The sequence below is a fragment of the Kribbella sp. NPDC000426 genome, from assembly GCF_040300265.1.
In the GTDB taxonomy this organism is placed as follows: Bacteria; Actinomycetota; Actinomycetes; order Propionibacteriales; family Kribbellaceae; genus Kribbella.
This window is the reverse complement of record NZ_JBEPDK010000004.1, coordinates 888,075-973,826: the sequence shown is the minus strand read 5'-3', so window position 1 is coordinate 973,826 and position 85,752 is coordinate 888,075. Positions and strand designations below refer to the sequence as shown.

85 protein-coding genes and 1 pseudogene (1 of these 86 cut by a window edge) are annotated in these 85,752 nt (G+C 69.3%); 50 read left to right on the top strand and 36 right to left on the bottom strand.

Features of this window, described 5'->3' with window-relative positions; genetic code table 11:
- Positions 1-431, bottom strand: a 431-nt coding sequence (locus tag ABT313_RS23960) for a hypothetical protein (protein ID WP_350857775.1), incomplete at its 3' end; no start/stop codon positions are given.
- A gap of 133 nt (positions 432-564) precedes the next feature.
- Here ABT313_RS23960 and ABT313_RS23955 point away from each other — a divergent pair.
- Positions 565-1,497: a hypothetical protein gene (locus ABT313_RS23955; protein ID WP_350857772.1), complete on the top strand. Its 933-nt coding sequence runs from the start codon at positions 565-567 to the stop codon at positions 1,495-1,497.
- Positions 1,498-2,248: 751 nt separating this feature from the next.
- Positions 2,249-3,025: a class I SAM-dependent methyltransferase gene (locus tag ABT313_RS23950; protein ID WP_350857769.1), complete on the top strand. Its 777-nt coding sequence runs from the start codon at positions 2,249-2,251 to the stop codon at positions 3,023-3,025.
- A 267-nt stretch (positions 3,026-3,292) separates the two neighbouring features.
- On the opposite strand, the gene ABT313_RS23945 is transcribed toward ABT313_RS23950, so the two are convergent.
- A complete protein-coding gene (locus tag ABT313_RS23945) occupies positions 3,293-3,976 on the bottom strand; it encodes a GAF and ANTAR domain-containing protein (RefSeq protein ID WP_350857766.1) in 684 nt (227 codons plus the stop codon).
- Positions 3,977-4,002: 26 nt separating this feature from the next.
- Positions 4,003-4,776: a GAF and ANTAR domain-containing protein gene (locus ABT313_RS23940; RefSeq protein ID WP_350857763.1), complete on the bottom strand. Its 774-nt coding sequence runs from the start codon at positions 4,774-4,776 to the stop codon at positions 4,003-4,005.
- A gap of 339 nt (positions 4,777-5,115) precedes the next feature.
- Between ABT313_RS23940 and ABT313_RS23935 the strand changes: the two genes are divergently transcribed.
- The 3 genes from ABT313_RS23935 to ABT313_RS23925 are packed head-to-tail and all read left to right on the top strand — an operon-like array spanning position 5,116 to position 6,697.
- Positions 5,116-5,712 (top strand): sulfite oxidase-like oxidoreductase, encoded by a 597-nt coding sequence (locus ABT313_RS23935; protein WP_350857760.1) that lies wholly within the window; start codon positions 5,116-5,118, stop codon positions 5,710-5,712.
- Positions 5,682-6,428, top strand: coding sequence for a ferredoxin reductase (locus ABT313_RS23930; RefSeq protein ID WP_350857757.1), 747 nt, complete (start codon positions 5,682-5,684; stop codon positions 6,426-6,428). Before ABT313_RS23935 ends, ABT313_RS23930 begins: the two co-directional genes overlap by 31 nt.
- A gap of 2 nt (positions 6,429-6,430) precedes the next feature.
- Entirely contained in the window at positions 6,431-6,697 is a 267-nt protein-coding gene (locus ABT313_RS23925; protein ID WP_350857754.1) for a DUF6510 family protein, read from the top strand.
- On the opposite strand, the gene ABT313_RS23920 is transcribed toward ABT313_RS23925, so the two are convergent.
- Positions 6,694-7,428, bottom strand: coding sequence for a MerR family transcriptional regulator (locus tag ABT313_RS23920; RefSeq protein WP_350857751.1), 735 nt, complete (start codon positions 7,426-7,428; stop codon positions 6,694-6,696). The genes ABT313_RS23925 and ABT313_RS23920 overlap by 4 nt on opposite strands.
- A 62-nt stretch (positions 7,429-7,490) precedes the next feature.
- Between ABT313_RS23920 and ABT313_RS23915 the strand changes: the two genes are divergently transcribed.
- The 5 genes from ABT313_RS23915 to ABT313_RS23895 all read left to right on the top strand — a co-directional run bounded on the left by ABT313_RS23915 (position 7,491) and on the right by ABT313_RS23895 (position 14,177).
- Positions 7,491-8,711: an acetyl-CoA C-acetyltransferase gene (locus ABT313_RS23915; protein WP_350857748.1), complete on the top strand. Its 1,221-nt coding sequence runs from the start codon at positions 7,491-7,493 to the stop codon at positions 8,709-8,711.
- Positions 8,708-10,843 carry a 3-hydroxyacyl-CoA dehydrogenase NAD-binding domain-containing protein gene (locus ABT313_RS23910; protein WP_350857745.1) on the top strand — a complete coding sequence of 712 codons (2,136 nt, stop codon included), beginning with the start codon at positions 8,708-8,710 and terminating at the stop codon, positions 10,841-10,843. The genes ABT313_RS23915 and ABT313_RS23910 overlap by 4 nt, the downstream gene beginning before the upstream one ends.
- 210 nt (positions 10,844-11,053) lie before the next feature.
- Positions 11,054-12,337 (top strand): ABC transporter substrate-binding protein, encoded by a 1,284-nt coding sequence (locus ABT313_RS23905; protein ID WP_350857742.1) that lies wholly within the window; start codon positions 11,054-11,056, stop codon positions 12,335-12,337.
- Positions 12,334-13,293: a carbohydrate ABC transporter permease gene (locus ABT313_RS23900; protein ID WP_350857739.1), complete on the top strand. Its 960-nt coding sequence runs from the start codon at positions 12,334-12,336 to the stop codon at positions 13,291-13,293. Before ABT313_RS23905 ends, ABT313_RS23900 begins: the two co-directional genes overlap by 4 nt.
- A complete protein-coding gene (locus tag ABT313_RS23895; RefSeq protein WP_350857736.1) occupies positions 13,293-14,177 on the top strand; it encodes a carbohydrate ABC transporter permease in 885 nt (294 codons plus the stop codon). Before ABT313_RS23900 ends, ABT313_RS23895 begins: the two co-directional genes overlap by 1 nt.
- A gap of 774 nt (positions 14,178-14,951) precedes the next feature.
- Here ABT313_RS23895 and ABT313_RS23890 read toward each other — a convergent pair.
- The 4 genes from ABT313_RS23890 to ABT313_RS23875 form a co-directional block, all read right to left on the bottom strand.
- On the bottom strand, positions 14,952-15,866 hold the full coding sequence (locus ABT313_RS23890; RefSeq protein ID WP_350857733.1) for a phosphotransferase family protein: 915 nt from the start codon (positions 15,864-15,866) through the stop codon (positions 14,952-14,954).
- Between the two features lie 67 nt (positions 15,867-15,933).
- The gene (locus tag ABT313_RS23885) at positions 15,934-16,752 is read right to left on the bottom strand and encodes an MBL fold metallo-hydrolase (RefSeq protein ID WP_350857730.1); all 819 of its coding nucleotides are present in this window, start codon (positions 16,750-16,752) and stop codon (positions 15,934-15,936) included.
- A 90-nt stretch (positions 16,753-16,842) separates the two neighbouring features.
- Positions 16,843-17,217 carry a DMT family transporter gene (locus ABT313_RS23880; RefSeq protein ID WP_350857726.1) on the bottom strand — a complete coding sequence of 125 codons (375 nt, stop codon included), beginning with the start codon at positions 17,215-17,217 and terminating at the stop codon, positions 16,843-16,845.
- 17 nt (positions 17,218-17,234) lie between these two features.
- Entirely contained in the window at positions 17,235-17,549 is a 315-nt protein-coding gene (locus ABT313_RS23875) for a DMT family transporter (RefSeq protein WP_350857723.1), read from the bottom strand.
- 48 nt (positions 17,550-17,597) lie between these two features.
- Between ABT313_RS23875 and ABT313_RS23870 the strand changes: the two genes are divergently transcribed.
- Entirely contained in the window at positions 17,598-17,954 is a 357-nt protein-coding gene (locus tag ABT313_RS23870; protein WP_350857720.1) for a MerR family transcriptional regulator, read from the top strand.
- Positions 17,955-17,958: 4 nt separating this feature from the next.
- Here the strand turns inward: ABT313_RS23870 and ABT313_RS23865 are convergent, their stop codons facing one another.
- Complete coding sequence (locus ABT313_RS23865; RefSeq protein WP_350857717.1) at positions 17,959-18,315, bottom strand: hypothetical protein; 357 nt, start codon at positions 18,313-18,315, stop codon at positions 17,959-17,961.
- Between the two features lie 11 nt (positions 18,316-18,326).
- Entirely contained in the window at positions 18,327-18,956 is a 630-nt protein-coding gene (gene def / locus ABT313_RS23860; RefSeq protein WP_350857714.1) for a peptide deformylase, read from the bottom strand.
- Positions 18,957-19,015: 59 nt separating this feature from the next.
- Between def (ABT313_RS23860) and ABT313_RS23855 the strand changes: the two genes are divergently transcribed.
- Positions 19,016-19,507 carry a winged helix-turn-helix transcriptional regulator gene (locus ABT313_RS23855; RefSeq protein ID WP_350857711.1) on the top strand — a complete coding sequence of 164 codons (492 nt, stop codon included), beginning with the start codon at positions 19,016-19,018 and terminating at the stop codon, positions 19,505-19,507.
- 66 nt (positions 19,508-19,573) lie between these two features.
- Positions 19,574-19,951, top strand: a complete 378-nt coding sequence (locus ABT313_RS23850; RefSeq protein WP_350857708.1) for a hypothetical protein — start codon at positions 19,574-19,576, stop codon at positions 19,949-19,951.
- Here ABT313_RS23850 and ABT313_RS23845 read toward each other — a convergent pair.
- On the bottom strand, positions 19,935-20,819 hold the full coding sequence (locus ABT313_RS23845; protein WP_350857706.1) for a GNAT family N-acetyltransferase: 885 nt from the start codon (positions 20,817-20,819) through the stop codon (positions 19,935-19,937). The two genes, ABT313_RS23850 and ABT313_RS23845, sit on opposite strands and share 17 nt — an antisense overlap.
- A 58-nt stretch (positions 20,820-20,877) precedes the next feature.
- Between ABT313_RS23845 and ABT313_RS23840 the strand changes: the two genes are divergently transcribed.
- Entirely contained in the window at positions 20,878-21,507 is a 630-nt protein-coding gene (locus ABT313_RS23840) for a class I SAM-dependent methyltransferase (RefSeq protein WP_350857703.1), read from the top strand.
- Positions 21,508-21,545: 38 nt separating this feature from the next.
- Complete coding sequence (locus ABT313_RS23835; protein WP_350857700.1) at positions 21,546-22,343, top strand: DNA glycosylase AlkZ-like family protein; 798 nt, start codon at positions 21,546-21,548, stop codon at positions 22,341-22,343.
- On the opposite strand, the gene ABT313_RS23830 is transcribed toward ABT313_RS23835, so the two are convergent.
- Entirely contained in the window at positions 22,332-23,219 is an 888-nt protein-coding gene (locus ABT313_RS23830) for a nucleotidyltransferase domain-containing protein (RefSeq protein WP_350857697.1), read from the bottom strand. The genes ABT313_RS23835 and ABT313_RS23830 overlap by 12 nt on opposite strands.
- Before the next feature lie 62 nt (positions 23,220-23,281).
- Here ABT313_RS23830 and ABT313_RS23825 point away from each other — a divergent pair, with 62 nt between their 5' ends.
- Both ABT313_RS23825 and ABT313_RS23820 read left to right on the top strand, forming a co-directional pair.
- The gene (locus ABT313_RS23825; protein ID WP_350857694.1) at positions 23,282-23,656 is read left to right on the top strand and encodes a YchJ family protein; all 375 of its coding nucleotides are present in this window, start codon (positions 23,282-23,284) and stop codon (positions 23,654-23,656) included.
- Positions 23,653-24,078, top strand: coding sequence for a hypothetical protein (locus tag ABT313_RS23820; protein WP_350857689.1), 426 nt, complete (start codon positions 23,653-23,655; stop codon positions 24,076-24,078). Before ABT313_RS23825 ends, ABT313_RS23820 begins: the two co-directional genes overlap by 4 nt.
- A gap of 16 nt (positions 24,079-24,094) precedes the next feature.
- Here ABT313_RS23820 and ABT313_RS23815 read toward each other — a convergent pair whose 3' ends face one another.
- Complete coding sequence (locus tag ABT313_RS23815) at positions 24,095-24,433, bottom strand: hypothetical protein (protein ID WP_350857686.1); 339 nt, start codon at positions 24,431-24,433, stop codon at positions 24,095-24,097.
- A gap of 73 nt (positions 24,434-24,506) precedes the next feature.
- On the opposite strand from ABT313_RS23815, the gene ABT313_RS23810 reads away from it, so the two are divergent.
- Positions 24,507-24,926, top strand: coding sequence for a hypothetical protein (locus tag ABT313_RS23810; protein ID WP_350857683.1), 420 nt, complete (start codon positions 24,507-24,509; stop codon positions 24,924-24,926).
- Positions 24,927-24,935: 9 nt separating this feature from the next.
- Here the strand turns inward: ABT313_RS23810 and ABT313_RS23805 are convergent, their stop codons facing one another.
- The gene (locus ABT313_RS23805; protein WP_350857680.1) at positions 24,936-25,385 is read right to left on the bottom strand and encodes a DUF6069 family protein; all 450 of its coding nucleotides are present in this window, start codon (positions 25,383-25,385) and stop codon (positions 24,936-24,938) included.
- Positions 25,386-25,534: 149 nt separating this feature from the next.
- Between ABT313_RS23805 and ABT313_RS23800 the strand changes: the two genes are divergently transcribed.
- A complete protein-coding gene (locus tag ABT313_RS23800) occupies positions 25,535-26,068 on the top strand; it encodes a DUF7144 family membrane protein (protein ID WP_350857677.1) in 534 nt (177 codons plus the stop codon).
- Between the two features lie 38 nt (positions 26,069-26,106).
- Here the strand turns inward: ABT313_RS23800 and ABT313_RS23795 are convergent, their stop codons facing one another.
- On the bottom strand, positions 26,107-26,637 hold the full coding sequence (locus tag ABT313_RS23795; RefSeq protein WP_350857673.1) for a YbhB/YbcL family Raf kinase inhibitor-like protein: 531 nt from the start codon (positions 26,635-26,637) through the stop codon (positions 26,107-26,109).
- Between the two features lie 144 nt (positions 26,638-26,781).
- On the opposite strand from ABT313_RS23795, the gene cobT reads away from it, so the two are divergent.
- The 5 genes from cobT to ABT313_RS23770 are packed head-to-tail and all read left to right on the top strand — an operon-like array spanning position 26,782 to position 30,945.
- Complete coding sequence (gene cobT / locus ABT313_RS23790; protein ID WP_350857670.1) at positions 26,782-27,846, top strand: nicotinate-nucleotide--dimethylbenzimidazole phosphoribosyltransferase; 1,065 nt, start codon at positions 26,782-26,784, stop codon at positions 27,844-27,846.
- Complete coding sequence (gene cobA, locus ABT313_RS23785) at positions 27,843-29,078, top strand: uroporphyrinogen-III C-methyltransferase (protein WP_350857667.1); 1,236 nt, start codon at positions 27,843-27,845, stop codon at positions 29,076-29,078. The genes cobT and cobA overlap by 4 nt, the downstream gene beginning before the upstream one ends.
- A complete protein-coding gene (locus ABT313_RS23780; protein WP_350857665.1) occupies positions 29,075-29,881 on the top strand; it encodes a TrmH family RNA methyltransferase in 807 nt (268 codons plus the stop codon). The genes cobA and ABT313_RS23780 overlap by 4 nt, the downstream gene beginning before the upstream one ends.
- Before the next feature lie 9 nt (positions 29,882-29,890).
- On the top strand, positions 29,891-30,418 hold the full coding sequence (locus ABT313_RS23775) for a GNAT family N-acetyltransferase (RefSeq protein WP_350857663.1): 528 nt from the start codon (positions 29,891-29,893) through the stop codon (positions 30,416-30,418).
- Positions 30,397-30,945: a P-loop nucleotide/nucleoside kinase family protein gene (locus ABT313_RS23770; RefSeq protein ID WP_350857660.1), complete on the top strand. Its 549-nt coding sequence runs from the start codon at positions 30,397-30,399 to the stop codon at positions 30,943-30,945. Before ABT313_RS23775 ends, ABT313_RS23770 begins: the two co-directional genes overlap by 22 nt.
- Position 30,946: 1 nt before the next feature.
- Here the strand turns inward: ABT313_RS23770 and def (ABT313_RS23765) are convergent, their stop codons facing one another.
- Positions 30,947-31,552 carry a peptide deformylase gene (gene def / locus ABT313_RS23765; protein ID WP_350857657.1) on the bottom strand — a complete coding sequence of 202 codons (606 nt, stop codon included), beginning with the start codon at positions 31,550-31,552 and terminating at the stop codon, positions 30,947-30,949.
- 86 nt (positions 31,553-31,638) lie between these two features.
- Positions 31,639-32,454: an LLM class F420-dependent oxidoreductase gene (locus ABT313_RS23760; protein ID WP_350857655.1), complete on the bottom strand. Its 816-nt coding sequence runs from the start codon at positions 32,452-32,454 to the stop codon at positions 31,639-31,641.
- Positions 32,455-32,521: 67 nt separating this feature from the next.
- Between ABT313_RS23760 and ABT313_RS23755 the strand changes: the two genes are divergently transcribed.
- Positions 32,522-33,997 (top strand): AAA family ATPase, encoded by a 1,476-nt coding sequence (locus ABT313_RS23755; protein WP_350857652.1) that lies wholly within the window; start codon positions 32,522-32,524, stop codon positions 33,995-33,997.
- Here the strand turns inward: ABT313_RS23755 and ABT313_RS23750 are convergent.
- The 3 genes from ABT313_RS23750 to ABT313_RS23740 are packed head-to-tail and all read right to left on the bottom strand — an operon-like array spanning position 33,987 to position 35,265.
- Positions 33,987-34,394, bottom strand: a complete 408-nt coding sequence (locus tag ABT313_RS23750) for an SRPBCC family protein (protein WP_350857649.1) — start codon at positions 34,392-34,394, stop codon at positions 33,987-33,989. The genes ABT313_RS23755 and ABT313_RS23750 overlap by 11 nt on opposite strands.
- Positions 34,395-34,445: 51 nt before the next feature.
- Positions 34,446-34,784 (bottom strand): winged helix-turn-helix transcriptional regulator, encoded by a 339-nt coding sequence (locus ABT313_RS23745; RefSeq protein WP_350857647.1) that lies wholly within the window; start codon positions 34,782-34,784, stop codon positions 34,446-34,448.
- A 46-nt stretch (positions 34,785-34,830) separates the two neighbouring features.
- Positions 34,831-35,265, bottom strand: a complete 435-nt coding sequence (locus ABT313_RS23740; RefSeq protein ID WP_350857644.1) for a VOC family protein — start codon at positions 35,263-35,265, stop codon at positions 34,831-34,833.
- Positions 35,266-35,317: 52 nt separating this feature from the next.
- Here ABT313_RS23740 and ABT313_RS23735 point away from each other — a divergent pair, with 52 nt between their 5' ends.
- The gene (locus ABT313_RS23735) at positions 35,318-35,935 is read left to right on the top strand and encodes an NADPH-dependent F420 reductase (protein WP_350857642.1); all 618 of its coding nucleotides are present in this window, start codon (positions 35,318-35,320) and stop codon (positions 35,933-35,935) included.
- Here ABT313_RS23735 and ABT313_RS23730 read toward each other — a convergent pair.
- The 9 genes from ABT313_RS23730 to tkt form a co-directional block, all read right to left on the bottom strand.
- Positions 35,894-36,445, bottom strand: coding sequence for a hypothetical protein (locus ABT313_RS23730; RefSeq protein WP_350857639.1), 552 nt, complete (start codon positions 36,443-36,445; stop codon positions 35,894-35,896). The genes ABT313_RS23735 and ABT313_RS23730 overlap by 42 nt on opposite strands.
- Positions 36,435-37,250 carry an isocitrate lyase/PEP mutase family protein gene (locus tag ABT313_RS23725; RefSeq protein ID WP_350857636.1) on the bottom strand — a complete coding sequence of 272 codons (816 nt, stop codon included), beginning with the start codon at positions 37,248-37,250 and terminating at the stop codon, positions 36,435-36,437. Before ABT313_RS23725 ends, ABT313_RS23730 begins: the two co-directional genes overlap by 11 nt.
- A 40-nt stretch (positions 37,251-37,290) precedes the next feature.
- Complete coding sequence (locus tag ABT313_RS23720) at positions 37,291-37,992, bottom strand: hypothetical protein (RefSeq protein ID WP_350857634.1); 702 nt, start codon at positions 37,990-37,992, stop codon at positions 37,291-37,293.
- A 61-nt stretch (positions 37,993-38,053) separates the two neighbouring features.
- Entirely contained in the window at positions 38,054-38,773 is a 720-nt protein-coding gene (pgl, locus tag ABT313_RS23715; RefSeq protein WP_350857631.1) for a 6-phosphogluconolactonase, read from the bottom strand.
- The gene (locus tag ABT313_RS23710; protein ID WP_350857628.1) at positions 38,770-39,909 is read right to left on the bottom strand and encodes a glucose-6-phosphate dehydrogenase assembly protein OpcA; all 1,140 of its coding nucleotides are present in this window, start codon (positions 39,907-39,909) and stop codon (positions 38,770-38,772) included. The genes pgl and ABT313_RS23710 overlap by 4 nt, the downstream gene beginning before the upstream one ends.
- Positions 39,906-41,465, bottom strand: coding sequence for a glucose-6-phosphate dehydrogenase (gene zwf / locus ABT313_RS23705; RefSeq protein WP_350857626.1), 1,560 nt, complete (start codon positions 41,463-41,465; stop codon positions 39,906-39,908). The genes ABT313_RS23710 and zwf overlap by 4 nt, the downstream gene beginning before the upstream one ends.
- A gap of 22 nt (positions 41,466-41,487) precedes the next feature.
- Positions 41,488-43,071 carry a phosphoglucose isomerase-related protein gene (locus tag ABT313_RS23700; protein WP_350857623.1) on the bottom strand — a complete coding sequence of 528 codons (1,584 nt, stop codon included), beginning with the start codon at positions 43,069-43,071 and terminating at the stop codon, positions 41,488-41,490.
- Entirely contained in the window at positions 43,068-44,177 is a 1,110-nt protein-coding gene (gene tal, locus ABT313_RS23695; protein WP_350857620.1) for a transaldolase, read from the bottom strand. The genes ABT313_RS23700 and tal overlap by 4 nt, the downstream gene beginning before the upstream one ends.
- A 42-nt stretch (positions 44,178-44,219) precedes the next feature.
- Complete coding sequence (gene tkt, locus ABT313_RS23690) at positions 44,220-46,382, bottom strand: transketolase (protein WP_350857617.1); 2,163 nt, start codon at positions 46,380-46,382, stop codon at positions 44,220-44,222.
- Between the two features lie 228 nt (positions 46,383-46,610).
- Here tkt and ABT313_RS23685 point away from each other — a divergent pair, with 228 nt between their 5' ends.
- From ABT313_RS23685 to ABT313_RS23665, 5 genes and pseudogenes are all read left to right on the top strand, one after another.
- A complete protein-coding gene (locus ABT313_RS23685; protein ID WP_502884018.1) occupies positions 46,611-47,576 on the top strand; it encodes a heme o synthase in 966 nt (321 codons plus the stop codon).
- A gap of 98 nt (positions 47,577-47,674) precedes the next feature.
- Positions 47,675-48,787, top strand: a complete 1,113-nt coding sequence (locus ABT313_RS23680; RefSeq protein WP_350857611.1) for a ScyD/ScyE family protein — start codon at positions 47,675-47,677, stop codon at positions 48,785-48,787.
- Between the two features lie 175 nt (positions 48,788-48,962).
- Positions 48,963-49,145 (top strand): annotated as a pseudogene (locus ABT313_RS23675) (helix-turn-helix domain-containing protein); the annotation flags it as partial.
- A 52-nt stretch (positions 49,146-49,197) separates the two neighbouring features.
- Entirely contained in the window at positions 49,198-49,962 is a 765-nt protein-coding gene (locus ABT313_RS23670) for a helix-turn-helix transcriptional regulator (protein ID WP_350857608.1), read from the top strand.
- Between the two features lie 53 nt (positions 49,963-50,015).
- Positions 50,016-53,951 (top strand): carboxypeptidase regulatory-like domain-containing protein, encoded by a 3,936-nt coding sequence (locus ABT313_RS23665; RefSeq protein ID WP_350857605.1) that lies wholly within the window; start codon positions 50,016-50,018, stop codon positions 53,949-53,951.
- Positions 53,952-53,996: 45 nt separating this feature from the next.
- On the opposite strand, the gene ABT313_RS23660 is transcribed toward ABT313_RS23665, so the two are convergent.
- From ABT313_RS23660 to ABT313_RS23650, 3 genes are read right to left on the bottom strand one after another with little or no spacing between them, the layout of a single operon-like run.
- Complete coding sequence (locus ABT313_RS23660; protein ID WP_350857602.1) at positions 53,997-54,923, bottom strand: COX15/CtaA family protein; 927 nt, start codon at positions 54,921-54,923, stop codon at positions 53,997-53,999.
- Positions 54,924-54,942: 19 nt separating this feature from the next.
- Positions 54,943-55,719 carry an ABC transporter permease gene (locus tag ABT313_RS23655; protein ID WP_350857599.1) on the bottom strand — a complete coding sequence of 259 codons (777 nt, stop codon included), beginning with the start codon at positions 55,717-55,719 and terminating at the stop codon, positions 54,943-54,945.
- The gene (locus tag ABT313_RS23650) at positions 55,716-56,435 is read right to left on the bottom strand and encodes an ABC transporter ATP-binding protein (protein WP_350857596.1); all 720 of its coding nucleotides are present in this window, start codon (positions 56,433-56,435) and stop codon (positions 55,716-55,718) included. The genes ABT313_RS23655 and ABT313_RS23650 overlap by 4 nt, the downstream gene beginning before the upstream one ends.
- Before the next feature lie 128 nt (positions 56,436-56,563).
- Here ABT313_RS23650 and ABT313_RS23645 point away from each other — a divergent pair, with 128 nt between their 5' ends.
- Genes ABT313_RS23645 through ABT313_RS23605 form a run of 9 tightly spaced genes read left to right on the top strand, consistent with a single transcriptional unit; the run spans position 56,564 to position 63,718 of the window.
- Positions 56,564-57,292 (top strand): helix-turn-helix transcriptional regulator, encoded by a 729-nt coding sequence (locus ABT313_RS23645; RefSeq protein WP_350857593.1) that lies wholly within the window; start codon positions 56,564-56,566, stop codon positions 57,290-57,292.
- Positions 57,289-58,701 carry a Fe-S cluster assembly protein SufB gene (gene sufB / locus ABT313_RS23640; RefSeq protein ID WP_350857590.1) on the top strand — a complete coding sequence of 471 codons (1,413 nt, stop codon included), beginning with the start codon at positions 57,289-57,291 and terminating at the stop codon, positions 58,699-58,701. Before ABT313_RS23645 ends, sufB begins: the two co-directional genes overlap by 4 nt.
- A complete protein-coding gene (gene sufD / locus ABT313_RS23635) occupies positions 58,701-59,897 on the top strand; it encodes a Fe-S cluster assembly protein SufD (RefSeq protein WP_350857587.1) in 1,197 nt (398 codons plus the stop codon). The genes sufB and sufD overlap by 1 nt, the downstream gene beginning before the upstream one ends.
- A complete protein-coding gene (locus ABT313_RS23630) occupies positions 59,894-60,232 on the top strand; it encodes a non-heme iron oxygenase ferredoxin subunit (RefSeq protein ID WP_350857584.1) in 339 nt (112 codons plus the stop codon). The genes sufD and ABT313_RS23630 overlap by 4 nt, the downstream gene beginning before the upstream one ends.
- A gap of 21 nt (positions 60,233-60,253) precedes the next feature.
- Complete coding sequence (sufC, locus tag ABT313_RS23625; RefSeq protein WP_350857581.1) at positions 60,254-61,018, top strand: Fe-S cluster assembly ATPase SufC; 765 nt, start codon at positions 60,254-60,256, stop codon at positions 61,016-61,018.
- Complete coding sequence (locus ABT313_RS23620) at positions 61,015-62,271, top strand: cysteine desulfurase (protein ID WP_350857578.1); 1,257 nt, start codon at positions 61,015-61,017, stop codon at positions 62,269-62,271. Before sufC ends, ABT313_RS23620 begins: the two co-directional genes overlap by 4 nt.
- Position 62,272: 1 nt before the next feature.
- Positions 62,273-62,731 (top strand): Fe-S cluster assembly sulfur transfer protein SufU, encoded by a 459-nt coding sequence (sufU, locus tag ABT313_RS23615; protein WP_350857575.1) that lies wholly within the window; start codon positions 62,273-62,275, stop codon positions 62,729-62,731.
- The gene (locus tag ABT313_RS23610; RefSeq protein ID WP_350857573.1) at positions 62,724-63,107 is read left to right on the top strand and encodes a metal-sulfur cluster assembly factor; all 384 of its coding nucleotides are present in this window, start codon (positions 62,724-62,726) and stop codon (positions 63,105-63,107) included. The genes sufU and ABT313_RS23610 overlap by 8 nt, the downstream gene beginning before the upstream one ends.
- Positions 63,104-63,718: an acVLRF1 family peptidyl-tRNA hydrolase gene (locus ABT313_RS23605; protein ID WP_350857570.1), complete on the top strand. Its 615-nt coding sequence runs from the start codon at positions 63,104-63,106 to the stop codon at positions 63,716-63,718. Before ABT313_RS23610 ends, ABT313_RS23605 begins: the two co-directional genes overlap by 4 nt.
- 4 nt (positions 63,719-63,722) lie before the next feature.
- On the opposite strand, the gene ABT313_RS23600 is transcribed toward ABT313_RS23605, so the two are convergent.
- The 4 genes from ABT313_RS23600 to ABT313_RS23585 all read right to left on the bottom strand — a co-directional run bounded on the left by ABT313_RS23600 (position 63,723) and on the right by ABT313_RS23585 (position 78,488).
- A complete protein-coding gene (locus tag ABT313_RS23600) occupies positions 63,723-70,148 on the bottom strand; it encodes a hypothetical protein (RefSeq protein ID WP_350857567.1) in 6,426 nt (2,141 codons plus the stop codon).
- Between the two features lie 129 nt (positions 70,149-70,277).
- Entirely contained in the window at positions 70,278-70,835 is a 558-nt protein-coding gene (locus ABT313_RS23595) for a hypothetical protein (RefSeq protein WP_350857564.1), read from the bottom strand.
- Positions 70,836-70,838: 3 nt separating this feature from the next.
- Positions 70,839-71,369 (bottom strand): hypothetical protein, encoded by a 531-nt coding sequence (locus tag ABT313_RS23590; protein ID WP_350857561.1) that lies wholly within the window; start codon positions 71,367-71,369, stop codon positions 70,839-70,841.
- Positions 71,370-71,402: 33 nt separating this feature from the next.
- Positions 71,403-78,488 (bottom strand): hypothetical protein, encoded by a 7,086-nt coding sequence (locus tag ABT313_RS23585; RefSeq protein ID WP_350857558.1) that lies wholly within the window; start codon positions 78,486-78,488, stop codon positions 71,403-71,405.
- Positions 78,489-78,699: 211 nt separating this feature from the next.
- Here ABT313_RS23585 and ABT313_RS23580 point away from each other — a divergent pair, with 211 nt between their 5' ends.
- The 10 genes from ABT313_RS23580 to ABT313_RS23535 all read left to right on the top strand — a co-directional run.
- Positions 78,700-79,161: a hypothetical protein gene (locus tag ABT313_RS23580; protein ID WP_350857556.1), complete on the top strand. Its 462-nt coding sequence runs from the start codon at positions 78,700-78,702 to the stop codon at positions 79,159-79,161.
- 52 nt (positions 79,162-79,213) lie between these two features.
- Positions 79,214-79,954 carry a hypothetical protein gene (locus ABT313_RS23575; protein ID WP_350857553.1) on the top strand — a complete coding sequence of 247 codons (741 nt, stop codon included), beginning with the start codon at positions 79,214-79,216 and terminating at the stop codon, positions 79,952-79,954.
- Positions 79,954-80,754, top strand: a complete 801-nt coding sequence (locus ABT313_RS23570) for a CpaE/TadZ family protein (protein ID WP_350857550.1) — start codon at positions 79,954-79,956, stop codon at positions 80,752-80,754. The genes ABT313_RS23575 and ABT313_RS23570 overlap by 1 nt, the downstream gene beginning before the upstream one ends.
- Complete coding sequence (locus ABT313_RS23565) at positions 80,751-82,061, top strand: TadA family conjugal transfer-associated ATPase (RefSeq protein ID WP_350857547.1); 1,311 nt, start codon at positions 80,751-80,753, stop codon at positions 82,059-82,061. The genes ABT313_RS23570 and ABT313_RS23565 overlap by 4 nt, the downstream gene beginning before the upstream one ends.
- A gap of 4 nt (positions 82,062-82,065) precedes the next feature.
- A complete protein-coding gene (locus tag ABT313_RS23560; protein WP_350857544.1) occupies positions 82,066-82,971 on the top strand; it encodes a type II secretion system F family protein in 906 nt (301 codons plus the stop codon).
- Positions 82,968-83,888 carry a type II secretion system F family protein gene (locus ABT313_RS23555; RefSeq protein WP_350857541.1) on the top strand — a complete coding sequence of 307 codons (921 nt, stop codon included), beginning with the start codon at positions 82,968-82,970 and terminating at the stop codon, positions 83,886-83,888. The genes ABT313_RS23560 and ABT313_RS23555 overlap by 4 nt, the downstream gene beginning before the upstream one ends.
- Positions 83,889-83,988: 100 nt before the next feature.
- Positions 83,989-84,210, top strand: a complete 222-nt coding sequence (locus ABT313_RS23550) for a hypothetical protein (protein ID WP_137254948.1) — start codon at positions 83,989-83,991, stop codon at positions 84,208-84,210.
- An 11-nt stretch (positions 84,211-84,221) separates the two neighbouring features.
- The gene (locus tag ABT313_RS23545; RefSeq protein ID WP_350857538.1) at positions 84,222-84,653 is read left to right on the top strand and encodes a TadE family protein; all 432 of its coding nucleotides are present in this window, start codon (positions 84,222-84,224) and stop codon (positions 84,651-84,653) included.
- An 8-nt stretch (positions 84,654-84,661) separates the two neighbouring features.
- Entirely contained in the window at positions 84,662-85,090 is a 429-nt protein-coding gene (locus ABT313_RS23540; protein ID WP_350857535.1) for a TadE/TadG family type IV pilus assembly protein, read from the top strand.
- 76 nt (positions 85,091-85,166) lie between these two features.
- Positions 85,167-85,752 carry the 5' portion of a pilus assembly protein TadG-related protein gene (locus ABT313_RS23535; RefSeq protein ID WP_350857533.1) on the top strand. It continues 92 nt past the right edge of the window, so 586 of the gene's 678 nt are visible here — the first part of the coding sequence; the start codon lies at positions 85,167-85,169; its stop codon lies off the right edge, out of view.

Here is an 85,752-nt window from a genome sequence, read left to right as displayed (position 1 = left end):
ACAGACACCGCCACAGACACCGCCACAGACACCGCCACAGACACCGCCACAGACACCGCCACAGACACCGCCACAGACACCGCCACAGACACCGCCACAGACACCGCACCTGCCGACACCGCACCTGCCGACACCGCACCTGCCGACACCGCACCTGCCGACACCGCACCTGCCGACACCGCACCTGCCGACACCGCGCCCGCCGACACCGCGCCCGCCGACACCGCACCTGCCGACACCGCGCCCGGCGACACCTCAAGTCCGGCCTCGACGCCTGCTCGGCGGTCGTCCAAGGCGAACTCCCCAGCGGCCTCTGGCTTGCAGGCCCCGAACACAGACACCCAATCCCCGGATACGCGATCGCCTGCAACGGACCGCAGTACATCCATCGCGCCCGCCGCGTTCAGCCCACGCGACAGCTCGAACGACACACCGTGGACGTCGCCGGACCCGGCCCCCGGCGGCATCGCGGCGGGCTCGACAGGCTCGCCGTACGTCGGCCCGCGTGACCGCTCGACTGACGCACCGCGCCGGTCCGCAGACCCGGCCCGTGATGGCGATGCGATGAGCCCGACACACCCGCCGTACGACAGCCCGGGCGACCACTGGGACGACACCCCGCCAACGCGGGCCACGTCGGCCGAGCTGACTCGCGACGGACTCCAGGTGCGCCCGACAAGCCCGCCGTACGAGGGCCCGGATGGCGGTGACGATCGCATGGCTGAGCCCGTGGAACTGCGGGAGCCTCCGTTGGAAGACGGCGTCGGACCGTACGATCCTGACCCGCCGAGTGATCCGTTCGACAGTCGGCTACCGGGATATGTCCCCGGTCCGCGCAGGGAGCCCGACGAGGGCGTGCCGATGGACGCCGCCGCTCAGCGAGCGCTGGACGCGCGCCTTGCGCAGATCAAACGCGACGCCTACGCAAACCCCGCGACCAATGCGGACCCGGCCAGCGCCGCGCGCAGTGCAAGCCCGGCTGGGCAGATGCGTCCCGGGCAGACCGAGGTCTTCGTGCACCTCACCGACCTCACCCTGGCCACCGGAACCGGGGTGCTGCGCGCCGAGGGGATCGGTCCGTTGCTGGCCGAGCAGCTCACCGAACTTGTCGGGCATGGGCCGTACACGGTCAAGCCGGTCATCGACCTCAACGACGCCGTCAGCGTCGACGCCTACGAGATCCCGGCGCGAATCCGGGAACGGGTACGGCTGACCTACCCGGTGGAGCTGTTCCCGTACGGGACCCGGGAGTCCCATCGTGGCATCGATCTGGATCACATCGAGCCCTACGACCCGTACGGCCCAGCCGGGCAGACCAGCACCGGGAACCTGGCGCCGTTGAGTCGGTTTGCTCATCGGGTGAAGACGCATGCCCGCGGGTGGGATGTCCGGCGCGTTGACCACAAGACGCTGGAGTGGACGACACCGCACGGCTTCAGGTTCGAGGTCGGTCCGACCGGGACGCACCGCCTGCCCAACCGCACGCCAAGCAATTGATCCCGAGCTAGGTGCAGACGACACGCTCACCCATGGCTTGGTGCTGATGGGTCGCGCACGCCGACGGCGTGACACGAGTTGGCCGCGTCTATGTGGGACGGTTGCGGGTGGTGCCGACGGAGGCGACGTCCGGCGTACCGGGGTGTAGCCGTCGAGCGCCGATTCCGAGCCGCATTCGGTGATCGCGTGGTGCTGCGCAGCTGGTCGTGTCGGCCGGAGTTGGCACGGCGGTGTGTCGTTGATGGCTGCTGGCGGGGTCGGCCCTCAGTGGAGGCTCTCGCCTGAGTGGCGTCGTCGATGGGTCGGGACAGTCGCGTTGTTGGCTATCGCCGATTGACCGGTGGCGTCTGCTCCGCCGTGAATCGGTTGGCCGTCAAGCGGCCTGGAGTTACCTGGGAGGGCTTGGCCTGAAGGCTGGCTTGGAGAAGGAGATCGCTGACCTTGGTGTGGTGGCAGGAAGTGGGCTGCCGGTTCCGGGCATCCTGGCTGCTGATGTTGCTGGTGCTTCGACTGGGGGCGCGCGTCGTCGTCGCTGATGGCACGGTTGCCGAGGCATGTGGACCTCAGTCCGGTGGAACTTCGGTCGGGGCTGACGAGGATCGCGAGGCGGCGGGTTGAGGTGCCTGTCAACATGCTGAGGTCGCGTGGTCGACGTCGGGAACTGCCGTCGGTACTTGGCAGCACTGCGCGTCGCATGAACCGAAAATCACCCGCATCGGGTGCTCACAGCACCTTAGGGTTTGGGGTTGTGATGGATGAGTTTGATGTTGTGGCGTACAACCGTGAGGCCTGGGATCGGGAGGTTGCGGGTAGTAACGAGTGGACTCGGCCGGCGGGGGCGGAGGTTATTGCTCGGGCGCGGGCGGGGGACTGGTCGGTTGTGTTGATCGGGTACGACGCGGTGCCGCGTGGCTGGTTTCCGGAGGTGCTGGTGGGGACCGACGTGTTGTGTCTGGCTTCCGGGGGTGGGCAGCAGGGGCCGGTGCTGGCGGCGGCGGGGGCCACCGTGACGGTGTTGGACAACTCGCCACGGCAGCTGGATCGCGACCGAGAGGTTGCGGACCGCGAGGGACTCGCCATTCGGACCGTGCTCGGCGACATGCGCGACCTGAGCGTGTTCCCCGACGCCAGCTTCGACGTCGTCTTCAACCCGGTGTCGAACGTGTTCTGCCCCGATCTCGCACCGGTCTGGCGCGAGTCGTTCCGCGTACTGCGCCCAGGCGGAATCCTGATGGCCGGGTTCCTCAACCCAGACGTCTTCATCTTCGACGTCACCGCGATGGACGAGCGGGGCGAGCTCGTCGTACGCCACCAGATCCCGTTCAGCAGCCTCGACCTACCGGACGACGAGCGGCAGCGCGCGTACGGCACCGGCCCGATCGAATACAGCCACTCACTCACCGAGCAGATCGGCGGCCAGCTCGCGGCCGGCTTCATCCTCACCCACTTCGACGAAACCCCGCACCACGCGGACGCAACCGCGCAGTACATGCCGGGGTACTTCGCCACCCGGGCCATCAAGCCGTAGAAACGTGAGGTCCCGCCGCACCGCACTGCAGGAGGCGCAGTGCGGCGGGAGCTGCGCCCGTCGGTCAGCGGCTCGGTGGGTGCGACCGGTGCTGAGGGCCGTGCCAGGCCAACCCCTCCCAGTGGCGTGACGCGGTCCGGCGCGCCTGGGTCTGGGGCTTACCTGGACAGGTGAACTCAGAGTAGTCAGCAGACCCGGGCATGGCCAGACCGGGGGCGGGATCAGGCATTCGACTGAAGCGATCGCTCGACTCACATCAGGCCGGCATCAGGCAGGCGGCGTGATCCGCCCCTCGACGACGTCGGTCGCCACGTCGGTCAGGCGTCGATTGGTGGATCGCGCGTACGAACGCAGTACGCCGAAGGCCTCGTCGACGCCGAGCGACAGGCTGTGGCTGAGGTAGCCCTTGGCCTGCTCGATCAGGATCCGGCTGTTCAGCGCCGACTGCAGCTGTTCGGTGACAACCTCCTGCCGCGCCATCGCCCGCTGGTGCACGATGCCGATCGTTGCCGCGTCAGCCAACGCCTGTCCGAGCACGATCGTGTCCTCGGACAGCGGCCCGGTGTTGCGGTTCAACAGGTTCACCGCGCCGAGCGTCGTGTCGCGCAACCGCATCGGCAGCGCCTGGACCGAGCGGTACCCGGACGCGACGGCGGCCGCGGTGAAGCTCGGCCACGGGCTGTCGCCGTCGTGCAGATCGGCGTACTCCACCGCGCGACCGGTGTTGAACGCGTCGAGGCACGGGCCCTCGAGGTTCTGCAGCTGGACGAGTTCGATCAGCCGGGCCTGCTCGGTCGACGCCGCGACCAGGTTCAGCGCGCCCTGGTGGTCGACGAGCAGGATGCCGCAGGCCGACACGTCCAGCAGTTCAGTGCAATTCGCTGCCAGCCGGTCGAGGAAATCGATGATGTCGAAGTCGGCGACGAGAGTGTCGGACAATTCGATGAACACTTCCCGCACTCTCCGGTCAGATGTGCTCACGAGTCCTCCTCCTGGTCCAACTCGGCATGCTGAGAGCCCGTCTCCTTCGGTCTCGGCGGTTCGTCGATTTCCAGGCTCAGCCGGCCGGCCATCACCTCGGCGGCGACGTCCGGTAACGGCAGGCCTCTGCTGTAGGCGTATGCGCGCAGGCGGGCCAGCGCGTCGGTGACACTGATGCGGTGCCGTGCCGCGACCACTCCGGCGGCTTGATGTACTTCGGCACGCCGAGCGGTGAACGCGGCCGCGATCAGCTGATCCGCGTCGGTGCCGTGCCCACCACCGCGCTCGTCCAGCGCCAGGACGAGTACGGCGTCGGCGTACACCAACGCGTCCTGCAGGACGTCCGCGGCCAGTGGACCACGTTCGCCCCGATAGACCGTCAGTACGCCGACCCGCGCAGCGCCGAGGCCGACCGGGAACGCGAAGACCGCGTTGACCCCGCGCTCAACCGCGGCGGCCCCGAACATCGGCCAGCGCCGACCGTCGCCGACCCCGGTCAGGTCCGACGCGAGCACCGGCGCACCTCGGTGCAGCGCGTCGCCGGTCGGTCCTTCACCGAGCGTGAACTGCGCGTCGTCCAGTTCGGCGGCCACCAAACTGCTGGCGAGCAACGGCTCCCATCCGGTGCCGTTCGGCGTCATGGCGAAACCGGCACCGACCGCGGACATAGCCTCCGCGCAGGCACGCACCGCATGCTGCAGCGTCGGCGGCGCGCCCTCGGCGCCGGCCCTGATCGCGCCCCACACCCTGGCGCTGCGGTCCAGATTCACGCATCCCGTCCACGATCGTCCCGCCCCTAGGCGGATACTCCACTCTAGCGGCCGGGAAACGATCGCCTGGGTCATTGCGACCTGTGCCTTGAATGGTCCTGCCAACTGGTCCGCGCCGGGCGACGCGGACGTTGCTCGATAAACCCCTGTACCCGTTTCTGCGATCCTCACTCGTCGACCGGGCTGCTCACAACCACAGGCCGCACGTCGTACGATTCGCTCATCAGGGCTTCCTCCGGGCAGGTCGCGGCTCAGGAAGCTACCGTGGTCCGGGGCAGCACGAAAGACAGCAGTCTAGTCCTGAGTGGTCTGCGCCACGGCACACCGAGGGAGGTCGGCATGGGCATCGTGTCGCCAGGTTTCACGGGTCGGCACAGGGACGGGACCGAGTTGCCGCCCGGGCAGTATCTGACGCGGGATTTCCCGGTGTTGTCAGCCGGGCCGACTCCGCACCTGCTGCCGGAGCACTGGGAGTTCACCGTCACCAGCGAGACGGGTGAGCAGTACAAGTGGGACTGGGCCGCGCTGATGGCGTTGCCGGCCGAGGAGATCACCAAGGACATCCATTGCGTGACCCGGTGGTCGAAGCTGCAGACGACCTGGAAGGGCGTCTCGCTCGACACCCTGCTCGCCGACGTCGAGACCGGCGCCGACTACGCGATGGCGCACAGCTACGGCGGCTACACGACCAACGTGCCGATGGACGACCTGCTGGACGGGCAGTCCTGGATCGTGTACGAGTACGACGGTGAGCCGCTGGACCCCGAGCACGGCGGACCGGTCCGGCTCCTCGTCCCACACCTGTACTTCTGGAAGAGCGCCAAGTGGGTCCGCGGCCTGGTGCTGTCCGACACCGAGGACCTCGGCTTCTGGGAGACGGCCGGCTACCACGAGTACGGAGACCCATGGAAAGAACAGCGATACGCCGGCGACTGACGTGGCAGGTCGCCACGGTCACCGACGTACGGCGTGAGACCGAGACGGCGCGGACGATCGTGCTCGAGGTACCGGACTGGCCGGGGCATGCCGCCGGCCAGCACCTCGACGTACGGCTGACCGCGCCGGACGGGTACCGCGCATCGCGGTCGTACTCGATCGCGTCGGCCTGGAGCGGGTCGACGATCGAGTTGACAGTCGAGCAGGTGCCGGGCGGCGAAGTGTCGCCCTACCTGGTCGACGTGCTGACCGTCGGCGACCCGCTCGAGATCCGCGGACCGGTCGGCGGCTGGTTCGTGTGGAAGCCGGAGCAGGAGGGGCCGGTGCAGCTGATCGGCGGCGGCTCGGGTGTCGTGCCGTTGCGGGCGATGCTGCGTGCGCACGCGGACGCCTCGAGCACGACGCCGATCCGTTTGCTGTACTCCGTGCGCCGTCCGGAGTCCGTGATCTACGTGAGCGACCTCAAGGAACTCGCGTCGTCGGACGACGTCGACGTACACCTCGTCTACACGCGGGATGCGCCGGCCGGGGAGTCGCGGGTCGGGCGGATCGACGCTGATGTGATCTCGCAGTACGCGTTGAAGCCGGAGGACGGCGGTACGACGTACGTGTGCGGGCCGACGCCGTTCGTGGAGACGGTGGCGGATCTGCTGGTCGCGGCGGGACACGATCCGGCGCGCGTCAGGACAGAACGATTCGGACCGACAGGAGGCTAGCGGTGAGTGAGACCAATTACCTGGACGGCAACGCGGCGGCCGGATCGCTCAGCGAGCTGTTCGCCGTCGATCTGACCGCGGCCATCGCGCAGTGCAACGGCTGCGGCCACACGACCGTCTTCGCGGAGTCCCACGTCTTCGTCGATGCTCCGGGCATGGTGGCCCGCTGCCCGGGCTGCGACTCTGTGCTGCTCCGCGTCGTCACCACGCCCAACGACACGTACCTCGACCTCCGGGGCCTGACCTACCTGCGGGTCCCGAACTCCTAACGAGGTTTGCTCTGGGTGCGGCGGATCGTGTCGCGCTGCGTCTCGCCGACGGCCCGCTCGTAGGCCAGCACCAGGCCCTGGATCGTGACGGGCTTGAACCGTTCGACCAGGTGCTGGATGTGCTCGGGCGGGCCGCCGGAGTCCCGGTAGTGCGGCCAGACCTTGGTGCGGAAGACCTCGGTGAGTTCCTCGGCGAGCGCACGGCCGTGCTCGGTGAAGATGCGCCCGGCGTCGAGCACGGCCTCGACCGGCAGGTCCAGGTCGAGCAGCTCGACGCCGAGGCTGAGGTGTGCGGTCGCGACCTGGAACACGTCCTCGTCCGGCGTCGGCTCGACGACTCCGAGCGCGACCAGCATCTCGATGTCGTCGTCGCTGAGGTCCCGGCCGGTACGCCGTACCAGCGCCGTCCGGTCGAGCGTCTCCGGGAGGTCGCGCATCCACGGCGTCAGCAGCGTGCGATGCAGCGCGATGTCCTCCGGGGTCGCGTCGACCGGGATCCGGTCCAGGTACCCCTCGATCGCCTGCAGCGTGAACCCGTGCGCCTGCAGTTCGCGGACGAGATCGAGACGGGCGATGTGTTCGGGTCCGTAGTACCCGACCCGCCCGCGTCTGATCGGCGGCGGGATCAGGCCCCGGCCCGCGTAGAACCGCAACGTGCGCACAGTCATTCCGACGCGGGCCGACAGCTCGTCAACTGTCAGGGTGGCGTCGTCCCCCGGGACATCCGACATGGCCGAGATCATAACGACCCCCACTTGACCATCATGACAGTACAACTGTCACAATCGGCGGTATGACCAGTGAAGCGTTTCTGTACGACGCGATCCGGACCCCGCGCGGCAAGGGCAAACCGACCGGCGCGCTGCACGAGGTCAAGCCGATCCAGCTGATCACCGGCTTGCTCCAGGAGCTGCGGACGCGGCATCCCGATCTCGACCCGACCGCGATCGACGACGTCGTACTCGGGGTCGTGACGCCGATCGGCGACCAGGGCATGGACATCGCGCGGACCGCCGTACTGATGGCCGGCTATCCGGAGACGACCGGCGGCGTACAGCTGAACCGCTTCTGCGCATCCGGGCTGGAGGCGGTCAACCAGGCCGCGCAGCGAGTGCGCTCCGGCTGGGAGGACTTCGTCCTCGCCGGCGGCGTCGAGTCGATGTCGCGGGTGAAGATGGGCTCCGACGGCGGCGCGTGGGCGATGGATCCGGAGACGGCGCTCGACACCGGCTTCATCCCGCAGGGCATCAGCGCCGACCTGATCGCGACCATCGACGGCTTCTCCCGGACCGACGTCGACACGTACGCCGCCGAGTCGCACGCGCGTGCCGCGAAGGCCTGGGCGAACGGGTATTTCGCCCGCTCCGTCGTACCGGTGACGGATCGCAACGGCCTGCAGATCCTGGACCACGACCAGCTCGTCAGGCCGGGTACCTCGGTCGAGACGCTCGCGGGGCTGCCGCTGTCGTTCGCGGCGATCGGTGAGCACGGTGGCTTCGACTCGGTCGCGCTGGAGAAGTACCTGACGGTCGAGCGGATCGACCACGTGCATCACGCGGGCAACTCGTCCGGGATCGTCGACGGCGCCGCGCTGGTTGCCATCGGCAATGAGAAGGCGGGGGAGGCGCTCGGTCAGGCGCCTCGCGGGCGGGTGGTGTCCGTCGGCGTCAGCGGGGCGGACCCGACCATCATGCTGACCGGACCGGCGCCGGCCGCCCGGAAGGCCTTGGCTCGGGCCGGTCTGGAAGCTTCGGACATCGATCTCTTCGAGATGAACGAGGCGTTCGCCGCGGCGGTCATGCACTTCATGAAGGATCTCGGCGTACCGCACGAGAAGGTGAACGTGAACGGCGGAGCGATCGCCCTCGGTCACCCGCTGGGCGCCACCGGCGCGATGCTGATCGGAACCCTGCTGGACGAGCTGGAGCGGCGCGAGCTCCGCTACGGACTGGCCACCCTGTGCGTCGGCGGCGGGATGGGCGTCGCGACGATCATCGAGAGGCTTGCGGCATGATCGACTGGACCAACTCCGACGGTATCGTCACGCTGACGCTGAATGACCCGTCCGCCTCGGCGAACACCATGAACGACGCCTACCTGGCGGCGATGGGCGCGGCCGTCGAGCGGCTGCAGGCCGAGAAGGACTCGCTGCGCGGTGTCGTCATCACCAGCGCCAAGTCAACCTTCTTTGCCGGCGGCAACCTCCAGATGCTGTCGCAGATCCAGCCCTCGGACGCGGCGCAGGTGTTCGACACCGTCGAGGAGGTCAAGCGGCAGCTCAGAGCCCTGGAAACATTGGGCATTCCGGTCGTTGCCGCGATCAACGGATCGGCGCTCGGCGGCGGGCTCGAGATCGCGCTCGCCTGCCATCACCGGATCGTTGCCGACGACAATCGGATCGAACTCGGCGTACCCGAGGTCACGCTCGGCCTGCTGCCGGGCGGCGGGGGAGTGACCCGCACGGTCCGGATGCTCGGCCTGCAGGACGCGCTGATGAAGGTGCTGCTGCAGGGCCAGCGGATGAAGCCCGCGCACGCCTTCTCGGTCGGGATCGTCGACGAGGTCGTGCCCGCGGACTCGTTGCTCGATGCCGCGCGCCGCTGGGTCGCGTCGTACGACGGGGACGCCAAGCAGCCGTGGGACCGGGACGGGTACAAGATCCCAGGTGGTACGCCGTCGTCGCCGAAGCTGGCCGCGTTCCTGCCTGCCTTCCCGGCGAATCTGCGCAAGCAACTCAAGGGCGCGCCGTACCCGGCGCCGCGGGCGATCATGAGCGCCGCGGTCGAGGGTTCGCAGGTCGACTTCGCCACGGCGTCCCGGATCGAGTCGCGGTACTTCGTCTCGCTCGCCACCGGTCAGATCGCGAAGAACATGATCCAGGCGTTCTTCTTCGACCTGCAGTCGATCAACGCGGGCGGGTCGCGGCCGGCCGACGTACCGCGCTTCTCGGCCCGCAAGGTCGGGGTGCTGGGTGCGGGGATGATGGGCGCGGGGATCGCGTATGTGTGCGCCAAGGTGGGCATCGAGGTCGTGCTGAAGGACGTCTCGCTGGAGGCGGCGGCGCGCGGCAAGGAGTACTCCGAGAAGCTGCTGGCCAAGCAGGTGGCGAAGGGGCGTCTCTCCGCCCACGACGTCGAGGAGTTCCTCAGCCGGATCACGCCGACTCAGGACCCGAACGATCTGGCCGGATGCGACCTGGTGATCGAGGCGGTCTTCGAGGACGCGGGTCTGAAGCAGAAGGTGTTCGCGGAGATCGCCGATGTCGTCGAGCCGGACGCGTTGTTCTGCTCGAACACGTCGACGCTGCCGATCACCTCGCTTGCCGACGGGATCGACCGGCCGGACGACTTCATCGGCATGCACTTCTTCTCGCCCGTCGACCGGATGCCACTGGTCGAGCTGATCGTCGGTTCGAAGACGTCCGACGCGGCGATCGCCCGCGCGTACGACGTCGTACGGCAGATCAAGAAGACGCCGATCGTGGTCAACGACAGCCGCGGGTTCTTCACGTCGCGGGTCTTCGGCACGCTGGTGATGGAAGGCGCTGCGATGGTTGCCGAGGGAATCGACCCGGTGATGATCGAGCGGGCCGCGACCCAGGCCGGCTTCCCGGCGCCGCCGCTGGCGATGCTCGACGAGGTGACGCTGACGCTGCCGCAGAAGATCCGCGACGCCGCTCGCGCGGCCGGTGACAGCGCCGGGGCCTTCGACGAGCATCCTGGGATGGCGGTTGCCGATCGGCTGGTCAACGAGTTCGGCCGGCGCGGCAAGGCCGCGGGTGCCGGGTTCTACGACTATCCGGCGGACGGGCCGAAGCGTTTGTGGCCAGGACTGTGGGATCACTTTGCCCGTGACAACGACGTACCGCTGATCGATGTGCAGGAGCGGATGTTGTTCGCGATGGCGCTCGAGACGGTGAAGTGTCTCGACGAGGGCGTGCTCCGGTCGGTGCCGGATGCCAACATCGGATCGATCTTCGGCATCGGCTTCCCGCCACTGCACGGCGGCGCGTTGCAGTACGTCAACGCCTACGGGCTAAGCGCTTTCGCAGCACGCTCCCGCGAACTCGCGACGACATACGGCGCCCGTTTCGACCCACCTGAGCTGTTGACTCGCAAGGCAGCCGCGGGTGAGATGTTTACGTGATCACGGCCTGACAACATTCCACACATTCCAACACGAAAGATCGCAGTCCGGTCTTGCGCACAACGCGCTTTTGAGTCATCGTGCTAGGCACTTCTACAACGATTGACCTGTAGTAGCGTGTGCCAAACTCGGAGATGCTTAACGACGTTAAGTAACTCGGAACCGTGCGTCGTACCCTGCGACGTTCCCTCTTCGGGAAGGTGGAAATTCATGCCTGCTCATGTTCCGAACGCCGGACTGTCCCGGCGGGATCTGCTCAAGCGGACCGGTGGACTGGCCGCACTGGCCGCGTTCACCGCGGCCTGCGGCGGCAATACCGGTCGGCCGTCCTCGTCCGGCGGTGGCGGCGGGGCGAAGGCCAACCTGTCGCAGTGGTACCACCAGTACGGCGAAGCCGGCACCCAGCAGGCGGCCACGAAGTACGCCAAGGCCTACACCGACGCGAACGTCAGCGTGCAATGGACTCCGGGTGACTACGCGGCCAAGCTGTCGTCCGGGTTGCTGTCCAGCAAGGGCCCGGACGTGTTCGAGAGCCAGTTCAACATCGGCATGGTGAAGAGCAACCAGGTAGTGCCACTCGACGACATCATGGCCGACGTCAAGGACGACTTCCTGCCGGGCGACCTGGCCACGAACACCCTCGACGGCAAGATCTACGGCATCCGGATGATCATCGACCCGCAGGTCATCTACTACCGCAAGTCCATGCTGGACGCGAAGGGGATCAAGCCGCCGGAGACCATCGACGACCTGATCGCGGCGTCCAAGGAGCTGACCACCAACAAGGTGAAGGGCATGTTCGTCGGCAACGACGGCGGCAACGGCATGGGCGGCCCGGCGCTGTGGTCGTCCGGCGGCAGCTACTTGACCGACGACAACAAGCCCGGCTTCACCGGCGACCGCGCCGCGAAGGCCTTCGGCAAGCTGCACGAGCTGTACGCGAGCAAGAGCATCCTGCTCGGCGCGCCCACCGACTGGTGGGACCCGACCGCGATCAACCAGGGCCTGGTCGCGATGCAATGGATCGGCATGTGGGCGGTGCCGGGCATGCAGAAGGCGCTCGGTGACGACCTCGGCGTGATCCCGTTCCCGAAACTCGACGCGGAGGGCAAGCCGGCCGTGTACTCCGGCGGCTGGACCCAGTTCGTGTCGTCGAAGAGCGCCAACGTCGACGCGGCCAAGAAGTTCGTCAAGTGGCTCTGGATCGACAATTCGGCGGACCAGGAGGACTGGTCGCTGAGTTACGGATTCCACATCCCGCCGCGCAAGAGCCTGGCGGCGAAGGCATCCAAGCTGCAGAGCGGCGTCGCGGCTGACACCGTGAAGCTGAACGAGGACTACGGCCACACCGACAACCCGGCCTGGACTCCGAAGATGGGTACGGCGTTCGGCGACATGCTGACCAACGTCATCAAGAAGGGAGCCGACCCAGCCGCCGAGATCGCCAAGGCCGAGAAGACCGTCAACGCCGAACTGCAGCGGTTGTTCGGATGAGCGCACCGACCAAGACTGTTGCTCCGAAGTCCTCCGCTGCCGCTGGTGAGCGGCGGAGGACCCGGCGGAAGGGGATCGCCGGCAACACCCTGTGGTTCTGGGTGTTCGTCGGGCCGTTCGTCCTCGGCCTGCTGATCTTCTCGTACCTGCCGATCATCTGGAGCCTGGTCCTCAGCTTCTTCGAGGCCTACAACACCGCGACGCCGTCGAAGTTCGTCGGGCTCCGCAACTACATCGACATGCTCACCGACCACAACTTCTTGTCGAGTCTGGGCACGTTCACGATCTTCGCGGTGTTCATCGTGCCGCTGACGTTCGTGCTCTCGCTCGCGCTGGCGTTGCTGGTCAACCAGGTCAAGATCGCACGGGCGTTCTTCCGGTCGGTGTTCTTCCTGCCGACCGCCTGTTCGTACGTCGTCGCGTCGCTGATCTGGCGGTTGTCGATCTTCAACGGTGTCCGGTTCGGCCTCGCGAACACGGTGCTCGGCTGGTTCGGGATCGACAACATCGCATGGCTCTCGACGGTCTCGCCGCCGTGGTACTGGCTGCCGCTGGTCACCGTGCGGTTGTGGCTGCAGCTCGGGTTCTACATGATCCTGTTCATCGCCGGCCTGCAGCGGATCTCGCCGACGCTCTACGAGGCGGCGTACGTCGACGGAGCGAAGCCCGGGTGGCAGGTGTTCCGCTACATCACGCTGCCCCAGCTGCGGGCGACGTCGGTCGCCGTACTGATTCTGAACCTGATCGCCGCGTACCAGGCGTTCGACGAGTTCTACAACCTGGTCGGCAACGTGAACTACGCGCGGCCGCCGCTGGTCTACCTGTACGGCATCTCGCTCGGCTCGATCCAGGACCTCGGCCACGGCTCGGCCGGCGCGCTGATCCTGGCGGTCATCATCATGATCGTGACGCTGCTGCAGAGCCGGATCTTCGGCTTCGGAAAGGCGGGCGACTGATGGCAGTCTCGGAGCGTACGACGGGAACACCGCAACCGATCGGGTTCACCCAGAGTGCTCTGGGGCGGGTCGGCATGGTGCTGCGGTGGATCGCGTTGTTCATCGCGGTCGTGCTGTTCCTGCTGCCGTTCTACCTGATCCTGCGTAACGCGCTGTCGACGGAGGCCGACATCACGGCGCCGTCGTGGACGTTGTTCCCGGCGCATCTGCAGTGGGGCAACATCAAGGAGCTCTTCGACGACACCCAGGTGCCGATGGCGCGGGCGCTGTACAACTCGGCTGTTGTCGGGGTGCTGGGTACGGCGGGGCAGTTGCTGTTGGCATCTATGGCTGGGTACGGGTTGGCCCGGATTCCTTATCGGCATGCGGACAAGATCTTCTACGCGATCGTGGCGACGCTGATGATCCCGGGGGCCGTCACCTTCATCCCGTCGTTCATCGTGGTGTCGTCGCTCGGGTGGGTGTCGTCGCTGCGGGGTCTGATCATTCCCACGCTGTTCAGTGGGTTTGCGGCGTTCCTGTTCCGGCAGTACTTCCTCGGCTTCCCACGGGAGCTCGAGGAGGCGGCGCGGGTCGACGGGGCCGGGTACTTCGGGGTGTTCTGGCGGATCGTCGTACCGAACTCGCTGCCGTTCTTCGCGGCGATCGCGGCGATCACCTTCATCGGCAACTGGAACTCGTTCCTGTGGCCGCTGGTCATCGGCCAGGACTCGTCGTCCTGGACGATCCAGGTCGCGATGTCGACGTTCATCACCGCCCAAACCATCAACATCCACGAACTCTTCATGGCCGTAGCGGTCTCCATCCTCCCCCTCGTCCTGATCTTCGCCTTCCTCCAGCGCTACCTAATCCAAGGCGTAACCCAATCCGGCATCAAAGACTAAGGACACCGCTCCGCGGCGCCTGTCCTATTGGCCGCCTCCGGCGAGCACGTCAGTCCGCGAGCACGGTGCCCGGCGAATCACAGGATCCGCCGGGCCCGGTCCAAAGGACACCGCTCCGCGGCGCCTGTCCTATTGGCCGCCTTCGGCGGCGAGCACGTTGGTCCGCGAGCACCGTGTCCGGCGGATCGCACGTTCCGCCGGGCCCGGTCCAAAGGACACCGCTCCGCGGCGGCTGTTCTGTTGGCCGCCTTCGGCGGCGAGCGTCTCCGTCGACCGAGCAACTGCCTGGCGAATGGCGCGATTCGCCGGTCGCGGTCCAAAGGACGCCGCTTCGCGGCGGCTGTTTATTGGCCGCCTTCGGCGGCGAAAATGTCCGTCGACCGAGCAACCGCCCGGTGAATGGCGCGATCCGCCGGGTCTGGTCCAAAGGCCAACGCTTCGGGGCGGCTGTTGTATTTTCCGCCTCCGGCCGGGGAGCGTGTTTGTCCACTTGGCAACCGCCCCGCGATGCGCGGGGACCGGTGGCAAGGTGAGACGCGCGATGGTCTGACCGTCGCACAATGATGGACGGCTCAAGGCCGAAACTCGTACGACAGTGCGATACGTGTCCGATCGCCGTGACGGCGAATGAGCGCATTCGGCTTCATCGGGCCCTATCAAACGAAGAGCAGGCTTGGGGTGTCCGCGCGGTGTCAGTCGCCTGAGTTGATGTTGCAGTTCTTGCTGAAGCTGAGCCGGCGGCCGTTCGTGATGCGGGCGTGTGGGCGGGGGCGGTTAGCGAAGTGCGGTTAGTTCGTCGAGGGTGTGGTGGGCGTGGTTGATCACGTCTGGGATGGCATCGTGGTCGCCGTGGCGGATGGGCCATTCGAGTTGGACGAGGATTTGGGTTGCGGTGAGTACTGCTGCCGCTTCCCAGCCGACCAGGTCGAGGATTCTTGTTGACAGGCGGGTTCGGGCGCCGTCCAGTGGGGCTTGGAAGATGTGCCAGTGGAGGGTGGTGAGATCGGTGGCTCGGGTGCCGCTGCCTGCGTTTCCGATGTCGATGACCGCCACGACCGATCCGTCGCGGACCAGGACGTTGTCGGGTTTGAAGTCGGCGTGGACCATGTCGGGTGGTGCTGGTGGTGGGGAGCCGTCGGCACACATTTGTCGCAGGCGGTCGACCAAGGCTGATACCGCGGAGGAGTACCCGGAAAGCTCGGCGACGGCCCTCGACAGACTCGGTGCCAGGTCTCGCCCGAAGTCCTGACCGGTCGCGAGACGCCAGGCGTAGGACCAGTGGTCGTAGGGTTCGGAGGCTTGGTCGGCCTGGAGTTCGTTGATCTCTATCAGCTGCTCGACGAGGGAGAGGGTCAGCTCTGGTGCAGGATCTGCGTCAACGAACTCGATCAGGTGCCAGACATGAGTGGCCGTGGCACCGACCCCGAGCCAGGCCGGGGTGGGATAGCCGCGCCCGCGCATGCGCTCGACGATTCTCTGGGCTCGCAACGACTCGTCCAGTTGGTTGGCGCGTACCCTCGGCCATGCTTTGAGCACGGCATTTGCTCCTCCGGCCAAGTCAACGCGGATGGCACCCACATCGAAGCCTCCGGGTAGGCGACCGAGCAGACTGACCTCCGCCCCGACTGCGTCGGCCACGTCGGCCAGGAGATCGGGCGGCAGTCGATCCTCGGACGCGTGGGCAACCATGCCTGCATCCTGGCACCCTTGTACGCCCCACCGCAGGCCATTTCCCCACCAGGCAACTGAGGGCCGGTCAGCTGAGTGGTGGTGCGAGGTACTCCAAGGCGTAGGCGTCGCCGGCTCGGGTCACGCGGGCGATGCCGGGGGAGTCGAGGTGGGCGCCGGCGACGAAGTGGTTCGGCTGGGTTAGTTGTTCGAGGAGGGTTGCTCGTGCGGCGCGGGCCTCGGGCTGGTCGCCGTCGAACTCCCAGGACACGTTCGGCTGGTCGAATTGGAGGGTGGGGACGTGGACGGTGTCGCCCCAGACGAGAAGGTGGCTGGCGCCGCTCCTGACGTTGTACACGGTGTGGCCGGGGGTGTGGCCCGGTGCCGGGATCGCGGTCATCCAGTCGTTGATCGCGACCTCGTCCGACACGGGTACGACGCGATCGCGCAGCGGCTCGAGCCGTCCCGTGAACACCGAGGTGTCGCCGGCGCCGATCCACACTCGCTCGAGCTTGGCGAATGCCTCCGAACCGTCCGGCGCGATCAGGCCGCCCACGTGGTCCACGTGTCTGTGGGTGATGGCCACATCGATGATCTGCGCGCGGTCGACTCCCGCTTCGTCGAGCGCGTCGTAGATCAGTCCCATGGTGCGTTCGGGCCAGGCGTTCGAGGCGCCGGTGTCGATGAGAATCGACCGCGCGCCGTCGGTGACGAAGAAGGCATTCACCGACAGCCGTAGGTTGTCGCCGACCAGAGGTACGACGGCCGGCAGCGCCTCGAGCGGGCGCCCGTCCTCGTCGCGCAGCCGGGTCGGCGGCATGTCGATGTACCCGTCCCGCAACGAGATCACCTGCAGATCGCCGAACTCGAACGCGACATGATGCCGGCCACTCGACCTCAAACGCATGGAACCTCCGAATACAGCACTGATGGAATTGGGGCCCGAGAGCCGCGCCGGCGTCGCTGTGCCGAGTATCCGTATCCCCCGCGGCGACCGTCAAACGGCCGTCCTTCGCCGGTAGCTGTTGGCGCACCTAAGAACGGGTAGTGGGCGGTCGGCGAGCTTGAGCCAGATGATGCCGGTGATGATGACGGCGAGCCAGGTGCTCTTCGCCGCGGTGAGGGTTTCGTCGAAGAAGACTGGTCCGAGTACGGCGGCTCCGACGGCGCCGAGGCCGGCCCAGACGGCGTACCCGGTGCTGACGTCGATGGTGCGGAGGGCGCGGCTGAGTGCCCAGAGGGTGAGCAGGAAGAACGCGACGGCCACGGCGGACCAGGTGCGGTTCGTGAAGCCGTGGCTGCCGCCGACCGACAAGGCGTAGCCGATCTCGAAGACGCCGGCCATCAGCAGCGTGAGCCAAGCAGTGCGCATGGGAGTACTCCTCGGTGTCAGGTGGTGAGTTGGAGGCCGACGACGCCGCCGATGACCAGGGCGATGCCGATCGCCTTGCGCCAGGTGAGTCGTTGGCCGAACAGCAGGGCGCTCAACAGCGTGATGCCGACGCCCGCGAGCGAGGTCCAGAGGGCGTAGCCGACGCCGACGTCGAAGGTGAGGAGGGCGCGGCTGAGGAAGTAGGTGCCCAGGGCACCTGTGATGAGGGTGGCGGCGGTCCAGGCACGGTGGGTGAAGCCTTGGGCCTTGCCGGCGGAGACGGCTACGGCGATTTCGAACACGACGGCGATTGCCAAGTAGAACCAATGCATGAGGTTAGGGTCAGACTTCACACTGGTGTGAAGTGCAAGACTGGATCCATGCGTATCGGGGAGCTAGCGGAGGCCGCCGGAGTCAGCACGCGTTCTCTCCGGTACTACGAAGAGCAGGGCCTGATCCGCTCGGACCGGACCGCAGGCGGCTGGCGAGAGTTCGACGAGCCGATGGTCGAGCGCGTCGTGATGATCCAGCACCTGCTCGCAGCCGGTCTGGGCAGCGCAACCATCGGCGAACTCCTGCCCTGCCTGGAAGCCCCACCGTCCGAGCGCACCGGGGTGCTAGAGGTCCTACTAGCAGAAGGCGTAGAGCGCCTGCAGGCCAAGCGCCGCGAAATAGACCGCGAACTAGAAGTCCTCCAAGCCCTCCGCCAAGACGTCAGCATCCCAACACCCCGCTAAAGAGTCAGCGGCAAGCCCAGAAGAGCCTGTGACCGCCAGAGCCTTCGGGGACGAAGGCCTCCGTGTGAACAGTTAGACCGGCCTCGGCGAGCCAGTTGCGGTACGTCGCGGCGTCAGCGTGGCTCCACCACATGGGCGCTCCGCCGCCGAGCCAGTTCTCGTCGGTACCGGTCCATGCACCGTCGCCGGTTGTGCACAGAAACCATCCGCCCGGGCGCAACCAGCGGGCGATAGTGGGGTCGAGGCGGGCCAGGAGGTCGCCGATCCAGGTGCGGTACTTCGAGTCTGCGCCGGTCGCCTCGTCGTAGCGGGTTGAGAGTACGTCGTACCCGCGGCGTACTACCTGCTTCGGATCGTCCATGGCCACGGACGTTAGCCGAGTTCGGTGAGTTGTTCTTTGCGGTTTTGGCGGTGGCGGAGGACGTCGGTGCGGGTGGCGGTGGAGTGGTTGAGGGCTTGGGCGAGGGCGGTCGGGGAGAGGTGGTCGACGTAGATAGTGCCGGCGAGGTGTTGGGTTTCGTGGATCAGGCAGCGGGCCAGGTAGCCGGTGGCGTCGACGGTGAATGGGGTGCCGTTCATGTCGGAGGCGTGGAGGGTGGCTCGGGTGGGGCGGGGGAGTGGGGCGTTGGCGCCGGGGAGGGAGAGGCAGCCTTCGGTGCCGGGTTGGGTGCCGAAGAGGGCGGTCATGGTTTCGATGCGCGGGTTGAACGCGTGACCGACGTGTCGGTCGCCGTACTCGTCGGTGAGGTCGTAGACGAACAGCGCCGCGTCGACGTCGACCTGGTTCGCGGCGAGGCCGCAGCCCTCGGCGATCCACATCGTGGTGAACATGTCGTCGATCAGCGCACCCCAGCGCGCCGCGCCGAACTCGGTCACCGGCCGGGACGGGCGGTGCAGGATCTCTTCGCCGTACTCCGTGATCCGCCGGGGCGTGCCGCGCCGTACCTCGTCGGTCAGCTCGGGCAGGCGGCGCGCGAGGCGGCCTTGGATGTACGTCGGCATGCAAAGATCGTAATCTGCAAAGTCGAAGCTTTGCAAAGCGAAACGCTAGGATGCCGACCATGCCCGACCACCGCAGTACGCCGAACCGGCGCGACGTCGTCCGCGCCCACCCGCTGCGCGAGTCACTCCTAGAGCTGATCGACCGGGACGGTACGACGACGTCGACCATCGCCGCGCGGGAGCTGGGGGAGAGCACCGGTTCGTGCTCGTTCCACCTGCGGCGGCTCGAGGCGCTCGGCGTGATCGAGGCGGTGCCGGGTGCGGTCGGGCGGGTGAAGCCCTGGCGGCGGCTGCGGGTCGACCAGGCGACGCTCAACCGCGAGCTCGAGGACACGGCGTACGCGAGCTGGCTGGCCGCGAAGGAGTCCGACGACGAGGACTTCGCGTTCAGCGAGGTAGTCACGCTGGCCGACGGCGAGCTCGCCGAGCTCCGGGCCCGCCTGCATCGGGTACTCCGCGACTTCGTCGGCTCCGAGCCGAGATCGGACGCCGCAACGCCGACCGCGGTGATCATCCGCGCCTTCCCGCTCGGCGAACGCCAACAGGATTAGCGGGAACCGACCGGCGACGCCGAGCGTCAGGGCAGTGGACGGCACCCTGTCGACTACGGAGTTCTCATGACCTACGGCCCGCCGGAGCGCAACGCCAACCCGCAGCAAGGAGGTGCTCCGCAGCACCTCTGGCCCGACTACGCGCAGACGCCCGGCGAGCCGGCCTGGCAGCCCCAGGCGCCGGCTCAGCCGAAGGGTACGGCGACGCTGGGCGTGCTCGCCTTCGTCCTCGGGCTCGCGGGCCTCGTGGCGCCGTTCCTGCCCATCGACATGACGGGCTACCGCCAGTACGCCGCCTTCCCGCTCGCGCTGCCGGGGGTCGGCCTCGCGATCGCCGGGCTGATCGGCGCCCGGCGCGGGAAGCCGGTGGCCGTGGTCGGCGCGGTGTTGTGCGTGCTGGCGCTCGGGGTGGGCTGGATCATGGTGCTCAACTACCAGCGCTGACCGGACCCGAAATCGTCAGCCGGTGCCCCTCCGGCAACACCAGCGTGAACGTACGCCGGTACCACGGCATGTCCTCCGGCGCGGTCGACTCGACGAGGCCGGCCGAGCGTACGGCGTCGTACAGAGGATCGACCAGTACGCCGACCTCGACCATGATCGCTGCGGGGGAGACGGGGCCGGTGGCGCGTCGTACCTCCAGGCCGCTCTGACCGTTCCATTCGGTGAAGCCGAGGTGCACGACGTCCTTGAGCTCGAAGCGGATCTGCAGTCCGAGCACGTCGCACAACAGCCGGGCGGTGCCGGCTACGTCGCGGACCTCCAGCACCGGCATGATCGCGAACGTGGTCGGATCCGTCGGCTTCGCGGCGCGCCCCATCACGACGGACTGCGCGATCTCGCCGCCGTCCAGGGTCCGCGGCAGGCGGCCGACCAGGTCGAGGCCCGCATGCCGGGCGACGGCGATCGAGCGGACGTTGCGTGAGTCGATCCAGGCCTCGACGCCGGCGATCGACGGCTGCTCGAGCAGATGATCGACGACCGCACGCGCCGCCTCGCTCATCAGCCCGGCGCCCCAGCGATCGCGCTGCAGGTACCAGCCCAGCCCGCGGATCGGGCTGCCCTGATCCGAGAAGACGGCAATGATGCCGACGGCGGTCTGCTCGGGCCGAACCCGCAGTACCCACGTCCAGCCGCCGTTGTCGCTGAACTCCCGCTCCAACCGCTCGCGCGACTCGCTCTCGGACGTCGTCGGCGTCATGTAGCCGCCGCGTGCCCACTCCGGATCCGAGAACATCGCGTGCAGGGCCGGCAGATCGCGCCCCATCTCGAACTCGGCCAGATCGAGCCGCGCGGTCTCGAGCATCTGCATCGATCCTTCACTTGGGGTAAGGATGGGTAGACACCTCTCAGCCACGAAGGGTACGACGATGTCCGAGCGCACGCGGCAACCGACGAGTCATGAGCGGATGGCAGGGCGTCCGTGGGATGCGTCGTACCAGGACGGTCCGGCGCCGTGGGAGTTCGGCGGGCCGCAGCCTGCGGTGGTGCAGTTGGTGTCCTCCGGTGCGTTCAGTGGAGTGGTGCTTGATGCGGGGTGTGGGAGTGGCGACAACGCGTTGCTGATCGCTTCGAGCGGCGTGCCGGTGGTCGGGTTCGATGTCGCGGAGACCGCGTTGGCGCGGGCCCGGGAGAAGGCTCGTGAGCTTGGCGTGGACGCGGAGTTCGTGACCGCGGACGCGCTGCAGCTCGGCGATCTCGCGCGTACCTTCGACACGATTCTCGACTCCGGTCTCTTCCACACCTTCGACGCTGACGAGCGTGCGCGGTACGTCGTGAGTCTGGCCTCGGTCGCCGCATCGGGTGCGACTCTGTATGTGCTGTGTTTCAGCGACGAGAAGCCCGACGACGTGCCGCATCCGATCTCGCAAATCGATTTGCAGACGGCGTTCGCGGCGGATTCCGGCTGGACGATCGTCAGCGTCGAACCGCGCCGGATCGAGACGCGGATGCACGAGAACGGCGCGCCGGGCTGGCTGGCGACGGTCCGTCGTAACTAGGCCATGTGGTGACGTCTTTTTGCCGTACGGTCCGATCCATGATCACGCGGGAGCAGGCCGTCGCCTACCGATTGCAGGTCAACCACCTTGTCGATCGGCTCCCGGCGGGATCGCACGAGGAGGCGGCGTACGTCGGGCTGCAGGACACCGCGCCGCGGGATGCGTTGCTCGGGATGCACGCCCGGATGGCCGGGTGCGCGCCGTCGGACTGGGAGCATGCGTCGTTGATCCAGACGTACAGTCCGCGGGCGGCGGTATATGTGCTCCCGGTGCGGGACTTCGGCGTGTTCACGCTGGGGCGGCTGCCGCTCGATGCGGACGCCGTACGGCGGATCGACGTACTCGCGGAGCGGCTGTGTGCGGCGCTGGACGGGGGCGAGCGGCGTGGCGGGATGGGCAGCGAGTTGCGCGAGGCATGTGCGAGTGGGCGGATCGCGCTGCGGTGGGACACGACGTCGCTGTGGGTGCGGGAGGTGCTGCGGCCGTTGATCGACGTCGGCGAGGCCCGGGTGGAGTTGTGCCGGCGGCATGTTCGTTGCTTCGGGCCCACAACGCCGAAGGCGTTCTCGTGGTGGTCGGGGTTGTCGCCTGCGGACGCTCGTGCGGTCTGGGATTCGCTCGTGGACGAGCTGGTCGAGGTGGATTTCGAGGGTGTCGCCGCATGGGTTCTTCGGTCGGACGAGGATCGGTTGGGCCGGGTCGTCGGCGCCTGGGGCCGCAAGGGCGGCCGGGTCGATGTGGTGTTGTCCGAGCCGCTCAGCGGGCCGCAGTACGAGGCTCTGGAGGCGGAGGTCGCGAGTATGCCGGTGCGGGATCCGCAGGTTTCAGTGGGGTGAGTCGAGAGGTTTGCGGTCGGCGCGGAAGGTGGTGCGCAGGGCGTTGATATCGACCTCGGGGAGGTGGTGTTCCACCAGGTCGAAGGTTTCCTCGATGAGGTCCCGCAGGACTACTGCGCCGTCGGGCTCGGTGAAGACTGCGCGGAGGCGGGCGGCGAGGGCCTGCGGCGCCAGGCTCAGGTCGCGTTCGATGGTGTCGAGGCGTTTGAACGAGAGCGGGTGGCTGCTGCAGTACTGGCCGTTGAGGGCGTGCAGGACGATCAGCAACTGACCTGTGATGCGGACGAGTTCGCGGGCCAGCAGGAACGGGTTGTCGCGCTCGACCAGCATCTGCAGGCGCCAGAACTTCTCGATGTTCCCGTTGTGCTGTACGACGGCGATCGCGAGCTCTCGCGGGTACGCCGCCGCGCGTTCCTTCCACCGGTCGACGAGCTCGGCCCGCGGACCCATCGGATCGCGGCCGTCGAGCATGCCCTTCATCAGAACCATCGCCGCATCGTCGGGGCGGCCGGCTGTCAGTACCGCGTCCAGCGCGCGCTCGACGTCGCTGGTGAGCATGTGCGCGACCTCGATCATCAACCCGTCGGGATGGGCCGCACCCAGATACAGGTGGTCGTACCAGGGCGGCGGCGCATCGACGTCCGACACGATGCGAGCGTCCGCCGCCCGTGCCAGCTGGGCCGCGGCCAGGCGGTCCCGCTCCGAGGGCGGCCGCTGCCAGAACACGCCGACCTCGACATCCGACCACTCGTCGGCATCACCGCGGGCGCTCGATCCGCTCATCATCACCGCGTCCACGCCGTCGGCCGCCGCAAACGCCGCGAGAACCGGGCGCACGGCCTCGCGCCGCCATCGGGCCGCCTCCGTCACCGCCATCACGGCAGTAGATCACGGCACTAGATCACGCAGCCGGGTGACCGATCGGCGACAATCACTCCATGCCAGCCCTCTGTCCCTGCGGTCAGGACCTGCCGTACGCCGCCTGCTGCGGCCCGCTCCACCGCGGCCAGGCGACCGCCTCGACCGCGGAGCAGTTGATGCGCTCCCGGTACACCGCCTTCGTGATGCACGATGCGCCGTACCTCCAGCAAACGTGGTCGCTCACGACCCGCCCGGCAAGCATCGACTTCCCACCCGGTCGTGAGTGGACCGGCCTGGAGATCATCGGCACCACCGGCGGCAGCCCCTTCCACTCCGAAGGCACAGTCGAGTTCCGCGCCCACTACACCACCGCCGGAACCCCCGGCATCCAACACGAAAACAGCACCTTCACCCGCGAAGCCGGCCACTGGGTCTACGTCACCGCCCTATGACCGACCCGGAGATCCGCAGATGGGGCACGCACCGCGTAACCCTCATCCTGCTCCGCCTCCTCGTGCTGGCCGCGCTGATCGCCACCGCGATCGCGCCCATGCTCTGGCCGACGATCCCTGGAGCCTTGCTGTTCCTGGGCGCGGCGATGCGGTACGAACTCCGCCTCACCGACGACGAACTGATCTTCGTCCACGCGATCGGCTCCACCCGGATCCCACGCACGGAGATCGCTTACGCCAAGTTCGACTACAAACCGTTCGGCATCTACCTGGACATCCACCGCCGCAACGGCCAGATCGACCACCTCCCCTTCGTCCCAAAAGCAACCTCAACCGAACTCTCCGGCGACCCGCCGCCCCCAGACAGCGCGGCCTACCAAATAACCCGCTGGGCCGAGGCTGTGGATCCGCCCACCAACTGAGGCGATCCAGTACTGCCTAGCGATGCACGATGCGCAGTACATGTAACAGACCTGCCCGGTGGCTACTTGCCGGCGCAGCCTCACCGGTCAGGCGAAGCGTCGGGTGTACGTCGAGGTTCCACTGGTCAATAATTGCCTGGGTCGGCGCTGGGGGCGGTGCCGCGAGGGGGAACATCATGGGGATCAGCCACGGGTGGTTCGGCGCAAGGGCTTTGGTGGCAGTCGGGCTGCTGATTAGCTGTGCCGGGTGCGTCATCAACGCACCGTCGGCTTCACCGGACAAGGTGGCGCCGTCATCGGGTGCTTCGCAAGTGCCGGCGCCCAGCGCGAGCCGGACACCGCCGCCGAGAGACACCCCAACCAGCTCCGCGCCGGCGCGTCGTGCCCTGACCGGTCCTGGGACCTACAGGTTCTCTTACCAGGGCGCGGTGGGCACGATCCAGGTGCCCGCGAACATCAAGGACCCGCGACTGGAGCGGTACGGCGACTACCGGCGGCTCGCCAATGCGCGGCCAATCACTTATCTGATCGCGCAGGTAGACAATCAGTCGGACGACACCATCAACATGTACGAGGTCGTCGTCGTCACCAACGACGGACAGCAGATCGAGGCCACTTCGATCAGCAACTACGTCGACACCTGGCGGGACGCGTTCTCCGGTGAAGGCGGCGATGCCAGGAACTACAACCGGGGGATCGAGTTGTCGAACTCCAGCAACTTCTATCTGCTTCCGGGTGCGAAAGGGACCGCGTTTCTCGGTACCAAGGAGCCGATCAAGACCGTCAAACGAGTCTTCGTCTACCCAGCCGGCGCCTTTGATCGCGTCGAGGCCAGAAGGATCCAGTAGGGCTGACGGCTAGTTGAGGCCTCTGGCTGCGGAGTGGCCGGCGCTGGATAGGAGGGTGCCGATTGCTGTGCCGACGGCGAGGTTGATGACTGCGGTGGCGATCTTGGAGTTGGTGTTGCCGCCGGCGACGAAGGGGGCGGCCGCTGCGGCGACGGTGGCCAGGCCGATGATCCAGCCGAAGAACTCGAACGGGCGCGGGGTCGAGGCCAGCAGCAGGTGGAGCAGGCCGGTGGCGATGAGCGCTGCCAGCGCGCAGAACAGCGCGTACGTCATCGTGTCGGCGTCGCCCCAGGTACCTTCGCCTTCCGGCGCGAGCACCGGTACGTCGAACACTCCGCGGGCGAGCAGGATGCCGACGACCGCGATCAGCGCCGCGACGACCGCCGTTGCCGCGCCGGCGGCCCAGAGTCGTCCGGCAGCGATCGGTGGCGCACCGCCTTGGGTGGGTTGAGGCGTCATTCCCCGAGCCTGATCGGCAATGGCCGCGAATTCATCACCCCATCCGGTTGAGTCGGCGCCGGGGCGCCCTGGAGGCGGCGCGCGGTGGGCGGGGGCTCTCATCCGGATGGGGTGAGGTGCCCGGGCCGCCGGCGCGCCACCATCCAGAGGTGATCCGTCGCCGGATCGGTGGCGGTCCGCCGCACGAGAGGAGACAGCAGGATGGCTGCGAACAAGGCCGGGCGGCGATGATCGGCGTCGTCGTGTTCGCCGGTGCGGTGATGATGATCACCGGTCTGGTGAACGTCTTCGAGGGGTTCATCGCGCTGTTCTCGGACGAGCGCCTGGTGATCACCCGGGAGAATCTGATCATCGTCGACGTGACCGCCTGGGGATGGATCATCCTGATCTTCGGCCTGGTCCTGATCGGCGTCGGCGCCTGTCTGCTGATGGCACAGACCTGGGCCAGGATCGCCGCGATCGTGCTCGTCTGCCTGCACGCTGTCACGCAGGTCGCCTGGCTCGGCGCCTATCCGGTCTGGGGGTTGCTGATGATCGCGCTGGACATCCTGGTGCTGTTCGCGCTCACCGCCCGGTGGAGCGGCGTACGCGACGAGCTCAGCGTCTCGAGCGGAACCGAGTGGAGCGGTCAGGACGAGGCCGATCTCACCGCCGCCGAGCGACGGCGGCCACCGCTCAGCTGATGCCGGGAGCCGCCTCGGCCGAGACGGCTCCCGCAACCTCACTCCGCGATCTGGTACGTCGGGGTGATGATCGCGCGCGCCAGCGTATGGAACGCCAGGTTGAACCCGACCACGGCCGCTGAGGCGTCCGAGTCGACGTCCAGCGCCTCCACGTCGATGGCGTGGACGACGAAGTAGTACCGGTGGACCTGGTCACCCGCGGGCGGGGCCGCGCCGCCGAAGTTCTTGGTGCTGAAGTCGTTGCGGACGTGGAAGGCGCCGTTGTCGAGCCGCTCGGCGGTCCCGGCGCCGGCCGGGAGCTCCGTGACCGTGGCCGGGAGGTTCACCAGGATCCAGTGCCAGAAGCCGGAGACGACCGGCGCGTCGGGGTCGTAGCAGGTGACGACGAAGCCCTTGGTCTCCGCGGGGAACCCGGACCAGCTGAGCTGCGGCGACCTGTTCCCGCCGGCGAACGCGTGGTCGTCGGACAGCTGCTCGCCGTCGGTGACATCGGTGCTGGTGACGGTGAACGAACCCGCCTTCGGGAGCAGTTCGTAGGGGTCCGGGGCGACGGGACGATCGAGCGACATCTGTGATCCTCCGGGATCTGGAAGGCGTCTGCGACGTGTGGTGATTCCGACATTACTGTCCACATGCCGCCGACCCACCCCGGGGCACCAGATCGGAGATGCGAAGATCGAGCCGGTACGGACCGGGAGCGGATGGAGGACTCGATGGACGGCGTGGCGGACGGCGTGGTGGACGGGTACGTGGCGCGGATCGCTCCGGCGGACCCGGCGGCGATGCAGGCGGCCGAGGCGCGGCACGCGCAGCTGACGAAGCCGGCCGGGTCGCTCGGCGTACTCGAAGAGCTGTCCGTGCGGGTGGCCGGGATGACCGGGACCTGCCCGCCGCAGGTGCCACAGCCCGCGGTGGTGACGGTGTTCGCGGCGGATCACGGCGTACACGCGCAGAACGTCTCCCCGTGGCCGCAGGAAGTGACCGCCGCGATGCTGGCGAACTTCGCCGCCGGTGGTGCCGCGGTGAACGCGTTCGCGGCCAACAACCGGGTCGATGTACGGGTTGTGGACGTGGGCGTGGCGACACCGGTGGAGCAGCTGGACATCGTCCACGCGAAGGTCCGCCCGGGGACCCGCGACCTGTCCCAGACCGACGCGCTCACCGAGGACGAGGCGCGTGCGGCGATCGCGGTCGGGTTCGAGCTGGCGGACAAGCTGGTCCAGGACGGGTACCGCTGCCTGCTGACCGGCGATATGGGCATCGCCAACACGACCGCCTCGGCCGCGCTGATCGCGACCTTCACCGGGGCGACCGCCGACGCAGTCACCGGCCGCGGGACCGGGATCGACGACGCCGCGCTCGCGCACAAGACAGCCGTCGTACGGGACGCTCTCGCGCTGCACGACGTACCGGCAACCGACCCGCTCAAGGCGCTCCAGGCGTACGGCGGTCTCGAGCACGCCGCACTGGCCGGCTACATCCTCGGCGCGGCGGCCAACCGTACGCCGGTGATCCTCGACGGCGTGATCGCCGGGGCGGCCGCGCTCGTCGCGCAGGCGTTCCAGCCGGCCGTCGTCGACTACTGCGTCGCCGGGCACCGCTCGGCCGAGCCCGGTCATGCGGTCGCGCTGAAGAAGCTCGGCCTGCAGCCGCTCGTCGACCTCGACCTGCGGCTCGGTGAGGGGACCGGCGCGGTGCTCGCGTACCCGATCCTGACCTGCGCGGTACGGGCGCTCGCCGAGATGGCCACGTTCGAGGACGCGGGGATCGGTCAGTGACACATCAGTACCTGTCCGGGCTCGTCCTCGACGGGCGGCGCGTGGTCGTGGTCGGCGGTGGCGGCGTCGCCCAGCGGCGGTTGCCGCGGCTGCTGGAGTCGGGCGCGCGGATCGACCTGATCTCGCCGTCGATCACGCCCACGATCGAGGGTCTGCTCGGCAACCCGTCGTTGAGCTGGATCGAGCGCGGGTTCCGGGACGGCGATCTGGACGGCGCCTGGTACGTCGTGGTGGCGACGGACGATGCCTCGGTCAACGACCGGGTCTCGGCCGAGGCGGAGGAGCGGCGGATCTTCTGCGTACGCTCCGACGACCGTTCGCGGGCGACCGCGTGGACGCCGGCGTCGGGGCAGCACGACAACGTGACGGTCGGCGTCCTCGGCGGGGGCGATCACCGGAAGTCGGCGGCCGTCCGGGACGCGATCCTGGAAGGGCTGCGGACCGGTGAGCTGGCCGCGCGGGACGTGGAGCGGCGACCGGGGGTGTACCTCGTCGGTGGAGGACCGGGCGATCCGGATCTGATCACCGTGCGCGGGCGGCGGTTGCTGGCCGAGGCGGATGTGGTGGTGGCGGACCGGTTGGCGCCGCAGCCGTTGCTGGACGAGCTGCACCCGGACGTCGAGCTGTTCGACGCGGCGAAGTTGCCGCGCGGGCGGGCGGCGCAGCAGGAGGAGATCAACCGGATCCTGGTGGAGCACGGGCGGGCCGGGAAGGTCGTTGTACGGCTCAAGGGCGGGGATCCGTACGTGTTCGGGCGCGGGTTCGAGGAGGCGCTGGCGTGCGCCGGGGCCGGGGTGCCGTGGACGGTGGTGCCCGGGATCACCAGCTCGATCTCGGTGCCGGCTGTGTCGGGGATCCCGGTGACGCATCGCGGGGTGACGCATGAGTTCACGGTGGTGTCGGGGCATATTCCGCCGTCGCACCCGGACTCGCTGGTCAACTGGGACGCGCTGGCGCAGCTGCACGGGACGCTGGTGCTGCTGATGGCGGTCGAGAACCTCCCGGCGATCGCCGAGCGGTTGATCTCGGCCGGCCGGCCCGCGGACACGCCCGCGGCGGCGATTGCCGACGGCACCCTTCCCGGCCAGCGGATGGTGACGTCGGATCTGGCGGGGATCGCCGACGTGATGAAGGCCGACGGCGTCGGCGCACCCGCCATCGTTGTCGTAGGCAACGTGGTCGAGGTTGCTGCGCTGGCGCGCGCTACGGCCGGCGAAGAGCGCGAGGCATGACCCTGATCCCGGTTGAGGACCCGGGGGACCCGCGGCTGGCGGACTATGTGCAGTTGCGGGAGGTCAGTCTGCGGCGGTTGCTCGAAGAAGAGCACGGGTTGTTTATTGCCGAGGGCGACAAAGTGATCCGGCGGGCCGCGGAGAGCGGGTACGAGCCGCGGTCGTTCCTGCTCGCCCCGCGGTGGCTGGACTCCTTGCAGGACGTGCTCGACAAGTGGCCGGACAAGCCCGTGTACGTGGTGTCGGAGGAGCTGGCCGAGCAGGTCACCGGGTTCCACGTGCACCGCGGCGCGCTCGCGTCGTACAAACGCCGCGCCGCCGTACCGCTCACGGACCTGTTGACCGACGACGTCCGACGGATCGCGATCTTCGACGATATCGTTGACCACACCAACGTCGGAGCAGGCTTCCGGGCCGCGGCCGCGCTGGGGGTCGGCCTCGTGCTGGTGACGCCGACGTGCGCCGATCCGCTGTACCGGCGTTCGATCAAGGTCTCGATGGGCACCGTCTTCCAGGTCCCGTGGACGCGTCTCGACAGCTGGCCCGGCGACCTCCGGCTGCTCCAGGACAACGGGTACGTCGCTGCCGCGATGGCGCTCGCGGACGACTCGATCACGCTCGACGAACTCGCCGCCCGCAACGACGACAGGCTCGCGCTGATCTTCGGCACCGAAGGCCACGGCCTCAAACCGCACGTGCTCGAACAGGCAGACCTGACCGTGCGCATCCCGATGGCCGGCGGCGTCGACTCCCTCAACGTGGCATCCTCGGCAGCAGTAGCGTTCTACGCCACTCGCCCCTGAGGAGACGCCATGCGTACGACGGAACGCCTGGTACTGCGTCCGTTCCGCGACGAGGACCTGGAACCGTGGGCTGCCTTGAACGCGGACCCGCACGTCACCGAGTTCCTCGGCGGCCCGGTGAGCCGGGAGCAGTCCGACCGGGACGCGGCCGGGATCAACGAGGTCTACGCCGCTCACGGGTACGGGTTCCTTGCTGTCGAGCGACGCGAGGACGGGGCGTTCCTCGGCGCTGCCGGGCTGAGCCGTGAGCAGTGGTACCCCGACGATCTCGAGATCGGCTGGCGGCTCGCCCGCGAGTACTGGGGCCACGGCTACGCCACCGAGGCCGCGGCCTCCTGGATCGACCACGGGTTCACGACGCTCGGTCTGCCGCGCGTTATTGCGGTGACCGATACCCCGAACGTCCGTAGCATCGCGGTCATGCGCCGGCTCGGGATGAGCTTCGACCACGAGGCGGTGCTGGCCGAGGACGGCGTACCGTTCGACGCCACGATCTACGCGCTGACGGCGGAGGCATGGAGAGCAAACCGAGGGTAGTTCTGGTCACCGGAATGCAGGCGGCCGGCAAGTCCACGATCGCACCGTTGCTCGCGGCAAGGATGGGCCCGCCCGCGGCGACTCTCGACGGCGACGTGTTCTACCGCGGCGTCGTCGCCGGCGCGGAGATCATGACCCCGGAGCCGTCCCCGGAGGCACTCCGCCAGCTCGAACTGCGGTACGACGCGAGCGCGCTGGTGGCGCAGCACTACGCGGACGCCGGATTCGACTTCGTCTGCAGCGACATCGTGCTGGGTGAGCACGTCGAGCGCTGGTTCTCGCGGCTCCGCGGCGTCGACCCGTACCTCATCGTACTCGTGCCGTCGGTCGAATCGATCGTGGAGCGGGAGATCGGGCGTGGCGGCAACAACGCGTACCGGGACTGGGGAGGGTCGGTCGAGGAGGGCGTCCGTGCGCTGATGACGAGCCTCGACGAGACTCCACGCCGGGGCCTGTGGCTCGACACCACCGGCCAGACCCCGGCCGAGACGGTCGACGAGATCGACCTGGACAAGGCCCGCTGGTAGCTCAGGTGGCGGGGGTGTCCTCGTGCTCGTCCTCGTGCTCGATCATGGGGGACACCGGCCAGTCGGAGGGGTAGTCCGGGGCGAACTCCTCGGCCTCGGCGAACAGGCGCTTCTTGTACTTGCGGGACAGCCGGTCGCCGAACACCATGCCCTGGGTGTGGTCGGTCTCGTGCTGCAGGCAGCGGGCCAGCAGGCCGTCGCCCTCGTAGCTGACCGGCTCGCCGTGCTCGTCGACGCCGGTGACCTTCGCGAAGTCGGGCCGGGCGCACTTGGTGAACGCGCCGGGCAGCGACAGGCAGCCCTCGTCGCCCTCGTCCAGGTTGCGGTCCTTGCCCTCCGGCACCTCGACCGTCGGGTTGCAGACGATGCCCTGAACCCGGTTGCCCTCCTTGTCGGGGCAGTCGAAGACGAAGACCTGCAGGTCGACACCGACCTGGTTCGCGGCCAGGCCGACGCCCTCGGCCGCGTTCATCGTCGCGACCATGTCGGCGATCAGCGTCTGCAGCTCGTCGCCGAAGTCGGTGACAGGCTTGTTGACCCGGTGCATGACGTCCTCACCCCAGCGGGTGATGGGCCGCACCGAACCGTTCCCAGGCAACGTAGACATGCCGGAAATCCTAACGTGCCTCGACCTTGAGCACCCACCAACCATTTCGCGGCGACGCCGGTGGTTGGTGGGTGCTCAAAGAGGGCTTACTTGGCGTTGACCTCGTCGCGCCAGGTGACCCACTCGCGGAGCAGGCCGAGGTCGTAGTCCGGACCGGACGACGAGACCGTGAACAGGCGGGTGCCGACGTCCAGCAGGCCCTTGCCGATGTCCTCCGGCGCCTTGTCGCCGACGGCGGCCGAGCGCTCGATCTCGCCCGGGTCGCGGCCCAGCGTCTTGCAGTGCTCGTCCAGTACGGCGTGCTTGTGCGCGAGCGTCTCCGCGTCACCGAACCCGTGCCAGATGTTCGCGTGCTTGGCGACGAGCTTCAGTGTCTTCTTCTCGCCGCCGCCGCCGATCAGCACCGGGATGTCGCGGGTCGGCTGCGGGTTGAGCTTGGTCCAGCGCTGCTCGATCCGCGGCAGCGCCTCGCCGAGGGCGTCCAGCCGGCCGCCCGCCGTACCGAACTCGTAGCCGTACTCGTCGTAGTCCTTCTCGAACCAGCCGGAGCCGATGCCGAAGATCAGCCGGCCGTCGCTGATGTGGTCGACCGTGCGGGCCATATCGGCGAGCAGGTCGGGGTTGCGGTAGGAGTTGCAGGTGACCAGGGCGCCGATCTCGACGCGCTCGGTCGCCTCGGCCCAGGCGGCCAGCATGGTCCAGCACTCGAAGTGCAGGCCCTCGGGCTCACCGCTGAGCGGGTAGAAGTGGTCCCAGTTGAACACCACGTCGACGCCGATCTCTTCGGCCGCGGCGACGGTACGCCGGATGTCGGCGTACTGGGCGTGCTGGGGCTGGACCTGCAGACCGATCCGTACCGGGAAGGCGCCGTACGGACGGTCGGTGGACTCGGAAGCTGTCATGGTGAAGATCCTAGCCGCCGTTGCGGAGGACCCTCCGGATAGGTCCGGAACGAGGAGGTACGACGCTGTGACTGATGACGGGGTAGCGGTCGACGAATTCGCGCGGCTGTTCACGCGATTCCTGGAGCGGATGCAGGTGAGCGGGCAGCGGAGCAGCCGGGAGAGCCTACGGGACCGGCTCCGGGAGCATCTCGGCGTCGACCCCGAGCAGGTGCCGGTGGTGTCGTCGAGCTTCCCGCCGTACGACCTGCCGAACGTGCAGCGGGCGATCGAGGCCTGGTTCGACACGTTCGAGGTGATCGGGCTGGCCGGGTCGAACCGCGGTCATCACTCGCTCGGCGAGCTGCTGGAGCTGGCGGAGTACGACCGGTTCGGGATCGGGGCGGTCGACTACCAGCGGCTGCAGATCGACGTCGACGAGGAGATGGACTGCGTCGCGTTCGGGTTCTACCTCGGGGTGCGGGGCGAGGACCGGTACGTCGCGTTGCTGCGGGCCGCGAATCCGCAGTACGGGCGGTCGAGCGTGGATCTGGAGATCCTGGCGGTGGAGAAGGCGGCCGGCGACCGGTTCCTCGGGGCGTTGCCGGAGCTGATCCGGGAGCACAACGTGTTCCGCGGGAAGGTGGTGTCGTTCGAGGGGCACGAGTTCGGGCAGGGTGTCGGGCCGTTCCGGCTGCATCCGCGGCCGGGGATCACGCGTGCGGACGTCGTCCTGCCGGAGGGTGTGCTCGAGCGGATCGAGCGGGAGGTCGTCGGGATCGCCGCGCATCGCGAGACGCTGCTCGCCGCGGGGCAGCACCTGCGACGAGGCGTCCTGCTCTACGGCCCGCCCGGCACCGGGAAGACCCATACCATACGGTATGTCCTGTCGCAGTTGCCGGAGTTCACGGTCGTGCTGCTGGCGGGGACGAGCATCCATTTCATCTCGCAGGCATGCGCGTTGGCGCGGATGCTGCAGCCGGCCCTCGTCGTACTCGAGGACTGTGATCTGGTGGCCGAGGCGCGGGACTACTCGCACGGTTCCGAGAATCCGCTGCTGTTCCAGGTGCTCAACGAGATGGACGGGCTGGCGCAGGACGCGGATGTCGCGTTCCTGCTGACCACGAACCGGGCGGATCTGCTCGAGCCGGCGCTGATGCAGCGGCCGGGGCGGGTGGACATGGCGGTCGAGGTGCCGCTGCCGGATGCCGACGGTCGCGCGCGGCTACTGCGTTTGTACGGGCCTGGGCTGGAGCTTCCGGCCGAGCTGGTCGACGAGATCGTCGAGCAGACGGCCGGTACGACGGCGTCGTTCATGAAGGAGCTGGTACGCCGGACCGTGCTGCTCGCTGCGGAAGCGGGGGAGGCGCCGGGAGCGGATCACCTCCGGGCCGCGGTCGCTGAGCTGCTGTCCTCCCGCGACACGCTCACCCGCCGCCTACTCGGCGCAACAGGTGGCGAGCCGGACGTCGGACCGGGGCAGCCGCCGGGACCAGGAGCTGGCAGCGGGTTCGTCGCCCGACCAGGCCCGATGCCCGGGGTCTACAAGGGGTTTATCGGCTGAAGTACGTCGCGAGGTGGCCGAGCATCGTGGCGACGCCGGGCTTGATCGGGACCTGCTGCTCGTCGGTGAGGCCGACGCTGCGGTAGTCGAGCTGCGTCTTCCCGTCAGGCAGTCCTGACAACTCGACGGTGATCTCCTCGGCGGGGTCGTCGAAGTACAGGACCAGATGGTGCGGGAGGTCGAGCTCGCCGTACCGGAGCGTGAACGGGACCTCGACATCCCCCTCGCCGACGAAGACGGCCGAGATCAGGCCGCCCGGCCGGACGTCGAGCGTGACGCGGTCCGACGGCGTGGTGAAGCCTTCGGCCAGGAACCAGGCCGCGAACGGCTCGGCCTCGGTGAACGCGTGGACGACCTCGGCGGGCGGTGCGTCGACGACCTGCTGCAGCGTGAACATTTGTGGCTCCTCGGTGGTTGGGGTGACACCGGAAACCATGCCTGCAGGCGCTTACGGTTTGTTTTCGGTCGGGAGCTGGTCGGCGTAAACGTCGGCCCAGTCGCCCAGCGCGCGGATCGGAACCAGCAGGTCCTTGCCCGCGGTCGTCAGCGAGTACTCGACCCGCGGCGGTGCCTCGGCGTACCGGCGGCGTTCGACCAGGCCGTTGTGCTCGAGGCGGCGCAGCGTCTCGGTGAGCACCTTCTGGCTGATGCCGCCGATCTGCCGGCGGAGGTCACCGGGACGGGCGGCACCGTAGGAGAGCGAGTACAGCACTACCATCGGCCAGCGGCCGCTGATCAGGTCGGCGGCGACCCGCGCCCGACAGTCGGAGAAGAATCTCGGCTCCATCGGTCCATTGTGCGTCGGGCGTTGCATACCAAACGGTATGTAACGGTCAGTCGAGACAGAACTCGTTGCCCTCGACGTCCTGCATGTTCTGGCACGACTCGTTGATGCCGTCGTACCGCAGCAGCTGCCCACGCGTCGCGCCGAGCGCTTCCAGCCGCACACATTCGGCCTCGAGGACCGCCAGCCGCTCCTCCCGCACGAGCCCGGTGCCGACCCGGACGTCGAGGTGCACGCGGTTCTTCACGACCTTGCCCTCGGGCACCCGCTGGAAGAACAACCGCGGGCCGACGCCTGTGGGGTCGACGCACGCGAACGCGGCTCCCTGATTCTCCGGCGGTAGCGACTGGTCGAACTCGGTCCAGCTGGCGAAACCCTTGGGCGGCGGCGGTACGACGTACCCGAGCACCTCGCACCAGAAGCGAGCGACGCGCTCCGGATCCGCGCAATCGAAGGTGACCTGGAACTGTTTGACGGCTGCCATCGGGCCAGCATAGACACCGGATGGTGCGCATCGAACTGTTTATCGTCGGCCCATGAGAATAGGAACACTGGGCAACGGACTGATGGCCGAAGCGCTCGCCGGGCAGTGGGTGAAGGCCGGCCACGACGTGATAATCGGCGGCCGCGATCCGCAGCGGGCCGCGGCGGTGGCCAAGCGAGTCGGCGGTACGGCGGGATCGCCGACCGAGGCAGCGTCGTACGGCGAGGTGGTGCTGCTCGCGGTACCGGCCGAGGTGGCGGTGGAGGTGGCGAGACTCGTGCCGCCGGGCCGGACGCTGATCGATTGCACGAATGCCTTGGATCACAGGGATTTCACGTTGGCGCAGCCGGCGACAGCCGAGGCGATCAATCGCGCGGTCCCGGGAGTGCAGGTGGTGAAGGCGTTCAACCTGGCCGCGGAAACAGTCTGGCAGAACCCGCCGACCGGGCTGGGCGTGCCGATCTGCGGTGACGGCCCACTCGACCTGGTCGCGGAGCTGGTGCGGGATCTCGGCTGCGTGCCGGTCGCCGCGGGCGGACTGGTCCGCGCGAAGTTGCTGGAGGCAACTGCTGCGTTGGCGATCGGGATCTGGGTCGGCGGGGGAGACGTGCGCGGGATGTTCCCGCCGCTAGCCGAGGCGTTCGGGTCGGTCCCGCCGGGCCAGTCGTAGGCTCCAGGCGGGAAAGAGCAGGTACGTCCCGGCCCAGCTGACCCCGGCAACGAACGTCCACACCGGTGCGTTGTCCATGTCGTCGATACCCATGAAGATCCCCGGTACGCCGAGGAGCCCGAGCAGCATCACCACACCGGCAACCATCCCTGTCGGCCGCACCCGGCGGCTGATCCCTACCAACCAGACCCCGATCAGCCCGAACCCGGCGGCCGACCACAAGCCGGCCAGATAGAACCCGGTGATGCCGCTGACGACGAGCACGGTCCCGGCAACAGTCAGCGCCGCGCCGACGGCGGCAATCCCGAGCAGCACGCGATCAGATCGCGTCGGCGCGGGGGCCGGGCGCCTCAGAAGTCCCGCGAGGGCGAGGCTGAGGAGCCCGAGCAGGGCGTTGCCGACGTCGTTGCTGGTCCCGAAGGGTTCGCCGGCCGCGTAGAAGATGATCAGGCAGGCACAGGTGATGAAGCCCACGATGCCGTGGGCGGTCGCAACCGACCTAGTGCTCACCCTTGGATGATCGCGCAAAAAGCAGGTTCAGGTCAGCCTGTGGGATCTGGTCGGCGGCGAACGTGATCGTGCCCTTGGTCGCCAGCTCCTCCGCGCTGCGGCGGACGAACCCGAGGGCGGCCCGGGCGATACTGCCGCCGAGACTGATCCGGGTCACGCCGACGCCTTGCAGATCGGCGACAGTGAGCGTCGACGTACCGAGGCCGATCACCACGTTGACCGGACCGTCGATCTCCTGCACCAGCAGGCGGATCGCGTCCAGGTCGTTCACCCCTGGCACGTACAGGCAGTCCGCGCCGGCGGCACGGAAGCGGTTGGCGCGGTCGATCGAGTCCGCCAGTGAGGTCGGCGTCCGCAGCAACTGCCCGTCCGTCCGCGCAGTCAGCACGAACTCGGACCCGGCAGCCTCGCGCGCCGCCACGATCCGCTCGACGGCCAGCTCGACGTCGTACAGCTCGCGCCCGTCGTAGTCCTCGATGTTCCCGCCTGCCAGCCCGGCGTCGCGGGCCAGCGTGATCGTCTCCGCGACCCGCGACGGCTCAGCGCCGTACCCGTCCTCGAGGTCGCCGTTCACCGGTACGACGCTCGCCGCCGCGATCTCCCGGACCCGCTCGAACATCGCCTCCCGCGATACCGCCGGCGCTCCGTCCGGCAGCGTGTGATCGCCCTTCGCCATCGAGAACGCGATCCCCGCGCTCGTGGTCGCGATCGCCGGGAACCCGGCCGCCGCCAGGATCACCGCGCTCCCGGCGTCCCACGCGTTCGGCATCACGAACGGAGCGGCATGCATCTCGCGAAACGTCATGCGCCGAGTCTGTCACCCCGGCGCTTCGGCGCTCGCCTAACTATGAGCCGAGCCGCCCGACCATCCGCGCGACCGCCGCCCGCGCCTTCGGGCCGTTGACGAGATCGGGATCGCCCTCGGTGCCCTTCGTGTTCCAGTACAGGTAGAACGACGGCCGCGATCCCGCCGGCAGTTGGTCGAGGTACTCCGTCTCGCGGTCGATCTCGTTCGCGCGGGCCTGATCGCTCTTGGTGCCCTTGAACCCGCGCTCGGTCAGTCCCCACTTCGTGGCCGCTCCCGGCGTCTTCTGCACGAGCTCGCGGTACCAGCGCTGGTGTCCCTTGTGCTCGCTGATGATGGCGGTCGCCGGCTGCGTGCCGCCGGAGTACGTGTCGGCGCCGTAGAAGTCGGCCTGCACCCGCCACGGCGCGGGGTCCTTGGTCCGCGGTTGGTTGTTCCACTGGTACGTCATCGCGGAGTACCCGACCTTCACCTGCGGGTTCGCGGCCTTCATCACGTCCCGGACATGCTCGAACGCCTTCGCGAATGTCGGTCCGTCCATGTCGTTCTCGGGCTCGTGGTACCAGATGAAATACGTGTCAGGCTGATCCGCCAGCCACCGTGCGAGCTCACGGAAGCGTGCGTCGTACGCCCCGGAGGCGGTCGGCCCGGGCGCGGTCTTGATGCTGACGAACGGGATCGTGGCAACAAAAACGGTGGTGGCGAGCACGACGCTCACCACCACCGCGATGGTCTTCTTCATGGCCGCTAGCTCCTGGTCGGTCGCCGTGCAGCCCCCCTCGTCGACCAACCATAGGGGCGAGCTAGGTCAGCTTCGACGCAGCTGCCTCGTCCAGGAGCCAGAGCGTGCGGTTCTGGCCCTTCGGCTGGGCGGCCGGGACGTCACCTTCGGCGAGGGCGGTCGCGACCGCGTCGGCCTTGTCCTCGCCGGACACCACGAACCAGACCTCGCGCGCCCGGTCGAGGAACGGCACGGTCAGCGAGATCCGGGTCGGCGGCGGCTTGGGGGAGTCGTGCACCGCGACCGCCGCGACGTCCACGACCGTGAGCTGCGGATACCCCGGGAACAGCGACGCCACATGCCCGTCGGGCCCGACGCCCAGCATCAGTACGTCGAACGTCGGCGAGCCGGCTGCCTCGAGCTCGGCGGCGTACGCCGCTGCCGCAGCCTCGGCGCCCTGACCGTTGTCGGCCGGCATCGGATGCACCCGCGCCGGGTCGACGTCGAGTGCGGACAGCAGAGCCTCCCGCGCCTGCGTCTCGTTGCGCTCCGGGTCGCCGTCGGGCAGGAACCGCTCGTCGCCCCACCAGAACTCGACCCGCTGCCAGTCGACCTCGACGCGCGCCGGCGAACCCGCCACCGCGCGGTAGACGATAGCGGCCACCCGGCCGCCGGTGAGGACGACCTGCGCGACTCCGCCCTCGCTCTGGGCGTCGGTGATCGCTGTGATCAACCGGTCGGCCACCGAGAACGCCAGGTCGTCGGCGTCGGAGTGGATCAGCAGTTCAGGATCGATGGTCATCGCTTCGCCACCCGCTTGCTCCCGGCAACCTTCTTGGCCGCACTCTTCCTGGCAACAGTCTTCTTCGCAGCGGACTTCTTCGCAGCCGCTTTCTTGACCACCGTCTTCTTGGCACCGGTCTTCTTAGCGGCAGGCTCCGGCTGCGCCGCGACGACCTTCTTGCCCGCCGCGCTCACGCTCGCCGCCGTCGACTTCCGCGCCGCCGCGTCGACCTTCTTCTCGGCCGCCGGCATCTGGTCCCGCTCGACCATGCACGCCAGCGTCTTCGCGTACACGTCGTCCGGATCGAGCCGCCGCAGCTCCTCGCTCAGCAGCTCGGACGTCGTACGCCGCTTCAACGCGACCGGCCGATCCGGCTGCCCCGGCACGCTGAACGTCGCGACCGCGCCGTCCGGCCGCGTCAACGCGATCGGCCCCGACGGCGTGAACAGCCGTACTGCGGTCACGCCCGGCCCGCGCGAATTCCGCTGCTCCACCGGCACCTTGAGCCGCGACTGCAACCACGCAGCCATCAGGTCGGCGCTCGGGTTCCCCTTGGCGGCCGCGACCTCGGCCCCGGTCACCTTCGTCGGGTACTGATCCAGCGCCGCGGCCATCAGCGCACGCCACGGCGTCAACCGCGTCCACGCGAAGTCGGTGTCGCCGGGCTTGTAACCCTCCGCTCGCGCGCTGAAGTCGATCGAAGCCCGCCGCGTCGAAGCCGCATCCGTTACGCGACGCCGACCGAGCCGGCCGAGAGGGTCCTCCGCGGGCACGCGAGGCCCGCCACCCGGCCACCAGACGATGACGGGGGAGTCGGGCAGCAGCAGCGGCGTGATGACGGACTCCGGCACCTTCGCCAGCTCACCGTGCAACCGAAGCAGCACGGCCTCGCCGGGGATCCCTTCGCCGACGCGCACTTCCGCGTCCAGCCCGGGCGCGCCACGGCCGGGCCGCAGGATCGCGACCAGGACCCGTGACGGGTGTTCGCGACCGGCCTCGTTCGCTGCCTTCATCGCGTCGTGGTGGGACGCCTCGTCGACGACGACCACGATCGTGCCGACCATGCCCATCGCCGGTGAGCCCGCGTGCCGGCGCGCCTTCAACAGCGCGGAGGCGATCTCGCTGGACGTCGTGTCGGTCAGGTCGATGATCATGGCCGCCTCCAGGACCGTCCGTCGCGGGCCAGCATCTCGTGCGCCGAGTCCGGGCCCCAGTCGCCGGAGGCGTACTGCTCCGGCTTGCCGTGCCTGGCCCAGTAGTCGAGCACAGGATCGAGGATCTTCCAGCCCAGCTCCACCTCCGTGTGCTGCGGGAACAGCGGCGGATCACCGAGCAGTACGTCGAGGATCAGCCGCTCGTACGCCTCCGGGGACGACTCGGTGAACGAACCGCCGTACTGGAAGTCCATGTTGACGTCGCGGATCTCCATCGTCGTCCCGGGCACCTTGGCGCCGAAGCGGATCGTGATGCCCTCGTCCGGCTGGATCCGCAGGACCAGTGCGTTCTGGCCCAGCTCCTCGGTCTCGGTCTTGGTGAACGGCAGGTGCGGCGCGCGCTTGAACATCACCGCGACCTCGGTCACCCGGCGCCCGAGCCGCTTGCCGGTCCGCAGGTAGAACGGCACGCCGGCCCAGCGGCGGGTGTCGACGTCGACGCGCAGAGCCGCGAACGTCTCGGTCGCCGACGACGCCGGGATGCCGTCCTCCTGGAGGTATCCCTTGACCTTCGTGCCGCCGGCCCAGCCGGCGGCGTACTGACCGCGGGCGCTGTGCAGGTCCAGCCGCTCCGGCAGCTGCACGGCGTTCAGCACCTTCTTCTTCTCCTGGCGCAACGACCAGGCGTCGAAGCTGACCGGCTCCTCCATCGCGACCAGCGCGAGCAGTTGGAGCAGGTGGTTCTGGATCACGTCGCGGGCGGCGCCGATGCCGTCGTAGTACCCGGCGCGGCCGCCGATGCCGATGTCCTCGGCCATCGTGATCTGCACGTGGTCGACGTAGTTGCTGTTCCAGATCGGCTCGAACATCTCGTTGGCGAACCGCAGCGCCAGGATGTTCTGGACCGTCTCCTTGCCCAGGTAGTGGTCGATCCGGAAGACCGCCTCGGGCGGAAAGACGGACTCGACCACGCGGTTCAGCTCGCGGGCGCTCTGCAGGTCGTGGCCGAACGGCTTCTCGATCACGACCCGCCGCCACGAGCCGGGCTTCTCGTCGGTCAGCCCGTGCTCGGACAGCTGCCGCACGACCTCCGGGAACAGGCCCGGCGGGATCGACAGGTAGAACGCATGGTTGCCGCCCGTACCGCGGGTGATGTCCAGCTCGTCGACCGTCTCGCGCAGCCGCTCGAACGCCACGTCGTCGGTCAGGTCACCCGGCACGAACCGGAAGCCCTCGGACAGCTGCTGCCAGACCTCCTCGCGGAACGGCGTCCGCGCGTGCTCCTTCACCGAGTCGTGCACGATCTGGGCGAAGTCCTGGTTGGTGTAGTCGCGGCGCGCGAACCCGACCAGGGCGAAACCCGGGGGCAGCAGCCCCCGGTTCGCCAGGTCGTAGACCGCCGGCATCAGCTTCTTGCGGGCCAGGTCGCCGGTGACGCCGAAGATCACCAGGCTGCACGGCCCCGCGATCCGCGGCAGCCGCCGGTCCTGCGGGTCCCGCAGCGGGTTCCGGTGCGGCGTGGTGTCGCCCGGCGCTTCGTCGAGCTCAGCGGTCATTGCCCGCTTCCTCCCCGTGTCTTTAGTTGCCGAACAACGACAGGAGCTGCTGTACGCCGTTCGCCACGTCGGTCAGGTGCAGACGCAGGACCGGACGCCCGCGCTCCGCCAGTACTCCGGCGTCGCCGGCCGCCTGCGCCGTGATCAACGTACCGAAACTGAACGGCCGATCGGGGATCTCCACGTCGGTCGGGTGTGCCCCGGTGATCTGCAGGAACACGCCCTCCGGGTGCCCGCCCTTGTGGTACTGACCGGTCGAGTGCAGGAACCGCGGTCCCCACCCGAAGGTCACCGGGCGCCCGGTCTTGGTCGCCAGCGCCGGCCGTACGGCGAACAGGTCGGCGTCGCGCTCGGAGTCCAGGTACGCCATGACCGCGACGTACCCCTTCGCGTCGAGCTTGCCGAGCAGCGCGTCCACCGCGCCCTGCAGCGAGTCCACACCGTCCAGCAGACCCTCGGAGCCACGCACCTCGACAGCGCCCTCGGTGAAGGCGGCCGCCTCCGGCTTCGGCTGCGCGTCGAGCAGACCACGGGCAGCCTGCTTCGCACTCTCCACGTCGGGCTGGTCGAACGGGTTGATGCCGAGCAGATAGCCCGCCACCGCCGTCGCCGTCTCCCAGAGCAGCATCTGACCGCCCAGCGAACCCGACGTCAACGCCGTGGGCACGCCGCTCGTCGCCTTCTCGGCGAGCAGCGCGTTCGTCAGATCGGCCGCCTCGCTGTGCAGCTCGGGCGCGCCGACCTCGACCGCGACCGGCAGTACGCCGGTGCCCAGCTTGCCGGTGCTCTCCGCGATCAGCTGCTCGGCCCAGTCGGGGAACCCGACGATGTCGGAACCGTCGGCGGTGATGATCGCCTTGTCCCGGCCCGCGCTAGCCGCGAGCACAGCGCCCAGCCAGAGGGCAGGGTTGTCGGTCGAGTCGGCCTGCAGCTCCGGCGCCGCCTCGGCCGCCTGGTCGAGCAGTTCGGCGATGTCCGCACCGGCCAGACCGGACGGCACCAGGCCGAACGCCGTGAGCGCGCTGTACCGGCCGCCGACGTTCGGGTCGGCCAGGAACGTCTTGCGGTAGCCCTCGTCGGCCGAGAGCTTCTCGAACGGCGAACCCGGGTCGGTCACCACGACGACCCGCGACGGCGCGTCGATCCCCGCATCCTGGAACGCCTTGATGAACGTACGCCGGTGGCTGTCGGTCTCGACCGTGCCGCCGGACTTGCTGGACACGACGATCACGGTCTTCGAGAGGTCGCCGGCCAGGGCTCGCGCGACCACGCTCGGGTCGGTCGAGTCCAGGACGACGAGGTCGACGCCCGCCGTCCGGGTGATGACCTCGGGAGCCAGCGACGAGCCGCCCATGCCGGACAGGACGATCCGGTCCAGGCCCTCGGACCGCAGGTCCGCCTGCAGGGCCTCGATCTCGGCCAGCAGCGGCCGGGAGGTGTCGTGCAGGTCGACCCAGCCGAGCCGGATCGACGCCTCGTGCTCGGCGTCCGGGCCCCAGATCGTCGCGTCCTTCGCGGCGATCCGGGACGCGATCTTCTCGGCGACCAGCTTGTCGACGACCTCGGCCCAGTCGCCGTTCTGCGTGCTGACCTTCGGAGCGCTCACTTGGCCGCACCCTTCAGCGCCGCCGTGACGGTGTCCTGCAGCTCGGACCAGGAGGCGTCGAACTTCGCGACGCCCTCGTCCTCGAGCAGCTGGACGACCTCGTCGTAGGAGATGCCGAGCTTCTCCAGGTCCTCGATCACCTTGCGGTCGCCGGCGTAGTCGCCGCGGACCGTGTCGCCGGAGAACTCGCTGTGCTCCTCGACCGCCTTGATCGTTGCCTCAGGCATCGTGTTCACGACACCGTTGGTGACCAGGTTGTCGACGTACAAGGTGGGGGAGTACGACGGGTCCTTGGTGCCGGTCGAGGCCCACAGCGGCCGCTGCGGTTTGGCGCCGGCGGTCTCGAGCTCGTGCCAGCGGTCGGTGTCGAAGATCTCCTCGTACGCCTCGAAGGCGAGCCGGGCGTTGGCGATCGCGGCCTTGCCCTTCAGCGCCTTCGCCGCGTCGGTGCCGATCGCGTCCAGCCGCTTGTCCACCTCGGTGTCGACCCGGCTGACGAAGAACGACGCCACGCTGGCCATCTTGGTCACGTCGTGGCCGTTCTCGACGGCCTGCTCGAGACCGTCCAGGAACGCGGCCACGACCGCCTTGTACCGCTCGAGGGAGAAGATCAGCGTCACGTTCACGCTGATCCCGGCGGCCAGCGTCTGGGTGATCGCCGGCAGGCCCGCCTTGGTGGCGGGGATCTTGATGAAGATGTTCTCCCGGCCGACGATGTCCCACAGTTGCTTGGCCTGCTCGACGGTCTTCGCGGTGTCGTGCGCCAGCGTCGGCTCGACCTCGATCGACACCCGGCCGTCCTGGCCCTCGGAGTCGTCGTACGCCGGCTTGAAGACGTCGGCGGCGTCCCGGACGTCGGACGTGGTGATGACCCGGATCGCCTCGTCGGTGGACACGCCTTGGGCGGCCAGCCGGCTGACGGTCTCGGCGTACGCGTCGGCGTCCGAGATGGCCTTGGCGAAGATGGTCGGGTTCGTGGTCACACCGACCACGTGCTTGTCCTCGATCAGCGCCTGCAGGCTCCCGCTGGTCAGCCGTTCGCGGGACAGGTCGTCGAGCCAGATGGAGACACCCGCGTCGGCGAGTGCTTTCAAGCGATCGTTCATGTCTCCGATGCCTTCTTCCGAAGTGTTCTGTTGTGGGTGTCTTCAGCTGGCGTCGGCCGGTCCGACCGGTCCGGCGGCGGCGCGCCCGGGCGGGACACCCGGACCGCTGATCTGCGCGGCGGCGGCGATGCTGTCCTTCGCGGCCTGGACGACGGCGTCGGTGGTGATGCCGAACTCGTCGTACAGCGTCTGGTACGCGGCCGAGGCGCCGTAGTGCTCGAGGCTGACCGACCGGCCGGAGTCGCCGACGATGTCGTGCCAGCTCTGGGCGATCCCGGCCTCGACCGAGACCCGGGCGCGGACATCGGCCGGGATGACCGACTCGCGGTACGCGTCGTCCTGCTCGTCGAACCACTCGCGCGAGACCATCGAGACGACGCGGGCGTTGACGCCCTCCTCGGCCAGCTTGGCCCGGGCCTCGACGGCGAGCTGGACCTCGGAGCCGGTCCCGATCAGCACCACGTCCGGCGTCCCTTCGGTGTCGAGCAGCACGTAGGCGCCCTTGTGGACGTTCTCCGTGGTGGCGTATCCGTCCGTGCCGCGGGGGAACGTCGGCACGTTCTGCCGGGTCAGCACGAGGCCGGCCGGGCGGTCTGTGTGCTCGAGGATCGCGGCCCACGCGGCCGCCGTCTCGTTCGCGTCGCCGGGGCGGACGACGTCCAGGCCCGGGATCGCCCGCAGCGCCGACAGGTGCTCGATCGGCTGGTGCGTCGGGCCGTCCTCGCCGAGGCCGATCGAGTCGTGTGTCCACACGTAGGTGACCGGCAGCTTCATCAGCGCGGCCAGCCGGACGGCCGGGCGCATGTAGTCGGAGAAGACCAGGAACGTACCGCCGTACGGGCGGGTCAAGCCGTGCAGGGCGATGCCGTTCATCACCGAGCCCATGGCGTGCTCGCGGATGCCGAAGTGCAGCACCCGGCCGTACTCGTTGCCCTGGAACTCCTTGGTGGCGAACTCCGCCGGGATGAAGGACGGCTGGCCCTTCGGGGTGGTGTTGTTCGAGCCGGCCAGGTCGGCCGAACCGCCCCACAGCTCCGGCAGCTCCGGCGCCAGTTTGGTCAGCACGTCGCCGGACGCGGCGCGGGTGGCCACACCCTTGGCGTCGGCGTCCCAGCTCGGCAGCGCGTCCTTCCAGCCGGCCGGCAGCTCACGCTTCGACAGCCGGTCGAGCAGCGCGGCGCCGTCGGGGTTCGCGGCCTTCCACTCGTCGAACTTGCCGGTCCACTCGGCCTCGAGGGCCTTACCGCGGTCCAGCGCCTCGCGGGTGTGCGCGAGCACGTCGTCGGCGACCTGGAACGACTGCTCCGGGTCCCAGCCGAGGACCTTCTTGGTCGCGGCCACCTCGTCGGCGCCGAGCGCCGAGCCGTGGATCTTGCCGGTGTTCTGCTTGTTCGGGGCCGGCCAGCCGATGATCGTGTGCAGCCGGATGAAGCTCGGCTTGTCGGTGACGGCCTTGGCCGCCTCGAGCGCGTCGTAGAGTGCCTGGACGTCCTCGTGGTAGCCGGTGCCGCCCTGGGTCCAGTCGACGTCCTGGACGTGCCAGCCGTACGCCGCGTAGCGGGCCGCGACGTCCTCCGAGAACGCGATGTCGGTGTTGTCCTCGATCGAGATCTTGTTCGCGTCGTAGATGACGGTCAGGTTGCCCAGCTTCTGGTGACCGGCCAGCGACGACGCCTCGGCCGAGACGCCCTCCTCCAGGTCGCCGTCGGACGCGATCACGTAGATGTTGTGATCGAACAGACCCTCGCCCTTCGGCGCGTCCGGGTCGAGCAGGCCGCGCTCGCGGCGGGCCGCCATCGCCATCCCGACCGCGTTGCCGACGCCCTGACCGAGCGGGCCGGTGGTCGTCTCGACGCCGGCGGTGTGCCGGTACTCCGGGTGGCCGGGGGTCTTGCTGCCCCAGGTCCGCAGCGCCTTCAGGTCGTCGAGCTCGAGGCCGAAGCCGGCCAGGTAGAGCTGGATGTACAGCGTCAGGCTGGAGTGCCCCGCGGACAGCACGAACCGGTCGCGGCCCGCCCAGTGCGGGTCGGCCGGGTTGTGCCGCATCACCTTCTGGAACAGCAGGTACGCCGCCGGGGCCAGGCTCATCGCCGTACCGGGGTGTCCGTTGCCGACCTTCTCGACCGCGTCCATCGCGAGCACCCGTACGGTGTCGACCGCGCGCTGGTCGAGCTCGGTCCATTCAAGCTTGGTCTTCTCCGTCACGCCGGCGGCGCTCCTCTCGATGGATGCTTCTGGGGTACCCACTCAGGATGAGCCTACTGTGACCGGCATCGTCAGCTGGGTACCTCTCGACTGTTTGTCAACCGTTCAACCCGGCGGCCTGTTCCCGGCTCGCGGAGGGGGGTGTCGGGACTCTCCTACGGGGCGTCGTAGACTGCTGAATCGTCAGCGCCGGAGCTCCGGCGTCAACCCAGATTGTTCGAGGTGTTCGTGACCGCCGTCGACCCGCGTCCAGCCGCGACGACGTCGTACCCGACGCCGCTGCCGGACGCTACTGCTGTGGTAAGTCCGACCGTGCGCGACGTGGTGAAGGCGTATGTCGGTCTGACCAAGCCGCGCATCATCGAGCTGCTGCTGATCACCACCGTGCCGGTGATGTTCCTGGCCGCCGGGGGAGTGCCCGGTCTCGAGGTCGTGGTCGCCACCCTGATCGGCGGCATCCTCGCCTCCGGCAGCGCGAACACGATCAACTGCGTGCTCGACCGCGACATCGACGAGCAGATGCGCCGGACCCGGCGCCGCCCGCTGCCGCGGCATGCGGTCAGCCCGCGCTCGGCGACGATCTTCGGCGTCGTGCTCGGCGTGCTCGCCACGCTGGAGCTCGGCTTCTTCGTGAACTGGCTCTCGTCGGGCCTCGCGCTCGCGGCGAACCTGTTCTACGTCTTCGGCTACACGATGGTGCTGAAGCGCCGGACCGTGCAGAACATCGTCTGGGGCGGGATCGCCGGCTGCTTCCCGACCCTGATCGGCTGGACCGCGGTCACCGGCAAGCTGGCCTGGACCCCGGTCGTGCTGTTCCTGGTGGTGTTCTTCTGGACGCCGCCGCACACCTGGTCGCTGGCGATGCGGTACCGCGAGGACTACGCATCCGTGGACGTCCCGATGCTGCCGGTAGTCGCCACCCCGGTCGCGACCGCCCGCCAGATCATGGCGTACTCCGTCGTCATGGTGATCACGTCGATCGCGCTCTGGCCGATCGCGCACACCGGGTACGTGTATCCGCTGGCCTCGATCGTGCTCGGTTTCGTGTTCCTCCGCGAGGCCCGCCGGTTGTTGCTCCGGGCCCACACCGGCGCCGACGGCGCTGCCCTGCGGCCGATGCGGCTCTTCCACTTCTCGAATATCTACCTGGCCCTGCTGTTCATCGCAGCGGCCGTCGACCCGCTGCTGCACTAACCGGCGGCGCCTTGACCAGAGCCTGACCTCGTGTTGCGATGGTCGGGTCTGTGGAGGCGTTTCCACGCCTGGGGAGACACAGTGGCAGGGGGATTCGTATGGGGGTACGAACACGTGTTGCGGCGCTCGCCGCACTGACATTGGCCGGCTCGCTGCTGGTTGCCGGGCAGGCCGAGGCCGGTGGTCACGGCAGCAGTTTGAAGCCGGTGGCAACGGGTTTGAACGGGCCGCGCGGCGTGTCGACGTACAAGAACCTCGTGACCTACAGCGTCGCTGACGGTTCGGTGTACGTGACCGACGGCCACAAGAGCGTGAAGCTCGGCAAGGTGCCGGGCACCGCCGGGTTCCCGCCGGCGATCGACACGAACAAGTGGGGGACGACGTACGCACTGACCGGTGCGGGCGGCGAACCGGGACAACCGCCGGTGCCGGGCAGTTCGACGCTGTACCGGATGCGGTACGGGAAGCCCGCGGTCGTGGTCGCCGACATCGCGGCGTACCAGAAGAAGGATCCGGACCCGTACGACCAGGAGAACAACCCGACGGACTCGAACCCGTTCGGCGTCGCTGCGCTCAGTGACGGCACTGTCCTGGTGTCGGATGCGGCCGGCAACGATCTGCTCAGGGTGTGGCCGAACGGTCACATCAAGACGGTGGCGCGGCTCAAGCCACGCACCGTCAAGGTCCCGTCCGGTCTGCCCGCCACCGATCCGGAAGGCAACCCGCTGCCGCCGGCCGGTACGCCGATCCTCGCCGAGGCCGTCGCGACTTCGGTGACAGTGGGCTCGGACGGCTACTGGTACGTCGGCGAGCTCCGCGGCTTCCCGGCAACCCCAGGTACGTCGGAGATCTGGCGGATCAAGCCGGGCTCGGTGGGCGCGACCTGCGACCCGTTGAAGCCGAACAAGGGCAACTGCCAGCGGTACGCCGACGGTTACACGTCGATCGTCGACCTGGCCGGCGGTCCGCGCGGCACGCTCGCGGTGGTCGAGCTGGACAAGGCGAGCTGGCTGAGGTTCGAGCTGACCGGCCCGACACACGGTGGGCTGTTCCTGCAGTACCCGGGCAAGAACCATCGGGCCGGTTACAAGCGGGAACTGGTGAAGGATCAGTTGACGTTGCCAGGCGGAGCGGGCTTCAACCGGTGGGGCGAGCTGTTCGTCTCCGCACCGGTCTTCGGCCCGGGAGCCGTCTACAAGGTGCGTTACTGACGCAGGTACGGCGGGACGTCCGTTTCAGGTCGCGGGCGTCCCGCGCTCATGGCCAGTTATGGCCGTGGCCGGTTCAGGCCGGAGAATTGCTGGACACCCTGATGTGGCGCTGACGAGACTGCTGCGGCGTGCCGGGCGGTGAGGTCCCAGTCGCACCGTCAGGGAGGGGTTCAGCATGCGGACCGGGGCTGACCTGTCGATCCTCGGCGTCGGTGAGTTCGAGGAACGGGCGTACCGGATCCTGCTGCGCTGGCCCGGCCTGACGGTGAGCGCGCTGGCGGACCGGATCGGTTCGCCGGCCGGGCGGGTGCGCCGCGCGGCTGCCCGGCTGGAACAGGTCGGGTTGATCACCCGGTCGCCGGTGCCCACGCCTCGGTTGTTGCCGGTGGCACCCGGATGCGGCGATCGACGTGCTCGTGCGTCGGCAGGAGTCCGAACTCGAGCGGATCCGGGCCCTTGCGACGGCCTGGGTCGCCGACTTCCGGGCGGGTCGCAGTACGGGGCCGACCGAACTGATCGAGGTCGTGGTCGGTGCCGACGCGGTGCTGAGCCGCTTCGACCAGCTTCAGCGCGCCGCCACGGAGGAGGTGCAGGTCCTGGACACTCCGCCGTACATCCGTGCGGAGGGGCCGGACACCAACGACGTCGAGTTCGAGGTGCTGGCCAGGGGTGTGACCTGCCGGGCGATCTACGACCGCGCCGCACTGGAGCAGGCGCCGAACGCGGTGAGCGCGATCCTGCGGTACGTCGCCGCCGGCGAGCAGGCTCGGGTCACGTCCGAGCTGCCGTTGAAGCTGGCGACCTTCGATCGCCGGACGGCGTTCATCCCGCAGTCGATCGACCAGGGCGATATCGCCAGCGCGATCGTGGTGCACCCGTGCAGCCTGCTCGACGTCCTGCTGCTCGTTTTCGATCGGCTGTGGCAGCAGGCGACGCCGTTGAGCGGGCCTGGCCCGCTGCCGGTGGGCGATGCGGACCCGACGTTCGAACCGACCGAGAACGATCGGCGCGTCCTGGTCCTGCTCGCCAGCGGGATGAAGGACCAGGCGATCGCGCGCCACCTGGACTGGAGCTATCGAACCACCCGGCGGCGGATCGCCACGCTGATGGCTGTCCTCGGGGCCGAGACACGATTCCAGGCTGGTCTGCACGCTGCGCGGGCGGGCTGGTTGTGAGCTGGGCAAGCCGACGGGAGTCTCCCGCCGGACGACTGAGCGAGGGGTGAGGCGTGCAACGCACGAAAAGAAGACGAGCCCGGGACATCCGGGCCTTGGCGGTTCTCCTGACGACGATCGCCGCCTTGGCAGCGTCGGTGCTGACAGGATCGGCCGTGGCGCCCGCTGCGGCCGCAGTGACCGGATCGACGGCAGGCGGGCCGTCCGGCAGCCGCGCCGTCCCGGCGGGGTGCAATGTCGCCGCGACGGCCGCCGACGGCTCGACGCCGTTGGCGCGTTGTTATGCGGTCGGGCGGGCCGGCGACCACGGCGCGCTGGCGCAGCGCACGGCCGGGCCGCTCCCCGGCTCGTTGGGGCCAGTTGAGATCAAGACGGCGTACGCCCTGCCGGACGGCGGCGCCGGGAGGACCGTCGCGATCGTCGATGCCTTCGGCTACGAGAACGCCGAATCCGATCTGGCCGTGTTCCGCGCGCACTACGGCCTGGCGCCGTGTACGACGGACAACGGCTGCTTCCGCAAGGTCGACCAGCGCGGCGGGACGGACTATCCGCAAGAGGATGCCGGCTGGTCCATCGAGACGGCTCTCGACCTGGACGCGGTCTCGTCGGCCTGTCCCGACTGCCACATCCTGCTCGTCCAGGCCGACAGCAACAGCTCGCCGAGCCTCGGCCAGGCGGTCGACACCGCCGCGTCCCTGGGCGCTGTGGCGATCTCGAACTCGTACGGCATCGACGGCGAGCTCCCGTTCGAGACGTACTACGACCATTACTACGACCACCCCGGTATCGCCGTCACGGTGTCGTCCGGCGATGTGGGCAACGTGCAGAGCTATCCGTCCACCTCGCCGAACGTGATCTCGGTCGGCGGTACGACGCTGACCCGGGACGAGTCGACGCCGCGCGGATGGCACGAGGCGGCGTGGGCCGACGGCGGCAGCGGTTGTTCGCTCTACGAGCCGCGGCCCGAGTACCAGGCCGGCCTGGACACCGGGTGCCCCGACACCCGGGCCTCCGCCGACGTGGCTGCTGTCGCCGATCCGGACACCGGGCTCGCCGTCTACAACACCCTCGGGCAGGACGGATGGGCGCAGTACGGCGGCACGTCCCTGTCCGCACCGCTGGTGGCCGCGATGTACGCGCTGGCGGGCACGCCCGTCCCCGGTACCAATCCGGTGACCTACCTGTATCGCCAGCACAACTCGCTCACCGACGTCACCGAGGGTGCCGACGGTTCGTGTGGCGACGTGCGCTGCACTGCGGGCCCCGGCTGGGATGCTCCGACCGGTGTCGGTACGCCGAACGGTGTGTCGGCCCTGACGCTCGGATCGTACGGCTGGGCCTCGGGTTCGGTCCGGACGGGCAAGCAGACGCTCGACGGAGCGACAGTCACGTTCACCGACCAGAACGGCTATCGCACCCGCGCCGTCGTCGACAAGTCCGGTCGCTACAAGGTCGCCGTGGCCGCGGGAACCTACCGGGTCGTAGCGTCGAAGTTCGGGTACGCCGACGTGGCGCTCGACCAGGTCACCGTGTCCGCGGGTGCGACGGTGTCCAGGAACTTCGCGCTGACGGCGGTAGCACGCCGTACGGTCAGCGGCACCGTCACCGACGGGTCCGGTCAGGGCTGGCCGCTGTACGCGAAGATCTCCATCGACGGATACCCCGACGGCGCGGTCCACACCGATCCGTTCACCGGTCGTTACAGCGTCGAGCTCCCCGTCGGTACGACCTACAAGTTGCACGTCGAGTCAGCCGGCCTGCCCGGCTACCGGGCCACCGACTCCACCATTGCCGTCGGCAACGGAAAGGGTGCGCTCGTGCGCGACGTCGCGCTGGGCGTGGACGAGTCGAGCTGCGCGGCCGCCGGCTACGGTCGCACGTTCCGAGGGGCTGGTACCGGCTTCGAGGGATGGTCCGGACCGAAGGACGGCTGGCAGGTGACCGACGACGCGGGGAGCGGCAAGACCTGGAGGTTCGACGATCCGGGCGCCAAGGGCAACCTCACCGGCGCCGGTGGACAGTTCGCCGTCGTCGACAACTGGTCGTCGCCGGTCGACCGCAACGACACGAGCCTGGTCAGCCCGGTCGCGGACCTGTCCGATCTCTCCCAACCGACCGTTGGTTTCGACACCTACTACTACGACTACGGGTTCGGTGAGCAGGACGGCGTCGTCGACCTGAGCCTCGACGGTGGCGCGACCTGGCAGAACGTGTGGACTGCGCCGGACGCCTTCGTCACCGGACACGTCGAGGTGCCGATCCCGCAGGCTGCGCACAAGTCCGATGTCCGGGTCCGGTTCCGGTTCAGCGGGGCAGCCGACAACTACTGGGAACTGGACGACGTGTACGTCGGCGACCGGTCGTGCGACGCGACGCCCGGTGGACTCGTGGCAGGCTTCGTCCGCGACCACAACACCGGTGCCGCACTGACCGGCGTGCAGGTCGCCGGTGGCACCGCCCCGGCGGTCAGCCACGCCACGACCGACGACTCGCAGATCGACGACGGCTACTACTGGCTGTTCGGCAGCACCGGCAACGTTGCGCTCAGCGCCACCGGGCGGCAGTACGCCGAGGCGAAGCAGACGACCCGGGTTGTCGCGCACCGGACGACCCGGCTCGACTGGTCGCTGGAGGCGGGCCGAGTGACCGTGACTCCGTCGAAGATCTCGGTCAACGCAGGCAAGGGTGCGGTCGGGCCCCGAACGATCACGCTCACCAACCACGGCACGAGGGCCGCTCAGGTGTCGCTGATCGAGCAGGACCGTGGGTTCACGGCGGCCGACGGCCATCACCGGCTGACGGCTCCCGGAGCACCGCTGCAGCGGGAGAAGGTGGACGCGTCCGCGCTGTCGTTCGCGAAGGGCCGCCAGGGCGGCCACAACCCGGTGCCGTCCCGGGACGCGTCAGCGAACCCTGCGTGGTCGCAACTGCCGGATTACCCGACGCCGATCATGGACAACGTCGTCGCCGAGGACGACGGGGTTGTCTATTCGGTCAGCGGCGCGACCGACGACGGCCTGACCGCCGCCGGGTACGCCTACGACCGGACGGCCGGTTCGTGGCGGCGGATCGCCGATCTGCCCGAGCCGCGGGAGAGCGCGGTCGGTGGCTTCGTGGGCGGCAAGCTGTACGTCACCGGAGGCTGGGACGAGCAGGGCAACCCGAGCTCCGCGACGTACGCATACGACCCGGCGAAGAACCGGTGGTCACGCGTCGCCGACCTCCCCGTGCCGAGCAGCGCGTCGGCCGGCGCGGTCATGGGCGGAGCCCTGTACGTGGTGGCCGGTTGTCAGTCGCAAGCGTGCACGGAAGCGACTGACACCTACAGGTACGACGCCAATCGCAACACGTGGACGCGGGTGGCGGCATATCCGGAACACGTCGTGATGGCGGGTTGCACGGGTTCGGGTGACGGACTGATCTGTGCCGGTGGTCTCGTGCCGCTGCTCGACGATCCGTGGCACGAGTTCCCGGTCTCGAGCGCCTACCGTTACACACCTGACTCGGACAGTTGGACCCGGATCGCCGATATGCCGTATTCCGCCTGGGGCATGGCGTACTCCGGCAGTGGCGGCAAGCTGCAACTGGTCGGCGGCATCACCGGTAGCGGCTACATCACCAACGAGGCCGTCCAGTTCGATCCGGCGACAGGTGCGTGGTCGGCGCTGCCGAACGCGACGTACAGCATGTTCCGTGGCGGCGCCGCCTGCGGGCTGAGCAGGATCGGCGGTTCGATCGGAGGCTTCACCGCAACGCCGTTCGCGGAGTACCTGTCCGGTCAGGACGCGTGTGTCCTCGGCGCGGACGTGAGCTGGTTGTCGGCCGACCGTACCCGGATCAGCATTCCCGCCGGTCGTTCGGTGACGGTGCGACTGCGGTTCGATGCTGCGGCGACGTCCACGGCAGGAACGTACGACGCTCGGCTGGCCTTCACCTCGGATACGCCGTACGCCGTCGCGCCGGCGACGGTCACGCTGACGCGCCGCTGACGCGCCGCGCCTGACGCAGCGTGGATCCGGAGAACGTCTCCGGATCTACGTTGCGGGCGTCCCGCGCTCGGCGTACACGGCCGTGACGAGCGCGATCAGCAGCCCGGCCAGGAACATGTGCACGAGCACCACACCCCAGGGCAGCCCGGTGAAGTACTGCGTGAAGCCGACGGCGCCCTGCAGCAGCTCGACGGCCAGCAGCCAGGCCGCCAGCTTGCGCAACGTGCGCGAGGTCGCGGTGACCCGGGTCGCGATCACCAACGCGATCGTGATGCCGAGCAGGCCGAACACGACGTCGGCGTGCAGCTGACTGACCAGCTCCGGGTCGAAGCCGTTGCGGCCGGTCTCCGGATCACCCGAGTGCGGCCCGGCGCCGGTCACGACGGTGCCTAGGGCAACAGTCAGCCAGACCGCCACCACCGACGCGGTGGCGAGGGCGCGGACCACCGGGGGAGTGTGCGGGTACGGGCTGGTGCGCGACCGGCGCATCATCGACACCGTCAGCGTGATGATGATCGGCGAGACCAGGAAGTGTGCGGACACGATCCACGGGTTCAGCCCGGTGAGCACGCTGATACCGCCGATGACCGCCTGCAGCGGTACGCCGAGCGCCGCCGCGGTCGCGAGCCGGCGCAGGTCGCGGCGCTTCGGTCGGTAGCGCATCACGACCAGCCAGGTGCAGATCGCGACCACACCGACGACGAACCCGAGCATCCGGTTCGTGAACTCGATCGCGCCGTGGTAGCCGAGCGCGGCGTGCGGCACGTACGAGTCGTCCGTGCACGAGGGCCAGGTCGGGCAGCCCAGGCCCGAGCCGGTCAGGCGGACCAGTCCGCCGGTCACCACGATGCCGATGTTCACCACGACCGAGGCCCAGCCCCAGCGGCGGACCACGTCCAGGCTCGGCTCGGGCACGAGTCGCCAGAAACGGCTGACTTGTTCGGCTTCTCGAGGCGGGGGCTCCGTCGTCATCACCGGGACACTCTAAAGCTCAGTCCCAGCGGAACGTTCGGGACACCAGGTAGCCGAGCACGCCGGCCCACAGGGCGAGCGACAGCGCGGCGGCCCACGGGATCACTCCTTCGACGGTCGAGTTCGCCAGCCCGTTGGCCAGCGCGGCGCTCGGCAGCAGGCGTACGACGCTCTGCATGCCGGACGGGTACTCGTCGACGGGCGTCATGATCGCTCCGCCGACCAACAGCAACAGGTACAACAGGTTCGCCGCGGCCAGCGTGGCCTCGGCACGCAGTACGCCGGCCATCAGCAGACCGAGTGACGCGAAGGCCGCCGTACCACACAGGACGGTGATGATCACGCCGACGACAGCCTGCGCTCCGCCCACCGGCTTCCAGCCGAGCGCGAGGCCCGTGCCGATGAGAACCGCGAGCTGGATCAGTTGGACGATCAGGACTGCGCCGATCTTGCCCGCGAGCAAGCCGGTGCGGGACAGCGGCGAGGCGCCGAGTCGTTTGATCACGCCGTACCGGCGCTCGAAGCCGGTCGCGATGGCGAGCGAGGTGAACGACGAGGACAGGATCGCCAGCGCGAGAACGCGAGGGACGGCCTGGTCGATCGGCCGGCCGTCACCGAGCGGCAGACGGTCGCCCAGGCCGGTCGCGCCGAGCAGCAGCAGGATGCCGAGCGGGATCACCAGCGCCAGCAGCAACTGTTCACCGTTGCGGACGAGCAGCTTGAACTCCATCCGCGAGTGCGCCAGCACCTTCCGCGGCCACGGCGCACTTCCCGGCTGCGGTGTATAGGTGCTCATGGGCGCTCCGGCTTGGCGGTTAGTTCGAGGAAGACGTCCTCGAGGGACTTCTTGTGGTGCTCGGTCAGGTCGTCGGGGGTGCCGGAGGCGATCACCTTGCCGGCCGACACGACGTGGACCTGGTCGGACAGCTGTTCGGCCTCGTCCATCGCGTGCGTGGTGAGGACAACGGTCACGCCGTCGTCGCGCAGGTCGCGGATCACCTGCCAGATCTCGCGCCTGCCGTGCGGGTCCAGCCCGGTCGTCGGCTCGTCGAGGAACGCGATCTCCGGCCGCCCCACAATCGCCAGCGCGAACGACAGCCGCTGCTTCTGGCCACCCGACAGCCGGCGGTACGGCGTCCGGCCGCAGCTGCCGAGGTCGAGGCGATCGACCAGCATCGCGATGTCGAGCGGGTGGGTGTGCAGCGTCGCGACGTACTTGAGCATCTCGACGGCGCGGACGCCGGACCAGGCGCCGCCCTCCTGCAGCATCACGCCGATCCGCGGCATCAACGCGTCGTGATCGGCGATCGGATCCAGCCCGAGCACCCGGACCTGGCCGGCGTCGGGCCGGCGGAACCCCTCACAGCTCTCCACGGTCGTGGTCTTGCCGGCGCCGTTCGGGCCGAGCACGGCCGTCACCGTGCCGGCGGTTACGGTGAGACTGAGACCGTCGACCGCGGTCTTCTCGCCGTACCGCACGACGAGGTTGTCGATCTCTACCGCGACTGGCACAAACGGCAGCATAGAGAACGGGTCGGAGTGACCTCGCTCACGGTCCCGTCCGGAGCCCCGCGTGATCCCGTGAACCGGTTAGGGGAGCCTTATTTGAAGGGCCCCGGTATTTACGCGACACTGATGTTGTGAAAAATCCTGCGACGAACGGACCCGTCTCCACGGGCGCCGCGCGGGACGAGTCCACGAGGGACCGGGTGGCACGCTCGATCCTGACCAACGGTCCGTCCAGCGCCGCGGTGCTGGCGGAGCGGCTAGAGCTGACCCCGGCGGCGGTCCGGCGGCATCTCGACCACCTCCTCGACGAGGGTCTGGTCGAGTCCCGCGAGGAGCGCGTCTACGGCCCGCGCGGCCGCGGCCGCCCCGCGAAGGTCTTCGTGCTGACCGACACCGGCCGGCACGCCTTCCACCAGGCGTACGACGACCTGGCGGCGACCGCGATGCGGTTCATCGCCGAGGCCGGCGGTGACGACGCCGTGGCGGAGTTCGCCCGGCGCCGCGTCGCCGAGGTGGAGGAGCGGTACCGGGAGCAGCTCGCGCTGGCTCCCGAGAGCAAGAAGGCGCAAGCGCTCGCCCAGGCCCTGACGGCGGACGGGTACGCAGCATCCACGGCGGAGGCGGGCCACGGCGCCCAGCTCTGCCAGCACCACTGCCCGGTCGCGCACGTGGCCGAGCAGTTCCCCCAGCTGTGCGAGGCCGAGACCGAGGTGTTCTCGAGACTCCTCGGCAAGCACGTGCAGCGACTGGCCACCATCGCCCACGGCGACGGTGTCTGTACGACGCATATCCCGGGCCCTGTCGCGACAGAGTCCGTTGCCCCTGTAACCGACGGCGAATCTGCGAGGACTGCACGATGACGCAAACCGCTCACCCCGAACTGGAAGGCCTCGGCAACTACCAGTACGGCTGGGCCGACTCCGACGCCGCCGGCGCGGTCGCCCGGCGCGGCCTGTCCGCCGACGTGGTCCGGGGTATCTCCACCCTCAAGAACGAGCCGGAGTGGATGCTCGACCTGCGGCTGAAGGGCCTGAAGCTCTTCGACCGCAAGCCGATGCCGTCGTGGGGTGCGGACCTGTCCGGGATCGACTTCGACAACATCAAGTACTTCGTCCGCTCGACCGAGAAGCAGGCGTCGAGCTGGGAAGAGCTGCCCGAGGACATCAAGAACACCTACGACAAGCTCGGCATCCCGGAGGCGGAGAAGCAGCGCCTGGTCGCCGGTGTCGCCGCGCAGTACGAGTCCGAGGTCGTCTACCACCAGATCCGTGAGGACCTGGAGGCCCAGGGCGTCATCTTCCTGGACACCGACACCGGCCTGAAGGAGCACCCGGAGATCTTCAAGGAGTACTTCGGCTCCGTGATCCCGGTCGGCGACAACAAGTTCGCCTCGCTGAACACCGCGGTCTGGTCCGGCGGCTCGTTCATCTACGTGCCCAAGGGCGTCAAGGTGGACATCCCGCTGCAGGCCTACTTCCGGATCAACACCGAGAACATGGGCCAGTTCGAGCGGACGCTGATCATCGTCGACGAGGGCGCCTACGTGCACTACGTCGAGGGCTGCACGGCGCCGATCTACAAGTCGGACTCGCTGCACTCCGCGGTGGTCGAGATCATCGTGAAGAAGGGCGCCCGCTGCCGCTACACGACGATCCAGAACTGGTCGAACAACGTCTACAACCTGGTCACCAAGCGCGCCACCTGCGAAGAGGGCGCGACGATGGAGTGGATCGACGGCAACATCGGCTCCAAGGTGACGATGAAGTACCCGGCGGTCTACCTGATGGGCGAGCACGCCAAGGGCGAGACCCTGTCGGTCGCGTTCGCGGGCGAGGGCCAGCACCAGGACGCCGGTTCGAAGATGGTGCACAACGCGCCGTACACGTCGAGCTCGATCGTGTCGAAGTCGGTGGCCCGCGGCGGCGGCCGGACGTCGTACCGCGGTCTGGTCGAGGTGGCGCCGGGCTCGCACCACAGCAAGTCCACGGTGCGCTGTGACGCGCTGCTGGTCGACACCATCAGCCGCTCGGACACCTACCCGTACGTCGACGTCCGCGAGGACGACGTGGCGATGGGGCACGAGGCGACCGTGTCCAAGGTCAGCGACGACCAGCTCTTCTACCTGATGAGCCGGGGGATGGCCGAGGACGAGGCGATGGCGATGATCGTCCGCGGCTTCATCGAGCCGATCGCCCGCGAGCTCCCGATGGAGTACGCGCTGGAACTGAACCGTTTGATCGAGCTGCAGATGGAAGGGGCCGTCGGCTGATGTCGTCGTCTGACACCCTTGTTGCCACCGGTAACAAGGCACACTCCCACGGCGCGGGCGTGCCGTTGCAGGCCCGAAGCGAGCGGCCGACGTCGTACGACGTGGCCGACTTCGCGGTGCCGAACGGGCGCGAGGAGGAGTGGCGCTTCACCCCGGTCAAGCAGCTCAAGGCCCTGTTCGAGGACGCGGCCGGCACCGAGACCCCGAAGGTCGACGCGTCCGGTCCCGAGGGCGTGGTCTTCGAGACCGTCGCCGCGGACTCGGTCAAGGCCGGCAAGCCCCAGGACCGTGCCGCGGCCGTCGCCTGGAACCACGCCGGCGACGCGTTCGCGGTCCGGATCCCGGTCGAGGCCGAGCTGACCGAGCCGGTGCACGTGAACGTCGCCAGCCTCGGCGGCCGCGGCTTCAGCCACCTGATCATCGAGTCCGGCCGGCACAGCAAGGCGATCGTGATCATCGATCACACCGGCGCCGGCGAGCTCGCCAGCTTCGTCGAGATCGTCGTCGGCGACGGCGCCGACCTGCGGGTCGTCTCGATCCAGCAGGGCGACCACGAGTCGATCCACCTCGGCCAGCACGACGCGCTCGTCGGCCGGGACGCCCGGCTGCACCACGTCGCGGTCACCCTCGGCGGCCGGATCGTCCGGATCGGCACCAACGTCCGGTACGCCGGTCCCGGCGGAGACGCCGAGCTGCTCGGGGTGTACTTCGCCGAGTCCGGTCAGCACCACGAGAACCGGCTCTTCGTCGACCACGAGGCCGCCAACTGCAAGAGCAACGTGCTCTACAAGGGCGCGCTGGCCGGTGACAACGCCCGCTCGGTGTGGATCGGCGACGTGCTGATCCGGGCCGCGGCCGAGGGCACCGACACCTTCGAGCTGAACCGGAACCTGGTCCTCACCGACGGCGCCCGCGCCGACTCGGTGCCGAACCTGGAGATCGAGACCGGCGAGATCGAGGGCGCGGGGCACGCGTCCGCGACCGGCCGGTTCGACGACGAGCAGCTGTTCTACCTGCAGGCCCGCGGCATCCCCGAGGACGCGGCCCGGCGGCTGGTCGTGTCCGGCTTCTTCAACGACATCATCGGCAAGATCGGCGTCCCCGAGGTCACCGAGCACCTGCACGAGGTGATCGAGCAGAAGCTCGCCCGGACCGCCGAGCTGAGCGCATCGGCCAAGGCGGCCATCGGCGCATGAGCGACACCTTCGAGCGCGCCTGCGCCGCGACCGACGTACCGGACGAGGGAGTCGTCGCGGTCGAGGTCGGCGGTGTCGAGGTCGCGGTCGTGAAGAGCGAGGGTCAGTACTTCGCGGTCCGGGACGAGTGCTCGCACGCGCAGATCCAGCTGTCCGAGGGCGATGTCGCGGACTGTGAGATCGAGTGCTGGCTGCACGGATCGCGCTTCGACCTGCGCACCGGCGAGCCGACCAGCCTGCCGGCCTACGACCCGGTGCCGATCTACCCCGTGCGCCTCGACGGCGACGACCTGCTCGTCGACGTGAAGAACCCCCTGAACCAGCAAGCCCTGTAAACGACGGAGACAAGAAACCTCATGGCGACACTCGAGATCCGCGACCTGCACGTGTCGGTCGACACCGAGAACGGCCCGAAGCAGATCCTGCGCGGCGTCGACCTGACCATCGCCGGTGGTCAGACGCACGCGATCATGGGCCCGAACGGCTCCGGCAAGTCGACACTGGCGTACTCGATCGCCGGGCACCCGAAGTACAACATCACCAGCGGCACGGTGACGCTCGACGGCGAGGACGTGCTGGACATGGCCGTCGACGAGCGCGCCCGGGCCGGCCTGTTCCTGGCCATGCAGTACCCGGTCGAGGTGCCCGGTGTCTCGGTGGCGAACTTCCTCCGGACCGCGAAGACCGCGATCGACGGCGAGGCGCCGAAGCTGCGCACCTGGGTCAAGGACGTGAACACCGCGCTCGGCGACCTGGAGATGGACCCGGAGTTCGCGCAGCGCAACGTCAACGAGGGCTTCTCCGGCGGTGAGAAGAAGCGGCACGAGATCGTCCAGCTCGAGCTGCTCGACCCGAAGATCGCGATCCTCGACGAGACCGACTCCGGCCTCGACATCGACGCGCTGAAGATCGTCTCGAACGGCGTCAACCGGTTCGCCGCGAAGGGCGACAAGGGCATCCTGCTGATCACCCACTACACGCGGATCCTGCGCTACATCAAGCCGGACTTCGTGCACGTGTTCGTCGACGGTCGCGTCGCCGAGGAGGGTGGCCCGGAGCTCGCCGAAGAGCTCGAGGCCAACGGTTACGAGCGCTTCGTGAAGGCGGGCGCGTCCAAGTGACACCTGCCCGGACGTTCAGCAGTCCCCTGGACCTGCAGTCGGTCCGGGCGGACTTCCCGATTCTGTCGCGCGAGTTGGCCGGTGGGTTCCCGCTGGTCTACCTGGACTCGGCCAACTCGTCGCAGAAGCCGCGCCAGGTGGTGCAGGCGATCGAGGACCACTACCTCAAGCACAACGCGAACGTGGCCCGCGCCATGCACCAGCTCGGCGCGGAGGCCACCGCGGCGTACGAAGGCGGTCGGGACAAGGTCGCGGCGTTCATCGGCGCGCCGTCCCGCGACGAGATCGTCTTCACCAAGAACGCCTCCGAGGCGCTCAACCTCGCCGCGCACACGCTCGGCGCACAGCTGTTGCCGGGCGACGTCGTCGTGGTGTCCGAGATGGAGCACCACAGCAACATCGTCCCGTGGCAGCTCGCCTGCGAGCGGACCGGTGCGACGCTGAAGTGGTTCGGCGTCACCGAGGACGGCCGGCTCGACCTGTCGAACATCGACGAACTGCTCACCGAGCAGACCAAGGTCGTCGCGCTGACCTGGGTGTCGAACGCGCTCGGCACGATCAACCCGATCAGCGACATCGCCGCCAAGGCACACGCGGTCGGTGCGACGGTCGTCGTCGACGCCTCGCAGGCCGTCCCGCAGTTCCCGGTCGACGTCTCCACGCTCGGCGCGGACCTGCTGGCCTTCACCGGTCACAAGGTGGTCGGTCCGACCGGCATCGGCGTGCTCTGGGGCCGCTACGACCTGCTCGCCTCGCTCCCGCCGTTCCTCGGCGGCGGCGAGATGATCGAGATCGTCCGGATGACCGGTTCGACGTACGCCGCTCCGCCGGCCCGCTTCGAGGCGGGTACGCCGCCGATCGCGCAGGCGGTCGGGCTCGGTGCGGCCGTCGACTACCTGTCCGGGATCGGGATGGACAAGATCGCCGCGCACGAGCACGCGATCGTCGAGTATGCGCTCGAAGGGCTGAAGACCGTCCCCGGTCTGACGATCCTCGGCCCGCAGGACGCCACGGACCACGGCGGCGCCATCAGCTTCGCGCTGGACGGCGTCCACCCGCACGACGTGTCGACCGTGCTGGACACCCGCGGCATCGCCGTCCGGGCGGGACACCACTGCGCGCGTCCGGTGCACGAGCGGTTCGGAATGCAATCGTCGACCAGAGCGTCTTTCTATCTGTACACGACGCCGGAGGAGATCGAGGCGCTCGTGGACGGCCTGGGATTCGTGCGCAAGTACTTCAAGGTGGATTGATATGCAGCTCGACAACCTCTACCAGGAGATCATCCTGGACCACTACCGCAGCCCGCACCACGCGGGTCTCGCGGACCCGTACGACGTGGAGGTGCACCACGTGAACCCGTCCTGCGGGGACGAGGTCACGCTCCGGGTCGAGCTCGACGGCGACACCGTCAAGGGCGTCACGCACAGCAGCGTCGGCTGCTCGATCAGCCAGGCGGCGACGTCGGTGATGTCGGACCTGGTGATCGGCAAGCCGGTGTCCGAGGGGATGGCGACGTACGAGAAGTTCCTCGAGCTGATGCAGGGCCGGGGGAACGTCGAGCCGGACGAAGAGGTCCTGGAGGACGGTGTGGCGTTCGCCGGCGTCGCGCAGTTCCCGGCCCGGGTGAAGTGTGCACTGCTGGGCTGGTCGGCCTGGCGCGACGCGACCGCGCAAGCCCTCGCGGCAAACGAAGGAGTGAGCAATGCCTGACCAGACCGACGAGAAGATCGAGCTGCCTGAGGTCGACCTCGAGGCCGCCGCGGCCCCGGGCACGTCACCGGCCAAGGTCGAGGACGTGACCGAGGCCCTCAAGGACGTCGTCGACCCCGAGCTCGGGATCAACGTGGTCGACCTGGGCCTGATCTACGGCATCACCGTCGACGACACCAGCACGGCGATCATCGACATGACGCTGACGTCGGCGGCCTGCCCGCTGACCGACGTGATCGAGGACCAGACCCGGATGGCGCTGGACGGTCTGGTCAACGACTTCCGGATCAACTGGGTCTGGATGCCGCCGTGGGGCCCGGAGAAGATCACCGACGACGGCCGCGACCAGCTGCGGGCGCTCGGCTTCAACGTGTGAGAACCGTCTCGGTAGCGCCGAGCCGACTGGACAGGTGGCTGGACGGCTTCGGTGAGCGCCATGGCGCGGTGCGGTACGACGTGACGCCGACCAGCGTCACGTTGTCCGCGGAGGACGGCTCGACCGCTGTCGTCACCGTGCCCTTCGAGCCCCTCGACGTGTTGACACGCGAGGGGCTCGTCGCACATGTGCTGACCGAGCGGCGGCTCGGCGTGCTGCTGGTCCGCCGCGGCGGGTACGGCGCCGGAGTATTTGCCGGGGGCAAGCTTCTCGACTCGAAGGTCGGGTCGCGGCACGTGCAGGGGACGACGAAGGCCGGCGGCTGGTCGCAGCAGCGGTACGCGCGCCGGCGGGACAACCAGGCCCGCGAGGCGTTCGCCGCCGCGACCGAGGTCGCCGTACGGATCCTGGCGCCGGCGCGACTCGACGTACTGGTGTGCGGGGGAGACCGGCGGGCCGTCGACACCGTGCTCGAGGATCCCCGGTTGAAGGACCTGCCCGCGATCGTGCGGCCGCCGTTCCTCGGCGTACCGGATCCGAAGCAGAAGGTGCTCGAGCAGGCTGCCGTCGACGCGCTCGCGATCCGGATCGACGTGGATCAGCCGGCGTAGGCGTTCACTCGATCGTCATTCCGGTCCCCGGGTTGGACGCGTGCATCCGGCGCGCGGGCGGGCCGGAGGTGTCGTGAGCAGTTGGCGTACGGCGCATGCGCGAGTCTGTCTCGACCAGTGCCGAGGCGGGGATGCCGTTCTGCTGCAGGGCGTCGACGACCGCTCCGGTGAACCGTCCTGACGTCGACGCGTGGAGTTCACGGAGATCGACGCGGCCTTCCGCGAGCAGTGCGAGTCGCGGGTGCAGCGTGGCAAACGCCGCCGCGAACTCGCCGTCGGTCCGGCTCGTCAACGTGCCGTCCGGTCCGGCGACGTACACCTGACGCTTGCCACTGGACTCGCGGATCGTCAGCCGCACGTTCACGCCGTCGCGGCGGGCCTGGCCGAGTGCGTCGACCAGCGGCTGGTACGGGTGCTGCTCGTCGGCGTCGACACGTTGCGACACCGTTCGGACCTGGGCGGGCTTGGTCTGCTGCGCCGGATCCCAGCCGGCGAGTGCGGGCTCGCCGGCCTCCATTCGGGCCCGCATCGCGTCGTACTCGTGGCGGAACATCGTCAGGTACGCCTCGCCGGACGCGGCCCGGTGCACCGAGTCGGTGCGCTCCACCTTCGGCCGGTGGTTGCGGTCGATCCGGCGGCGCTCGAAGTCGAGGTGGTAGTCGACGCCGACCTTGACGGTGACGACCTGCCCGGATTCGTACACGCCGGTCTCGTGGCGTGCGCCGACCGTACCGGTGTCCTGCTCGCCGACGCGGCGGCCGGAGGTCAACCCGACCGTGATCGCGCCGCCGGGCAGTGTGCCGCCGATCGATCGGGAGCCCGGCAGGAGACGGTTGCTGCGCGCGGTCAGTTGGCTGACACGCAGCTCGCGGGAGTTCTCGCCGAGCTGGGTGGTCGAGTCCTCGTCGGGATCCGAGATCAGCTCCAGGCCCGACACCTCTGCGCGGACCCGGACGACCACGACCCGCGAGGTCTGGCCGGGGATCGCCAACGGGACGAGCTCGTGTCCCGACGGGCCGGCCATCTCCCGGAATGCGACCGCGCGATTCGCGGCGCCGAGCAACGACTCCAGGGTCGTCTGATGCATGCGGACACCGGCGCTCCGCAGCAGGTCGGCCCGGCCGAGGCGTGTGACGGCCGCTTCGAACAGGGCATTCTCGGGCGGCGCGTCGGGCTGGTGGGGGAGCGTGCCGTCGACGAGGTAGTTGTCCGGCAGCCTGACGGCTCGATGGTCGGCGACCTCCGGACCGTCCTGGACAGGCGCCGAGTGGAGCACGGACGCCGGCACCGACAGGCTGATCCGCCCGGACGCCTCCCGCCGGGTCACGGCCCTCGCCTGGCCACCAGGCTCCGCGGAGTCCTCGACCTCGATCACGACCTCGTAGTCCCGCTCGATCCGAACCGTGGAGAGCGACAGACCGGTGCTGATGTGGGTGTTGAGCTCGCTGCTCGACGATGTGGTCGACGTAGCGAGCTCCGCGCCCGCCCGGATGGTCGCCGACGCCCCTTCGGCTGCCGAGACCCCGACCTCACCGCTGTACGACGTACCGTCCGTCACACTCCGGGTGCGATCCTTCAGGCTCCACAACTGCTGCAGGCCGTACCCGTTGCCGCTCTGCCCTTCCGTCCCGCCCGCCTCCGTGGTCACCGGGCCGACGAACCGCACCTTCACCCGGACCCGGAGGTTGCGCGTGCCGGCGCCGTCGCGCACCGGCAGCTCCCGGACGAACCCGCGAGGGTCGAGCATCTCGTCGAGCTGGTTACGCCATCGCGTGCCGCTCAGATCACCACGCAACGCACTGGTCAGTACAGCGTCGTCCAGCGCGTGCGGCGAATGCTCCGCAACTGCGGCACACACCTCGCGGAACATGTCGCTGTCGTTGCCGTCCTGGTCCTGCAGCGACGACCGGTCGACCTGGGCCGCGCCGAGCATCTGCTGGTAGTTGCGCGGCACCGGCACCTCGACCCGCAACCGCGCCAGGACCTCGGCCTCGACGAGCGCGGCGTCCAGTCCGGCGGTGCCCGGCGCCGAGAGACCCGTTGCCTCGCGCAACTTGTTCGCCAGCCGCTCGTCCGTGTGCGTCGCCGCCAGCCCGTCGGCGCCGGCCTTCTCCAGGCGGTACCGGCGCAGCAGCGCGGTTGTCGTACGGCGGGGGAGGTCGAGGTTGTCGTCGAGCAACCGCTCGACGGCGTCCGACACCTGGTGCAGCGGGAGGTCCAGCTCGTTCCGCCCGTACGCCCTGAGCGCGTCGCCCTCGGGGAGCGTGAGTACGACGGCGCCGGTCTCCAGCGGGATCGCGCGGACCGCGGCGCTGCCGGACCGGAGCTGCGCTTCCAGCACCAGGTCGCCCCAGAACTGGTAGTGCTGTCCGTCGCGCATCAGCGTCCGCTCGACGCCGCTGGTGGACGTCTCCGACCCGGACGAGGACACGGTGGTGGACCGGGTCAGCCCGATCGATCCGCCGTGGGCATGCCCGCCGGCCGAGACCGAGCCGGTGCCCGCGCTGACGCCGGCGGTCGCGCCGGTGGAGACACCCGACGTACTGCCGGTGCTCGCCAGTGTCACGTTGAGCTCAGCGAGGATCGGATGCCCGCTGCCGACGTACCTGAGGTTCTCCACGCGGGTGGTGACGCTGAGCGCCGTACGGCGCGGGCTGAGGCCGCGGCGGCGTACCGCCTCGAGCGCGTCGGACGGCGCCGGGCTGACAGCCAGACCGGTGCGGTACTCCGTGGTGAGCAGCTCCGGCCGGGAGATCAGGTTCCGCGGCGCGAGGAACGCGCTGAGGTGGTGCAGCGCGGAGCTGTCGCCGCGCCCGAGCTCGGGCACGGCCTCGATCAGCCGCCCGATCGGATCACGCGCGTCGACGTGCTGGACCGTTGCGGTCTGCAACAAACCCGGATCGACCCGGTCGCGGACGGCGGGCGACGCGCTCGCCGGTCCGGCGCAGAACTCGCTGTCGAGACAGACCCGCGCGCTGCCCTCCGACGACACGATCGGCACCGACGTGCCGTCATCGGTGATCTCGCTGATCGCGATCGTGTGCGGTACGTCGAACACCGCGACCTGCGCGCTCGACTCGGACACCGTCATCCGGTACGCGCCGCGGCTCGACGACCACGCGAGGGAGCGGCCCATCGACGAGCGGCCGACCGATGCGCGCGCCTGCGGCGTACTCCCGGCCTGGCCCGCAGCCGGCGCGTTGCTGACCCCGAGGGACGCCGACCACGGCAGGCTCCGTGACTGGCTGCCGGTGCGACCCGACGTACTCACGCCGATGTCCACGTTGACGACCATGTCGTCGTCCGCGACACCGATCGGCGTCGCGCGGTCGAAGTGCTGCTCGATGGCGATGCGATAGGACCGCACCCGTGGCGGGTGGCCGGTGCGGTGCTCGGTGAGCTGGAAGGTCAACCGGTCCTGCGCCGCGTGGTCGTAGCCGGTCTCGAGGCGATGCCTGGCGAGTTGCTGGCAGGCACGCTCCCAGTTCTCCGTCCGGCTGAGCAGGACGGCCGGATCCTCACCGGCGAGACCCTGGGGCAGCGGGTGGCCGTCGGCCAGCGGCGGCACCATCGAATGCCGGGACAGGTGCGCGAGGAAGCCTTGCAGGGCCTCGTCGGCTCCGGTCAGCTCGCGGATCATCGCGGGCCCGGCACCGCGCAACTGGCCGGGTCCGTTGCCGAGCCAGACCGGCAGGTGCAGCGGTGTGTCGGTCGGGTGCGGGTCTCCGCGCAGCAGGAGCCGGCCGTCGGTGCCGCGGCGCAGGCGGCCGTCCTCGCGGACCAGGGCTGCTGCGGGCACTGGCAGGCCGTACCGGAAGGCGTCCCGCTCCGCCATCCGCAGGTACGCGTCACCCTCGCCCTCGGTGGTGAACGACTCCGCGCGGTCCAGGCGGTGCACGGTGACCTTGTGCCGCAGCCGCATTTTCACGCCGACAGTCGGCGCTACTCGTTGGGTGCTCCAACGGCTGCCGAGATCGGCGGTGGTCGCGGTGTCCTCCTGGCCGGTGTTCCGGCCGGCGCGGACACCCGGGCCGATGTCGACGGTCGACGAGCCGACGTCGGACAGCGCGGACAGCGCGGTCGTCGCTGTGGCGCTGAGGGTGCGGGAGTTGCTGAGGCCCTGTGCCCCGGACGTCCCGGAGTTGCCGACCCGCCAGATCTCGAGCTTGTGGTCGGGGGAGCTATCGCTGACCAGCTCTGCGGTCTCGAGTTCGGCGACGGTCTCCAGCTGCGCCCAGGCGACCGGCCGCCCGCCGTTCGTGATCAGTCGCCAGACACCGCCGGGCCGGGTCGTCTCGTCCAGCCTCGTCATCGCATCCTCGGCGACCAGACTGCGGATCCGGTCGTGGCCGACGCGGTCCAGCGATCCCAGGCGCCGTCGCAGCTCGGCCACGGTCCGGTCGCACAGGTCGTTGAGCCCGTCGACCCGGGTCGCCATGTGCTCAGGCATCGCCGTACTGCGTTCCGCCGACAGGCCGAGCGTCTCGAGATCGGTCTGGTCCGCCGGCGGCGGCACCGTGTAGGTGTGGATGAAGCCGAGGTCGAGGGTGGCGGTGTCGTGCTCCGCGCCGGTGTCGACGACGTGCTCGGGCGACCAGTCGCCGGCCGCCGACTCACGGATCCGCCAACTCCAGCGCGGCTGCGTCGACCGATACCGGAGGATCTCGCCGCGGAGCGCCTCGACCGCACCGCTCTGCGCGTACTCCGTGGCTCCGCCGCTGACCGTAAGACCGCGCCCGGTCGCTGACTCCACACCGGGCGAGACGACCTTCGCGACCGCCTTCAGCTTGCTGGTGTCCGGAAGTGCCTCGGTCATGACCCGCAGATCGGCGCCGACCGTCGCACTGGAGTTCTGCATCGCCGAAGTGGCGACGTTGTACCCGCCCTGGACCACCTGCCCGACCTGGGCCTCGTCGATGGTGAGCGGACTGTCCAGGACCTCCTGCAGCTCACCGGGATCGAGCTTCAGATGGAACTGGACGAGTCCGTCGACGTCGGCGCGGGGCTCGTTGCCGATGGTCAGCACGAACCCGTCCGGCGAGAGGATCCGGCGGCTCTCAGCCCGCAGTACCCGATGCAGAACGTCCGGGGTGAAGCTGTACGGCGACTTGCGGTCCGCCAGCGCCTGGTTGAGGTCCTGGCACAGCCTGGTCAGATGTGGCAGCCGCCCGGACGGCAGGCCGTTGTGCAGCACGCCCTCCGCAGGCAGCGTTGCCGCGGTCGCCTTCTGATAGGCCTTCACCTGCTCGGCAGCCGCTTGCACAGCCGTCGGCAGGTCGGCCGACTCCAGCACGGTCCGATAGGCGTCGGCAGCTGCTCGCGCCTGGTCGGCGGCAGCGGTGCAGTACTGCGCGATCTGGGCGTGGCGCTCGGCGACGCGCAGACGACGGAGGCCCTGGGCGCGGATCCGGCGGGCGCGCTCGGGAGCGGACGCATCCTGACTTGCGGCTTGCCGATCGGCGGCCGCGAACAGTTCGGCGGCCTGGTCACCGGCATTCGCCGCGCTGCGGGTGCGTACGTCGGCACGGTGGGCCTGGTCCGCGGCCGCGGACTCGAGGTCGGCGATCTGGCGCCGTACCTGCGCCCGGAAGCTGCCGTCGGGTCCGAGCTCGACGTCCGGGACAACGACCTGCACCCCGGCCCACGGAAGACGCGGAGCTGGATGCCCGCCGCGCCGGATCGCCTGCGACAGGGCCGCCAGCTCGCGTTCGATGTCCTCGAGCGGACGGCGGCCGGACCGCTCCTGCCATTCGTGGCTGAGCCGCCGGAACTCGTCGTACTGCGCTTCGGCCCGGCGGTCACGTGCTTCGCGATACCCGTCGGCCGCCGTACGGCTCTCCTGCACAAGTCGGCGGAGGAATCCGCGCGACGGGGTGACTGGGTCGCCGGACTCGGCGCTGACGGACGGCGTGGGTGCTCGGAGGAGGCGCTCGGCGTCGCGGATCAGGGACTGCGACTCGGCGAGGAGGTCCGCCGCCAACGGGCGGCCGGGGGAGTGGCGCCGGGCGCGAACGTTGGTCAAGCGGCGCAGGTCGGAGTCGGTGGCGAGCTGGTTGCCGTCGAGGACGTCCTGGAGCAACGCCTGCGTCTCTGCTCGCTGGGCCTCCGGCAGACCGGGCAGGTCGAGCAGTGCGTCCAGCGCGCGGGTCGCGCCGTCCGCGCGGGACCCGCCGCGAACACGGTCGACCTCGGCGCCGACGAGCGCCACCGCCTCGGCGACCAGCCGGTCGTCGGTGATCTCGCCTGCGCGGCGGGTCAGCCGGCGTTCGAGCCGCCGCAGCATCTTCCGGGCCAACCGCTCGCGGGAGTGCCGCAGCCGGAAGGTGCCGTCACGAAGGGCGATCGCCTCCGGCGCCGCGATACCGAACGCCACCCCGAGTGCCCGGCGAGCGCGGCCCTGCGGGTCCTCGGTGATCGCGGCAGACGTCAACCCAGCACACCCCGTTCGACGTGCCGGTACTGACACCGGCTGTGAGCGGGGACATTAGCAACCTGATGTTCAGGTTTTCGCCATGTTTCTCACCAGTAGAGTAACTTTCTTCCGGTGGCCTTCGTCACATCAGGATCGCTTGTACAGCGCGCGGAAATCCTCCAGCGTGCCGCGGTAGTACTCCAGGTCGTCGGTCAGCTTGGCCCGGCTGACCAGATGCGGGTGCCGGGCCTTCGCCGCGGCGCCGTACTCCGACCAGATGTCCGCGTCCGGGACCTCGTCGGCGTCGTCGGGCAGGAACTTGATCGCCTCGCCGACCGCGTCGGCCGCGAACTCCCAGTTCAGCTCGACGATGGTGCGGTCCTGGTCCGGCGCGCCGGTGTAGGCCATGTCGGCGTCCAGCGCCCGGCGGGCGAACGACGCGGAGACGACGGCCCACTGCGCCGCGTCGATCAGCTCCGACCTGCCCAGGCCGAAGCGCGCGCCGACCGCCGTGGCCGCGCGCTCGGAGGCGTACGGGATGGTGATCTCGCCGGCCTGTGACGCGAAGACCCACGCGTCCGGGCCTTCGGTCACGTTGACTCCCGGCTCGGGACGGGCCGGCACGACCGCGGGGGCCTCCGGATCGGCCGCGGTCACCAGGCTCACGTAGATCTGGGCCTCGGTCAGGGTCCTAGCGGTCAGCATCGGTTACCTCGCTCCTAGCTCTCGGCCAAGCTCGTCGTACGTGTCACGCGCTATCAGCAACCGCTCGAGCCGGAAGCGTCCCGGCTCCGCATCCCGGACCGCACGACCTTCCCGCGTCCAGAACCCGTCCTGCGGTACGCCGTCCGCGCCGGGCGGCACGAACTTGATCACCTCGTCCACGGCTGCCCGTGCGACGGCCAGCACCTTACCGGCCTCGGCGGGGTCCGCGGGGACTTCGGAGGCGGCAGTGTCGGCGACGTCCAGCCATTGGCCGGCATCAAGTACCTCCGACGGCTCCGGTCCGCCGAACGTGGGCCAGCCACGCACCGGCGTCTCCCGAACCGGCAGACCGAACAGGTACTCGCGTTGCGCGGTGCATCCGGGACAGATGGCGGCGTAGCTGGATGTCAGCTCACCGTCGACCTCGATCAGCGCCTGCTCCCACGGCGCGTCGATCGACCCGCAGTCCGGGCAGGGGTGCAGCTCCAGGTACAGCTGCGCCTCGTCCCGGGTTCGCGCCACCGCGAATGCCATACCGCCCCTCTCGATCTCCAGAAATCATCGTCTTCAAGGTCCGCTCATCGTCTGTCCGTGGCCGGTCGGTGCGATCGTCCGGCCGCTGGAGGGATGGCGCGCGGCAGGGGCGGCCGTTGGCGTCATCGTGCGCGCGGCGGTGGTGTAGTCGAGCGCCTTGAGCACATCCCGCGGTACGCCGGACTTCTCCAGCGCGGCCGCGACCTTGCCGTTGAAGCTGCCGTCCGGCGACGCTGTGTTGTAGAGCTCGCGCAGGTCGACGCGGCCCTCGGCCATCCGCACCAGTTGCGGATTGAGGCTCGCGAACGCCGAGGCGAAGCCGCCGTCGTTCACGCCGAGCAACGTCGGCGGCCGGTTGCGGGCCGGATCACCGGGCAGGGCCTGGTACTTCCGCTGCGTGCCGTCGTCCTCCTCGACCTGCAGCACGACCGGCTTCTGCGTCGCCTGCGCCCGGTCGATCGCGGCCAGCAGTGGCCGGTACGGCTGGAACACCGGGCCGTGCTTTCCCTCGCCGTACTCGGTCGCGACGATGTCCGGCCGGCCCAGCTTCTCCGGGACCGCCTGCAGGCGGGAGTTCGCCAGCACGGAGTCCAGCTCGGCGCCCTGCTCCAGTTGCCGGAGGCCCTCGAGGTAGCGGTGCGCGAGCATCCGCACGTACATCTGGCCGTTCGCGAGGTTCGGCACGTGGGTGGTCTTCTTCGTGACCTGCTCGCCGCGGCCGTTGTCGGTGCTGGTGCGGATCGTCGCGTCGTACACGACCGGGATCCGGACCGTGACCATCTGGCCTTCGAGGAAGCGGCTGAGCTCGAACCGGGTGCCCTTCGCGTCCCCGGTCTGCTCCTTGACCTGCTCACCCATCGAGCCGCTGACCGACACGATCCCGCCGTCCAGTCCGCCGGTCGCGGTCAACGGCGTACGACGGTTGCGCGACCTGCCGGCGCGCGCCACCCGCTGACTACGCCAGACGTGGCCCTCCTGGCCCGGGGACGGGTCGCCGTCCAGCTCCCAGCCGACGGGAGTGGCGTTGACCGTGACGTTGATCATCGTCTTGCCGTTGCCCGGTTGCGCCATCGGCACCAGGTCGATGCCGCCGTCGAGCAGCCGCCCGATCTTCGCCTTCAGTGCACTCGGCTTGAGCGTCGACCGGATCAGGTGCCGGAAGTCGGCCAGGCCGCGGCGCCCGAGGAACTGCGGCTGCCGCAGTACGGCGCTCAGGTTGTCGAACAGCTGGTCCTGCTTCTTCTGACCCCGCCCGAACGGCACCGACCGGAGCGGCATCGCGCCTTCCGGGAGGCGGACCGTGCGGTGGTCGGGGCGCTCCTCGGCCAGCTCCGGGGTCTCCGGCGCCGGACCGTCCTTCAGCTCGCCTTCCGGCATCATCGTGTAGAGCGTCGCGGTCAGCTCGCGCGGCGCGGACCGGGTGACGTTGGCATCCGGGTCGAGCCGGCGCAGCTTCGCACTGGTGCTGCTCATGGTCGCCGCGCCGGCGTTGTGCCGCCGGACCACCTGGGTGGTGAAGACGACCTTCCGCTCCGCCAGGTTGCGGACGAAGTTGCCGTGCCGGCGCAGGACGGTGTTCTGGTGCCCGTCGCCCAGCGTGTCGGTCGTGGTCAGGTCCGTGGACAGACCGCCGGTGGGGCTGACCCCGCCCACCGGCGGAACCCCGCCGTCGGCGCCCACCGAGACCGACTTGGTCCGGCTCACCGACCGGTCGCGCTGCTCGTAGTCGTACGCCTGCTCGGCGCCGCCGGCCTGTTCCGGCGCGAGCTTCGGCCGGCCGTTCTCGTCGGTGAGGATGTTGCCCTCGGCGTCCGTGAGTACGGCGCGGACGACGATGTCGCCCTCGTAGTGCGCCCGTACCTCGACGACCATCAGGTCGGGGTGCTCCCGGCCGTCGAGCGGTGCCTCGATCGGGATCTCGACCCCGTCCGGGGCGAGCATGTCGTCCAGCTGGCCGCCGAGGTTCTCCGGTTTGAGGCCGATCTCCAACCCGGACTGGAGCACCGGGCTGGCGGTGCGCAGGCCGGGTGCCACCTCGTCCATCTGCGCCGCGACCTGCGGCGACAGGTCGGCCGGTCGGGTCAACTGTCCCGAGACCACCACGAGCTTCTCGATCTCGGCCGCGCCCAGGCTGTCCTTGTAGGGCCCGGTGGCGTGCATCGTGCGGCCGGTCCTGGCCAGCTCGTCGGACTGGTCGATGCTTGCGGTGAGCTTCTCGTCCTCGGTCTTGTACTGGTCGGCCGCGGTGAGGCCTTCCGCACGGAGCTTTGCCGCGAACCGCTCGGTCGTGTGCGTGGCCGCCAGCCCGGTGGTGACGCCTTGCTTCTCCAGCGTGTAGCGCCGGACGAAGCCGCCCCGGACGCGCGGACTGAGCGGCAGCTTGTCGTTCAGGTACCGCTCGGCCGCATCGCTGACCGCGCTGAGCGGCAGGTCGAGCTTGCCGGACGCGTACAGCTCCAGCGCCCGGCGCTCGGCCATCAGCTTCTGCACGGTCGCATCGGGCAGCGGCACAGTCTTCACGACCTGGCCGTTGTGCACGATGTCGGCGAACATCCGGTACTGCTCGAGGAACTGGTGGTGCGTGCCGGCATTGATCAGCAGACGCTCTTCGCCCGACGTCTCGCTGACCGTGGTCGACTGCGACGTACCGCCGGTCCGGCCGAGCGACACGCCTCCGGAGTACGACGAACCGTCCGCCGCGACCGGACCGCCGCCGGCCCTGCCGCTGACGCCGCCGGACGTGGACGTCCCCGACGTGTAGCCGACATCGCTCATCGTGAAGTTGATGTCGACGCTGTTCTGCTGGGTCATCGCCACATGGGTGATGCCGGTCGCCTCGCCGCGGATCTGCACCTGGTACTGCTGGGGCAGGATCGTGCCGTCCCGGAAGGCGTGCAGCGGATTGCCGGGCGCCTGCACGACCATGAACGTCGGCTTGTACGTCCCGTTCATCCAGTCGCGGTTCGCGATCAGGCTGGTCGGAGCCAGCGCCGCGTGCAGCGTCGGCAGGGCGGTGGTGTCGGCACGGATCGCCGGAATCGCGTCGACCAGTGCGTCGGCCGCGTCACCCGCGTCGACGGCGACCGGCATCGCCTGCTGGACGGCCTCCGCGGTCGGCGCCTGAGCGTTCGCGAGCACCGGCGTCTCGGCCCGGGCCAGCGGGGCGTCGTAGGCGATCTCCATGCTGCCGAGGACATCGGCCAGCGGCGTGGCATCGCCCTTGCCGGTGATCTCCGCGAACCTGATCCGGATGTTCTGCTTGACCCGGTCGAGCGGTTCGGTGCTCTCGCTCAGCGTGACCCGGTTGATCCGCAGCCCGGCCGTCCAGCTCATGTTCCGCATGAACGCGGACCGGCTGGCCTTCACGCTGAGCTTCGCGGCCCAGCCGCGGACGCCCTTCGGCGGAGCGATCGCGGCTTCGACCCCGGCGGAGATCGGGACCGAACTGCTCCGCCCGATCGTCCGGCTGGAGGCCACCGAGCTGATGCCCAGCGGGACCTGGTTCTCGTTCGTGCTCGTGCCGCGGCCTTCGGAGACGAAGGTCCCGGTCTTCGCGTCGTACTCCTGGTCGACGGTCAACCGGTACGGCCGCCAGCGCGGTGTTCCGACGAGACCCTCGTCCTCGAGTACGACGATCAGGCCGCCCTGGCAGGCCTCGTTGATCCCCGCCCCGAGCCGCGCCGCACTGATCGCCTGTACGACGCGCTCGTAGTTGGCGAGCTGGGACCGCGTCGCGGGCCGGTCGCCGCGCGGACGGTCGTACTCGTCGAGCTCAGGCACCAGGCCATCTGCCCGGAGTCCGACGAGCGCGTCGTGACACGCGGCATCGGCGCCGACGATGTTCTGGACCAGCCCCTGGCCGACGCCGCGGATCTTGCCCGGCCCGCGGCCCATCCACGGCGGAGCTGTCTGCGGACCGGTCGGCGGCTCCGCGTCGGCCCGCAGCAGCACCCGGCCGTCCTGGTCCGTCCGGATCGCGTCGTGTTCGTCCCGCTGTACGGCCTTCGCGTCGGCACGTCCGCCGGCGCGGAGCAGGTCGTTCTCGGCGACCCGCATGTGCGCCGTACATGGCCCATCGACGACGATCGGCGCCGTCTTGTCGCCGACCCGGCGCAGCGTCGCCGTCGCGCGGAGCGGAACCTTCACGCCCTGCGTCCCCATGAATCGGTGCACGACCGGCGAGATCGTGGTGTTGCTGATGTTCTGGCCGCCCTGGCGGGACACATTGCGTCCGGCCGAGACGCTCGGCGACAGGTTCACGCCGGAGCCGCCGACGTCGTTCATCGCCGTCGCCGCTGCCACCGGGTGGGCCGGGTCCCGGACGCCGGGGAACGACAGCGATCCGGTGCCGGTGAGCGACGCGCCGTACGTCTGGCTCGCGTTGCCGCCGAGGAACCCGACCGGAACGTCCTCCATCCCCATCTCGAAGCTGAACTCGCCGACGAGCTCCGCCTGGCTCCAGTCCGGTGTGAGCTGCCAGGTCAGTTCGTACTCGTTGTTGTCGGCTGCCCGGAAGCTCCGGGTGACACCGCCCGGCCGGCTCATCTCGTGGATCAGCCGGGGGGTGTCGGTCACGATCAGGCCGGAGATGTGGCTGGCGGTGACCTCGTCCAGGTCGCCGTACCGGTCCTTGGCCTGGCGCATGACGTCGGTGGCGATCCCGTGCAGACCGTCGACGTTGTCCATCGTGTAGCGCGGGAACTCGCCGGTGACGTCCTGCGCGCGGCCGAGGCCGGCGAGCGTCACCGTCGTCGACGCCGCCTTCACGGTGTACGGACTGGCCACCCAGGTCTGCTGGGGACCCGCGTCGATACTCCGGACCGGCGACCACGGCTCGGTGGGGGAGTTGCGGACCTCGACCTCGAGGACGCCGTCCCACTCCACCAGGACCGACTCGCCCCGATGGACCGAAACCCTGCCGCGCATGTGATAGCCGGACTCGCCGGCGTTGTCCGCGAGGGTGTGGCCGTGCGCCACCTCGATCTTCGGCTTGGTCAGCTGGGCGGCCGCGTGCAACGGCGTACCGGGTGCGGCCAGCGCCATGATCGGCTGCAGGTTCACTCCGACGGTGGTGCTGCCGGAGTGGGTGTTCGTGGTGCCGGCGCTGATACCGCCTTCGCCGAGCGTGCCGGACATCTGCTCGGCCATCTCGAAGTCGCGGTGGGTGATCTCCCGGATGTTGCGGGCGCGCATCCGGACCCGGACCTCGGGCATCTTCGAGATGCTGCTGTCGCCGTCACCGGGGACCGGGAACACCATGCCGTCCTGCGAGAGCAGCAGGCGGTACTCCGCACTCTCCAACGGAAGCGGCCCGGTCGGGGGCAGCTGACGGGAGGCGCCGTTCGCGGCCAGTTCCTCGTTGATCACGTCGACGGGCAGCTCGACCGGAGTGCCCTCCGGCGTACCGGTCATCAGCACATCGGCGACCGGCATCGCGGTATTGCAGCTCTGCTCGTACTTCGTGACCTGACTGCGCGCGGCGTCGGCCAGTGCGCGGAGCTGGCCCTGCGACCCGCCCGCGTCGATCCCGTCGAGCAGCGTCCGGTACGCCGTCAGCGCGTGCTGCGCCTCGGCCGCGGCAACGCCGTACGCGGCACTGATCTCGGTGTGCCGAGCATGCTTGTTCTCAGCTGCCGTCGCGGTGACCCGGAGCATCCGGGCACGTTCGGCGGCGCCGGCGTCGAGACCCTGCTCTTCCTCATCATCGGCCTTGCGTCTGGTCTCCTCGGCCAACTCTGTAGCGGCCAGCGCAGTCTCCGCCTTGGTGGCCGACTGCGACTGGAGCTCGGTGACCGCGGCCTCGAGCGACTGGATCTGAGCGACAACCTGTTCGCGCAGGTGCGCGACCGAGTGCGGCGCAAGCCGCTCGTTGACGCGTGCTGCGGTGACGCCGAACGCGCTGGCATCAGGCCCTGCATTCGCCTCGGCCGACCAGGGGAGGACGGGCTCGGCGCCGCCGTGGCGGCGGATGGTCCTGGCCAGGCCGTTGAGATCGCGCTCCAGATCCGACAGGCTGCGCGGCCCGCTGGGGGCGCCGTTGGCCAGCGTCTCGTCGCGGGCCTGCTTCCAGTCCCGCACCAGGACCTGGTACGCCGCGTGGTCGGCGTGGAGCCGCCGGTCGCGCCGCTCGTGGCCGAAGACCGACTTCAGTCGCCGCAGTACGCCGTGTGGCCGCTCCGCCTGTGCGGCCGCGATCTCCTGCGTCATCAGCGAAAGCTGGTGGGTCCACACGTGACGCAGCTGTTCGTCGGCGAGCCGGGGGGAGATCTGCAGGATGTGCGGGTCGTCCGCCGTACCGGACCGGATGATGCCCTGCGCCATCGCGCCGAGCGTGGTCTTCGCGATCTCCACCCGGACGTGCTGCGGTACGTCGGTGACCGTCGTCCGCAGGATCGCCTGCTGCTGCTGGAGATCGACGGTCGGCCGGTCAGTCACCGAGGTGGCCAGATCGACCTGGTCCATCGCGGCAAGAGCCGACAGCGCACCGGAACCGGTCAGATCGGTCTGGCTACTCGGTCGTCCACCGGCACCGGTCACCAGGCCCGTGCCGTGAACTTGCGAGGTCCAGACCCGCCGGCCTTCGGCACGTCTGTGGTTGCTGCCGACCGGAGCGCGATGCTGCCGGCCGGCCGAGCGGTTCGGTGGTCCGTTCACCGGCCCGTTCACGCCGAGTACGAGGGCGTCGCGGCTGATCGTCGCCGACGCCGACACGATCGTCGTCACCGCGACGGGGCGAGTCGATCCGGGCAGGCGGTCCAGCCTGGCGGCGGCCTCGGGGTCGTCGGGAGCAGCACTGGCCAGCGCATATCTGAGCAGCGCCTCGGCCTCGGCACGGCGGGACTGGTCCAGACCCGGGCCGCGTAAGTACTGGTCGAGCGCTCCGACCGCACCGCGAGCCGGCACCTGACCGCGCGCCCGGGCAACCTCGGCCCCGAGCACGCAGATGGCCTCGGCCAGCAGGCGGTTGTCAGCGGCACGGTCCGCGGCCCGGCGCGCAAGCTGCGCCTCCAGGGCCCGCATCACGTACGCCGGGACCATGTCATCGCGACCGGTCAGCCAGACCCTGCCGTTACGCAGCGGAACGGCGGACGGGTGAAGGATCCCGAGCGCGGTTCCCACTGCCCACCGGGCGCGAGTCGTCGGATCGGCGGCGGACGAAATGGGTGTGGTCAGCCGACTCACCCCCTCCCGTTGGGTGTCCTGGTGCTCACCAGTTGTCACTAGGACGTCCTAGTTCCGGAATCTAGCAAACAATCGGTTACTCGCCAGCAACTCGAATCACCCGAACTGTTAACGATTTACGCCGGACGGCCGACCTAGGATCGAGTCCATGGTCGAGCGGCTGGGTACATCGCAGTGGAGCGTCTCCGAGGCGCGCAGCATGGTGGCCCGGCTGCGACACGTCGCCGGCGACGGCCCGGAGTACGACGGGATCGAGCTGTTCACCTCGCTGTGCGCGTACCTCGACCAGCTGCACGGGACGTCCGGATTCGACTACGTCTACACCGGGGCCGAGCGGCAAGCGCTGGCCGATGCGGTCCGGGAGGTCCGCGGGCCGAGCGGCGTCGGAGATCCGGAGAGCGACCGGCTGGTCCAGCCGGTCAACGCGGCGGTCACGCTCGTCGAGGGACGGGAACTGACGACCTGGCTGGAGGGGCAGAGCGGATGGCAGCAGGACCTCGGCAAGGCGCTGCGTGCGCTGTACACCTATCTAGACCAATTGTATGGCGGTCCGGGAGCCTTCAACGAGCTGCTGACCACCTTCGAACGCAGGCGGGTCGCAGCGCGGTAACGGCACCGGCCTCCTGGCGCGAGTGGTACCTCGCTGCCATTACGGTAGGCGCGTGAGTCTCTCGTCCTCCACGCGAACCCCTTCCCAAGGCGCCCGGGCCGCGGGCCGATCGACGGGTGGTGGTCCGAACCGCCTCCCGAGCAGCCGGGAGCGGCGTCCGGCCCTGGCCGCGCTCGCGGTGATCCTGATCCTGCTCGGCGCCGCCGGATCCGCGCTGATCGCGCTGAACAGCGGCAACCGGTCCGACTTCGTGGCGATCTCCGCCGACAGCCTGGCGCCCGGGCACAAGCTCGAGCCCAAGGACCTGTCCCGCGGTGACCTGGCCGGTGCGACGGGCGGCCTGATCCCGTGGTCCGAGGCGAGCAAGTACATCGGCCGCTACACGACCACCTGGCTGTACAAGGACCAGTTCGTCACGCCCGAGAACTTCACCAAGGACGGGCAGCAGCCGATCCCGCCCGGCGCCGCCCTGGTCGGAATCAGCCTCGAAGCCGGCCGCGCGCCGTCGGACGGGCTCAGCGTCGGTGACGTCGTCTCGGTCACCCGCGTCCCCACGGCCAACCAGGACAGCGGGTCGGCGGTGACCCTGGTCAAGGCCGCCACGGTGACGTCGAGCGCGGGCGCCATCACGGACTCGAAGACCAGCGCGAACAGCTCGCTGAACGTGACGGTGCTGATCCCGTCCGACCAGATCACCACGGTCGGTGCGGCCGCGGCGACCAAGTCGCTGCTGCTGGCGAAGCTCGCACCTGGAACCAAGACGGACGTGGAGCGCAACGGCGGGGCGAACTGATGGCATTGGTGGCATTCGCGAGCGCGAAGGGTTCACCCGGAGTCACCACCGCAAGCCTGGTCATCGGTGCGCTCTGGCCGCGGCAGGTGCTGCTGGCCGAGTGCGACCCGGCCGGCAGCGACGTGGCGATCCGGATGACCGGGCCGGGCGGTTCGGCGCTCAACTCCGACCGCGGCCTCGTCAGCCTGGCCGCCGCGAGCCGGAAGGGCCTCGGCGACGAGGTGATCCTCGCGCACAGCCAGCAGCTGGACGGGGGTCTCGACGTACTGCTCGGGGTGCGTTCGCCGGAGCAGGTCGGTGGTATGGGCGGTCTGTGGCATCCGCTCGGCATCTCGTTCAACCAGATGCAGAACAGCGACGTACTGGCGGACTGCGGGCGCATCGGTGCGTCCTCGCCGCAGCTGCCGGTCATCCAGTCCGCACGTCTGGTCGTCCTGGTCTGTACGGCGACGGGCTCGTCGGTCGCGCACCTGCGGGAGCGGCTGTCCACGCTGGTGCACCACGTCGACGCACAGCTCGGAGTGGTCGTCGTGGCCGACCCGAAGCGGCGCGACGGCGTCAAGCAGGTCTGGACCGTGCTGGACGCGATGTCCGTGCCGGTGCGGCACCGCTGGCACCTGGCGTACGACCCGGCCGGTGCGGCGTTCTTCGACGGGCGCGGACACGGCCGGCTCGACAAGACCACGCTGATCCGGTCCGCGACCGACATCACCGCGGAGATGGCGTCGCTGGTGTCCGCACCGCCGCCGCAGGACTTCGACATGGCCAACGCGGCGTTCCCGCCGGGTGACTATCGATGAGCGCCGATCAGGAGCTGGTCCGCAAGCTGCGGGTGCAGGTTGCGGAGCGGCTGAACGAGCAGCGCCGCCGCGACCAGGTGAACGGCGTACCTCCGATGAGTGCGGAGGACGAGCGGGAGTACGCGCGGTCGCTGATCGTGCAGGTGCTCGAGGACCACGCGCGCTACGAGCTGGCCGAGGGCCGGACGCCGCCGACCCCGGACGACGACGCGCAGATCGCCGGCGCGATCCACTCCGCGCTGTTCGGCGTCGGCCGGCTGCAGCCGCTGATCGACGACCCCGAGGTCGAGAACATCGACATCAACGGCTGCGACCAGGTCTTCGTGCAGTACGGCGACGGCCGCGAGGAGATGCCGGGCCCGGTGGCCGAGAGCGACGACGAGCTGGTCGAGCTGATCCAGGTGCTGGCCGCGCACGCCGGTCTGACCAGCCGGCCGTTCGACTCGGCCAACCCGCAGCTTGACCTGCGGCTACCGGACGGCTCCCGGTTGTCCGCGGTGATGGGCGTGACGGCACGTCCTGCGGTGTCGATCCGGCGCGCGCGTCTCGGCAAGGTGTACCTGCGCGACCTGGTGGCCAACGGGACGATCTCCGACGACGTCGGCTCGTTCCTGCGGGCGGCGGTCGCGGCCCGGAAGAACATCATGATCGCGGGCGCGACGAACTCGGGGAAGACCACGCTGTTGCGCGCGCTGGCGAACGAGATCCAGCCGCACGAGCGACTCATCACGGTCGAACGCTCGCTCGAGCTCGGCCTGGGCGAGTTCAAGGACCTGCACCCGAACGTGGTCGCGTTCGAGGAACGGCTGCCGAACTCCGAAGGCGTCGGCGAGGTCACGATGGCCGACCTGGTGCGCCGCTCGCTGCGGATGAACCCCAGCCGGGTCATCGTAGGTGAGGTGCTGGGCGACGAGATCGTGACGATGCTGAACGCGATGAGCCAGGGTAACGACGGCTCGCTGTCGACGATCCACTCGAACAGCTCGATGGAGGTGTTCAACCGGATCAGCACCTACGCGATCCAGGCGATGGAGCGGCTACCGATGGACGCCACCCAGATGCTGATCGCCGGCGCGCTCGACTTCGTCGTGTTCATCCGCAAGCACAACGACTACCAGCGCGGCGGCGGCCTGAGCCGGTACGTCGAGAGCATCCGCGAGGTGACCGGCTGGGACGGCCGGGTACTGTCCGGCGAGGTGTTCGCCGCCGGACCGGACGGCCGCGCCGCGGCGCACGCGCCGATCGCCTGCATGGACGAACTCGAGCACTTCGGCTACCAGCCGCTCGTCCACGGAACGTGGGCGTGATTCGATGAACGACCGGACTTTGCTTGCGTTGCTGTGCGGTGCAGTGGTCGGCGGTGCAGTGCTGCTGCTGATCGTCGCGATTCGCGGCACCGAGCCGAAGGACGAGACGCCGTCGCTGTTCCGCAACCGCAGCGCCGACAACCGCCGGAACCTGATCCGCCTCGGTGCCGGCATCGCGGTCGGCCTGGTGGTGCTGGTGGTGACCCGCTGGCTGGTGCTCGCCATCGCGCTCGGCCTGCTGGCCGGGATGGCGGACCGCTTCTTCGGCGGCACCGGTGAGGAACGTCGCGCGATCGACCGGCTGGACGCGCTCGCTACCTGGACCGAAGCGCTGCGCGACACGATCGCCGGCGCGGTCGGTCTGGAGCAGGCGATCCCGGCGACCGCGGTCAACGCGGCGCCGGCGATCAAACCGAGCCTGAACCTGCTCGTCGACCGGCTGCGCATCCGCGAACCGTTGCCTTCGGCCCTGATGCGGTTCGCCGACGACCTGAACGACCCGTCCGCCGACCTGATCGTCGCGGCCCTGGTGCTCAACGCCCGGCTCCGCGGACCCGGTCTGCGGGAGGTGCTGAGCGCGCTGGCGGACTCGGCCCGCGAGGAGCTCGACGTACGGCGGAAGGTCGCGGCCGAACGGCGGTCGACCCGGCGCAGCGTGCAGGTGGTCGTCGCGATCACGCTGATCATGGCGGCGGGCCTGGTGTTGTTCAACCCGACCTACATGGCGCCGTACCGCAGCTTCATCGGGCAGGCCGTGCTGACGGTCGTGATCGGGCTGTACGCGCTCGGCCTGCTGTGGCTGCGGCGACTGGCGAAGATCGAGGTGCCGGAGCGGTTCCTGATCGGCGTGAGCACCGGCGGCCGGCTGAACCGGCCGGGTGACGACCGGATGGAAACGGTGAGCGGATGACCTGGGCCTTCATCACCGGCGGACTGGCCGGCCTCGGCGTGTACGTCGCGATCCGGATCTTCATCAAGCCGCGGACCAACGTGCTGTCGACGATCGCGCGGATCGACGCCGGCCGCGGCGGGTACACCAGCGGCGCGACGGCGAGCGCGGCCGGCGAGCGGGTGCTCGGCGGCGTCGACCGGGCCCGGGAGACGCTGGGCCGGCGGCTCGAGGCCGAGGCGAACGCGCGCGGCTGGGCGTTCGGCAAACTCCGCCGCGACCTCGCGGTGATGAACCAGCCGTTCGCCGCGATGCTTGCCACCAAGGTGTTCTTCGCGCTCGGCGCGCTGATCCTGATCCCGATCGTGCTGTTCCTGTTCTCCGCGATCGGGTTCTCCGCACCGGGTGCGGCGCCGGCGATCGTGACGCTGGCGTTCATGGTCCTGGCGTTCTTCCTGCCGGACCTCGCGCTGCGGCAGGAGGCCGAGAAGCGGCGGCGCGACTTCCGGCACGTGGTCGGCAGCTTCCTCGACCTGGTCGCGATGAACCTGGCCGGCGGCCGCGGCCTGCCCGAGGCGCTGATGACCGCGTCGACGATCGGCGAGCACTGGGCGATGGCCCGGATCCGGCAGGCGCTCGCGAACGCGCGGCTGATCGGCATCACGCCGTGGGACGCGATGGCGCTGCTCGGCGAGGACCTCGGCGTGGAGGAGCTGCGGGACCTCGCGTCGGCGCTCGCGCTGGCCGGCGACGAGGGCGCGAAGATCCGCTCGTCGCTGCTCGCCCGGGCGGCATCGCTGCGCCGTAAGGAGCTGGCGGACGTGGAAGGCAAGGCGGGTGAGCGCTCTCAGTCGATGCTGGTTGCGCAGCTGGTCATGATCTCGGCATTCTTCCTGTTCCTGGCTTTCCCGGCCGGTGTGGCCATCCTCGGAAGTTAGGGAAAACAGTGACCAGGGCACGGGATCCGCGCGGCGATTCGGACCGTCGTACAGGGCATACTGAGGCCTCGCTCGGCCTCACGATCTGGAAGGCAATCGGATGACCTCGGAGTTGATGTTCTGGCGGACCATGGCCCGCTACGCGCTCGCACGGGCGCAGGCCCAGCGGGCCCGGGCGCGGCAGGGGCACACCGAGTTGGGCGCCTCCGCACTCGAGTGGGCGATCATCTCGGGCATCCTGGTCGTCGCCGCACTGGCGATCGGCGTGGTCGTGAAGCGCGTGATCAGCAAGCACACCGCCGATATCGACACGGGCAGCTGACGGCCGCAGCGATGCGTTCGGGCTGGAAGAGACTGCGGCGCAGACGGTCGGAGCGGGGGGTCAGCACACTCGAGCTGGCCATCCTCGCGCCGGCCATCCTGACGCTGATCTTCCTGTCCATCCAGACCGCCTTGTGGCTGTACGGGCGTTCGGTCGCGCTGAACGCCGCCGAAGAAGGCGTGTCCCGGCTCCGGCTGGTGCAGCCGACCGTCTACACCACGGCGGTGGGGGAGAAGGTCCGTTCGGACATCCAGTCCTACGCGACCCAGCTCGGCGGTACGACGTTGCAGCACACCGAGGTTCCGTTCCCGGCGTACAACAACCCGGAAGGCACCGTCTCGTTCACCGTCACCGGGGACACCGTCTCGCTGGTTCCCGGTCTGACGCTGAAGGTGAGCCGGACCGCCACCGGCCAGATCGAACAGTTCGAAGCCGACAAGTGAGTGTGAGGATGAAGCGGAGACTGGGGCAGCGCGGCACGATGGCGCTGGAGATGGTGATTCTCGCGCCGGTGCTGCTCCTGCTGTTCATGTTCCTGCTCGCCTGCGGGCGGTACTTCCAGACGTCGTCGCTGCTGGAGAGCGCGGCCCGCGACGGCGCCCGCAGCGCGAGCCAGGCGCGGTCGTTGCCCGAGGCCCAGGGTCGCGTCGACCAGGCCGTCAGTACGACGATGAACCAGGCGATCAAGTCCTGCAAGACGACCGCGTCGGGCTCCATCACCACCGGGTTCGTGGCCGGCTCGCCGTTGTCGGTCGAGGTCACCTGCACGATCAACTACCGCGACCTCGGGCTGCTCGGCCTCGGCGGCGACACCACGATCACCAAGCGCTTCACCTCGTCCCTCGACCCGTACCGGGGGGTGCGCGGTGACGGCTCCTGAACGACACCGTTCACGGATAGTCGAATTCTTCCGTATCGATGCCCCGGGCAACCATCGGCTCTTTTCCCGCGGTGCGTTGAGTCCCGCGGTCGCGATCCTCGCGGTGATGATCTTCACGCTGGCCGGGCTGGTGATCGACGGCGGGCGGCAGCTCGGTGCCCGGTCCCGCGCGGTCGGGTACGCCCAGGAGGCGGCCCGCGTCGGGGCCGCCGCGATCCAGCTGAACGTCGCCGAGGCCAAGATCGACACCACCAAGGCGGCCACTGCGATCGCCGGGTTCTGCGCGCAGGTGCGCAACAACGACCCGGCCGTCACCTCCTGCGGTCCGACCACGCTGACCGACAAAGAGGTCGACATCCAGGTCGACATCGCGAACAAGACCACGTTCCTCGGCCTGATCGGCAAGACCTCGCTGAAGGCCAGCGGCACCGGCCAGGCGCACGCCGAGCAGGGCATCGAGAAGGCCGACGACAGCCCGACGATCCCGCCGATCGTGGTGAACCCGACCACCGACGGCCCCGGCGCGCCGATCACCACCGCCCGCCCGCCGACGATCGACCTGCCGTGCCCGACCTGGACCGTCGGCTCACCGACGCCTACCTGGACGCTGTCGCCGTTCCCGTTCCCGGCCACCTGCTCGCCGAACGTCACGCCGCCGCCGG

Coding starts and splice junctions, on each gene's coding strand:
- ABT313_RS23955 (WP_350857772.1), top strand. CDS start 565: ATGAGCCCGACACACCCGCCGTACGACAGCCCGGGCGACCACTGGGAC.
- ABT313_RS23950 (WP_350857769.1), top strand. CDS start 2,249: ATGGATGAGTTTGATGTTGTGGCGTACAACCGTGAGGCCTGGGATCGG.
- ABT313_RS23935 (WP_350857760.1), top strand. CDS start 5,116: ATGGGCATCGTGTCGCCAGGTTTCACGGGTCGGCACAGGGACGGGACC.
- ABT313_RS23930 (WP_350857757.1), top strand. CDS start 5,682: ATGGAAAGAACAGCGATACGCCGGCGACTGACGTGGCAGGTCGCCACG.
- ABT313_RS23920 (WP_350857751.1), bottom strand. CDS start 7,428: ATGTCGGATGTCCCGGGGGACGACGCCACCCTGACAGTTGACGAGCTG.
- ABT313_RS23915 (WP_350857748.1), top strand. CDS start 7,491: ATGACCAGTGAAGCGTTTCTGTACGACGCGATCCGGACCCCGCGCGGC.
- ABT313_RS23910 (WP_350857745.1), top strand. CDS start 8,708: ATGATCGACTGGACCAACTCCGACGGTATCGTCACGCTGACGCTGAAT.
- ABT313_RS23905 (WP_350857742.1), top strand. CDS start 11,054: ATGCCTGCTCATGTTCCGAACGCCGGACTGTCCCGGCGGGATCTGCTC.
- ABT313_RS23900 (WP_350857739.1), top strand. CDS start 12,334: ATGAGCGCACCGACCAAGACTGTTGCTCCGAAGTCCTCCGCTGCCGCT.
- ABT313_RS23895 (WP_350857736.1), top strand. CDS start 13,293: ATGGCAGTCTCGGAGCGTACGACGGGAACACCGCAACCGATCGGGTTC.
- ABT313_RS23890 (WP_350857733.1), bottom strand. CDS start 15,866: ATGGTTGCCCACGCGTCCGAGGATCGACTGCCGCCCGATCTCCTGGCC.
- ABT313_RS23885 (WP_350857730.1), bottom strand. CDS start 16,752: ATGCGTTTGAGGTCGAGTGGCCGGCATCATGTCGCGTTCGAGTTCGGC.
- ABT313_RS23880 (WP_350857726.1), bottom strand. CDS start 17,217: ATGCGCACTGCTTGGCTCACGCTGCTGATGGCCGGCGTCTTCGAGATC.
- ABT313_RS23875 (WP_350857723.1), bottom strand. CDS start 17,549: ATGCATTGGTTCTACTTGGCAATCGCCGTCGTGTTCGAAATCGCCGTA.
- ABT313_RS23870 (WP_350857720.1), top strand. CDS start 17,598: ATGCGTATCGGGGAGCTAGCGGAGGCCGCCGGAGTCAGCACGCGTTCT.
- ABT313_RS23865 (WP_350857717.1), bottom strand. CDS start 18,315: ATGGACGATCCGAAGCAGGTAGTACGCCGCGGGTACGACGTACTCTCA.
- def (WP_350857714.1), bottom strand. CDS start 18,956: ATGCCGACGTACATCCAAGGCCGCCTCGCGCGCCGCCTGCCCGAGCTG.
- ABT313_RS23855 (WP_350857711.1), top strand. CDS start 19,016: ATGCCCGACCACCGCAGTACGCCGAACCGGCGCGACGTCGTCCGCGCC.
- ABT313_RS23850 (WP_350857708.1), top strand. CDS start 19,574: ATGACCTACGGCCCGCCGGAGCGCAACGCCAACCCGCAGCAAGGAGGT.
- ABT313_RS23845 (WP_350857706.1), bottom strand. CDS start 20,819: ATGCAGATGCTCGAGACCGCGCGGCTCGATCTGGCCGAGTTCGAGATG.
- ABT313_RS23840 (WP_350857703.1), top strand. CDS start 20,878: ATGTCCGAGCGCACGCGGCAACCGACGAGTCATGAGCGGATGGCAGGG.
- ABT313_RS23835 (WP_350857700.1), top strand. CDS start 21,546: ATGATCACGCGGGAGCAGGCCGTCGCCTACCGATTGCAGGTCAACCAC.
- ABT313_RS23830 (WP_350857697.1), bottom strand. CDS start 23,219: ATGGCGGTGACGGAGGCGGCCCGATGGCGGCGCGAGGCCGTGCGCCCG.
- ABT313_RS23825 (WP_350857694.1), top strand. CDS start 23,282: ATGCCAGCCCTCTGTCCCTGCGGTCAGGACCTGCCGTACGCCGCCTGC.
- ABT313_RS23820 (WP_350857689.1), top strand. CDS start 23,653: ATGACCGACCCGGAGATCCGCAGATGGGGCACGCACCGCGTAACCCTC.
- ABT313_RS23805 (WP_350857680.1), bottom strand. CDS start 25,385: ATGACGCCTCAACCCACCCAAGGCGGTGCGCCACCGATCGCTGCCGGA.
- ABT313_RS23795 (WP_350857673.1), bottom strand. CDS start 26,637: ATGTCGCTCGATCGTCCCGTCGCCCCGGACCCCTACGAACTGCTCCCG.
- cobT (WP_350857670.1), top strand. CDS start 26,782: ATGGACGGCGTGGCGGACGGCGTGGTGGACGGGTACGTGGCGCGGATC.
- ABT313_RS23780 (WP_350857665.1), top strand. CDS start 29,075: ATGACCCTGATCCCGGTTGAGGACCCGGGGGACCCGCGGCTGGCGGAC.
- ABT313_RS23775 (WP_350857663.1), top strand. CDS start 29,891: ATGCGTACGACGGAACGCCTGGTACTGCGTCCGTTCCGCGACGAGGAC.
- ABT313_RS23770 (WP_350857660.1), top strand. CDS start 30,397: ATGGAGAGCAAACCGAGGGTAGTTCTGGTCACCGGAATGCAGGCGGCC.
- def (WP_350857657.1), bottom strand. CDS start 31,552: ATGTCTACGTTGCCTGGGAACGGTTCGGTGCGGCCCATCACCCGCTGG.
- ABT313_RS23760 (WP_350857655.1), bottom strand. CDS start 32,454: ATGACAGCTTCCGAGTCCACCGACCGTCCGTACGGCGCCTTCCCGGTA.
- ABT313_RS23750 (WP_350857649.1), bottom strand. CDS start 34,394: ATGTTCACGCTGCAGCAGGTCGTCGACGCACCGCCCGCCGAGGTCGTC.
- ABT313_RS23745 (WP_350857647.1), bottom strand. CDS start 34,784: ATGGAGCCGAGATTCTTCTCCGACTGTCGGGCGCGGGTCGCCGCCGAC.
- ABT313_RS23740 (WP_350857644.1), bottom strand. CDS start 35,265: ATGGCAGCCGTCAAACAGTTCCAGGTCACCTTCGATTGCGCGGATCCG.
- ABT313_RS23735 (WP_350857642.1), top strand. CDS start 35,318: ATGAGAATAGGAACACTGGGCAACGGACTGATGGCCGAAGCGCTCGCC.
- ABT313_RS23725 (WP_350857636.1), bottom strand. CDS start 37,250: ATGACGTTTCGCGAGATGCATGCCGCTCCGTTCGTGATGCCGAACGCG.
- ABT313_RS23720 (WP_350857634.1), bottom strand. CDS start 37,992: ATGAAGAAGACCATCGCGGTGGTGGTGAGCGTCGTGCTCGCCACCACC.
- pgl (WP_350857631.1), bottom strand. CDS start 38,773: ATGACCATCGATCCTGAACTGCTGATCCACTCCGACGCCGACGACCTG.
- ABT313_RS23710 (WP_350857628.1), bottom strand. CDS start 39,909: ATGATCATCGACCTGACCGACACGACGTCCAGCGAGATCGCCTCCGCG.
- zwf (WP_350857626.1), bottom strand. CDS start 41,465: ATGACCGCTGAGCTCGACGAAGCGCCGGGCGACACCACGCCGCACCGG.
- tal (WP_350857620.1), bottom strand. CDS start 44,177: ATGAACGATCGCTTGAAAGCACTCGCCGACGCGGGTGTCTCCATCTGG.
- ABT313_RS23680 (WP_350857611.1), top strand. CDS start 47,675: ATGGGGGTACGAACACGTGTTGCGGCGCTCGCCGCACTGACATTGGCC.
- ABT313_RS23660 (WP_350857602.1), bottom strand. CDS start 54,923: ATGACGACGGAGCCCCCGCCTCGAGAAGCCGAACAAGTCAGCCGTTTC.
- ABT313_RS23655 (WP_350857599.1), bottom strand. CDS start 55,719: ATGAGCACCTATACACCGCAGCCGGGAAGTGCGCCGTGGCCGCGGAAG.
- sufB (WP_350857590.1), top strand. CDS start 57,289: ATGACGCAAACCGCTCACCCCGAACTGGAAGGCCTCGGCAACTACCAG.
- sufD (WP_350857587.1), top strand. CDS start 58,701: ATGTCGTCGTCTGACACCCTTGTTGCCACCGGTAACAAGGCACACTCC.
- ABT313_RS23630 (WP_350857584.1), top strand. CDS start 59,894: ATGAGCGACACCTTCGAGCGCGCCTGCGCCGCGACCGACGTACCGGAC.
- sufC (WP_350857581.1), top strand. CDS start 60,254: ATGGCGACACTCGAGATCCGCGACCTGCACGTGTCGGTCGACACCGAG.
- sufU (WP_350857575.1), top strand. CDS start 62,273: ATGCAGCTCGACAACCTCTACCAGGAGATCATCCTGGACCACTACCGC.
- ABT313_RS23610 (WP_350857573.1), top strand. CDS start 62,724: ATGCCTGACCAGACCGACGAGAAGATCGAGCTGCCTGAGGTCGACCTC.
- ABT313_RS23595 (WP_350857564.1), bottom strand. CDS start 70,835: ATGCTGACCGCTAGGACCCTGACCGAGGCCCAGATCTACGTGAGCCTG.
- ABT313_RS23590 (WP_350857561.1), bottom strand. CDS start 71,369: ATGGCATTCGCGGTGGCGCGAACCCGGGACGAGGCGCAGCTGTACCTG.
- ABT313_RS23580 (WP_350857556.1), top strand. CDS start 78,700: ATGGTCGAGCGGCTGGGTACATCGCAGTGGAGCGTCTCCGAGGCGCGC.
- ABT313_RS23570 (WP_350857550.1), top strand. CDS start 79,954: ATGGCATTGGTGGCATTCGCGAGCGCGAAGGGTTCACCCGGAGTCACC.
- ABT313_RS23565 (WP_350857547.1), top strand. CDS start 80,751: ATGAGCGCCGATCAGGAGCTGGTCCGCAAGCTGCGGGTGCAGGTTGCG.
- ABT313_RS23560 (WP_350857544.1), top strand. CDS start 82,066: ATGAACGACCGGACTTTGCTTGCGTTGCTGTGCGGTGCAGTGGTCGGC.
- ABT313_RS23555 (WP_350857541.1), top strand. CDS start 82,968: ATGACCTGGGCCTTCATCACCGGCGGACTGGCCGGCCTCGGCGTGTAC.
- ABT313_RS23550 (WP_137254948.1), top strand. CDS start 83,989: ATGACCTCGGAGTTGATGTTCTGGCGGACCATGGCCCGCTACGCGCTC.
- ABT313_RS23545 (WP_350857538.1), top strand. CDS start 84,222: ATGCGTTCGGGCTGGAAGAGACTGCGGCGCAGACGGTCGGAGCGGGGG.
- ABT313_RS23540 (WP_350857535.1), top strand. CDS start 84,662: ATGAAGCGGAGACTGGGGCAGCGCGGCACGATGGCGCTGGAGATGGTG.